This window comes from Martelella mediterranea (genome assembly GCF_004342225.1).
GTDB lineage: Bacteria > Pseudomonadota > Alphaproteobacteria > Rhizobiales > Rhizobiaceae > Martelella > Martelella mediterranea_B.
This window is the reverse complement of record NZ_SMAR01000014.1, coordinates 1-92,841: the sequence shown is the minus strand read 5'-3', so window position 1 is coordinate 92,841 and position 92,841 is coordinate 1. Positions and strand designations below refer to the sequence as shown.

Here is a 92,841-nt window from a genome sequence, read left to right as displayed (position 1 = left end):
CGTCGGAGGCGACGACGCTGGCCCGGCGCAGGGCGGCGACTGCCGCATCGCGCCCGGACACGAAGGCCCGTTGAGCCCTGCGCAGCATGTTCATCAGGCCGCCCTGACTGATGGTGAGACCGAAGAGATTCGCAAACGCGCCCTGCAGGCGTTCATAGGACAAGGCCTGGAAGGTTTTGAGGTACGTCGCCATCGCATGCACGCGCGGCCCGAACGGCGTCCCTTTCGCCGCATCCGGCACGGGCGCGACAACCCGCGTTCCACAGGACGGGCAGCTCACCGCCAGACGTCGATGACGCTCGACAAAAGGCTTGATCTCGGGAAGTTCGATCCTGTCGTGTGCGCTGACCGTCTCGGCGGCAAGATCGCATGACAGGCAGGCCAGGCAGCAAGGGCATTGGTCGGGGCGATGATCGACGAGTTCATCGAATGCTTCGCTCATCGAGCGGCTGTGACCCTCATGACCTGGCTTGGCGCCGCCGGGTCTGGCCTTCTCCCGGCGCGCCTTGCGATCCGTCGACGGCGGCTTCGACGAGGTCCGCGACGTCTTGTCCGGACGCTGCATCCGAAGCACCAGATCAATCAGTTCGTCCTTCGAAAGCCGCTGCAAATCATTTCGATCCATGGCTGTATGGATTCAGAAATCCGTGCCCGTGACAAGGGGGTGGGTAAATACTCCGTAACCGTTTATCATGTAGATGGTCCAAAAGAAGTCTTCAGCAGTTTTGAACGCTTTAGACTGTACAATACCTCGAACAGTAATCCAGTGGAAAATGTCAGTTTAGAGTATAATATAATAATAATACCTGCGGGAACAAAAAAACCGGTTACATATAGGATACGAGTGAATATGGTTTCCCGCGCTGGTCTTCGGGAAAAGTAGCCTAACCGTTTTTTGGGGCCACAGAATCTTCTTAAGATGCTAGGTAGGCCAGATGGGTTCGTGACGATTGACTATTCCGACTACGCTGCGGCAAAGCATTTTCTTGCACAGGTTGATGAATGGTATAAGTCCCTAGAGTTCACGCCCGAAAATAAGATAATATCGAATTTGCAAAATTACAGTCATTGGTTTAAATATATAGTATCTTCATCATTTTCAGTGACGTCTCTTTACGTTTTGGGTAATTTGTACTCATCTATTACGTTCGATGAGTTGGTGTCCGGGCCTATAGTATCTCTTTCGCGAATCGCAGCACTCGCGATTGTTGCATGGTTGGTGGGGTCTTTGGTCGGAAGGGCGATCGAATATGCTATTGATCGTGTTCAGCCCGTTTCGTGTGTTTTACTTAATCGGGGTGATGAACGGATACTCGCCAAATGGAAGAAGTCCAATCGGCTGAACTTCTTAAAAGCAATGGCGGGATTAGCCGCAACAGTTATTCTGAACCTTGCCTCTTCGTGGATTTTTGAAAGGTTAGTCTTGCCTAATTGACGTTCATCACCGCGCTTCAATAATCCTTCACCTCTTCTTCCCCCTTACCATCAAAGCCGTGCATTTTCAGGGCCCATTGGAGGCCGATGACGGCGCCTTTGATCGGCTGGATAATGAGGAAGGCGGCGATGGCGGTCAGCGGAACCCAGATGGCGAGATGCACCCAGTCGGGCAGATCAAAAAGGGCGGCGCCGGACATGTAACCGCCAACCATGAAGTGTCCGAGAACGAGAATGACGAGATAGGCGGGCAGATCATCGGCGCGGTGATGATGAATTTCCGTGCCGCATTGGTCACATGCATCCACTGGCTTCAGATACCTGTAAAACAGTCTTCCTTTGCCACAGGCCGGGCAACGGCCTTTCATGCCTTCCAGCATGGCGGGAACAAGGTGGCGCTCACCTTCATGATGTGCGCCGTAAACGTGATGACTGTCTTTCTTAAGATCTGACATAAGCGCCTCCAGCCTGATTTATTCAGACAAATTGACGGAATGCAATCCGTGAGCTTGCATCTGATCCCGCGCGTCAGGCGTGGCATAGAGCGCCCGATACTCTGAGGCCAGATGTTCTGTCTGTTCACCGCTTGCCGCGTGGTCCCGGCCTGCCGGAAGGTCTGCCGCCGCGCATGGGGCGACCGCGCTTTGACTTGTGGAAGGAGCGCGTTGCTGCCGGAAGCTTCTTACCGGACGACAACATGTCAAACCGCAGGGCACCGGCCAGCGGAATAGCTTCGACAAGCTGCACTTCAACATCGTCGCCCATCTGATAACCCAGCCCGGTTTTCTCGCCGACAAGCGCCTGTCGCACTTCATCATGAACGAAATAGTCGGTACCCAGCGTTGAGACCGGTACAAAGCCGTCAGCACCATATTCCGGCAGGGCAATGAACAGGCCGGAACGGGTAACGCCAGCGACGCGGCCATCAAAGCTCTCGCCGATACGGCCCGCCAGATGATGCGCGATCAGTCGGTCGACCGTTTCGCGCTCAGCGGCCATGGCGCGGCGTTCAAAGGTCGAGATTTCAGCCGCGATATCGTCCAGCTGCTCTTCTTCTTCGCGCTCAAGGCCACCTTCACCCAGATGCAGCGATGCCACCAACGCACGGTGTACGATCAGATCAGCGTAGCGGCGGATCGGTGACGTAAAATGCGCATATTTCATCAGGTTGAGACCAAAATGGCCGCCATTTTCCGGCGAGTACACGGCCTGACTTTGTGAGCGAAGCACCATCTGATTGACCAGATCCTTATGCGGCGAACCCTCGGCCTTCATCAAAATGCCATTGAAGGAGTTGGCGCGCAGATTGCCGCCCTTGGCCAGCGGTATCGACAAAGTGGCCAGGAATTCGCGCAGGATTTCCTGTTTGGAAAGTGATGGCGCGTCATGGGTACGGTAGATCAGTGGCTGGCTTTTTTTCTCCAGTGTTTCAGCTGCTGCCACATTGGCCTGAATCATCATTTCTTCGATCAGCTTGTGGGCATCAAGACGCGGCGGAACCACAACCTTGTCGACCGTGCCGTCGTCTTTCAGGAGAATGCGGCGTTCCGGCATATCAAGCTCAAGTGGCTGGCGCCGGTCGCGACCACGTTTCATCGTTTCGTAAGCGGCCCAGAGCGGCTTTAGAACCGGTTCGAGAAGCGGGCCGGTCTTGTCGTCGGTTTTTCCCTCAATGGCAGCCTGAGCCTGTTGATATGAGAGCTTGGCCGCACTCCTCATCATGATGCGGTGGAAGGTGTGTGATGCCTTGCGTCCATCTTTGGAAAAGACCACCCGCACAGCCATGGCTGGCCGATCCTCTCCCTCGCGCAATGAGCAGAGGTCATTCGAAATTCGCTCCGGCAGCATCGGCACGACGCGGTCGGGAAAATAGACCGAATTGCCGCGCTTCAGCGCCTCCCGGTCCAGTGCAGATTTATGACGCACATAGTAGGAGACATCGGCAATCGCGACGGTAACGATCACGCCGCCTTCGTTTTCCGGGCGGGTATCGGGCTCTGCAAAAACGGCATCGTCGTGGTCTTTGGCGTCAGCCGGATCGATGGTCACCAGTGGAATATCGCGCCAGTCTTCGCGGTTCTTCATGCTTGCCGGTTCAGCGGCTTCCGCAGCGTCGATAACGTCTTTGGGGAAGATATGCGGAATGCCATGGGCATGGATCGCAATCATCGACACGGCTTTTTCGGAGGCCAGCGAGCCGACAACTGAAAGCACCGAACCACGTGCAAGGCCAAGCCGGCCCGAACGCTTGACATCGGCTTCGACAAGATCGCCGTCTTTTGCACCATTCAGCCCGGTTTCGTCGATAACAACTTCATTGTCGCGCCGGTCGATCGGCATCAGTCTTACTGTGCCATCGTCGAGAACCTTGATAACGCCGAGTGCTGCCAGTTTGCGTTTGTCGATAACCTTGATGACACGCGCGGTATAAGCCGGGCCGGTTTCGCTTTTCGATGGAAAGATTTTTGCAACAATTCTGTCGCCCATGCCCGCGGAGGCAACCTTGCGCTTGTTGTTCTTGCCACCACCGGACTGGCGAATAAGCACAGCGGGTGCTGTACCTTCCTCTTCCGGCCATTCTGCCGGCCGGCCGATAAGCTCGCCATCCTTGTCACGCGTGGTGATATCCAGAACCGTGACCGGGGGCAGGGCACCGGGGCGAACAAGGCTCTTGCGTTTCTTTTGCAGCAGGCCTTCGTCTTCCAGGTCGCGCAAGAGGTCTTTCAGTTCCACGCGACCTGCACCCTTGATCCCGAAAGCTTTTGCGATTTCGCGTTTCGATGCCTTATCCGGATTGTCGGCGATATATTGCAGCAGAACCTCGCGCGGCGGCACCTGACCGTGAATAATGGTGTCACCGGCTTTGTCGGCAGCGGCTTTGGTATCTGCTGTCTGGCGGCGTGGTTTCTGGCTCAACTGTTATCGCTTTCAGCCTCAGCCTTCTTTTTGGCCGATGTGGTTTTCTTCGTTGCGGTTTTGGCTTTGGTTGTCGTCTTTTTTGCCGTCGTTTTTTTTGCTGCTGTTTTCTTGGCCGGCGTCTTTTTCTTCGTACCGGATTTTTCAGCTTTGGCAGCAATCAGCGGCAGCGCTTCTTCAAGCGTGATCGCCTGCGGGTCCTTGCCCTTTGGTAGTGTGGCGTTGATCTTGCCCCATTTGACGTAGGGCCCGTAGCGCCCGTCATTCACGGTGATTTCCCCGCCATCCGGGTGGTCGCCCAGAGACTTGAGGGCGGCAGGGGCAGACCTGCGACGACCGCCATTGGCGCGCTTGTCGGCAATGATCGAAACTGCGTGATTAACGCCGACCGAAAAGACGTCTTCAATGCTTTCGACATTGGCATATGTGCCGTCATGCAGCACAAATGGCCCATAACGGCCGAGGCCAGCGGTAATCATCTTGCCATCTTCAGGGTGCGGGCCAACTTCGCGCGGAAGCGACAGAAGCTTCAGCGCCTTTTCAAGATCCATGTCCTCCGGCTTCCAGCCTTTCGGCAAAGACGTGCGCTTGGCTTCCTTGCCTTCACCGCGCTGAACGTATGGCCCGAAACGGCCGGTTCTCAGCGTCACGGTCTCTCCGGTTTCAGGATCGGTCCCAAGTTCGTTCGGCTCGTTCGGGTTGATGCCGTTGGCCGCCTCCGCGTCCCCCCCCAGCTGGCGCGTGTAATTGCATTCCGGGTAGTTGGAGCAGCCGACAAAGGCGCCATACCGGCCCAGTTTCAGAGAAAGCCTGCCGGTTCCGCACGCCTGACACTGGCGCGGATCGCCGCCATCTTCGCGTTTGGGGAAGACAAGTGGTGCCAGCGCTTCATTCAGGGCATCCAGCACATTGGTGACACGCAGTTCCTTGGTGTCTTCCACCTGCGCGAAAAAGTCCTTCCAGAAGTCGCGCAGAACCTGTTTCCATTCCAGCGATCCGTCGGAAATCTTGTCGAGCTTTTCTTCAAGATCTGCTGTGAAGTCATATTCCACATAACGATTGAAGAAGTTTTCGAGGAAGGCCGTCACCAGTCTGCCTTTGGCTTCCGGCGTCAGCTTGCGGTTTTCGATCGTGACATATTCACGGTCGCGCAAGGTCGCCAGCGTGGAGGCATAGGTTGACGGCCGGCCGATACCCAGTTCCTCAAGTTTCTTGATCAGCGAGGCTTCTGAATAGCGCGGAGGCGGCTCTGTGAAATGCTGCGTTGCTCTGATCTTTTCCTTATCGATCGCTTCGCCCTGATTGATCGGCGGCAGGCGACCATCATCCTCGTCCTCATCGGAAGGTTGCTTTTCTTCGCGATTGTCTTCGTAGGCTGCGAGGAAGCCGTTGAACTTTACCACCGTGCCCACGGCGCGCAGGCCAACCTGCTCACCACCTTGAGCAGCTGTGATCTCAGCGGTCGTGCGTTCCATCTCTGCCGAGGCCATCTGGCTGGCAATGCCACGCTTCCAGACAAGATCATAAAGACGGAACTGGTCCGCATCGAGATACTTCTTCATCGATTGCGGTGTGCGCGTGAAGTCAGTCGGGCGAATGGCTTCGTGTGCTTCCTGGGCATTCTTTGCCTTCGTGGAATAAGCGCGCGGCTTTTCCGGCAGGTAACGTTCACCAAACTGATCGCCAATCGCCGAACGCGCTGCCGTTATTGCTTCCGGCGCCATCGAAACACCGTCAGTACGCATATAAGTAATGAGACCGGCTGTTTCTCCGCCGGTATCCACGCCTTCATAAAGCCGCTGCGCGACCTGCATGGTGCGTGATGCAGAAAAGCCAAGACGCGATGACGCCGCCTGCTGAAGCGTAGAGGTTGTGAAGGGTGGTCCGGGATTGCGCTTGACCGGCTTCGCCTCAACGCTGGCCACAGAATAACTGGCCGCCTCAAGAAGTGTCTTGATCCTGTTGGCGTGCTCTCCGTCCTTGATCGAGTTTTTCTGAACCCGCTTGCCATCGGCCTGCACCAGTCTGGCTTCAAACTGATCGCCACGCGGTGTTTTCAGGTCTGCAACAATGTTCCAGTACTCTTCAGGGATAAAGCGTTCGATTTCGTTCTCGCGTTCACAGACCAGACGCAGCGCGACAGACTGGACGCGCCCTGCAGAACGCGCGCCCGGCAGTTTGCGCCACAGGACTGGTGAGAGATTGAAGCCAACGAGATAGTCCAGGGCGCGTCGTGCAAGGTAAGCATTGACCAGCGATTCATCGATGTCGCGCGGGTTCGCCATGGCATCAAGCACGGCCTTTTTGGTGATGGCGTTGAAGACGACGCGTTTGACGGGCTTGTCTTTCAGCACCTTCTTCTTTTGCAGAAGATCCAGCACATGCCAGGAAATCGCTTCGCCTTCCCTGTCCGGGTCGGTTGCGAGGATGAGGCCGTCGGCAGATTTTACGGCGTCGGCAATGTCCTTGACGCGTTTGGCCGACGCAGTGTCGACTTTCCATGTCATCGCGAAGTCTTCATCCGGCAGCACTGAGCCGTCTTTCGGCGGGAGGTCGCGGACATGGCCGAAGGAGGCCAGAACCTTGTAATCCTTGCCGAGGTATTTGTTGATTGTCTTCGCCTTTGCAGGGGATTCGACAACGACTACGTCCATATCTACCGTCTCAACTTTCTTGCTGGCCCGGGTGCGGCGACCGCTATCGGCCACCAGTTTGCCCGCCTCTATGGCCTTCGACATGGACAGGGATTGCGTTCCGGTCAAGTCCTGTGAAGGAATTTTCGCGTTTCTCTCGTGTGTGCAACCAATAGATGTATTGATATTGGATGCAATTTATTGTCTAATAAACAAAATCGATACTACTATAGAAAAGCATGTGAAAATGGACATTCAGCTACGTCATGCAGGTGAAATTATGGCCCCCATATCCTTTGGACGCGAAAGTGATCGCGCTATTGAAATCGAAGAAATTATGTATATACGTCAGATGCTTGGCCAACTCAGGCGTATGGCAGATCGTGAAGGCGCCGAGCTGCTCTGTTATCTGATAGATATGGCCTATATCGAGGCCGGAGAGACGCAGTCAAAACTTACGCCCGCGGTTTCAAAACGATTCTGATATACCAAAAAGCGTAACTAAAGACGTTTTAGGGTCGATTTCACATTAATGATGTGCGTCTGCGGGCGCAATCGAGTCACCAAACCCGTTGTCGGGCTGGAATTCGAGCAATCGCCGTGTGGCCTGATCGATCAATCAAGCCAGTGAAACGGTTCCCCCGGAATGGCGGACCAACCGGCCTGCAAGGTCCAGCTCCAGCAGGATCAGGTGAACCGCCGCAGCATGGACGCCGGTGAAGCGGATCAGGTCATCAATGTCGCAAGGACTCGGTCCCAAAGCCTGAGCAATGCGCGTTCGATCACTGTCGTCAGGCGGCGGCGCATCGGATTCGTCTGCCTTTTCTTCTCCGACTGAACCCGAAAACGGAATCTCGATCTGCGATAGCGGGGCGAGTGCTTCAAGAACGTCGCTGACTTCGCAAATGATCGTCGCACCCTGTCTGATCAGGCCATTGGAGCCGTGCGCGCGCGGATCGAGCGGCGAGCCGGGTACGGCAAGCACTTCCCGCCCACACTCATTGGCGAGCCGTGCCGTGATCAAAGATCCGGAACGGTGGGCGGCCTCCACAACGACAACTGCAAGTGCGCACCCTGCGATCAGGCGATTGCGGCGCGGAAAGTCACGCGCGCGCGGTATCCAGCCATAGGGCATTTCGCTGATTGCAACGCCACCATCGCTGCAGATGTTTTTGTACAGTTCGATATTTTCCGGTGGATAGGGCTGGTCGAGGCCGCCGGCAATTGCAGCAAGTGTTCCATATGAAAGGCTGGCGCGGTGGGCCGCCGTATCAATGCCACGTGCCAGCCCAGAAACTACCGTATAACCGGCTCTGGCTGCAGCTTCTGCAATCATGACGGTGAACTTTGATCCTGCGACGGATGAATTCCTTGCGCCGACAATGCCAAGGGCTGGCCGGGTGGCAACTGCACCACTGCCATGCATGGCCAGAAGCGGCGGGGCGCCCTCCATGGCTCGCAATGCAGGCGGGTAGTCCGGTTCGCCAATGCCGACAAAACGTCCGCCGAAACGCGCTGCCGTTTCGAGCTCTCTCTCGGCCTCATCGGTCTTCGCGATGCGAATGCGACGCGACGAGCCACCGCGTGCTGCCAATTCAGGGATCATGGCCAGTGCTTTTTCTGCACTGCCATAATGGTTGATCAGGCTCCGGAATGTGATCGGTCCAACATTGTCGCTGCGGATCAGCCGCAACCACGCCAGTCTCTGCTGGTCTGTGAGTACGATGCCTGATTTCTTCACGAGTTGGTGTTTTACGCTTGTGTCTGCCTGTGAAGAAGCGCCTTCGGCTTGCATTGACATGCCCCCATCCATCAATCGTTAGGGGGCGCTTTTTATTCAGCCTGTTTCTTTTCTCCGATCCGGCTTTCCGTGCGGGAAATCAGCCGTTCGATATTGGCCTTGTGGCGCCACCACGAAATCACCGTCATGACTGCCAGTACAAGTGACATTTGCGGCTGACCCATTATCCACAATGCAACCGGAATAACAAGCGTTGCAACCAGAGCGGACAGCGAGGAATAGCGGGAAAGCTTTGCGACGGTCAGCCAGACAAGAGCGAAGACCAGCACTGTCGCTGGTGCAATGCCCAGAAGCACGCCAATATAGGTTGCGACACCCTTACCGCCCTTAAAACCGAGCCATACGGGAAAAAGGTGGCCGATAAAGGCGGTAAACCCTGCCAGAAGGCCAGCCTGCGCTCCAAAAAGATGGGAGGCAAGCACCACAGCAAGTGTTGCTTTGAGTGCATCCAGCAGAAGTGTCAGAGCGGCCAGATGTCGTTTGCCTGTGCGCAAAACATTGGTGGCACCAATATTCCCCGATCCCATGCCACGGATATCGCCAAGCCCGGCGGTGCGGGTAATCAGATAGCCAAACGGAATAGAGCCGAGAAGATACCCAAGACCAAGCGCCCAGAGTGCCTGAAGCGCTGTTGTATTAAATGCGAATACACCTTCCATGATCCCCTCCGCCTTTATGTCTTAGAGCGCCGTGCATCCATTCGGATGCACAAAGGACGCTCTAACCTATTGAATCTACGCATCGTGCTTCCCGAAAATCGATTCCGATTTTCGGGCCGATGCTCTAGTCCGCCTGAAAGACGCATTTTCCCGACACGAATGTGCGTACGGCACGGCCAGAGAAGCGGGCGTTTTCAAAGGTTGTATTCTTGGATTTCGAAACGAGGCCTTCCTGCGTGACAAGCCAGGGTTCATCAAGGTCGATCAGCGTTATGTCAGCCTTCGCGCCCGGCTTCAGAGTTCCGGCATCAAGATCGAAAAGCTGAGCCGGTTTTGTTGAGATCGCATCGATCAGGCGCATCAGCGGAACATCGTCACTGTGATGCAGGCGCAACGCTGCTGACAGCATCGTTTCAAGCCCGATGGCGCCGTCTTCGGAATCGGAGAATGGCAGGCGTTTGGTATCAACATCCTGCGGGTCGTGCGATGACACGATGATATCGATAAGGCCGTTTTTGAGGGCCTCGACCATCTGTCTGCGGTCTTCTTCATGGCGCAGCGGCGGCGACAGTTTGAAGAAGGTTCGGTATTCACCGATATCATTTTCATTCAGGGTCAGATGATTGATTGAGATGCCGCTTGAGACGAAGGCTCCGCGTTCGCGGGCAACCCGGATTGCCTCAACCGATTCCGGCACGGAAATCAGAGCGGCGTGATAGCGTGCGCCCGTGAGCGCTGCCAGTCGCAGATCACGTTCCAGCGGAATGATCTCCGCCTCACGCGGAATCCCGGCAAGACCCAGCCAACTGGCAAACAGGCCCTCATTCATCACACCGTTATCCGACAGGTAGCGGTCGCGCGGCTCCAGTGAGACAACAGCGTTGAAAGAGCGGGCGTAAGTCATCGCACGGCGCAACACGCGATTATCGGAAACAGGGTGCCGACCATTGGTAAACGCGACAGCGCCTTCATTCTTCAACAGGCCGATTTCTGTCATCTCGTTGCCGGCCAAAGCTTTGGTCAGTGCTCCAACAGGGTGAACGTTTACAACAGCATTATCGCGCGCGGTTTTAAGGACGAACTCGACCAGCGCGATATCGTCAATCGGCGGATGTGTGTCCGGCATCATCATGAATGAGGTGATGCCGCCTGCTGCTGCGGCAAGGCTTGCTGAATGAATGGTTTCGGTATGTTCCGTGCCGGGCTCACCGACAAAAACATGGGCATCGATCAGGCCGGGTGTCGCGACCAGTCCATTGCAATCCACCGTTTCGGCACCTTCCGGTGCGCCCTGGTTTAATGCGTCGGCGCCAGCTGCAACAATCACGCCATGTTCGACGATGATCGTGCCGGTTTCATCCAGATTTCGCGACGGGTCGACGATGCGGGCATTCTTTAAAACGAGCGGTTTCATGCGCGTACACCTCCGTGTTCGGCCAGCATCAGCGTTTCCATCACCGCCATGCGCACGGCAACGCCCATTTCCACCTGTTTTTCGATCACGCTTTGCGGCCCGTCCGCCACGTCGGTGGCGATCTCAACACCGCGGTTCATGGGGCCGGGATGCATGACAAGCGCATCATCCTTGGCAGCCTTCAGCTTTTCGTTATCCAGTCCCCAGAAACGGAAATACTCGCGAACCGATGGTACGAAAGCGCCTGACATGCGCTCCCGCTGAAGCCTGAGCATCATCACAACATCAGCGTCTTTGAGAGCTTCTTCCATCGTCGGGCAAACTTCGACGCTCATGTCACGCATGCCGGAGGGCAACAAAGTGGATGGCCCGACAACGCGAACGCGTGCGCCCATCGTGTTCAGCAGGATGATGTTGGAGCGTGCGACGCGCGAATGCAGAATATCACCACAGATCGCAACGATAATATTATCGAGACGCCCTTTGGCCTGCTTAATCGTCAGAGCATCCAGCAGCGCCTGAGTCGGGTGTTCGTGTGCGCCGTCTCCGGCATTGACAACGGAGCAGGCCACTTTTTGTGAGAGCAGCGCTGCCGCCCCTGCCGAGGAATGACGAATGACCAGCACATCCGGGTGCATGGCGTTCAGCGTCATTGCCGTGTCGATCAGCGTTTCGCCTTTTTTGACGGATGAATTGCCAACCGACATGTTCATAACGTCAGCGCCCAGCCGTTTTCCGGCCAGTTCGAAAGACGCCTGCGTGCGTGTCGACGCCTCAAAAAACAGATTTATCTGGGTCAGACCGCGCAGAACACTGTTCTTTTTCTGGCGAGAGCGGTTGAATGCAATTGCTTCCTCCGCCTTTTCCAGAAGCGTTTCAATATCGAGTGGCGAGAGGCCCTTGATGCCAATGAGATGGCGATGGGGAAAGAAGACCATGAAGCTTTCCTCCGTGTGAGGTCCTGCGGTCTATAAAGGCTACAGCCGTCCCCCGCAAGCTTTGACAGATGATATCGAACCATGCCAACTGCAGTTTGAACATTGGTTAGAAGAAGTGCGCGTAACAATGCCAAGTCCGTTCGATGATGAATTCCTGAAAAATCTGAACCAGCCGAAGCTCTGGTCCGGGGTCAATGCTTTCCAGTCCGATCCGCTTTTAAGCGATCTGACCCGCCAGCTGGCGCGGCCTTTGCGTGATGAACTCGATCTTCTGGGGCGTTACGTTACTTCACCGGATGCGCAGGAACTGGCGCAGATGGCCAATACCAATCTGCCGCAACTGAGGACTCATGGACCGTCCGGCGAGCGTATCGATACGGTTTCGTTCCATCCGGCATGGCATGCGCTCATGCGTCGATCAATGTCTTCCGGGCTTCATTCGTCGCTCTGGGAACCGCCGAAGGATGCTGATTCGAAGTCCAAGGCGCACAAAATCAGAGCCGTACGCCTCTTTTTGTCGGCCCAGTTGGAATGCGGACATCTGGAGGTTTTGTCATCCACATCGGCTTCTCTTGCAGTGCTTTCGGCCGCGCCGCAGCTGCGCAATGCCTGGGCGCCGCGCATCCTGTCGCGTAAATATGATTCGACCAATCGTCCCCACGGACAGAAAAGCGCAGTGACTGTCGGCCTGGCCGTAGCTGAAAAGCAGGCAGGCAGTGACCTGAACGCGATGACCACCAGTGCCGAGCGTGTTGGTGAAGGGATCTACCGTCTCTCAGGGCATAAATGGTTTGTTTCGGCGCCGATGAGCGACGCCTTTATCATGCTGGCGGAGGTTGATGGTGCGACGGGTTGTTTCCTTGTGCCTCGCCTTCTGGATGACGGGCGTGCAAATGCGCTGCGTTTTCAGCGGCTGAAAGACAAGCTTGGCATGCGTTCGAACGCCACAGCCGAACTCGAGTTTTCGGATGCGTTTGGTTATCTCGTCGGCACGCCAGATGGTGGCCAGCGTACCATTCTGGATATGTTGACCCTGATGCGTCTCGATAGCGCAGTCATGGCATCGGGGCTGATGCGGACCTCGCTGGCTGAGGCTGTTCATGCCGCACGTGGACGTCAGGTTAAAGGCCGTGCGCTGGTGGCGCAGCCGCTGACCATGCGGGTTCTGGCTGATCTGGCGCTTGATGTCGCCGCGGCCGGTGCCTTGTCTTTCCGTGTTGCTGAAAGCTTTGACCGGGCACGCGACAGCGGTGAAGAGGCCGCCTATGCGCGGGTGATGACGCCGGTTGCCAAATACTGGTGCACGAAAATTGCACCAGCCGTGATCGGTGAGGCCATGGAAGCCATGGGCGGAAATGGCTATATCGAAGATCGCCCACTGGCCCGGCATTACCGTGATGCACCATCTCTTTCCATTCAGGATGGTGCAGGGAATATGATGGCGCTGGATCTGCGCCGCGTTGCCGAGCACGGAAGCGAATTATTTGAAGCTGTTTTCGGCATCATTGCCCGTGATTTAGGGGGCTCCGGCGCAAAGATTGTCGAGGTGCTCCGGGCTGCTCTGGCGCTTTGTAAAGGTGATGAGAGTGCCGCCCGGATCTTTATCGAACAACTGGCACTCGCTGCCGCAGCGGCTGAGCTTTACCGGCTGGGTGCCGGCCGGATTGCGGATGCATTTCTGGAAACGCGACTGGCAGCGGGATGGCGCTCGACTTACGGCATGCTGGATACGCGCTTTGATGCCAGCTACATCGTTGAGTTGCTTTTCCCGGAAGCCGAGTAAGCATACCTAAAAAAGCATGGAGAAAGAAAAAGGCAGCGCCAAAGCACTGCCTTTTATCTGTTTTCAACACTATTCGCCGATGGGGCGAAGACCTCAGAGCATGAAGCTTGAGGAGCTGTTGCGACGAAGCTCTGCGCGGGACTTGCCGAGTGACTTAAGCGACTCATCATCCATGCGCGACAGAGCGCCGTTCACGAAGCGGTCAGCCTGACGCTGGCGGGCATCGGCAATGTTCTTGTAAGCGTTACGAAAGAAACCCATTTTATCTCTCCTGTCATTTTGATGACTGGCCGAATGATATCTCGGTCTGGGTCATCTTGCCTTCGCTGCGATGAGCAATCGAACCCGGATGGCTCTGACTTTCGCTCCGCGCGTTGGCCTTAACGATCAACTGAACTCAATATAGACAGTGCTATCGGTCTCTGGCAGGTGGTCTTACTCATGGTAGCCATGCGGTGCGTGCATGGAAGCTGACGATTGGGCGCCCAAACCATGCAAAGCTGCCCAATTTGCGCTCACCAATGCTACAGAACCGGGCAAATGCTTGTGCTTGGATCTGGCCTACTGGCAGATGGCGTTGCTTGCGATGCCTCATGAAGCGCATTATCGTCCGCGGCAAAAATTGTAAGGTGCTTTCATGTTTCAGTCTTTTGAAGTTGTTTCCCGGCCCGAACAGGCCGCCCCGCGTATCAAAGCGTTGCGGGCGCTTTTCCCAGAACTTGGAATCAACGCCGTCCTGGTGCCGCGTACCGATGAATATCAGGGCGAGTATGTGCCGGCCTGCGCTGAGCGGCTTTCCTGGTTGACTGGCTTTACCGGTTCTGCCGGAATGGCGCTGGTCATGGAGGAAAAGGCCATGGTTTTCGTCGATGGGCGCTACACAACCCAATTGGCAGCTCAGACCGATCAGTCGCTTTTTAGTGCAGGTGATCTGGTCGGGTGTCCGCCGCCGGTCTGGATCGAGCAAAACAAACCTGAAGCCCTGAAACTGGGGATCGATCCGTGGCTGCATACGCCCAGCGAGGTCGAGCGCCTGGAGAAGGCGCTGAGTGCGGCTGGCGGTCAGTTGGTCTTGCTCGGCCACAATCCTGTTGACCGGATCTGGAGTGATCGCCCGTCAATTCCGCTTGAGCCGGTTTTCGTGCAGCCGGAAGCGTTTGCAGGTGAGGCGGCCAGCGACAAGATCGCGGCAATGGCAGCAACTGTTCGGGAGAAGAAGGCGAAGGCCATTCTCTTTTCGGACTCAACGTCGGTGGCATGGCTATTCAATATAAGGGGCAATGATGTCACGCATACCCCGGCGCCTTTGAGCCGAGCGCTGGTTGATGCTGATGGCAATGCCACTTTGTTCATCGAAGCTGAGAAACTTGAGGGCGAAGCGGGGGGATATCTTCGCAGGCTGGCACAAGTGAAAGCGCCCGGCACGCTCCTTGGTGAACTTGAAATGCTTGCAAAAGAGTCAGGGGCGGTTTTGCTGGATCGGGTTTCGGTGCCTTTCGCTGTCCTGCAGGCCATTGAAAGCGCTGGCGGGCGCTGTGTGAATGTCAGCGACCCGGTTGTTGAACGGCGCGCGATCAAAAACGAAGCGGAGCAGAACGGTGCACGTGCGGCGCATGTGCAGGACGGTGCGGCTATGGTTTCGTTTCTGAGCTGGCTGGACCAGCAACCTCCCGGCAGTGTCAGCGAAATCGCCGCAGTCAAGGCGTTGGAGGATGCGCGCCGCAAAACCGGTTTGCGTTCGCAGAACCCGCTGAAGGATATCTCTTTTGACACGATTTCCGGCTCGGGACCGAATGCTGCAATCATTCACTATCGTGTCAACGACGATACGGACCGGATGATTCAGGGCGGAGAGATGTATCTCGTGGATTCGGGTGGGCAATATCAAAATGGAACCACTGATATTACACGAACCGTCGCTGTTGGCGGGGTTGGTGACGAACAGCGGCGCTTTTTCAGTCTGGTTCTCAAAGGCATGATTGCCGTCTCCACTGCACGCTTTCCTAAAGGGACGCGTGGCGTTGATCTTGATCCTCTGGCTCGCATCGCGCTTTGGAAGGCGGGGGCTGATTATGCGCATGGAACCGGGCACGGCGTTGGCTCCTATTTGTCGGTTCACGAAGCGCCACAGCGATTGTCCAAAGCCGGCCTGGCCGAGCTGAAACCCGGTATGATCATCTCGAATGAACCGGGCTTTTATCGCCCCGGCGCGTTTGGCATACGCATCGAAAATCTTCTGCTTGTTACTGAAGCAGCGCCTGTCGAGGGTGGTGATATTCCGATGCTTGGCTTTGAAACTCTGACCTGGTGTCCGATTGATACGCGGCTGATCGTGCGCGATCTGCTGACGAGCGAGGAAACCGAATGGCTGAACGCTTATCACGCAGAGACACGCGAGAAACTGTTGCCGCTTGTCAGCGATGAGCACGAAGCTGAGTGGCTGGAAAATGTGACACGTCCGTTATGACGGGATCACAAAATATCTGAGGATCATGACCACGCTCCAGCCGACGCCAATCATCGGCAGTGGTGACGAAAAGCGCAGGCCTGCCGCAAGTGCTGCAGCAATGGCAATCTTTGCTTCAATCCCGCCAGCATAGAAGGCAGGAGCAACGAGCGTGGTCAAAACGGCAGGCGGTATTGCATTCAGCGCCGCTTCTGCACGTGGCGGAATGTCCGAAACCACCGTCAGAAGAAGATAGCCGGCAATGCGGGTGAGATAGGTTGCGGCGGCGGCGGCCAGAATGACCAGCATCATGTGGTCGTTGGTAAAATCGCTCATGAGCTGCTCACCTCACTGACGGTATCAGTGGCTTTCTTCGGTGGCAGGATGGCAGCCAGAGCAATGCCTGCAAGCGCGCCGCAACTGACATGCCAGGGTGAACCAACCGTGGCGTAGGCCAGAACAGAAGCCAGCGCGCTGACGGCGACTATCGAAAGATAGTTGGGGCGGCTTCTGAAGCCCATCACAAGGCTGAGGAAATAGATCGGGAGCAGCACATCAAGGCCTAAAGCTCTCGGGTCCTGAATGAAGCCGCCCAGCAATGCACCGATGAGTGTCATCACATTCCAGAGGCCATAAATCGTGATGGCCGCCCCCATGTACCAGGCAAAGGTGACCGGCGTTCCGGCCTCATGCCGTTTCAGCGACTCGGCGAATTGCGGGTCTGTCATGAAAAAGAATGCAATCATCTTTCGCGGCAGAGAAAAATGCGCAAGAACCGGCGTCAATGCTGCAGAATAGAGCACATGGCGGAAATTGACGGCAACAACCGAAAGCACGATCAGCCATGGTGCCACCCGCTGACCAAAAAGCTCAATCCCGACCAGCTGGCTTGCTCCGGCGAAGATTGTGATGCTCATCATCACGGCTTCGAAAACAGACTGCCCGTGGGATATAGCCACAGCACCAAAAAGTGCACCAAAAGGCGCAGCCGAAAGTGCGGGAACCAGTCCAGCCTTGGCACCATTGATCATTTCTGCATTTTTCGTCAAACCGGTCGATCTCCTGTTAAGACAGAACTAACCGTTTGCCCAAGTCCAAACAACTCAGTTTCGTTGATGGACACATCAACGAAACTGAAAGAGGAGTACCGAAGATGATAGAAATGAATGCGCGCGAGAAATCTGCGCTGGCTCAGCGGTTGCGCGATTATTGTGCAGAAGAGCTGGACTGTGAGATCGGCCAGCTTCAGGCCGAGCTCTTCGCTGGGTTCCTCGAACGCGAATTTGCGCCAATCTACTATAATAGTGGTCTCAGAGATGCTCAGACACACCTCATGAAGCGGCTTGAGGAGGTTGCCGATTCCATCGTTGTTCTGGAAGCCCGGTTGCCGGGGTAAGATCCGGCGTCGGCAATCCGGCAGGAGATGTCTCAGCTTTCCAGAGCCGCGTGACTATCGGTGATTTCAACACCAGCAGCCTTGATGTCCTTTATCGCTTCACGGCTGCTGTCTTCGGAAATCCCACGACAACCATCTTCGATCAGACGGACCGTGACATCCGGCAGCATTTCAATGGCATCCAGTGCCGTGAATTTCACACAGAAGTCCGTGGCAAGGCCCATGATATCCAGTTCAGTGACCGCCTTTTCTTTCAACAGCTGATCAAGCCCCGTTACCGCACTGCGATCATTATCGCGGAAAGCAGAATAGGAATCGATCTCGGGGTTTTCGCCCTTACGCTGAATATGATGGATGCTGTCAATCTTCAGATCCGGATGAAACGCGGCATCGACTGTGCCCTGCACGCAGTGATCCGGCCACATCACCTGAGGCTTTCCGGCAAGCTCGCCTATGTCAAAGGGCTGCTTGCCTTCATGCCGGGAAGCGAAGGAGCCATGACCTTCCGGGTGCCAGTCCTGCGAGGCGATGATCAGACCGTAGCGTCCGGATTCTATGAGGGCGTTGGCAACCGGGACAACTGCATCTCCGTTTTCAACTGCGAGATTCCCTCCGGGGCAGAAGCCGTTTTGAATGTCGACAAGAAGAAGCGCTTTCACCTGTTTGCTCCCCGTTAAAAGCTGAATTGATATGCGATGATTTTTAAGATTGTCATTTCACTGGATTGAGTGCAATCGCACATGGCAGGGCCGCTCTTTTCAGTTCAGCTCGTCCAGATAGTCGGTCGCCCTTTGCGGTTTTCCAAACAAGAATCCCTGCAGGCAGTCGCAGCCGCGCGAACGCAGCCATTTAACCTGTTCCTCAGTCTCCACCCCTTCCGCCACAACAATAAGGTTCAGATGCCGGGCCATGGCTATAATGAATTCGACCAGCGAAGTTGCATTGGCTTCATGCGGAATGCCAGCGATGAAGGTTTTGTCGATTTTCAGCTCATCGAGCGGCAATTGTTTCAGGTAAATCAGCGCAGAATAGCCAGTTCCGAAATCATCGATAGACAGGCGAACGTTCAGCGCGCGGATGTCGTGGAGCTGCGCTAGTGCAAGATCGAAATTCGCGATCATCAGGCTTTCAGTCATCTCCAGCGTCAGATGGGATGGATCGAACCGGTAGCTCTGCAGAATGCAGGCTAGATCTCGAACAAAGTTTTCCTGAAGCAGTTGCTGAACCGAAACGTTGACTGATACGTGCAGGTCCTGATGCTGGCTTAACAATCGTGCGGCTTCCTCAAGGATCCAGGTTCCTATCGGCAGGATCATTCCGGTGCTTTCGGCAATGTCGATGAATTCTTCCGGACTTATGATGCCACGTTCTTCGTGCTCTATGCGCAAAAGCACCTCGAAGTGTCGGGCGGCTCCGCGCTGGCAGACCTTTGGCTGGAGGAATAGCCGGAACATATCTTGGTTGAGTGCGCGCTCCAGCAGGCTTTCCACTTCAAAATTCTCGACAACGGAGTGAACCATGTCTGACGTGAACCAGGAAACACTGCCGCGGCCCTTGTTCTTGGCAGCATGCATCGCCAGATCTGCCCGCTTGAGAAACTCGCCCGGGTCGGAGGCCTCTGGACTGATCAGAACCGCACCGATGCAGGCGCTCGTACTGATGTGCCGTCCGCTTAAGATCGCTTTTCCGGAAATACGGCTTTGCAGCGCATCGACGATCTGTTCAGCCTGCGTTTGTGCTTCGTCATAGTCATGCCCAAGCGCCGTCATCACCACAAGGAAGGCATCGCTGGAGAGGCGTGCAACAAAGCCGTTTCCTGCGACCATGTCTTTAAGGCGGTTGGCTGCGGTGATTAACAGCTGGTCTGCAACATCGTGCCCGAAAATCGAATTTACGCCTGAAAAATTATCAAGATCGACAACGGCAAGGGCAATGAACTGGCCACGCTCACGATGGGCGGAGAGGTAGGCCGAAAGCAGTTCGATCGCTTTCACGCGGTTCGCGAGCTGTGTAAGCGGGTCATAGTATGCGAGCATCTCAATGCGTGCCTCGTTGGTCCGCCGCTCAGTGATGTCGCGCCAGACGCTGACGGATCCAAGCCTTTCGCCGGTCGTGTCGGTGACCGGTGCTTTGATCATTTCAAGCGTGTATTCACGGCCTGCCGGATTGACGACATTGGCTTCATTGATCAGCTTGTCCTGATTTTCAACCTTCGAGAAAATCTGCTGACTCAAAAGCGTATTGTTGAGATCGCCAAAGATTTCACGGTCCCGTTTTCCAACGATTGTTTCGCTGGGCATTCCAACAAAATCTGCGGCTGCCTGGTTGCAGGCAGCCATCGTGCCGTCATTGCGCTTGAAGTAAATCTGGTCCGGGATTGCATCAATAACGACGCGCAAGAGGAGGTGTTGCTGCCCAAGCTGCTTTGCAAGACGCCGGTTTCGTACCATGTTTCGTGCGAGTATGAGAACGATGATTGCCAGAATGGCAATGGCGCTGATCATGGTCAGCGTAAGCAGGTTGTTGGTGAGCTCAAGCTGCTGGGCCTTGTTCTCAATCGCGTCTTCCAGATTTGACGAATAGGATTCAACACCGTCATCGATTTTGGGCTGCGATTGCGGCGATGCAACAAGCGACATCAGCAGATCGCGGTTTGCAATCCGAACAGGCCAGGACGTTACGTGAACCGTATGAATGGAGCCATCGGCGAAGCGGTGCGGGAAAAGAAAATCGTTCGCGGTACCGGCTTCTATTTTCCCGATCTCCTCCTCAATCTGAGCCACAGACATAGGATTGAGCTCGGTCATCGGCATGTTGATCAATCGCGTATTTGGCCAGCCATAAAATCTGGAAGCCGCGTTGTTGGCGGCGATGATCAGTCGAGCTTCGGGATCTAAAATAAGGATTGCAACGGGGCTTTTATCGATCAGGGCGGAAATCCGCGCTCTGAAAGACTGCGCCTGAACTGGCGGAGCACAAAAAAGAAGTACGAAAATAAGGAGCAGAAATGAGCAACTAACCAACGTCCTGCGGACAGAGGGGTCTGCTTTTCCTGCCATCGCTGTCATTGTTTCCGCCGCCGCCTCATAACAATCTCATCTTCCGTCGAAACCGCCGCACCTCAGCACCGTTACGATACTAGAGGTAAATAACGCCTAACGAAAAGGCTCAATATGCGGGGCCCGATAGTATTTGCATGCTCGAGTATTTATGAATTCTGAACGGAGAGCCAGAAACCTGTGTGAAATTGACAACAAAGATTTCCACATGCGTCGATGATCAGGTTCAAGGGGAGTCGACCGGTTTGACAAAACCATCCAGAACGCGCTTTTGTCCGGCTTTGTCAAAATCGATTGTCAGCTTGTTGCCTTCGATAGAGGCTATGTTTCCATTACCAAACTTAAGGTGGAAAACCCTGTCTCCGACCGAGAAGCGTGAGCTGCCTGTCTCCACAGACCGTGCCACAAGTTCGCCATCAATGGTTTGTCCCTTGGGCCCGCTCTCACCGTAGCCGATACGTTCGACTGCATGGCCGGAACGGGTACCCCAGTTATCACGCGTGGCATCTGAACGGTTCGATTGTGCCCGTTTCCAGCCTGGTGTTGCGTAAGTATTGGAAAACGGTTCTGAGCGGTCGAATCGCGACTGCCCATAGCCACCATAGGAAACGTCGGTTTCTCCGACTTCGACATGATCTTCCGGCAACTCATCCAGAAAACGCGATGGCATCGTTGACTGCCAGAGACCGTGAATGCGCCGGTTGGCAACAAACCAGATGTGGCAGTTCCGTTTTGCTCGGGTTAGCCCGACATAGGCGAGGCGACGTTCTTCTTCGAGGCCTGCACGCCCGCTTTCATCCAGCGCGCGCTGGTGTGGAAAAAGACCTTCCTCCCATCCCGGCAGGAAAACGGTTCCAAATTCGAGGCCTTTGGCGGAGTGCAGTGTCATGATCGACACAGCATCCATATCCTCACTCTGGTCGGTATCCGTCACCAGAGAGATATGCTCCAGAAAGCCGCGCATGCTTTCAAAACCTTCCATGGAGCGTATGAGCTCTTTCAGATTTTCCAGCCTGCCCGGCGCTTCGGCCGAGCGGTCATTCTGCCACATTTCCGTATAGCCGCTTTCCTCCAGAATCTGTTCTGCCAGCTCGGTATGCGGTGTGGTTTCCAGCAACTCCTGCCATCGCTGAAACTGGGTCACCACATCATAAAGCGCTTTGCGCGGCTTTGGCTTCAACTCGTCGGTTTCGGAAAGCTCGCGCGCGGCTGCGAGCATCGGGATGCCACGCGCACGGGCATAGTCGTGCACCTTGCGTACGGATGCGTCACCAAGACCACGTTTGGGTGTGTTGATGATGCGTTCGAGCGCCAGATCGTCTGCCGGCTGGCAGGTCAGGCGGAAATAGGCGAGGGCGTCGCGCACTTCGAGGCGCTCATAAAACCGTGGACCGCCAATCACGCGATAATTCAGGCCAAGCGTTACAAAACGATCTTCAAACTCGCGCATCTGAAATGAGGCGCGAACGAGAATCGCCATATCGTTCAGGTTTTCGCCATTACGCTGAGCCTGTTCGATTTCTTCACCGACAGCGCGTGCCTCTTCTTCCGAATCCCAGGCAGCGTGAACCTGAACCTTGGCCTCGTCGGGGTCTGAGTGTTCAGTGAACAGCGTTTTGCCCAGACGCCCGTCATTGTGTGAAATCAGATGTCCAGCCGCGCCCAGAATATGGGCTGTTGAGCGATAGTTCCGTTCCAGCCGGATCACTCTTGCGCCTCGGAAATCTTTCTCGAAACGCAGAATGTTATCGACTTCTGCGCCACGCCAGCCATAAATCGACTGATCGTCATCACCAACGCAGCAGATATTGATCGGAGCGCCATCGCCATCCGGGCGCTGCGCCAACAGCCGAAGCCACATATATTGGGCCGTGTTGGTGTCCTGATATTCATCGACCAGGATATAGCGGAAGCGCCGATGATACTCTTTTAGAATATCCGGGTTCTCGCGAAAGATGCGGATCGGGTGCAGAAGAAGGTCGCCAAAGTCGCACGCGTTCAGTGTTTTCAGCCGGTCCTGATAAGCCTGATACAGTTGCCGGCCCTTACCATTGGCAAAAGCGCGGGCATCACCTTCGGCAATCATTTCCGGGGTCAGGCCCTTGTTCTTCCAGCCGTCAATCATCGATGCAAACTGGCGGGCAGGCCAGCGTTTGTCATCAAGACCTTCGGCCTGAATCAGCTGTTTGATCAGCCTGATGACATCGTCGGTGTCCAGAATGGAGAAGTCAGATCGCAAGCCGGCCATCTCTGCGTGTCTGCGCAGAAATTTCACGCCGATCGAATGGAAGGTGCCAAGCCACGGCATGCCTTCAACGGCGCCCCCCACAAGCATGCCAATGCGCTCTTTCATCTCCCGCGCGGCCTTGTTGGTGAATGTCACCGCAAGGATCTGGCTGGGATAAGCACGGCCGGATGCCAGAATGTGGGCAATGCGCGTGGTCAGAACCCGCGTCTTGCCGGTGCCTGCACCTGCAAGAACGAGCAATGGGCCTTCCGTGGTTTCTACAGCGTCACGCTGCTCGGGGTTCAGCCCGGCCACATAATCGGGAACCTCCGGCTGGCGCCGCGCGGCCATGGCGCGGGCAGCAAGGCCGCCGGGTTTGGCGCCACTGCCTGAAGCCTCGGGCCGGGCTGCACGTGCCGGATCATCATCATCATCGAAAAAGGGTATGTCGTCGCCACCATGAATCATGCGCGGCAATCTAATGCTTCCATCGCGATTGCGAAAGACCATCGGAAGCCAGAAGAACAAAATAAGCACATGTTCGATGAGGTCTACACAAAAATGTGTTTGGGGAACTGTTTAGAAGACCGCCGCACTGCGCTCTTTATTCAGGCTATTTAAATCTCAGCAGGCGTCATAATGCGCTGAAAGTCAGTCACATTGTTTGTTCACGAAAATGGCCCGCTATGTTGGTTTCTGATTACAATTTCGTCAGAAAGGCGGATGTCTCTTGATTTGATAAAAGCTGACAGTGATACTCCACACCACGAAATTTCCGTATTGCACAAATAGATGCTTACGCCGTCACCTATACCCAGCAGAGGTTATAAATGCGTCTTTATCAACAGGCTGCCATCAGTCTTGCTGTTCTGGCTGTCGGAGCCGGTGCCTGGCTCTTTCTTGCGCCCGATGGGCGAGAGGTTTTAGCCCGGCTCGATATCATTGACGGTGCTCCCGCATCTTCTGGCCCTCCCGGTGGTTTCGCCTTTGCAGGCGGCGGCGCGGTCCAGGTGGTCACGCATCCGGCAGAAACAGGCAAGGTGAATGACCGGTTGACTGCCATAGGTGATGGCAAGGCGCTGCAGTCCGTGACGCTCACGCCTGAGCAGGCGGGGACAGTGACGGATGTGAAGATTGAATCAGGCGAGCATGTTAAGAAGGGAGAGCTCTTGATCCAGTTGGATCAACGAGAACAGGTGCTTGCACGCGATCAGGCGGAAGTGGCTCTGCAGAGTGCGCAGCGGCAGGCCGAGGTCAATCGCAGGATCAAGAATTCGATTTCCGATCTCGAACTCTACAAGGCTGAAATCGCAGAGCGTTCTGCAAAACTGGATCTCGACGCTGCCGAACTGGATCTGACCCGCCGCCAGGTTACGGCACCATTTGATGGTGTTGCAGGTATTATCGTCGTCAACAGCGGTGACTATGTCACCACTTCGACCGAACTGATGACCATTGATGATCGTTCGGCAATTCTTGTCGATTTTGCTGTCCCCGAACGCTTCGCAGCCACGATCAAGCGCGGTCAGCCCGTCGAGGCGCGGCCCATTTCGGCTTCCAACAGGGTGTTTAACGGTGTGGTTCAGGCTGTCGATAACCGCATTGACGCGGCCAGCCGCACGTTCACAGTGCGCGCTCGTATCGACAACCCGGATGATGCCTTGCGCGCAGGCATGTCTTTCCGTGTGACCATGCAGTTTGACGGTGATGATTACACCGCGGTCCGGCCCCTCGCCATCCAGTGGGATTCTTCCGGCGCTTATATCTGGGTGAATGCCGATGGTAAGGCTGAAAAGCGCCGCGTGGCGATCGTCCAGCGCAATCCCGATTTTGTGCTTGTCGACGGCGAGGTTGAGACGGGCGATGAGGTGATTGTTGAAGGCATTCAGCGCCTCCGCGATGGCGTCGACGTCCGTATGGCCTCAGAGGCCGCCGCCAGCAAACAGTCGTCGTGACGGAAGGGATCGAAATGAGCGATAATGAGACGCCCCGTCCGGATGAGCAGGAAAGAAACGAGAGCCTGACTGACGAGGACCTGAAAGAGACCGCACTGAATGATCAGCATGGTTTCACGGCGCTTTTTGTCAGGCGTCCGGTTCTGGCCTTCGTTTTCAATGCACTGATTGTTGTAGCCGGTCTTGCTGCGTTCTTCGGCGTTGAGGTGCGAGAACTTCCGGATGTCGACCAGCCAGTCATTACGATCAGGACATCTTATTCCGGAGCTTCGCCGGAAACAGTTGATCAGGAAGTGACTGCGGTTATTGAAGGTGCAGTGGCGCGGGTCTCGGGTCTTCAGGCTGTGTCCTCACAATCGGAGACCGGTTCCAGCCGCGTGACGCTGGAGTTTTCCAAAAGCACGGACACAAATGTCGCCGCCATGGATGTGCGCGATGCGGTCGGCTCCGTTCAGGGGCGTTTGCCCGATGATGCCGATGACCCGCGTGTTGTGAAGGCTGATTCAGACAGTCAGCCCGTTGTGCGGCTGGCGGTCATATCGCAGAACCTCGATCTTGATGAACTGACCAGGCTGGTCGAGGACGAGATTGAAGACAAGCTGGCTGCCGTGCCCGGTGTGGCTGATGTCGAGGTCTACGGGGACCGTTCGAAGATCTTCAGAGTCGATATCAATCAGGCAGCGCTGGTGAGCCGTGGCCTGACGATTGCAGATCTGGGGGCGGCTCTCGATAATGTTTCATGGGATGTTCCTGCCGGTAACCTCACCAGCACCACACAGGCACTCAGTGTGCGGGCAACCGCCGACGTTAAGACGCCGGAGGCTTTTGAAAATCTGCTGATCGCAGATCATGTTCGTCTCAGGGATGTGGCGACAGTTACCTTCGGTCCGGATACAGCCTCGACAGCGCTGCGCTATAATGGGCAGGCTGGCATTGGTATCGGCGTTATCCGGCAGGCAAAATCGAACACGCTGGAGATTTCCAATGGTGTTCGCAAAGTCGTGGACGAGCTTTCCAAGACACTCCCGGATGGCACTTCTTTGCATATTTCCAGTGATGATGCGATTTTCATTTCCGGTTCGATTGACGAGGTCGTGCGCTCGCTGGTGCTGGCTTCGCTGATTGTCGTTGCCATCATCTTTCTGTTCCTGCGCGATTGGCGCGCGACGATCATTCCGGCGATCACACTGCCAGTGGCGCTGATCGGAACACTGGCCGCGATCTATGTCGCGGGCTTTTCCGTCAATATTCTGACATTGCTCGCGATTGTGCTGGCGACAGGTATGGTTGTCGACGATGCCATTGTGGTGCTGGAGAATATCGTGCGTCTGCGCTCCAGGGGCATGGGGCCGCGAGCTGCTGCGGTCATCGGGACGCGGGAAGTCTTTTTTGCGGTCATAACCACGACCGCAACGCTTGCCGCGGTTTTTGTTCCTCTTTCATTTCTTCCAGGACAGGCCGGTGGCCTTTTCCGTGAATTCGGTTTTGTGCTCGCCTTTGCGGTTCTTCTGTCATCGTTTGTGGCGCTGACGCTTTGTCCGATGCTCGCTTCCCGAATACTGGTAGAGCACAAACATGGTAAGCCGGGGCTACTTGCACGTTTCGGCATGGGCTTTGCAAAGGTTTATGAACTGACGCTGCGGTGGGCTCTTGGTGCGCCGATGGTGGTGCTGGCCCTTGGTGCGCTTTTGATGTTCGGTGCTTATTTAGCTTACGCCAATATTACGTCAGAGCTTTTGCCGCGTGAAGACCGGTCCGTCCTGCTGATGCGTGTCTCCGCGCCGCAAGGCGCAAGTCTGGAATATACCCGCGACCGGATCAGCCAGGTTGAGGAGCGGCTTCAGCCTTTGCTGGATAGTGGTGAAATCGAGAGCGTCTTTTCCATTTCCGGCTTTGGCAACAACACGAATTCCGGCTTTATGGTGATGTCTCTCGCACCCTGGGATGAACGTGTTCGCTCACAGGATGAGATAGCGCGCGATGTCAACCGCGCCGCCTCTGAAGTGCCTGCTGTTCAGGCCTTTGCCTTCCAGCCAAATTCGCTGAATATCCGTGGCGCGGGCAATGGTCTCAGTTTTGCGCTTGTGGGGGCAGGCCATGCCAGGCTGGCCGAGGCGGCCGATGCCCTCCTCACTAAAATGCAGGAAGACCCGACGTTTTCCAATCCGCGCCTTGGTAGTGAGACAACGCAGGCGCAAATATCTATTTCGGTTGATCGTGAGCGTGCTGCCGATCTGGGGGTCAATATTTCCGGGCTTTCGGCCGCTCTCAGGGCGTTGCTTGATGGCGACGCCGTTTCCGAAGTCTTTATCGATGGCGATTCCTACGATGTGAAGCTGCAGGCCGAGACCTACAAGCTCAATGACCCGACTGATCTTGAGAATATTTTCCTGCAGACCGGTGACGGCCGGATCGTACCAATGTCGACCATCGCGACCATGACCGAACGTGCAATTGCCCCGACGCTGGAGCGCGAGCAGCAGCTTTCTGCTGTTTCCATGTCGTCCAACCTTGGGCAGGGCGTTGCGCTTGGTGATGCATATGCCCACGTTGTAGAGCTGGCGGAGCCTCTGTTGCCACCGGGTGCTTATGTCATGGCGCAGGCTGAGGCGGCGGCCCTGGATGAAAACTCTTCCGGTATGGCAATGGTGATTGGGTTTGCGTTGATCATCGTTTTTCTTGTGCTTGCGGCTCAGTTTGAAAGCCCGTGGAGTGCGCTGATTATTCTGGCGACCGTTCCTTTTGGCATTGGCTGTGCCCTTCTGGCGATGCTGCTGACGGGAACGTCTCTCAATATCTATTCGCAGATCGGTCTGGTGCTGCTGATCGGCGTGATGGCTAAAAACGGCATTCTGATCGTTGAATTTGCCAATCAGCTGCGCGACCGTGGCGAAAGCGTGCGCGACGCCATCGAGCACGCGACGAAACTTCGCCTTCGTCCGGTGATGATGACGATGATTTCAACTGTACTCGGTGGCATACCGCTGGTGCTGGCTTCAGGTGCCGGTGCTGAGGCCCGTGTCGCGCTTGGCTGGGTGATTGTCGGTGGCCTTGGGCTGGCAACGATTGTTACCCTTTATGTGACCCCGGTCGCTTATCTCCTGCTGGCTCGCTTCTCGAAACCGAAAGCGGATGAAGAGCGACGGCTGAATGAAGAAATGCATCAGGCAGGACAGGTCGTGCACGGATCGTAAATATGGTTAACAAATCCTGAAGCCGTTATAAATACGCGGCATCAGGCCTTCCTGTGGCTGTAGCCAAATTTTAAAAGGTCAAAACTATTTGCCAAAAACACCGTCATGCTGTTGGAATAATGTAATATTAAGTCTTTGAGTTAGCACATATCTATTCCTGGAAGGGGGAACAATGCTCAAGAAACTGACGCTCATGGCATTCAGCGCGGCACTTCTGGCCGGTTGTGCATCAAGTGGTTCATCAGACATGAACGCCGCTGACGAAGTTGTTGCGACAACGGTGACGGTATCTGATGTCGGCGACTATATGGATCAGCAGGAAGCGGAATTCCGCCAGCAGCTTAAGGGTACGGGTGTCACCATCATCCGCACCAAGAATTATCTCGTGATCGTTATGCCGTCGAGCATCACGTTCGCCAGTGACAAGTACAATGTCGTTCCGGAATTCTACCCGGCACTGGATACCGCGGCGGCACTGCTGCGCAAGTACAGCGCCACAAATATCGATGTAAACGGCTACACCGATTCCACCGGTTCCGATGCGCATAATCTGAAACTCTCGCAGCAGCGTGCAAACTCCGTTGCAGGCTATCTGATCCAGCAGGGTGTCAGCCCGCAGCGCATCATGCCGGTCGGCTATGGTGAAGCGGATCCGGTCGCGACCAACTCGACCAAGGAAGGTCGTGCGGAAAACCGCCGTGTCGAGATCAAAATCGCCCCGCCGAAACCTGCTTCGGAGCAGATGGCGAAGAACTAAGCCATCTTGAAAGTGCATGTTGACGGGGGGCACTTGCCTCGAAACGAGGTGCCTTGGCGATGTGCAATCCCGTGGTATAAGAGCAGGCTTGATATTCACCTATCAGGCCTGCCTTAATGCAGGCGTGATATTAGGGTTCATGCTCCTGTGCGCAGAGCGTTTCAATTGAGGGTTAAAATGCTTAGGAAGATGATGATCGTGGCCGCCGGCACTGCATTTCTGGTCGGCTGTACAACAACTGACCCATATACAGGCCAGACCGTGAACAACAATACCGGTACCGGTGCTCTGGCTGGTGGCGCTCTTGGTGCGCTGGCAGGGCTGGCTGTCGGTGGTGATGCGAAAGGCGCGGCAATCGGCGGCGCTCTGGGCGCGATCGCCGGCGGCGGTGTCGGCGCCTACATGGACAGTCAGGAGCGGGAATTCCGCCGCGCTCTGGCCGGAACAGGTGTAACGGTCGTCCGTAACGGCGATCGTCTGACACTGATTATGCCGTCCAACGTCACCTTCCCGACGGATGGATACACAATCCTGCCGAATTTCTATAACGCCCTGAATGGTGTGGCCATGGTCTTGAAGAAATATGACCGCACGGCCATTAACGTGAATGGCTATACAGATTCGACCGGCCCGGCAGACTATAACGAGCAGCTTTCACAGCGCCGTGCCAACAGCGTTGGGAACTATCTGATCCAGAGCGGTGTGGGGGCGAACCGGATTTCAGCTGTCGGTTTTGGTGAAAGCAACCCGATTGCATCGAACAGCACGCCGGAAGGCCGCGCGCAAAATCGCCGCGTTGAAGTGCAGATCTCTGCGGTCAAAATGTAACCGGCGGAAGTTTTCCGGTCTCTTACCTGAACGACGAAAGGCGCCCTGCGGGGCGCCTTTTTCGGTCTATCTGCCGGGGCTGCCTGCTGGCTTCCTGTGCCTCCAATGCCATATCTGCTCGAGGCTATTGATGCAAAGCCTCGGAATATCCGGGAGAGGGGGCATCCAAACGCAAAACCCGTCGAAGAATCGACGGGTTTTCAAAAGGTCTGAAGCAGTAACTTTTCTGCCGGGGCATTTTCGGGCGACCGGTAGCAATAAAGTTTCAGCGCACCAGCAGAACGGGGATCTTGCAGGCGCGCAGAACCGCGGTCGTTGTCGAGCCGATCACGAGGGTCCGGATGCGCGAGTGCCCATAGGCGCCCATGACCAGAAGGTCTGTCTTTTCCGAGGCCGCAACGTCTTCAATTACACCCTCTGCCTCGCCGGGTCTGATGACGAGCTTTGGTTCGACATTGCCATCCTCCAGGCGCTTGACCGCTTTGGCGGCTTTTTCAGCGAGGGCATCACCCTCTTTGCAAACGGCCAGAAGAGTGCAGTTCGCTCCTTCCAGAATGTGGCTGTTGGCAACGCGCTCAACGGCCTTATCCGCGCTCTGGCCGCCATCATAGGCGATCATAACGTTGGAAATCGGTTTGAATGCGCGGGCTGCCACAAAGACCGGACGATTGGCGGCGCGCACGGCGCGCTCCAGGTTGGAGCCCAGATGACCGGAGGCAAAATCCACCCCTTCACCGCGCTTGCCAATAACGATCACAGTGCTTTCTGCATCCGTGTCCTGAATCGCTTCGACGAAATCACCATTCCGAAGTTTCATGGTGACGTCGTTGACACCATCGGCAATCAGACGTTCGCGGGCGCTTTCCAGAAGAAGTCGACCGCGCTTCTGTGCCAGTCTGGCGTTCTGGGCGTCAAGATCGGCCAGCTCTTCCAGAAGAGCGGAACGTGCACCAAGACCGATGGAGCCGGACAGGTTGGCAGGTGCTGTGCTGGCATGCGCGCGCTCCAGAACATGGACCAGTTCGACCGGAAGGTCGACCTTTTTGGCCATCCATGCGGCATGGTCGCACACGCTTTCTGCATAAGTCGAGCCGTCGACAAAGGCTGTCAGTTTATCCAATTTCGCCTCCCTTAATGGCCGCTTTGATTCATGAAGTCTTCAAGCGCGCCGGGCTTATCGTGAACGGCAAGCCTGTCAACCATTGTGGCGCTGGCTTCATTCAGCCCGACGATCTCGACGTCGGCACCCTCGCGCCGGAATTTCAGCACTACCATATCGAGCGCCTGAACACTTGATATATCCCAAATATGCGCGCGCGATACGTTAATTGTAACCTTTTCAAGGGCTTCCTTGAAATCGAAGGCATTGTTGAAGTCTTCGACCGAAGCGAAAAACATCTGGCCTTCAACATAATAGGTGCGTTCCCGGCCATCTGCCGAGGCTTCAGAGCGTACACGGAAAAGCTGGGCGATCTTCCAGGCGAAGAAGATGCCGGAGAGGAGAACGCCGGTCAGAACACCGATGGCGAGGTTATGTGTGGCAACAACCACGGCGACGACGGCCAGCATGACAGCGGACGATGAGCGCGGGTGGCTCTTCAGGTCTTTGATTGAAGACCAGGAAAAGGTGCCGATCGATACCATGATCATGACGGCGACCAGCGCCGGCATCGGGATCTGACGAACCCACTGATCAAGAACGACAACGAGAATCAGAAGAACGGCGCCTGCGATGAAGGTGGAGAGGCGGCCCCGGCCACCGGATTTCACATTGATCATCGACTGGCCGATCATGGCACAGCCTGCCATGCCGCCGATGAAGCCGGTGCAGAAGTTGGCAATACCTTGTCCAACGCATTCCTGATTGCGGTTGGATCGTGTGTCCGTCAGATCGTCAATCAGCTGTTCGGTCATCAGGCTTTCAAGCAGGCCGACAACGGCGACTGCCAGAGAGTAGGGCAGAATGATCATCAGTGTATCAAGCGTCAGCGGCACCATCGGCAGGTGGAAAACCGGGAAGCTTTCCGGCAATGCGCCCATGTCTCCCACATTGCGCACATCAAACTGAAAGATCATCGTTAAAACCGTGATGACGATGATGGCGACCAGAGGAGAGGGAACCGCATTCGTCAGGCGAGGCAGGAGGTAGATGATGGCCAGTGCGCCTGCGACCAGAACATAGGTCATCCAGGTCACATTGGTCAGCTCCGGCAGTTGCGCCATGAAGATGAGGATTGCCAGAGCATTCACGAAGCCGGTCATCACCGATTTCGAGACAAAGCGCATCAGGCTTCCAAGCCTCAGAATTCCGAAGATCACCTGAAGGATACCGGCAAAGACAGTGGCCGCCAGAAGATATTCGAGACCGTGACCGGCAACCAGCGGCGTCATGAGAACGGCCGTCGCCGCGGTTGCTGCCGAAATCATGCCCGGGCGACCGCCGACAAAGGCAATGATCACTGATATCGAGAACGACGCGAAAAGGCCGACCTTGGGGTCAACGCCTGCAATGATGGAAAAGGCAATGGCTTCCGGGATCAGTGCCATTGCGACGACAAGGCCAGACAAGACATCGGCGCGCGGGTTGCCGAACCATTCCTGACGGTATTGCGTGAGAGAAAAGTGTTTAGCTGTCATCAAAAATCCCTGAAAAATCTGTTTCCGGCAATGGTTGTCAAAACGCGTTGCCAGATTGCTTAAAAAAACAGGTTTCAAAGGTTGTCCGGCGGATCGGCGGCCGGAAGAGCCACCCGGAATTTCACCGGGTCCAGGGTTCATTGATGACAGTCAATAAAGACCGGAGGCGCTCAGGGCAAGGTTTGCAGCGCAAAATGTGGCCGAAAGCGGGCGGAACTGAACCTTTCAGGCGCACTCCATTGTCTTCGATGTGAGCTTTCAGGAGGTTTTCCTTTCGGGGCAGACCGATGAGACTGGAGTGACCAAGCTTCAGCACTCACCGAAGTCTCCGAATGAACATTAATTTGAGCTGTCTGAGCTTAAAGCCTTGCTTACCAGTGTCTTGGCATCTTCGCTCGCCCATTCTGCCGGTCCGTTCATGGAGCCCAGCAAGCAGCCATTTTCATCAATGAGGAGCGTCGCCGGAAGACCGAATGCGAGGCCGTCCTTTTTCAGTGTATTGAAGGTTTTCATCGTTTCATCGCGATAAAACGCCAGAGACTGAATACCGATCTCGTCCATGAAACTGACCGGCTTTTCATCCGATCCGGTATCGATATTGACGGCGACGACCTCGAAAACATCCGATCCCAGTTCGCGCTCCAGAGCATCGAGAGCGGGCATTTCTTCCCGGCACGGCACACACCATGTTGCCCAGAGGTTCATCAGCACTGTTTTGCCGCGGAAGGCGGAAAGGGACGTCTCGCCGTTCTGATCACGAAAGTTGAGGTCGGTCATGGGGCGCGGTTCATCAGCCACCACGAATGCCGCAACTTCGCCTGTTGCCAGTGGTCTCAGGGTTTCTGCAGTTTTCGCCGCCGTTTCGCATTGTTGCGCCGAAGCGGTTTTGGTGCCATTGCCAGTTAAGGTATTTTTCACGTATACCGCGACAGCACCGGCGGCAACGCCGGCTATCAGCGCAATCAAAACCAGTTTGGCGTAGATCAGGCCGGCACGGCTTTTCTTCGTCATGTTATTCTCCAGATGGGCTTCTCATGGCTGACGGCAATTCCGACAACAAATCCTCAAATGCAATGTGGGGCGGACGCTTCGCCTCCGGTCCCGACGCAATCATGGAGGAAATAAATGCCTCCATCGATTTCGACAAGACGCTCTACAACGAGGACATTGACGGATCCATCGCGCATGCCACCATGCTTGCCGCGAAGGGTATCATTTCGGAAGAGGATAAAGCTTCAATTCTTGACGGGCTGAACACAATTCGCCGTGAAATTGAGGGCGGCACCTTCACCTTTTCCCGCCGGCTGGAAGATATTCACATGAATATCGAATCGCGGTTACGCGAACTGATCGGACCGGCTGCCGGTCGTTTGCATACCGCACGTTCACGCAACGATCAGGTCGCCCTTGATTTTCGTCTGTGGGTCAAAAAAGAGCTTCAGAAAACGGACGTGGCACTCACCGGTCTGATTTCTGTCTTTCTCACCCGAGCCGAAGAACACGCCGATACGGTCATGCCCGGCTTTACACATCTGCAGACGGCTCAGCCGGTCACGTTCGGTCATCACTGCATGGCCTATGTCGAGATGTTTGGCCGGGATCGAAAGCGCGTGCGTCATGCGATTGAGCATCTGGATGAAAGTCCAATCGGCGCCGCGGCACTGGCTGGTACCGGTTTCGCCATCGATCGTCATATGACCGCAGAAGCACTTGGTTTTTCCGGTGGGCCGACACGCAACTCTATCGATACGGTCTCGGACCGGGATTTTGCTCTGGAGTTCCTGTCGCTGGCTTCGATCTGCGCGACACATCTTTCGCGGCTGGCGGAGGAGATCGTGATCTGGTCGACGCCGCAGTTTAATTTCGTGCGCCTGTCCGACAGTTTCTCCACCGGCTCTTCCATCATGCCGCAGAAGAAAAATCCGGATGCTGCCGAACTGGTGCGGGCCAAGACGGGACGTATCAATGGCGCCCTGATTGCGCTTTTGACGGTGATGAAAGGCCTGCCGCTTGCCTATTCAAAGGATATGCAGGAAGACAAGGAACAGGTGTTTGATGCGGCGAAAAACCTTGATCTTGCCATCGCAGCGATGACGGGCATGGTTGGTGACCTCACGGTCAACACGGCTTCGATGAAGGCGGCTGCAGGAACGGGCTTTTCAACGGCAACGGATCTGGCTGACTGGCTGGTGCGCGAAGCCGGACTTCCTTTCCGCGATGCACATCATGCAACCGGCCATGCTGTGGCATTGGCTGAAAAGAAAGGCTGTGATCTTGCCGATCTTTCGCTGGAGGAATTCCAGTCGATCAATCCGGCGATCACCAACGGGATTTTTGATGTTCTGACGGTCGAGGCATCTGTGGCCAGCCGCAAGAGTTTTGGCGGAACATCGCCGGATGGTGTGCGCCAGCAGATCGCGTGGTGGCGTGAACAGATTTAAATCCCTGGCGGATAAGGGTGCACAAGTGCTTGCTGATCCGCTATTCAGGTGCCAATGATCAATCACCAGTCCCGCTTTTGGGGCTGAAACCTTTTTTGACAGGGCAGGGCATGCGAAAAATTACGATTGCCACAGCAGCATTGTTCATGAGCGCGCTGGCGCTTTCATCCTGTGGACGCAAAGGCCCTCTCGAAGTGCCGCCTGCCAATCCGCAAACGCAAGCCGTTGCGGCAGAAAAGCAGAATGCGACGGCTTCGCAGCCCGATATTCAGATAGCGCCGAATGACAAGCCGGTGGTCTTTGACGGCTCGGGTGATATGATCAATACCGGACCGACAGCCTCCTCGGATGGTAATCAGTTCTTCCTCGACCGTTTGCTCGACTAGGTAACCCTCTTGAACCATTTTCAGTATTCAGATGGCGTCCTGTTCGCCGAAGGTGTGTCTATCCCCGCAATCGCAAGCGCGGTCGGAACACCGTTCTACGTCTACTCAACGGCAACATTTACGCGTCACTTCAAGGTGTTCGCCGAGGCTTTCAGTGGCGATGACGCTCTGGTTTGCTATGCGGTGAAAGCCAATTCCAATCAGGCCATCCTGACTATGCTGGCAAAGCTTGGTGCCGGTATGGATGTGGTTTCTGAAGGTGAACTGCGCCGTGCGCTCGCCGCTGGTGTTCCTGCGGAAAAGATCGTGTTCTCCGGCGTTGGCAAAACCGTTCGCGAGATCGATTTTGCGCTGGATGCCGGGATCTACTGCTTCAATGTCGAATCTGAACCGGAGCTGGAGGTTCTCAATGCACGCGCTTTGGTCAAGGGCGTGCAGGCTCCGGTTTCTTTCCGCATTAATCCGGATGTGGATGCCAGGACACACGCAAAGATCTCGACTGGAAAAAAGGAAAACAAGTTCGGGATTTCCTTTGAGCGCGCGCATGACGTTTATGCCCATGCCGCCAGGCTGCCGGGTATCCGGGTTTCCGGCATTGATATGCATATCGGCAGTCAGATCACCGATCTCGCACCGTTTCGCGATGCCTTCCGGCTGATGCGTAAGCTCGTGGAGGAGCTGCGCGCTGAAGGCCATGAGATCGACCATGTCGATGTTGGCGGTGGCCTTGGTATTCCCTATCATTTTGATAATGATCCGCCGCCGGAGCCGACGGCCTATGCCGCTGTGATTCGCGAAGAGCTTGCAGGCCTTGACTGCAGGATCGTGGCAGAACCCGGACGCATGGTTGCGGGAAATGCGGGTATTTTTGTTACAGAAGTCATCTACGTGAAGGATGCTGAAAACAAGAGCTTCGTGATTGTTGATGGCGCGATGAATGATCTGATCCGGCCAACACTTTACGAGGCGTTTCATGATATCCGTCCCGTGGTGGCAAAGCCCGGCGCAGACCATATGAAAGCCGATGTCGTCGGTCCGGTTTGCGAGACCGGAGATTATCTGGCGCTGGATCGCGATATGTCCCGGCCAGAGGCTGGAGATCTGCTCGCAGTTTCAACGGCGGGGGCTTACGGTGCTGTGCAGGCCGGGACCTACAATACGCGCCTTCTGGTGCCCGAAGTTCTTGTCGATGGTGATCATTTCCATGTCATCCGTCCGCGCGGTTCGTATGAGGAGCTGATCGGACTGGACAGCGTTCCCGACTGGCTTTCCTGAGCCGTTCTTCAGAGCGGCAGGCGAAAAAGTGGAAACCGGTTTTTTGCTGGTCCGACGCGCCGCTCTCCAAGTTTTGAAGCTGGAATGGCCTGCAATCATGTTCTGGCTCCTCGCTCTGGACACAATGCATGTTATGGTTTCTCCTGAACGGGCGGCACTTGAACCTGAAAATGGTAATGCATTTTTCTTTAAGGCCGTGCCCAAGAGGTGGCTCAGGATAAGACCGGTTTAACCGGTGGACCAGCAGGGATTGATGGCTGATCGCAAGAAAGCAGGAAATCGGAGCCCGGATGCGGCGATGATGCGACGGATCGCACGCAAGCGCGGTATTGTTCAGCTCAACCTCTTTCTTGAGGCGTTGCTGCCGCGTCTTCTCTGGCCAGCCTGCATCGCGGCTCTGTTTCTGTCGTTGTCATGGTTGGGTGTTTTTTACGTTCTGCCATTTGTCCTTCGGGGTGCGCTCGGTATCCTTCTGGCGATTTCCTTTGCTGTCAGCCTTCATCCATTGCGGCACGTGCGGTTGCCGTCCCGCGCCGCTGCCGAGCGACGGCTGGAGACGCTGAATGCGCTTGAGCATCAGGCCATTGGTGTGCGGTATGACAGGCCGGCTGGAAACGGTCCTGAAGCGATGGCGCTCTGGCGCGCGCATCAGCGTCGTATGGCCGCAAAGGTGCGTCATCTCGATAGCGGTAACCCCTTTCCGGACTTCTCCTCGGTCGATCCCTATGGTCTGAGAGCGGTGCCGGTGCTGCTTCTGTTTGTTGCTTTCCTTTATGCCGGTGCAAGCGGATCAGGTCGGCTGGCAGATGTGTTTATCCCGCCGGAAGATGATGGCGATACTGCGCTTGCCTTGCGGTTTGATGCGTGGATTTCACCCCCTGCTTATACCGGAAAGGCGCCGGTTTATCTGAAGCGGGAAATGGCTGAACCTGTTCGCGATATTCCTCAGGGTTCAGTCGTGACAGTGCGTCTTTCCGGTCGAGGTGCCGATGGTGATATTCGCTATCAGAATGATGACGGCAGTGCACTCGAGCCTGACATGCTGACCAGTGGCGAAATGGCCAGAAGCGCGGAGTTCACTCTGGACCAGAGCGGCGTTCTGTCGGCTGCCGATGAAAGCTGGACGATCACAGTCGCCGTGGATAAAGCGCCGACGATTGCCTTTAAAGGTACGCCAAAGGCTGCCGCAAATGGCGCGCTTGAACTGCAGTATACGGTTGATGACGACTATGGTGTTACTGAGGCCCGTGCCGAAATCAGACCGGCGGGAGCGATAGACCCTGAAGCTGAGCCGGTTTATCCGATGCCATCTTTTCCGCTGAACCTGCCGGTGCGTTCCAGCGACGACAATTCGGCAATGACCAGCCAGAACCTGACTGAGCATCCGTTATCCGGCACTCCGGTTACGATCACCCTTTATGCCGAAGATGCAGCCGGTCACGAAAGCCAGAGTGAACCGCTGGAAATGGTGATGCCGTCGCGGTCATTCTTCAATCTGCTGGCAGGGGCTGTTGCAGAGCAGCGTCAGATTTTCGCGCTCGACGCCCGTAATATGCCAAAGGCCATTGATTACAGCCGGGCCATCACTCTGAGGCCTGCTGAAACCATCGCTGATCCAACGCGGTTCCTTCTCATCAAAACAGCACAGACCCGGATGATGCTGGCTGATGATCAGGAAAGCTACCGCGATACTGCGGATTATATGTGGGATATCGCGACCGGCATCGAAGGCGGTGCGCTTTCAGATGCCGAGCGTCGTTTGCGGGAGGCGCAGGACGCTCTCAGCCGTGCCCTGGAAGAAGGCGCCAGTGACGCAGAGATTGCCCGGCTGATGCAGGAACTGCGCGAAGCCATGCAGCAATATATGTCTGAAATGGCCGCACAGATGCAGGATATGCCCAGAAATATGTCCGAAAATGCAGAGACCCTGCGCCAGCACGATCTGGACAATATGCTGAATCAGCTGGAAAATCTCGCGCGCTCAGGAGATCGTGCGGCCGCTCAGCAGCTTTTGTCAGAGCTTCAGCGCATGATGAATAATATTCAGCCGCCATCCTCGTTTGCGCAAAACCAGAGCGGACAACAGAATTCTGAAATGCGCCAGCAGGTGGATAAGTTGGGCGAACTCATTCAGGAACAGCAGCGCCTGATGAATGAGACCTTTGAATATGACCAGCAATTACGTGACCGCGAGCAGTGGGGAGACCCAATACCGCAGGAAGGTGAGAACCAGCAGTCAGATCAAGGCGGTGATAAGGCCCCGCGGGATATGACGGCGGAGGAGTTGCGGGATGCTCTGAAGCAGTTGCAGGATCGTCAGCAGTCGTTGTCAGACGAACTAAAGCAGCTTCAGCAAAAGCTTTCCGAACTTGGAATGCCACCTGCCGAAGGCTTCGGCAAGGCCGGAGAGGCCATGGATGGCGCTGCAGATTCTCTTGGAGAAGGCGAAGGTTCTGCCGCCGTCGATGGTCAGGGGCAGGCGCTGGAAGCCTTAAGGCAGGGCGCTCAGCAGATGATGAACAGCCTCATGGCCCAAGAAGGTCAGGGGCAGGGCCAGGGGCGTGGTCCCAATGGTCAGATGGGCTGGGGCAATCAGGCCGGACGTGATCCACTGGGGCGCAATCCCGGGTCAGACGGTCTCGATTTCGGTGAGAATGTCGATATACCCGATGACATCACCGTTCAGCGCGCGAGAGAGATTCTCGATGCCATCCGCGAGCGCCTCAACCAGGGAGCGGCGCCGTTGCCTGAAGAAAAACCATATCTTGAACGCCTGCTGGATCCGCAGTCACAGAATTGATTTTTATCTTAATCTTACAATCCGGACACTGCATTCCCATCTCATTTACAGGGAAAGAATAAGCCTTTCCCTGTAAATGAGATGGAGGATTTCCATGGCCAAACGATTTGAGAACAAGACGATCATCGTCACCGGTGGAGCATCAGGCATTGGTGCTGCCTGCGCGCACCTTCTGGCAAAAGAAGGCGCGAATGTCGTTGTCGCCGATCTTAATCAAAAACATGCCGACAAGACTGTCGCCGAGATCAGTCAGGCTGGCGGAAATGCCGCAGCGTTTGCGGTTGATGTCGGTGATCCGAAAGCGGTTGAGTCCATGGTTCAGTTTGCCATTGATAGGTTTGGAGGCCTTTACGGCGCGGTCAACAATGCCGGGATTGGTGGACCGGCACTGCCAATCGGCGATTATGAGATCGAGGACTGGCACAAAGTGCTCAACGTCGATCTGCATTCAGTGTTTTACTGCATGAAATATGAACTGGCCGCGATGGAAAAATTCGGCGGAGGCTCGATTGTGAACATGTCGTCGATTCTGGGGACGAACGGGTTCTCTACCGCACCGGCTTATGTCGCCTCGAAGCATGCCGTGATCGGCATGACGAAATCAGCGGCTCTGGAATATTCCAAACGCGGTATTCGTATCAACGCTGTCGGGCCGGGCTTCATCCGGACACCGCTTCTCGACGAGAATATGGAACAGGACGACATTGACGCGCTGGCCGAACTGCATCCGGTCGGGCGACTCGGTAAGCCGGAAGAAGTTGCAGCCCTGACAGCCTTTCTCCTTGCAGAAGAATCGTCCTTTGTGACCGGCAGCTATCACCTTGTCGATGGCGCTTATAGCGCTCAGTAAGATAAATCGCGAACCTCTGCCAGCGGGGGCAGAGGTTCAGGTCGCAACGCGGCTCTGGCCCTGACTGTGCTCAGGTGGGTTCTGTACAGTTCTTGATGTGCGTCAACTTGTAGCGGGGTGTCAGCTTGATCGTGTGAAGCCAAAAGCATAGTGATCTGCTCAGGTTTATAGTCAGTTTCACGCATGAAACCGCCCGCCTGAGGCGGAACTCCTCTCATTGGATCGCGTGAACAACAGCAAGCAACGAGAAAAAAACATGAACTGGGTTCCTGTAGTCCTCGGCCTTTTCAAGCTTGGCGTGATAGGCACGACCATCTTCTTCGCGATCAAATCGCACCGCGATGGTGAGAAGGAGCAAAAACAAAAGGCCAGTGCTGGCCCGCAATATGTACCTTCCGAGCCAACCGCCGTTGGTGCTCCAAAGCCGGAATAGGGGGGCCCAGTCTCTCCGGTCTGTCTTTTCCGGGGTTATCGGCTGAGGCTTCCAGATATGCCAAAAAGTCGATTTGCTGGAGTTCTCAACATATCGGATGCGGTGTGCTCTCCCGTTTCTTTTCTGATCGCGTTGTTGCAATCCCTTAAGGACTCTTTTTCTGAACGTGTCTACACCGGAATTCGCTGTGTCGACTCGCGGATGATCAGGGCGGGTTCCAGCGTCAGGTTTTCCGGCTGTGGCTTGTTTTCGATCATCGCCATAATCTGTTTCATCACGACTTCGCCCGTCGCCTGGCTGCAGACGTCGACGGTAGTAAGCGGCGGAGCGACATAACGGCTTGTCGGAATGTTATCGATGCCAGCGAAAGCTACGTCTTCTGGCACTTTGAAACCGAGTGAGCGCGCTTCGCTCATCAGGCCGATTGCGACGAGATCGTTGCATCCGATAATGACATCAGGCCGGTCCGGGCGCAGCAATGCGCGGGCCGCCGCCCGTTCTCCGGCCTCGCTGGTCGGTTCGTCGACGTCAAAAACCTGAAGCGCGAGACCCGCCGGTTCGAGGACGTCGCGCAGTCCGCGAAGGCGCTCGATATTCCATGATGCCCTTGAATAGCCGACATAGCCGAACTTTCTGAAGCCCTGCCGTACCAGATATTGCGCCAGAAGGGAGGCGACCTGAACGCTGTCAGTGCCGACTGTCAGCACATCTTCCCCTTCGGGTTGGCCGAGAAAGGCCACCGGCTTGTCGAGGTTTGCCAGCCACTTGACGACATCCGGCGGAATCCGGGCGCTGACGATCAGGCCGTCTGTGCGCGGAGAAAGGGCCTCAAGCAGCGGCCGGGCTGCGGCAATGCTTTCTTCCATGTCGACGACAAGAAGATTGTAACCGTTTTCCAGTGCGACACGGTTTGCGCCTTTGACCACGTTGGCGTAGTGCGGATTGGCAATATCCATGACGGCAAGGCCGATGGCTGTTGTCCGGCCTGTCACCATTGAGCGCGCCATTGGATTTTGACTGTAACCCAGATCGGCGATCGCGCTGCGAAGCTTGTCTTCCACGGCCTGAGAGAATGACTGCTGCCTGTTCACATATTTGGAAACGGTTGCAATAGATACGCCTGCCTTTTCGGCAACATCGCGTATCGTGGATCTTCTTTGGCGACTCATGAAGGGTAAACGCTTTCCTTAAATTTTTCTTTCCTCTGGAGATTGGGCGTCTTTTTGAGTCTTTCAGAGCATCGGAACGCCCCGTAATACCCTGTTATGGCACTATCTCAGGCGGATATCGTCCGTCTTATATCATTTTGCATCATTGGTATCACGCGAAAATTTTAGTTAAACGTTTTCTTGATCTGCTAAAAAATCTGTGCGTATAGTTCCTACGTGCTCAACAGAGCAGACCTGCCGTGGGTGTGCATCAGGCCATATCCGGGAGGCGTGCAGGGATATGATAACTTTGAGGAGGTTTCCCATGAGGAAGACAGGAGCGTTCGCAGCTCTCGTGCTGGCAGGCACATCACTCGCTTCGACGGCTTATTCGGCCGATACACTGGAAGTCTGGATGCGTTATGGTGATGCCGAGCGGCCAACGATTGAGCGGATTATTGAAGGATTTACGTCTGAAACGGGCATCGATGTCGATCTGTTTCTGGCCAATATCGATTTTGAAACGCGGCTTGCCCGCGCTGCTGCAGGCGGAAGCCTTCCCGATCTGATTATCAACGACGCTACGTCGATGGGACAGCTTCAGGATATGGGGATCGTCAAGCAGATCGACCGTGAGTCGATTGCCGGCGGCGACCAGCTTTATGATGTTGCCTGGAACAGCGTTCATGCGCCCGATGGAAACTATTATGGTGTTCCGACGTCAGCGCAGGCGTTTGCGGTTTTCATCCGCAAGGACTGGCGCGAAAACCTTGGCTATGACGTGCCGGAAAACTGGGAAGAGCTATACAATCTGGCAAAGGCCTTCACCGAAGAAGATCCAGATGGCAACGGCGCCGATGATACCTATGGCTACATCATGCCGCTTTCCAGTACACGCGGTTATGCTTCGTGGTTCATGTCCGATCTGATCTGGCAGGCCGGTGGGCAATTTCTCGAGCCCAAGGGCGACGGCTATGTGTCATCCATGGCAACGCCGCAAGTTGAGGAAGCCGTCAGCTTTGCCCGCAAGATGATCTGCGAGGGCTATGCGCAGCCCGCGGCGATCACCTCGACCACCGGTGATGCCACGCCTGTGTTTTCCTCCGGTCAGGCGGGTATCTATCGCTCCGGTCCTTATCATATTGCCGCGTTCGTGCGTGAGCCCGGCCGTGACAAGTTTGAGGTCGTGCCGCCGCCGGCTGGACCTGCCGGTCAGGCAGAGCTAGCCGAAGGAGAGGCCGCCTTCATGATGGTCACAACGGATCACGAGGACGAAGCCAAGCAGTTCATCGAATACCTGATCTCCGAAAAGGGACAGGAAACAGGTATGGCTGCCGGAACCGGCGACAACGCCATCGTTCGTCTTTCGGTCAACAAGAACGTCGATGCCAAGGAGATTCAGCCTGATCCGGCATGGGGTACCTATGCCGATCTCTATGCGACTTCCGCTCGCTATTTCCCGAGCGTTCCGAACTGGAAGCCGATCCGGCAGGCCGCTGCCGATGGTCTCAATCAGGTGCTTTCAAGCTGTGATTCCGATATCATGGCCGGACTCGAAAGCACGGATGAGGTCATTAACGCAGAACTCGACCTCCAGGGTGTGCTCGCCAGGTAAGGTCTGCCTCAATGGTCTGGCGCCGTGCCGTTGCCTCCCCCGGCGGTGCGGCGCCAGACAACCGGCCAGAGACCGGCTGAACTCTTCACCGTTAAAGTTTTGCAATTTTCAGGTGCCGGAGCGTTCTTCGGCGTCACGCGGAGGAGCATATGCGGCTTCATTCCAAAAATCTCAGGTGGATCATTCCCTGGCTGTTTCTGGCCCCGGCTTTGATCGTCTTCACATGGTTCAAGTTCGTCCCCATCGTCAGGGGGCTGATCATGAGCTTTTACAAGGTGAAGTTCATCGGCGACGATCAGTGGGTCGGGCTTGCCAATTTTGAACGTGCTTTTTCTGACAGCGCGCTGCATGCGGCCACGCTCAATACCCTCATTTACGTCGTTGTAACAACGCTGGCAGGCGGCGTGCTCGCCTTCGCCGTTGCAATGGCGCTGGAAGGCCAGGCCCGGCATATCCGGCTGATCCGCACTGCAATCTTTTTTCCCGCCGTGACATCGATCGCCGTTCTCGCCGAAATCTGGCGCATTCTTTTCTATCCCGGCACTACGGGCGTTGTGAACCAGATGCTTGGTGTGTTCGGCGTTGCCCCGCAGGGCTTCATGTCGGATCCCGATCAGGCGCTTTTCATCGTCATATTGCTGCAGATCTGGAAGAACGTGCCATACAATATGGTGATCTTCATTGCCGGTCTCGCGGGCATCAACCGAGAGCTTTACGACGCTGCCGATGTCGATGGCGCAAGCCCGCTCCGCAAGCTCTGGCATGTCACGATCCCCGGTCTCGTTCCCGCGTTTTCTGTCGTGATCATGTTGTCTCTCATTCGCGGTTTCCGCGTCTTCACCGAGATTTACACGACAACCGGCGGCGGCCCCGCTGGCGCAACCGAGGTGATCATGACCAGCATCTTTAAAACCGGTTTCGAGCGCTTCGATTATGGTTATGCATCTGCGGTTTCCTTCCTGCTGTTCGCCTTCACCGTGTGCCTGACGGTTGTGCATGTCACCGTGAAGAACCGCATCGACCGGACGTGAGGACAAGACCGATGAAAATGACAATCCCGCAACGCATTGCCCGTGGTCTGGTTTACGCTCTGTTGCTGATCGTGTTCTGCGGTCCTTTCTGGGGCATTGTGGCCACTGCGTTCACGAAGAATACGGTTCAGCCCGGGCAATTGGTGCTCTGGCCAAGCCAGCCGACGCTTGATCACTTCATCTATGCCTGGAAGGAAGTGAAGGTCTGGATCTATCTTTTCAACTCCCTGTTCGTGGTCCTGATTGCCACAGCACTGCAGACCATCGTCAGTGCCCTGGCGGCCTATGCGTTGGCCCGCAAGAAGTTTCGCGGTGCCGCCATCGTCAGCCTGGCGATCCTTTCCACGATGATGCTGCCCGATGAGGTGATCGCGATCCCGCTTTACCTGATCCTGCATGCCAAACTGCCGGTTCTGCATACGTCCATCTACAATACCTACGCGGCCATGATCCTGCCGGTTGTCGGCTGGGCGTTCTCGGTCTTCCTTCTGACGGAGTTCATGAAGGCGATCCCGCGCGATCTTGAGGATGCCGCACGTGTCGATGGCGCCAATGAGCTTCAGATTTTCTGGCGTGTGGTTCTGCCGCTTGTCAAACCGGCGCTCGGCACGGCAACCATCTTCGGGTTCCTGATGATCTGGGACCAGTATCTTCTGCCGCTGATCGCGGTTGACGATCGCAATCTCTACACGATGCCCGTCGTTTTGCGCTCGCTGCGCGTCGACGAGATCATGCAGCAGAATATCTTCATCGCCGTCACGGTTATCGCCACGGTGCCCTGCATCGTCGTTTACCTCCTGCTTCAGAAACAGTTCAACCGCGGTCTCATGTCCGGCGCGGTCAAGGGCTAGCGCATCGGCCCGAAAATCGTAATCGATTTTCGGAAAGCACGATGCGTAGATTCAACAGGTTAGAGCGTCCTTTGTGCGTCCGAATGGACGCACGGCGCTCTAAGCGAAAGGTTCAGGTGAGAAAAATGGGTTCAGTAAGCCTTCATAATGTCAACAAGTCCTTCGGCGCAGTCGACGTGATCCATGATGTGTCGCTTGATATCGAAGACGGTGAGTTCTGCGTTCTGATCGGGCCTTCCGGGTCGGGGAAATCGACGCTGTTGCGGATTATCGCCGGTCTGGAGGAAGTCTCCAGCGGCGCGGTCTCGATTGACGATAAAGATGTGACCGATCTTCCGCCCAAGCAGCGCGACATCGCGATGGTTTTTCAGACCTATGCGCTCTATCCGCAGATGACCGTTGCCGAGAATATGGGCTTTGCCCTGAAACTGGCGGGCATGCCAAAGGCTCAGATCGCCGAAAAGGTTCGTGATACGGCACGCATGCTTGAGCTCGAACCGCTGCTTCAGCGCCTGCCGAAAGCGCTTTCCGGCGGCCAGCGTCAGCGCGTTTCCATGGGGCGCGCCATCGTTCGCGATCCGTCGGTTTTCCTGTTCGATGAGCCGCTGTCAAATCTCGACGCAAAACTGCGGGTTCAGGTGCGTGGTGAAATCGCCGACCTGCATCGCCGCCTGGGCACGACCTCCGTTTATGTGACGCACGACCAGGTGGAGGCCATGACGCTCGGTCAGAAGATCGTCGTGCTGCGCGATGGCAGGATCGAGCAGGCGGGACCGCCGCTGACACTGTACGAGGATCCGGTCAACACCTTCGTTGCCAGCTTTCTCGGTACACCCTCGATCAACCTTGTCGAGGCGCATGTGGAAGGCGGTCATGGCGAGGCGTCGGCCCGGCTTGTTGACGGAACCCTGCTTTCGCTTGGATCGGGTCATGATTGCCGCGACGGGCAGGCTATTCTGTACGGCATCCGCCCGGAACATGTCGGCATTGTCGAAGGGCACCGCGAGGGCGGTATTTCCGCCACCATTCATGCGGTCGAAAACACCGGCTCGGATATGGTGATCGTCTCGGATACGGGCGGCTACCGCCTTACGGCGGCCTTCAAGGAGCAGCGTCCGCTGGAGGCGGGGCAGGCCGTCACGATCATCCCCGACCTCTCCAAGGTCCGGGTCTTCGATGCCGAAAGCGGAAAACGGATCCGCCGCCGCGAAGACAGCTGAAACTCAAGACATATCGAAAATGACCAGCCGGCCGCTATACGGTCACCGGCCTGTGCCCGAACGGGAAATTGAAATGTTCAAAGATGCGATGAAAATAGAGCGGCTCCTTGATGGACTGCAAAAAAACAAAGACTGGAAACCGTTTCCCGGTATCGAGGTGCGCGACCGGTGGGCGGACGTGGCGGAAGATCCGGCTTTGAAAATGCCGGTTGCGGCCATCATCGCTGTTGCCGACCGGCTTCTGGATGAAGAGATCGATCCGCTGACCGGCACGATGTACATGAATTTCATGACCAATGGCGACCGGACCTTTTACGAGGAAAGCTATTTTCGCCGGCGCTACGAACTCTCGCACCTCGTTATCGCGGAATGCCTGACGGCCAGGGGCAAATATCTTCCGAAGATCATCGACTATCTCTGGGAAATTCTCGGAGAGGTGAGCTGGTGCGTGCCGGCGCATAATTTTGCCGGCCAGCACGATATGGTGATGTTCAAGCGGGCCAATCCCTGGAAAGAGGATGACCCCCTGCCGGTGCCGGGCGACGATTATCTCGATCTGTTCGCCTGTGAAACGGCTGCAACGCTGGCCGAGACATGCTATCTTCTCAGGCATACCCTGCTTGAAACGGTGCCGTCGCTCTATCACCGCATTCACAGCGAAATCGACCGGCGCGCACTGCAACTGCTTGAGGGACCCAAGCTTTATGGCTGGTATCTCGGGCGCAACAACTGGACGGCGTGGTGTTCGCATAATCTTCTGCTGGCCGCCTGCTATACGGTGGAAGACGAACAGCGGCTCGTCAGTCTTGCGCTGAAACTCATGGTGCCCATGCAGCGCTTCTTCGACACGATCGAGCCGTCGGGCGCCTGTATCGAGGGGCCCGGCTACTGGGTTGTGAGCGCAGGGCGTCTTGCAGGGTTTGTCAGCCTCGTCGAAGAGCGTTTTGGCGTGAGCCTGAACGCGGCGGACAATGAGAAATTCCGCAATTTCGGGCAGCATATCCTGCCGCTCAATATCGGCGGCAATCTGTTCGTCAATTTTGCCGATGGCGGTCTGATGCTGGACCTCGACCAGGGGCTTTTGAGCCGCTATGCCGGCCTGATCGGGTCGGAGCAGCTTGCAAGTCTCGTCAGCGAGGATATCGACCGGCTGGCGGCGCGCAAGCTTGCCAATCCGGGCAGGGCGCGCGGGCGCAATGACTATGCCCGACAGTTTCTCGTGCATCTGACCCGGCTTTTGTTCTGGACGCCTGAAAACCGGAATGCCGTGCCGCGGACTTGCGACAAAAGTGTCTGGCTTGCCGATATGCAGATGATGATCGCGCGCTCGGATGAGCGACCGGGAACGGGTCTGATGCTGAGCGCAATCGCCGGCAGCAATGATCCGGAGGTCAACCATCACTCCCATAACGACGTCGGGCATTTCAGCGTCTATCTCGATGGCAAGCCGATGATCATCGATCTCGGACAGGGAGCCTATTCGCGCGCGACCTTTACCGAAACGCGCTACGACATGTGGCACATCAGTTCGAAGGGTCACAATGTTCCGAGCGTCAATGAACTGCTGCAATATGCAGGGGCGGGCGCTGCCGCGCGCGATGTCGATTATCGTCATGACGGCGCTTCGAGTGTTCTCAGCCTAGACGCCGGACCGGCCTATTTCAGCGAACCGGGCTCTCGACGCATTCAGCGCAGGATCACGTTCAGCCACGCGGCCGCCGAAATCCGGGTTGACGACGAAATAACGCTCGGCGAACCGCTGAGGCGCTTCATGCTGCCGCTGCATGTCTCCGATCGCAAGATCACCGTTCAGGAGGACGGATCATGCCGGATTGCCGGTGAAAACCGAACGCTCGTCATTACGCCGGAAAATCTGCGTGTCGCTGATGTGGAAGCGGTTGAAATCACCGATCCGCGCCATCTGGACGTCTGGGGCGGGCGCATCTTCCGCATTTGCCTTGCGCCCGCCGATCTCGCCACGCCCCGTTTCGGACTGACGATGCACGTTGAATGACGGATGGTTCGCATCCCGTCGAGAGGAGGAAGAAGATGTTTGTTTACAGCGATGACGTCCAGGTTGACGATCTGGGCGACGGCGTGAGCCGGAAAATCCTTGCCTACAGCGAGAACGGCATGTCGGTCGAAGTTTCCTTCGAGGAAGGCGCCATCGGGCCGCTTCACCACCATTATCACGAGCAGTTCACCTATGTGCTGTCAGGTGAATTCGAGTTCACGATCGGCGATGAAACCAAAATCGTAAAGGCCGGTGACCTGCTCTACAAGGCGCCCGATGTTCCGCATGGCTGCCGCTGCCTGAAGGAGGGCAAATTGCTCGATACCTTCGTGCCCATGCGGGAAGACTTCATCAAGCAGGCCTGAGGGCGTTTAACCCGGATATTCGAAGACTTTACGGCGTCACGTTTATACCCACCGATGAAGCATTTCGATGCGCAAAACCGTTTCTTTCAATCAGAACTGGACCCTCAGCCCCGGCTTCGATCCGGCGTCCGCCGGGCTTTTCAGGAGGGGCAGGCTGTGGCGCTGCCGCACAACGCTGTCGATCTGCCGTTTTCCTATCTCGATGAAAAATCCTACTGGAAAGCCTTTACCTATCAGAAGCGTTTCACAGCAGACCCTTTATGGGAAGGACAGGACGTTTCACTGATCTTCGATGGCGTGATGGATATGTACCGGGAGCCGAAATTTGCGGCCTATGTCTATGCCAGCCAGTGCGACCCGGAAGAGGATGTCGTCCTGAAGCCTGTGACCTACTGGACCCGCGGTGAACGCAATCACGGCGGCGTTCTGCCACTGATCATTCTGACCAACTGCGACGAAATCGAACTCGACTTCGACGGCTTCCCGCCCCGGCGCTTCCACCCGGATCGCGCGGCCTATCCGAACCTGCCGCATGCGCCTGTGATCATTCGCCGCGAAGATTATCCGGGCCCGGAATTCGGGCACTGGGGCATGGGCTGGCAGAATGTAGCTTTCACCGGCTACATCGATGGCAAAGCTATGAAAACCGTGCGCTATGTGGCCGATCCGCTGCCGCAGACGCTTTCTGTCACGCCGGACAGCGAGCGGATTGCCAATGGCGGCTTTGTGCGGGTGATGATCCGGGTTCTGGATCAGGTCGGGAACACATTGCCATTTCTTTTCGAGCCGGTATCTGTTGGCGTTGAAGGGCCTGCCAGGCTCGCCGGACCTTCGCTGTTCTCACTCAAGGGCGGGGTTGCCGGCTTCTGGTTGGTTGCTACGGGCGAGGGCAAAGTTTCGGTGACTGTGTCTGCTGATGCGCTGGGAGAAACCAGTATTTCACTTGAGGCGGTAGCGGTGAGCGTTTCATCCGTTTAAGGTTCGGCCCGAAATTAGGATGATGGAGTATCAGGTCTTGTTCTTTAAAACCTGATGCCCTGAGGAACATGGTGGAGAGTTTTTATGGCAGAAACACTGGGCTGGGGCATTATGGCCACGGGATTGATCGCAGAACTTTTTACAAAGGATCTGAAGGCGTCCGGCCTCAAGGTTCGCGCGGTCGGTTCTCGGTCGATTGAAAAGGCGAAAGCCTTTGCCGGTCGGTTCGATATCGAAAATGCTCATGGAAGCTATGAAGCGCTGGTCGCAGACCCTTCTGTCGATATCATCTATGTTGCGACCCCACATCCTCAACACGCCCCCTGCGTGCGGATGGCGCTTGAGGCGGGAAAACACGTTCTCGTCGAAAAACCGTTCACGCTGAACGCCAGAGAGGCCGAAGACATTGCCGCTCTCGCTCAGGATAAAGGACTTGTGCTGCTGGAAGCAATGTGGGCGCGCTTTTTGCCGCATATGAGGCGCATCCATGAGATTATCACGGCAGGAACGCTGGGGGAGTTGCGTTCGGTGCAGGCTGAACACCGGCAGTTCCTTCCTCAGGATCCATCGCACAGGCTCAACGCGCCTGATCTTGGTGGTGGTGCGCTTCTTGATCTGGGGATTTACCCGGTTTCATTTGCGTTCGATATTCTGGGTGCCCCGATATCGGCCTCAGCCGCCGCGCGGTTTACCGGAACAGGCGTTGACGCAGAAATCGCCGTGACGATGAAACATGGTGGCGATGCCATTTCGACAAGCGTTTCGGCGCTGGATTGTGCCGGTCAGAATGCTGCGGTGATTTATGGTTCGAAAGCGCGGATCGAGATGGCGCCGGTCTGGTATACAGCCACGGCATTCACCGTAGTCGATTATGACGGTAAGGCTCTGGAGACGTTTGACAGGCCGGTCGATGGTCGCGGCATGCAGTTTCAGGCCTTCGCTATGGAAGAGCTGGTGCAGTCCGGCAATCTGGAGACGCCCTTGATGTCGCTGAAGCAGTCCGTGTCTATCATGCATACGCTTGATGCGCTGCGCGCTCAGATCGGTCTTGTGTATCCCAGCGAAAACGAGTGACGGTGCTTTCCGCCTGTTGGCAAAACCGTCCGCTTGACGTGTCCGAAAGTCCGGGCAGGGCCGGTGCAATGCCTTCCTGCCGGATGTTCCGGGTGCCTTGTGCTCTTCTCCGATTCAGGAGCTGGTGTCTTCCAGATAACCGAAAGCCTGAGAAGCCTGGTGTGTCGCCGTCATCAGGACGTTCAGATAGTCATCTTTCTTGCTTTCGTCGAAACGCATCAAAGGGAATGAGACAGAAATTGCCGCGATTGATCGGCCGGCCTGATTGAGAATGGGCGCGGCGAGACAGCGCACGCCGATTTCACTTTCTTCGATCTCTTCTGAATAGCCACGCGCTCGCGTTTTCTTCAGCTCCTCTCTGAAAGCATCCTTGTCCGTCATGGTGTTCGGAGCGGAAACTTCCATTTTCATCGCTGAGAGACGCTCTTCAATCTCATCATCATCCCGGAAGGCCAGCAAGGCCTTTCCAAGTGAGGTCGAGTGCAAAGGGTTTCGTTTGCCCAGTGTGGAATTCATCGACAGGCTGTAGGTCGAGTCATACTGATGAATATACACGACCCTCTGCTCCTGCCCGTCGAGCACGCCGAGGTTGATCGATTCACCGGTTGCCCGTGAAATCCGGTTCATGACCTTGTCTGCAATCCGCAGCAGGTCTGCATGTGCGTTCAGCGAATGAGCCGCCAGACTGAACAGGCGCAATGATAGCTCGTATCTTTCCGTCTCGGGGTTCTGTTCGACATAGCCCAGGTCGATCATCGTGTGCAGAAGCCGATGCGTGGTGCTCTTAGAGGTCATGGCGCGCTGCGCGATGTCGGCCAGGCCTGCCGTGCGGGATTCGGCCAGTGTTTCGAGCACCGAAAACACCTTCATGACAGCTGCAACATTTTCGGTTTTGGGTTTGGGCGTTGTCATTTTTTGTTCCGATTTTATTGGAATAGAATTCTGAAAAAAATGAAAATAATTGTCAATACATTTTATTATATGCCTTAAGCTTATGAAATTAGTGATTAATATCAAAGTGCCAAAATTCATAAAAAGGATTGCCATCGTGAGCTGAGTGTGTATTCTCATAAAAATGGAATTGAATTCCAAAAAAAATGGTTTGGGAGGCCAAGACGGGTATGGATCCATTATTGCGACAGAAAGAGCATTTCATTTCACGCGATGAAGTTTGCAGTCTGATCGACCGTCTGGCCGAAAATCTTGTCAGTATTGAAGATGAAACCGGTGAGTTCCTGCTCCGGCTTGACGATGGGCGTGTTATCGACACGAAAGGGTGGGCCGGATGGGAGTGGACCCATGGTATTGGCCTTTACGGCTTGCTGAAGTACTGGCAACTGACCGGCAACAGCCGTGCAATGGAGATTGTCGAGACGTGGTTCTCCGATCGCCTGCGCGAAGGCACGCCGACAAAAAACGTCAACACAGTGGCACCGTTTCTGACGCTGGCCTTTCTCTACGAGCGCAACCCGGATCCCGTCTGGCGGACATATCTTGAAGATTGGGCCGAGTGGGTGATGCATCGTATGCCGCGAACCGAGGAGGGCGGTATCCAACACATCGTCTACAATTCCGTCAATCATCAGCAAATGTGGGATGATACGCTGATGATGAGCGTTCTGCCGCTGGCAAAAATCGGGCTTATACTGAATCGTCCGGACTATGTTGAGGAGGCAAAATATCAGTTCCTCATACATATTCAGTATCTTTCTGACCGGAAGTCAGGTCTTTGGTACCACGGCTGGACCTTTGACGGAAATCACAACTTTGCCGAGGCCCTTTGGGCACGCGGCAATAGCTGGATTACGATTGCTATTCCTGAGTTTATCGACTTACTGCAATTGCCGGAAAGCGACCCGCTTTGCCGTCACCTGGTCTCTACACTCAGGAGGCAGGCTGCCAGCCTGCGCCAGTCTCAGGATGAAAGCGGGTTGTGGCACACCTTGCTCGATGATCCGCAAAGCTATCTTGAAGCATCCGCAACTGCCGGATTCGCATACGGATTGATGAAAGCTCATCGCATGCGCCTTCTTTCCGATGACTATCTGGAGACGGCAGAACGGGCAATGCGCGGCGTCGTTAACAATATCAGCGAAGACGGTGAGCTTTTGAACGTTTCCTTCGGTACCGCGATGGGAGGCGATCTCGATTTTTACAGGCAGATCAAGCTGACATCGATGCCATACGGACAGGCAATGGCGATGTTCTGCCTGTCAGAATACCTGCGTTCTTTTATCTGAGGAGAAAAGAGGAACGCAGACCAAGACTTCAATTCAAAACGGGAGGACGACGATGTTTAAATCAATCCTGGTTCTGAGTGCGACTGCACTTCTGGCCACAACGGCGCTGGCGGAGGCGCGAACTCTGCGCTTCGCCTATGCGAGCAACGCAACGCCAACCAAACAGGCCATGGCGGAGTTCGGCGAACTCCTGAGCGAAAAGACAGACGGCGAGTTGACTGTGCAGTTTTTCCCCGACAGTCAGTTGGGTGGCGAACGCGAACTGGTGGAAATGGTCCAGTCCGGCATGCTTGACATGACCAAGGTTTCAGGTGGGCTTATGGAGAGCTTCTCTCCGATTTATGGCGTGTTTTCGATGCCATATCTCTTCGATGACCAGGACCACTTCTACAAGGTCATGGATGACCCGGAAATCATGGAGCCGATCTATCAGTCGACCGCAGACACCGGCATGATCGGGCTGACATACTATGACAGCGGCGCTCGCAGTTTCTACACATCCGAAAAGCCAGTCGAAAGCGTTGCCGATCTTGAGGGCCTCAAGATCCGGGTTATGCAAAGCCCAACATCGATTGCCATGGTGGAGATGCTCGGTGGTTCACCGATCGCCATGGGACAGTCAGAGGTTTACACATCCATTCAGCAGGGTGTTCTGGACGGAGCGGAAAACAACGAATTCGCGCTTACAATTGCCCGACATGGCGAGGTTGCAAAGTATTATTCCTACGATATGCATACCCGTATCCCGGATATTATGCTGATTTCCAAGACGACCTTCGACAGTCTTTCAGAGGGTGAACAGAAGGCTGTTCTGGAGGCTGCCAGGGAATCGACCGCGTTTCAAAAGACGGCCTGGGGCGATGCAATCGCCGCGACGAAAAAAGAAGCCGAAGAAAACTTCGACGTTCAGTTCTTTTATCCCGACGTTTCGGAATTTCAGTCCGCTGTGCAGCCAATGTATGATGAACTGAAATCGGAACCGGAAAAATATGAAGTCTACGAACAAATCCGCGCAGTAGCAGGAGACTGACTGATGCGCGCATTGCGTCGCCTTCTTGACGCCGTTGTGGGAACGGCTTGCTGCGTCGTGCTTGCGACGATGGTGGCCGTTCTCGCCTGGCAGGTGTTCAGCCGTTATGTGCTGAACGCCCCATCCACATTCTCCGAGGAATTTCTGAGGTTCGGCGTTATCTGGATGTCTCTGCTTGGCGCTGCCTATTCCGCTGGAAAAGGCACACATATGGCGATTGATCTCGTAACGGAAATGGCTCATGGCAAGTCCCGCCTGATACTGCGGGCTCTCGTGCCAGCTTCTTTCATGATATTTTCCGTATTGGTGCTGATCGTCGGCGGTATGCGCGGCGTCGATATTGCCGCCGGACAACACTCTCCGGTGCTGCGCGTGCCAATGGCTCTGGTCTATGCCAGTCTTCCGGTATCTGGCGTTTTTATCTTTCTTTACAGTGTTTTGAACCTGATCGACGTTCTCTTCGGAGAGCGTGAGTTTCCCGATCAGGTTGAGAAAATAACAGCGGCAGGAGACTGAAATGGCCGGTCAAGCCAGTCTTGTGATGATATCGGTTTTTGCGGTTCTGGCACTTCTCGGCCTGCCGTTGGCCGTTTCAATTGTGGCCGCTGCGCTGGCGGCGGTGACACTGGTCGCGCCATTCGATATGGCGCTGTTTACATCTGCTCAGAAAATGCTGGCGAGTCTCGACACGTTCTCGCTGCTGGCTGTCCCGTTCTTTATTCTATCCGGTGTCATGATGAACTCGGGCGGCATCGCCGTTCGTCTGGTCAATTTCGCAAAGCTGATTTCCGGACGTATTCCCGGGTCGCTGGCTCAGACCAATATTGCCGGTAACATGCTGTTCGGTTGCATTTCCGGCTCCGCTATTGCGGCGTCAACCTCCATCGGCGGGGTGATGGTTCCTATGCAGGCCAAGGAAGGATATGATCGTGATCTTGCTGCCGCGGTCAATATTGCGTCCGCGCCGACCGGAATGCTTATACCGCCGACCACGGCTTTCATCATCTATTCGCTTGTCTCGGGCGGAACGTCGATTGCAGCGTTGTTTCTGGCAGGCGGTGTTGCCGGTCTTATATGGGGCGCTGGGCTCATCATCATGACCACCAGCATAGCGTGGCGACGTGGTTATCCCACGTCGGGCTGGATCGGTTTTCGCGCGGCGGCGGTCGTAACGATGGAAGCATTGCCAAGTCTGTTTCTGATCGTGCTCGTTATCGGCGGCATCATGTCCGGCATTTTCACAGCGGTGGAGGCCTCCGGTATCGCCGTGCTTTATACGATGCTGCTGACATTCGTCATTCATCGCACAAAGCCGCTGAGGGCGTTTCCGCAGTTTCTGCTCGAAACAGCTCAGATGACAGGAACCATTATGATGTTGCTGGCGGCATCGGCTGCGCTGTCTTTCGCGATGGCCTTTACCGGCATACCCGCTGCCGTAACATCGCTTATTCTGGGTATCTCCGACAGCCCGATTGTCATTATGCTGGTGATCAATCTGCTTCTTCTCGTGATCGGCTGTTTTATGGATATCGGGCCGGCAATCCTGATCTTTACGCCCATTCTTCTCCCGATTTTCGAAAAGCTCGGCGGCGATCCGGTGCATTTCGGGGTGATCCTGGTTTTCAACCTTGCCATTGGCACGATTACGCCGCCGGTGGGCACCGGGTTGTTTGTCGGCGCCAGTGTCGCGCAAGTCAAAGTCGAACGCTGTATCCGCGCCCTTGCTCCATTTTATGTTCTGCTGTTTGCGATGCTGCTGGTCGTAACGTTCTTTCCGGATCTGTTCCTCGCTCTGCCCCGGCACTTCGGACTCTAGCGCATCGGCTCGAAAATCGGGTCTGAGTTTCGGAAAGAACGATGCGCAGTTTAAATAAGTTAGAGCACCGTGCATCCGAATGGATGCACGGTGCTCTAAGTGGCTTCAATCGGCTTTGCCGTAGCCACCGCCGGTCGGTGTTATAACGGTAATGGTGTCGCCAGCGTTTAAAACTGTACGGTCGCAGCCGCTGAGTTCTTCAACGCTGCCGTCGCTGCGGGTGACAATGTTGCGGCCGCATTCACCCGGCTCTACCCCCCGTAATCCAAAAGGACGCACCTTGCGGTGCCCGGAAAGCAGTGCGCAGTCCATCGTCTCCAGAAAGCGAAGCGTGCGCGATGTGCCGTCGCCTGCGTGCCATTTGCCCTTGCCGCCCGACCCCTTTCTGATGTGGAAGTCTTCAAGCACAACAGGGTAGCGCATTTCTAGAACTTCGGGATCTGTGAGCCGTGAGTTGGTCATGTGCGTATGGACTGCGTCGGCGCCATTAAATCCGGGGCCAGCAGGTGCACCGGAGCAGATCGTTTCGTAGTACTGATAGGTATCGTTTCCGAAGGTTAGGTTGTTCATCGTACCCTGCGCCGATGACAGGGCTTCAAGCGCACCAAACAGGCAGTTGGTCACAGCCTGACTGACCTCGACATTGCCTGCGACGACAGCTGCGGGATAGCTTGGAGCCAGCATGCTTTGTCCCGGCACGATGATTTTGATCGGGCGCAGACAACCTGCGTTCATCGGTATACTGCCATCGACGATCATGCGGAAAACATAAAGAACAGCGGCACGGGTCACGGGTTCCGGTGCGTTGAAGTTGCTGTTCTGCTGAGCCGATGTGCCGGTAAAATCGACAATCGCGGTCCGCTCTTCATGGTTTACGCTGATTTTCACTTTGATGGCCGAACCCTGATCCATCGGATACTCGAAGCTGCAGTCTTCGAGCTTTGTCAGCGCATGGCGGACACTTTCCTCGGCGTTATCCTGTACGTGGGTCATGTAGGCTTGGACGACTGCAAGGCCGAAATCGTCAATCGCCTTGCGCATCTGCTCAATGCCGCGATTATTGGCGGCAATCTGAGCCTTCAGGTCGGCGACGTTCTCTGTGACATTGCGCACCGGATATTTCGCGCCGGTCAGAAGTGCGACAAGCTCTTTCTCCCGGAAATGTCCGGCATCGACCAGCTTGAAATTGTCGATGTAGACGCCTTCTTCTTCAATCGTTGTGGCATCCGGTGACATCGAGCCCGGTGCTATGCCGCCGACATCGGCGTGATGGCCCCGCGATGCGACCCAGAACAGCAGGTTTTTGCCTGCTGAATCGAAAACCGGGCTGCAGACCGTGATATCCGGCAGGTGCGTGCCGCCGTTATAGGGTGCGTTGAGCGCAAACACATCGCCGGGGCGGATATGATCATTGCCGCGGATGACCGCCTGAACCGAGCGATCCATGGACCCCAGATGCACCGGCATATGCGGAGCATTGGCGACCAGCGCGCCGCTCGGATCGAAAACGGCGCAGGAGAAGTCAAGCCGCTCCTTGATGTTGACCGAATAAGCCGTGTTCTGCAGCGTCAGTCCCATCTGTTCGGCAATCGACATGAACAAGTTGTTGAAAATCTCCAGCATCACCGGGTCGGCTTCGGTGCCAGCGGCCTTTTGCGCTGGCAGGGCGGCGATACGTGTCAGAATGATGTTGTCTGATGTGGTGAGTTCTGCCTGCCAGCCGGGTTCGATCACGACAGTCTGATTAGGCTCGATAAGGAGGGCCGGACCGTCGATCCTCTGGCCAGCTGAAAGCTGTGCACGTCGATAAGTTGCTGTTTCATGCCAGTGTCCTGCCGAGTAAAAACGTGTCTTGCCATCGGGTTCTGGTGTTTCGGTGTTTGAGACCGATCCGTCTTTTTCTTCGGCCTGAGCCGCTCCGCCGACGGCCTCGACCGAAATTGCCTCAACAACAATTTCCTTGGTTTCATCGATAAAACCGAAGCGCGCCCGGTGCATGGTCTCGAAAGCCGTTTTCATGGCGTTACTGTCGCCTTCAAGAACGGCCCTTTCATAGTCACCATTGCCGGCAATATCGGCGATCGGGATTTCAAGCGTAGTGTCGGTACCCGCATAGCGCAGCAGCCCGGTCACGTGGACGATGATCTGCGTATCGGAGATACCCTGATCGTGCAGTTCTGCGACACTCTCTTCACACAGCATGGCCGCGCTCCCGGAGATATGGGAAAGGGCTGCTGAGAGCGGCTTTTCCACAGCCGCCTGACGAAGTGCACGCACGTCTGCCAGGCCCATGCCATAGGCAGAAAGCAGACCGGAAAACGGATGGATCAGCGCCTGTTTCATGCCCAGCGCATCGGCGACCAGGCAGGCGTGCTGGCCGCTGGCTCCGCCAAAGGCGTTCAGTGCATAGCGGGTCACATCATAGCCACGCGCGACCGAGATTTTCTTGACCGCTTCGGCCATGTTGGCAACAGCAATGGTCAAGAAGCCATCGGCGACGGCCTCCGGTGTGCGTCCGTCGCCGATCTCATCAGCGAGTTCGGCAAAAGCTGCCCGAACAGCATCAAGGTCGAGGGGCTGATTCTGGTTTGGCCCGAAGATTGGCGGAAACAGATCCGGATTCAGTTTGCCGGTCATCACATTGGCATCTGTCACCGTCAGCGGGCCGCCGCGGCGATAGCATTTCGGTCCCGGATTGGCGCCGGCAGAATCCGGGCCGACTGTGAAGCGGGCACCGTCATAATGCAGAATGGAGCCGCCGCCAGCGGCGACAGTGTGTATCTGCATCATCGGCGCGCGAATGCGAACACCTGCGACTTCTGTTTCAAAGGCACGTTCATAATCCCCGGCATAGTGCGCGACATCGGTTGATGTTCCGCCCATATCGAACCCGATAACCTTGTCGAAACCGGCTTTCTTGCCCGTCTGTGCCAGTGCGACGACACCACCGGCAGGGCCTGAAAGAATGGCATCCTTGCCCTCAAAAAGCTCCGCCGATGTCAGGCCACCGGAAGACATCATGAACAGCAGCCGTGCACCAGTTCGCTCAAGGTCGAGTTCATCTGCCACCTGTGCGACATAGCGCTTGAGGACTGGAGAAAGGTAGGCATCAACGACGGTTGTGTCTCCGCGTCCGACAAATTTGATCAGGGGCGATATCTCGTGGCTCACCGAAATTTGCCCAAAACCGATTTCACGCGCAATCTCAGCGGCTTTTTGCTCATGGGCAGGGTAACGATAGGCATGCATGAAGACGATGGAAACGGCATCAAAGCCTTCCGACTTGAGTTGCCGGAGTGCCTTTTCGACAGACGCCGGATCCAGTTCGGTTTCCACCGTTCCATCAGCGCGCAAGCGCTCGTCGATCTCAATGACGCGGTCGTAAAGAAGTTCAGGCTTTTCGATGTTGCGCGCAAAAATGTCGGCGCGGGCCTGATAACCGATCTCCAGTGCGTCCCGGAAACCTTTGGTGGTCAGAAGCGCGACCTGTGCCCCCTTGCGTTCCAGCAATGCGTTCGTCGCGACCGTTGTGCCCATACGGATATCATTGATGGTTTCAGCGGGAATCGGCTCGCCCGGTGAAAGATCCATTAAGGCGCGAATGCCTGCGACACCGGCATCGCGGTAAGCTTCAGGGTTTTCTGAAAGCATTTTGCGTGCATGAAGCGTTCCGCTCGGGTCGCGCCCCACGATATCTGTGAAGGTGCCGCCTCTATCAATCCAGAAATCCCACTTGCCGGTCATTAAGTCTGCCCTCTCTGCCTTAAAAAAGTGCGTGTTTATTATTTGTGCATTTTCTCATCGATAATTTATTGACAAATAATCGTCAACATGTGACGAATTTAAAGCTGATATTTTTTTGCAGCCAAACAAAAGGGGAATGTTATGAAAGTTTTAATGACCGCCGCGCTTGCGGCGACCGCTGCATTTGCGACCACTGCACAGGCTGAGACCTGGGATATGCCTACGCCATATCCTGACGGGAATTTCCACACGCAGAACATCCGACAGTTCGTGGATGACGTTTCCGCTGCCACAGACGGCGCGATTGAAATCAATGTTCATTCCAACGGCGCGCTGATGAAGGCGACCGAAATCAAGCGCGGTGTTCAGAGTGGTCAGGTGCAGATCGGTGAAGTTCTGATCTCTTCGCTCGGCAACGAAGATCCGATCTTTGCGTTTGACGCAGTTCCGGGGCTTGTTTCCGATTACGACAGTGCTGCAAAGCTTTGGGAAGCTGCTGCGCCGACGGTTAAACAGCACCTTGAAGATCAGGGGCTTGTGTTGCTTTACACTGTCCCATGGCCACCACAGGGCGTTTATTCAAAGGACAAGCTTTCCTCACTTGCCGATCTCTCCGGCAAGAAGTTCCGTACCTATAATCCGGCGACTGCCCGTTTTGGCGAGATGAACGGTGCAAATCCGGTTACAGTTCAGGCTGCTGAAGTGCCGCAGGCCTTCAAGACCGGCATGGTGGACGCCATGATAACCTCGAGTGCAACCGGCGTTGACACTCAGGCTTGGGACTATCTGAGCTATTATTATGACACACAGGCCTTCCTGCCGGAGAACATGGTGTTCATGAGCAAGTCGGTCTTCGATGGCCTCGACGAGGACACACAGGCTGCTTTGCTCGAGGCCGCAGCGGCTGCCGAGGAGCGCGGCTGGGCGCAGTCGGAAGAGCTGAACGAAGGTTACAAGGCGACGATGGCTGAAAACGGTATTAATGTTGTCGTGCCGACTGACGAGATGAAAGCGGAGCTTGCAGAAATCGGTGATACGATGACCGCCGAATGGCTGGAAAGCGCTGGCGATGACGGCCAGACCATCATCGATGCCTACAAGGCTGATTAAAGGCCAGCCAGGCTTTCGGGTCGGAGCCTTACAGCATCGGCCCGAAAATCGCAGTCGATTTTCGAAAAGCGCTATGCGTAGATTCAATAGGTTAGAGCGTCCTTTGTGCATCCTAATGGATGCGACAGCGCTCTAATGTCCACGCTCCGGCTTTTCTTCCTTAACAACACATTCTGGCGGGAGCCTTGTCATGACAAGTCCGTTGACGCCGCTATACCGGCTGGCCGAAATACTGGCCGCGCTTTCGATGATCAGCATTCTGCTGCTGGTCGGCGGGGGCATTGTTTTGAGATTTTTCGGGACCCAGTTTGCCGGCAGTGATGATCTGGCCGGATATTGCCTCGTTGCCATCTTCTTTCTTGCGCTCGCGCCCACATACCGGCGGTCGGAGCATATTCGTGTCAGTCTTCTGTTGGCGCGGTTGCCGGAAACCCTCAAGTCGAAATTCGAAACCGTGCTGACGCTGGTCTCGATGATCGCTGTTGGCTGGGCAACCTGGTGGCTCGGGCGGCTTGTCTATGATTCCCATCGCTTCGGCGATGTCGCTCAGGGGCTTCTGCCTGTTCCGTTGTGGATCCCGCAACTGACAATGGTGATCGGTATGGCAATTTTCTTTGTGGCGCTTGTGGAAGATGCTGTTCGCTGCCTGTCAGGTAAAGCGCCCAGCTATATTATCGCCGAGGCCACCTCCGGCGATGACAAACATTTCGAACGGTGAGGTAACGGCATGGATCCCGCAATCGCAGGCATTTTCATTGCCGTTTTCGTTCTTCTGATCCTCGGCGGAGGTCTCTGGATTGGCGTCGCTTTGGCTGCTGCCGGGTATGTGGCGATGGAGTTTTTCACCAGCCGTCCGCCCGGCCTGCTGTTCGGCACAACGCTCTGGGGTTCCAATAATTCGTGGTCACTAACGGCGCTGCCGCTGTTCATCTGGATGGGCGAGATCCTGTTTCGTACACGGCTTGCTGAAGACATGTTCAAAGGTCTTGCGCCCTGGGTGCAGCGCATTCCCGGTCGCTTGCTGCATACCAATGTCGTTGGCTGCGCCATCTTTGCAGCGATTTCCGGATCGTCTGCTGCAACGGCGGCGACGATTGCCAAGATGACGATTCCGGAACTGAGGCAGCGCGGCTATTCCGATTACATGATTGTCGGTTCGCTTGCGGGCTCGGGAACGCTTGGACTGCTGATCCCGCCATCGATCATGATGATCGTTTATGGCGTCGCCGCGCAGATCTCTATCGGCCGGCTGTTCATTGCCGGTGTCGTGCCGGGTATCATGCTGATGGTGATGTTTTCCTGCATTGTTGGCGGTTATGCGCTGATGCGCCCAAAACGTATTCCTCATCGCGATCCGCATATTCCGCTGACAACCAAATTGTGGGAATCGCGTCGGCTGATCCCGATCATGGTTTTGATTATTGCCGTACTGGGCTGCATCTATGGCGGCATAGCCACGCCGACCGAGGCCGCGGCAATTGGCGTGACCGGTGCACTGGTGCTCGCACTTATTGGTGGTGGTCTGACGTTTGATAGTTTCTGGACCAGCATTGTCGCTGCGACCCGTACCAGCGCGATGATCGGCCTGATCCTGTCGGGTGCGGCCTTTCTTTCCACGGCGATGGGGTTCACCGGCCTGCCGAACGATCTCGCCGCCTGGATCGTTAACATGGACCTGCCGCAGCCCATGCTGCTTCTCGCCATGGTGCTGATCTTCCTGACGATGGGCTGTTTCATCGACGGGATTTCGATGATCCTGCTGACGACCTCCGTTTTGCTTCCTGCTGTTCAGGCCGCCGGTATTGATCTTCTCTGGTTTGGTATTTTCGTCGTGCTTCTGGTGGAAATTGCTCAGATAACGCCACCAGTCGGGTTTAACCTCTATGTCCTTCAGTCCTTGGCAAATCGCAGTATCGGCTTTATTGCTCTTGCCGCACTTCCATTTTTCATCGGCCTTCTGGCGGCAATCGTGGTGATCTCGCTGTTCCCCGAAGTCGTCTTGTGGCTGCCATCGCAAATGCTTGGACGATAAAATGACAGACAATGACGACCAGGAATTGAATGGAGCAGGCATTGGCCCGATTGTTTCTTCGGGGCATCTGGCAAGCGGTGCATTGCCCGCTCTTTCAGAAGTGGAATTCGGTCTGACGATGCTCAATCAGGCATTCAGCCGCTGGATTGTTCGCTGTATGGCAGCGGCTGGCGTGCCGGACTTGTCGCCGCTTGATATTCTCGTGCTGCATAATGTGAACCATCGCGGCAAATCCAAAACCATGGCGGATATCTGCCTTGTGCTCAATATCGAGGATACCCATACAGTCGCTTATGCGCTGAAAAAGCTGGAAAAGCTGGATCTGGTCGAAAGCGGCCGACGTGGCAAGGAAAAGCTGGTTGTGATCACCGAAAAGGGAAGCGATATCTGCGCCCGTTATGCGGCTGTTCGTGAGGAACTGTTGGTCAAATCAGTGCTTTCAACCGAAGTTTCGCCAGAGGTCCTGTCGAAGCTGGCAGCGCGCATTCGGGCGCTGTCGGGTCATTATGATCAGGCCACACGGGCTGCGGCATCACTTTAGAGCGCCGTGCATCCATTCGGAAGCACAAAGAACGATGCGTAGACTGACTGTCTTTCTTTAAAAGATGGAGGGCGCCTCGTTGTTGAACGCGGGCAGCGCCTTATTTTTCAATAGGCGATCACTGTATGGCGTGTTGGCTTTGTGTTGTGCCATTGCTGATCTCGGCAGTGGCCGTTTCCTTTTTCGCCGTTTCATCGACATAGATGCTTGCGGTCATACCTGCGGCGAGCGCCACATCTGATGGCGGATCATCAAGAGTGATACGCACGGGAATGCGCTGTGCAAGGCGCACCCAGTCGAAGATAGGATTGACTGCGGGCAGGCCTTGCGAATTGGCAGCTATATTAGCATCGGCGATACCGCGGCCGAAGCTTTCCACATGACCGTTCAGGTCAGATGAAAATCCCATCAGCTGAACCCGCACCGGATCGCCTGTATGGATGCGTCCCAGCTGGGTTTCACGGAAATAGCCCGTTACCCGAAAACTGGTTGCATCAAGAAGCGTGACAGCGCCCTTGCCGGAGACCGCATAGTCACCTTTTCTCAAATGAAGGTTGGTGACGTAGCCATCAACAGGCGCTTTGACTTCAGTGCGTTTCAAATCCAGGTTGGCAACACTCAGTGCGACTTCCGCGCTTTTAACTTCGGCACTTGCGGCGGCGGCCTGGCGCGTTGCCTGCTCAGAATTTTCCGCACTGATTGAACCGGTAGTGCTCAGGCGTTGGGCGCGCTTGGCAACAGATTGCTTCAGTTTCATCGTCTCTGTTTTGCTGTCCAATGTGGCTTTTGCTGCGTCAACGACCAACTGAAAACGTTCCGGCGAAATGGAAAACAGAACGTCGCCCTGGTGTACGAACTGATTATCGGCCACCTTCACATCGGCGATCGTGCCGGAAACCTCCGGTGCGATCAGCACCACATCAGCAGTGATGCGTCCGTCGCGCGTCCATGGAGCGTTGAAATAATAGTCCCAGAGATGATGGGCAAAAAAGGCGGCGCAGGCGAGCATTGCTGCTGTGAAGAGTAGCCGCCCGATATTTTGTTTTAGTCTGGCAATCACGATGACAGATGCTCCATGAACAGGACAGTTGCGCCCAGAAGGCTTAAATAGAGTGCGGTGTCGAAAAGTGCCGGGTGCCAAACATGGCGGTAGAGGCCAAGCCGTGCCAGCCCCACATGCACCACCCGGTAAAGCCCGTAACAGGCGATGACGAGCAGAAGCAGTGTCGGCACCAGAACGCCGAAAAAGTCGATCTCCGGTCTCATGCCGTAAGCCTCCATTCCAATGCCTGGAGGTGTGACGGGGGCGCCTGTGGACAGAGGGAACTCCTGAGGCCGACCAGCGCGTCGCGTACACGGAGCGGAGCTTCGGCCTGTTCATCGATAAGCCTGTTCAGCCCTGCATCCAGGGCCTCAGCAAGCGCTTCCGGCGCAGTTTTTTGATCTTTCAGCTTGGTGCAATACTCGTCCGCAAGTTTCAAAAGCAGGTCGTTGATCAGCCGGACCTCCTGCGCCTTGAGCGCGTGCTTGTTGCGTTGAATTTTCAGCACATCGAGACCAACACGCAGATCACGTAAAAGATCAGCTTCCAGAACAGAAGAGCCCTGTGGCAGTCCGGCAAGTCGGGGTACGATCAGTCCCAGGCGGTCCAGCATACGCGCCACCAGAAAATCGGGTTCGAGCCGTCTTTTATTCATGGTCGCATCGATGACGACGTTCCAGCCGGATCGCAAAATCCGTCTGGCGCTTTGTTCGCTACCAACCGCGCGCACGGTCGCCATGATGATTGTGGCCGCTCCAAGACCGGCAAATGTGGCAAGGATGATATTGGCAAAAGCGCCGAAATTGGTGCTCATCTGATTGCCGAGTGTCAGCATGTAAATCAGGTTCACGCTGATCTGAAATCCCATCAACCAGCTGGCTGGAGCAGCCAGAAGAATACCAGCCGGGATCAGCACAAGGCCGAGCGCGCCTATGAGCGGGACAAAACCATCGATGAGGGGCATAACGGCGAACTGGTAGACAAGTGCGGTCAATGCGGCAATCAGCATCAGCCTGAAAACTTTGCGCAAAACCGGTGTGGCGTTATCCATCGTCGCCAGTACGCAGCACAGAACCGCGCCAATCTGCACCGCGCTGCCGCCATAGGTCCAGCCAGAGTAAATCCAGAGAGCGGATGCAACCACAATCAGAATAAAAACTGAAGTTGCGGCCAGAACTGCCACACCATAATCGGTGTGCAGGTTCAAAGACTGGCGATATTGCGTCGCCAGTTCTTTGCGCAAGCGATGTGCTTTGCCGCTGGCCATGTCAAGCCGCAGTGTCTGGCAATCGGCCCAGACATCAACAAGATCTGCAAGCCGTCGTGTCATGCGCAACCACAAAAGGTCATTCCAACCGGAGGCGTTGTCTTCCATGCGCTGTCGTTCTTCAGCGATTGCCGCCCGCAGCTGTTCTGCCCGATTGAGGGCAGTTTCATCCTTCTCTGCACACCATTCATGAATTTCCATAAGGAGGCTGGTCTGTGCGTCTTTCATTTCGCCATTTTTCTTCAGTGCCAGATGCAGGTCTGCGATCTCGGAAAGCAACGGCAACACTTTCACCATGCGTTGCTGCAATGCCTGCATACGCTCTGTCAGCGCCCGGCCTCTTGCACCTTCATAGGCGACCTGTGATGTGAAGGCGCGCAAGCCTACTGCATCAGCGGCCAGCTTATGGCGTTCGCGAATAATCTGTGGACCTTCCGACACACCTGACAATACATCGCGCGTGAGATTTGCTGTGTTTTCCAGCCAGCCCTCCACACGGACAGAGAGGAGCGGTCCGGCATGCTGCGGCATGACAAGCCGGTTGACGAAGGCAGCACAGATGATGCCAAGCGCAATTTCCTCGACGCGGCTGGTGGCAACGGAAAAGCTTGTTTCCGGCGCATTGACGAGGGTGAGGCCTGTCAGCGCGACCGTATAACCCGCCAGCATGAAGACATAGCTGCGGGGCGAGCGATCCAGCATGCTGACAAACAGGCAGAAGCTGCACCAAAGCGCTACGGCCAGAACCAGAAGCGTAGGAGCGAAGACCAGATTCGGCACAAGAGCAATGATGACCACTGCGCCCAGAAAAGTTCCCGCCAGACGATAGACCGCTTTTGAAGCGATCGCGCCGGAAAGCGGGTTGGCGATAATATAAACGGTGCCAACCGCCCAGTATGGGTTCGCCAGCCCCCATTCAATCGCGATCCAGTATGCCAGCATCCCGGCGACAAAGGTCTTCAGCGAGAAAATGATGTATTCAGTTTTCAAACCGCCGGGGACCATCATCGCGCCTTCTGTTTCTCTTCATAGGTCTCCAGAACGGAAGAGAGTGTTTTCAGTACATATTCGGTGATTGCCAGATCCTTCTCGCTCAATCCTGCCAGAAGCTCTTCTCTCAGCTCACGCGCAATCCTGTCAGCGCGTTTTCCCAGAGCGATGCCCTCATCGGTCAGCTGAAGCAGGCGGGCCCGACGATCGGACGGGTCTTCAACACGACGCAGCAGGCCACGCTTTGACAAAGTGTCGAGCAGCCTGACAACGCCGGACGTTTCGAGGCCTAGAAGCGGTGCGAGTTCGTGCTGTCGCATTTCACTGTCCCGGCTGCGCCACAAAACCAGAATAGGCAGCGCCGTTGCATCGGAAAGGCCTTCATTACTCAGGCGTTGACCAAGCACCCGCCGCCATGACTGGCCGACTGCCGGCAGCATGCGACCAAGGTCGGTCCATTCCGCGCTATCTTTTCTGTCCTGATCCGGCATTCGTTTCTCCTGCGCCGACGAAACCGCCCCTGGCCCCTTCTGAAGAGGGAGAGTCAGTCAATGCGATATTTAGGTGATGTGTCATTTAATGATGTATCATTTAAAATGACGAAACGCAAGAGAGGGCCGTGGGCCGTGGCGCAAATCAGGCGGGGAAGCCAAAATTCTGAAGTTTCTGGATGTATTAAAGCGGCCTATATGCGCCAGAAATTACAGATGTCCTGGCCGGAGAAGAAGGTCATGACCTGGGCCGCGATCCTGTTTTCCACACCGCCGAGATTATAGGGACGGCCGGACGAGATGACGACGTTCACCGGCTTGCCGGTTTCGATCACGGCATCGAGCAGCTTTTGTTGCGCGCCGGGCAGTTCCAGCGAGGTGGCGTCATCGACATCGCCGGGGAAGTCCGGCACCCCGGCCGAAAGCGGCAGCCAGATAAAAAAAAGCCCCGCAGACCATCTTCTGCGGGGCTTTTTGCTTTTTTATCTCAAAGCTTTGCTGGCGTCAGGCATAGCTTTGCAGCGGCTGAACCTCAAGCTGGCCTTTCTTGAGGGCGCTGATGGCCTGAGCGGCGGCAAGAGCGCCTGCCATCGTTGTATAATACGGCACTTTCTGGGTCAGCGCAGCGCGACGCAGAGACTTCGAATCCGAAATCGTCTTGTCGTTGCTGGTCGTATTGAAGATCAGTTGAACCTGGCGGTTGCGGATCGCATCCTCAATATGCGGCCGGCCTTCGCGCACCTTATTGATTTTGGTGGCGTGAATGCCGTTTTCTTCCAGAAAGTCCCGCGTGCCGCCGGTTGCCATCACCGAGAAACCCTGTTCGACTAAAAGCCTGACGGCTGGCAGAACACGTTCCTTGTCTTCCGGTTTGACGGAAACAAAGACACAGCCCTCACGCGGCAGGTCGACGCTGGCACCAAGCTGGGCCTTTGCAAAGGCAATCGCAAAGTCCTTGTCGAGACCGATGACTTCACCCGTCGAGCGCATTTCCGGGCCGAGCAGTGTGTCGACGCCGGGGAAGCGGGCGAACGGGAAAACAGCTTCTTTCACTGCGATATGCTTCAGCGTACGCGGGTTCGGTTTATCGCCGTAGGACGTGATCACGTCATCAAGCTTTTCTCCAGCCATCACACGGGCTGCTATTTTTGCAATCGGTGCGCCGATGGTTTTGGCCACGAACGGAACCGTACGTGATGCACGCGGATTGACTTCAAGAATGTAGATTTCGCCGTCCTTGATGGCGAACTGAACATTCATCAGTCCCTTCACGTTCAGGGCCAGAGCAAGCTGGTGCGTCTGTTCTTCCAGCCGGTCAATCAGATCAGGCGCAAGCGTATGTGGTGGCAGCGAGCAGGCACTGTCACCGGAGTGAATGCCGGCCTCTTCAATATGCTCCATGATCCCGGCAACAAAAACGCTTTCCCCATCACACAGGCAATCCACGTCCACTTCCGTTGCGTTGGTCAGATAGCTGTCGAAAAGAAGCGGGTTTTTGCCGAGCATCGTATTGATCTGCCCGGTCTTGTCGTTCGGATAACGCTGGCGGATGTCTTCGGTCACCAGCTCCGGCACAACTTCCAAAAGGTAATGTGACAGGCCGGCCTCGTTGTGAACGATCTCCATGGCGCGCCCACCCAGAACATAGGATGGGCGAACGACGAGCGGATAGCCGATTTCATTGGCAACCAGACGGGCCTGCTCGACGGAGTAGGCAATGCCGTTATTCGGCTGGTTAAGGTCCAGCTTTGTCAGAAGCTTCTGGAACCGGTCACGGTCTTCGGCAAGGTCGATCATGTCAGGCGCGGTGCCGAGGATCGGGATCCCGTTCTTTTCCAGAGCTTCAGCCAGCTTCAGCGGTGTTTGACCGCCAAATTGCACAATTGCCCCGGCAAGCTTTCCCTTTTCCTGTTCAGCGCGCATGATTTCGATGACATCTTCGGCCGTCAGCGGCTCGAAGTAGAGCCGGTCTGAGGTGTCATAATCGGTCGAAACCGTTTCCGGATTGCAGTTGATCATGATCGATTCATAGCCAACGTCTTTCAGGGCAAACGCGGCATGGCAGCAGCAATAATCGAACTCGATGCCCTGACCGATACGGTTTGGGCCGCCGCCCAGAATGACGACTTTCTTCTTATCGGAAATACCGGCTTCAGACCGTGTTTCGCCAGCGAAAGGGGCCTCATAGGTTGAGTACATGTAAGCCGTTGGCGAAGCGAATTCGGCAGCACAGGTATCGATCCGCTTGTAAACCGGGCGTACACCGAGTTTGTTTCTGAGCTGGGCCACTTCCTTCGGGCGGCCATGGATCAGGCTGGCAAGCCGCTGATCGGAAAAGCCCATGGCTTTGAGTTTGCGCAGGTTTTCGGCATCGTCCGGCAGGCCGTGTTCGCGAATCTTTTCTTCCATATCGACGATGGTCCTGAGCTGCTCAAGGAACCATGGATCAATTTTGGAGTGCTCGTGAATTTCTTCCAGGCCAACGCCGAGACGCATGGCCTGAGCGACCATGCGCAGGCGGTCAGGCGTGCCTGTGCCAATGGCAGCGCGGATGGCGTTATGCGGTTCGCCATTTTCGATGCCGGGAATCTCGATTTCGTCGAGCCCGGTCAGGCCGCGTTCGAGGCCACGCAGTGCTTTTTGCAGCGATTCCGGGAAGGAGCGACCGATGGCCATAACTTCGCCGACGGATTTCATCGCGGTCGTCAGTGTGTTTTCAGCGCCCGGAAACTTTTCGAACGCAAACCGCGGGATCTTCGTGACGACATAGTCAATCGAAGGTTCGAAGGATGCCGGCGTTGCGCCGCCGGTGATATCGTTTTCAAGCTCATCCAGCGTGTAGCCTACGGCAAGTTTCGCCGCGACCTTTGCAATCGGGAAGCCTGTAGCCTTCGAGGCCAGAGCAGACGAACGCGAGACGCGCGGGTTCATTTCGATGACGACGAGACGGCCATCCGCCGGATTGACGGCGAACTGAACGTTCGAACCGCCGGTTTCAACCCCGATTTCGCGCAGAACAGCCAGCGAAGCGTTGCGCATCATCTGGTATTCCTTGTCGGTCAGCGTCAGCGCCGGTGCAACGGTGATCGAGTCGCCGGTGTGAACGCCCATCGGGTCAATGTTTTCGATTGAGCAGATGATGATGCAGTTGTCCGCTTTGTCGCGGACCACTTCCATTTCGTACTCTTTCCATCCAAGAACAGATTCTTCAATCAGCACTTCTGTGGTGGGGGAGGCATCAAGGCCACGCTCGACGATCTCGAAGAATTCTGAACGGTTGAAGGCGATACCGCCACCTGTGCCGCCAAGCGTAAAGGATGGGCGAATAATGGCAGGCAGGCCGACGAAATCCAGAGCCTGAGCGGCAATCGCCATGGCATGCGACATATAGCGTTGCTTGCGATCGGTGTTGCCGAGGTTCCATTCGTTTTCAAGCGCGTCAAGCGCGTCGTCAAGCGCGCCACCTTCGAGCGTCTTCTTCAGCTCAGCGCGCTTGGCTTCATGCTTCTGGCGGTCAACATCCTTGATCTCGGTTGCATTGGCCAGCATCGAACGCGGCGTTTCCAGGCCGATTTTCGCCATAGCCTCGCGGAAAAGTGCCCGGTCCTCCGCCTTGTCGATCGCCTCCGGCTTGGCTCCGATCATTTCCACATTATAGCGTTCAAGAACGCCCATACGGCGCAGCGAAAGCGCTGTGTTCAGCGCTGTCTGTCCGCCCATGGTTGGCAGCAGAGCGTCCGGCCGTTCCTTGGCAATGATCTTGGCGACAACTTCCGGGGTGATTGGTTCGACATAGGTGGCGTCTGCCAGTTCCGGGTCGGTCATGATCGTGGCCGGGTTGGAGTTGACCAGAATGACGCGGAACCCTTCTTCCCGCAGCGCTTTGCAGGCCTGCGCACCGGAATAATCGAATTCACAGGCCTGGCCGATAACGATCGGCCCCGCGCCGATGATGAGGATGGACTTTAAGTCTTGGCGCTTGGGCATGGGCGTAATCCGTCAATTCTTGTTTTATGCCTGCATCAAAAACCGGCACGGAAAACCGGGCCGGGGACAGGCAGCTGAGCATTTGGGCTAGGTGGGCCTTATAGGCAAAATGCATACGGAACGGAACCCCGAAAATGCACCAACCACCCATCACATGCAGTTTATCAATGATTACTATTTTCTAAACACACATGAACCTTTTTGACTTTTGCAACGTTTACTTTCCAAACAGGAGGGTTTGTGATGTTTGAATATCTGCCTCTGATTGCTTTTCAAATAGCATTTGCCGCTGCAGGAATGACCATCCTTTACAGGATCGTACGCGGGAAACCATTGAGTGAGCGCATTGAAAGCCTGTCGCACACCCGCCGTGATCTTCTCGGTCAGGCAGACAGAGCCGGTGCTCGCAGGCGTCGCGCCTCAACGGCTTGAGGCGGTAAAATCCGCCAATGTCCACGATAGATGCGTGACTGAAACAATCGTGCTGTCAGCGCGTTGACGTTGGCAACACGGAGATCTTGATGAATTTTGAAAACCTGTCGCTCGTCTGGCTGGTGCTTACTTTCGCGCTGTCGGGCACTGTCATTCTCGGCTGTGGCGTAAGAATTACCGGCGTGGCGGATCGTATTGCCGATCGCACGGGGCTGGGCGAAGCGCTGATCGGTGGTCTGCTCCTAGGGGCTGCGACTTCGCTTTCGGGGACGGTCGTATCCATCACCACGGCTCTTGAAGGCCGTGCGTCTTTGAGCTTTTCAAATGCGGTCGGTGGTATCGCGGCTCAAACCGCGTTTCTTGCTCTCGCGGATACGATTTATCGCCGTGTTAATCTGGAACATGCCGCCGCTGATCTTTCCAATCTGTTCCAGGGTGCGCTTCTCATCCTGCTCCTCAGCCTTCCCCTGATCGGTTACATCGCTCCCGATGTCACAGTCTGGTCCGTCAGCCCCATCTCAATTGCGTTGTTTGGCGTATACATTGCGGGTGTCGTCGCATCTAAGAAGGTGAAAGATGACCCCATGTGGCGACCGGTCGGCACCCGTGAGACCCGAACAGATATACCGGATGAGGATCAGAAGGATGCGCGTGGTAATCTTCAGATATTCTCGGTGTTCTTCCTGCTGATGCTTCTGATGGGGATGGCTGGCTATCTGATTTCGCAGGTCGCCGGTGTTGTAACGGATCGCTACGGGCTTTCAGCGTCAATTGTCGGGGCACTCATGACCGCGGTCGTCACCTCGCTGCCGGAGCTGGTAACAACTCTGGCGGCAGTACGGCGTGGCGCATTGCAGCTGGCCGTTGGCGGCATTATCGGCGGCAATACATTCGATACGCTGTTTCTCACGCTTTCAGACGTCGCCTACCGCGAAGGCTCGCTTTACTCGGCAATCACCAAGGACGATCTGCTTTGGCTGGCCATTGGTCTTTCGGTCACAGCGGTGCTTTTGCTGGGGTTGATCGTGCGCCAGAAATCAGGACCGGGCAGTATCGGTTTTGAAAGTGCCGGCATCCTGTTTCTGTATGGTGGAGGCATCATGCTCGCAGCGTTCTGATTGATCGGTACAATCCAGATGATGCCAGAAGTCGTAAAAGCAATAACCATTACGTATCGTTTATAACGCTCAGTCGAACACCTGGAAGGTCAATATGCTGCTGGTCCACTATCTCGAAGATTCGCGTGCTCACCGTATTTTATGGCTGCTGGAAGAGCTTGGTGTCGATTATGAAGTCAAGACATACAAGCGCGGTCAGGATATGAGCGCACCTCAGAGTCTCAAAGACGTGCATCCACTCGGTAAATCACCGGTGATCGAAGATGATGGGAAAGTGATCGCCGAAAGTGCGGTGATTATCGACTATCTTATCGATCGATACGGAACAGAAAGCAATTTACGTCCCCAGGCGGGAACGGATGAAGCCCTCAGATATCGCTACTGGATGCACTATTCCGAAGGTTCGGCCATGCCGCTTCTGGTGGTGAAACTTGTGTTTCACAAGGTGCCACAGCAGGCGCCAGCGCTGGTGCGTCCGCTTCTTAATCCGGTTTTCAAAACTTTGCGGCAGAAACTCACTGATCCGCAGCTGAAAAACCATGGTGAATTCTGGGAGACCGAACTGAACCGTGATGGCTGGTTTGCCGGACCTGAGTTTACGGCCGCCGATATTGTGATGAGCTTTCCGGTGGAAACCGGCCTCGAGCGTATTCCTTTCGATACGAGGCCGAGGGCGCTCTATCGCTATCTCGAAGCCATCCATGCACGCCCGGCCTATAAGCGCGCTTTGCAGCGCGGCGGCGCCTATCGTTACGGCGGAAACCCGATGTCCTGAGCGCCAGTCAACCGGAATTCAGCCGTGCCGGTCTGGCTATTGCATCCAAACTGGGCTAGACAGATTTGCCGCCGCAGCCCCGCTGTTGTCTGGCTGCGGCGTGTCAGCTTCTGGTGAAATTCATGTCTGTCGCAATGCCTCCTGCGCAAGCAGCCGGTCATTCGTGGCTTTCCCATTTCCGGGAAACGCTTCTTCTTGGTATTCCGCTCATCGGAGCGCAGCTTGCCCAGCAGGGTATCCATGCAACGGATATCGTGATTCTGGGCCAGATCAGCGCCGTCGATCTGGCTGCTGTCGTGCTTGCGACGCAGTATTTCATGACTTTTTTCCTGTTCGGTTCAGGCCTCGCCATGGCTGTGATGCCGATGGTTGCGCAGGCTTACTCGCGCGGCGATGAAGTCTCGGTGCGCCGTTCCATGCGAATGGGCATGTGGGCTTCGATCATTTTCGGCGTATGTACGCTGCCTCTGTTTCTGTTTTCCCACACTATTCTTCTGGCGCTGGGGCAGGAGGCAGAGGTGGCGCGAAAGGCAGCGCAATATCTCCACATCGTCGGTTTCGCGATGTTTCCGGCTCTGATCTTTTATGTGTTGCGCAGCCTTGTCAGCGCAACAGGACGTGCCGGCATCGTACTTTGGGTCACGCTGGCCATGCTGGTCATCAACGCGGCGCTTGCCTACATCGTTGTACTCGGGCATCTCGGTCTGCCGCAGTTCGGTGTGCGCGGTGCTGCCACAGTAGCGTTTATCGTGCAGTTTAGCGGCTTTCTGTTTCTCGTGGTTTATATCGAGCGCGATAAAGAGCTGGCTCGCTATCAGCTTTTCGTCCGGTTCTGGAAGCCGGATTGGGCCGCTCTTAAAGAGGTCACGCTTCTTGGGCTTCCGATCGGTGTTGCAATCCTGGCGGAAGTTTCGATGTTCACGATTTCCTCGGTCCTGATGGGCCAGTTTGGTGCCGTTCCTCTGGCCGCGCACGGGATCGCGATGCAGCTATCGTCGATTACCTTTATGGTGCCGCTTGGTCTTGCACAGGCAGGCACGATCCGGGTGGGCGCATTTCACGCGCTGGGCGACCGGGAAAATCTTATTCGGGCATCGGCCGCAGTCATGGCGATTGCCATTGGTTTTGCTTTGGCTGGCGGGATCAGTTTTGCGGTGTTCCCGGCGGCGTTGACGAGCTTGTTTATCGATACCAGCCTGCCGGAAGCGCCAGACGTTCTCGCTTATGGTATCCCGCTGATTGTGATTGCAGGGCTGTTCCAGTTGATGGATGCGCTGCAGGGTACGCTGAACGGTTTGCTGCGCGGCCTCAAAGATACCCGGATCCCCATGTTTCTGGTACTGATTGCTTATTGGGGTATCGGCCTCACATGCGCCTGGATACTGGCTGTTCCGCTGGGGCTGGAAGGCATTGGAATCTGGACCGGCTTCCTGCTCGGTCTTGGTGCCGCCTCGATCATGCTTGGTTTGCGTTTCCGAAAGTTGCTGAAGGCGGAATAAAGCTTTCAGGCACCAAAAAAGGCGCCGCATTGGGCGCCTTTCATCGATTTTTCGATCAATTTACGTTTTATGCACGTTCGGCCAGAAGCGCTTCGCCCTTCTGTTCGCGCACCATATTGATGAAACGGCGGAACAGGTAGTGGCTGTCCTGCGGGCCGGGAGAAGCTTCCGGGTGATGTTGCACTGAAAAGACCGGACGTCCGGCAAGGCGCAGACCGCAGTTCGATCCGTCGAACAGCGAGACATGGGTTTCTTCGATGCCATCCGGCAGTGAGTCGGAATCAACGGCAAAACCATGGTTCATCGAAACAATCTCGACCTTGCCGGTTGTGTGGTCTTTGACCGGGTGGTTCGCGCCGTGGTGGCCCTGATGCATTTTCGTCGTACGTGCCCCAAGTGCAAGGCCCAGAAGCTGATGCCCAAGGCAAATGCCGAAGACAGGCTTGCCGCTTTCGATCAGTTCCTGAATAACCGGAATTGCATATTTGCCGGTTGCTGCCGGATCGCCCGGCCCGTTGGACAGGAAGATGCCATCCGGAGAAAGTGCCAGAATGTCTTCCGCCGATGTTTTGGCCGGGACAACGGTTACTTTGCAATCCAAGCCGGAGAAGAGGCGCAGAATATTGCGCTTCACACCATAGTCGACACAGACGATGTGGTATGTCGCATCCTCGGGTGAGAGTGTGCCATAACCCTCATTCCAGACCCAGGGTTTTTGATCCCACTGCGAAGATTGGCCCGAGGTGGCTTCAATTGCCAGATCCATGCCTTCCAGCCCGCTCCAGGCTTGTGCTTCGGCTTTCAGGGCCTCGATATCGAACGTGCCGTTCGGATCATGGGCGATTACAGCATTCGGTGCGCCGTTTTCGCGGATCCAGGCTGTGAGCGCCCGGGTATCGATTCCGCTCAGTCCAATGATGCCACGGGCTTTCAGCCACTCATCCAGATGTTCAGCCGAACGGTAATTGGATGGGTTGGTGATATCGGCCCGGAAGATCGTTCCCACGGCACCACGGCGGGCAGCCGGCGTCAGGTCTTCAATATCTTCGCCATTGGCGCCGATATTGCCGATATGAGGGAAGGTGAAGGTTACAATCTGGCCCAGATAGGAAGGGTCTGTCAGGATTTCCTGATACCCCGTCAGCGCCGTATTGAAGCAGACCTCCGCCTGAACCCGTCCGGTTGCGCCAACGCCTTTGCCATAAATCACCGTGCCGTCGGCGAGTACCAGAACGGCCGTCGGCTTTTCCGTTGTCCATGCAGATGAGGCTGTCATTGTGATCCTTCTGTCGTTCGTCTTGCAGGCCGTGCCAATTGAATGGTGCCGTCTGTTACCATATATAAGGCCGCAGCGATGGGTATGCACTTGCTAGGCAAGCACCGTGAGGCGGTCAGTTTGTCATGCGGTCGCGGGAAAATAGTCAAACGCGGCTTGCGGGTCAATCGTTCACGGTGCAGACTGCAGGAATATATGAAATTCTTGAAGCAAACCCATTTTTAGTTTGATTGCGGGTCCCGGATTCGGTAAACGCCGCCGCCATTGAATGAATGTCGGCCCGGTTTTTTGAAAAACGGCGTTTCCAGGAGTTAAAGATTCATGTTGCGCGATAAACTCGTTCTCGCACTGAAGGATTCTTCGAAGGAAGAAGATCCTGTCCGTTTCTCGACTCTGCGCCTTGTTCAGGCTGCTATTAAAGACCGTGATCTGGCGCATCGTGCAAGCGGCAGAGACCCCGTCAGTGATGAGGACATTACCTGCATGCTGATCCAGATGGTGCAGCAGCGCAAAGAATCCGTCCGGCTTTACAATGAGAAGGGGCATCCTGAACTTGCAGAGCAGGAGCGTGCCGAAATCTCCGTTATCCGGGAGTTTCTGCCTGCCCAATTGCCGGAAGATCAGATCCGTGAAGTCTGTGCCTCTGTGGTGGAGGAAACCGGCGCTCAGGGCCTTCGTGATGTGGGCAAGTGCATTAAGACACTCAAAGACCGTTATTCCGGCCAGATGGATTTTTCCAAGGCTTCAGGTGTCGTCAAGGACATGCTGAAATAGTCTTTGTCTGCCGTTTGTCTGTGATATGCCAAGGGTGAGATGATCTTTATCCACTGTCTCGCCTTCAGTTATCCCTGTGGATAGTGTTGATAACGCGGATAACTTCAATAGCCGGTTTAAAGCTGGTCTCAGCATCGCGAAAGTTTTTTAATTCGCAGCTAAGCTGGTGTATCTCACGGCTGCCGGGACCTGTTCACCGGCGCAAGCGAGGAACTGATGCGTTTTCCACCGTCCTTTCTGGATGAAATCCGTGACCGTGTGTCGATCTCTGACGTGATCGGGCAGCGCGTTTCATGGGATCGGCGCAAAACCAATGTTTCACGCGGTGATTTCTGGGCATGTTGCCCTTTTCACGGTGAAAAGACGCCAAGCTTCCACTGTGAAGACGCCAAAGGGCGTTATCACTGTTTCGGATGCGGCGTGACCGGCGACCATTTCCGTTTTCTGACTGACCTTGACGGTTTGAGCTTTCCCGAAGCGGTCGAGCGCATTGCCAATATGGCAGGTGTGCCGATGCCTGCGCGCGACCCCGAAGCCGAGCGCCGGGAAGAAAAGCGCCGTTCACTCACCGATGTGATGGAAATGGCAACGGCCTTCTTTCAGGATCAGCTGCAATCATCCAATGGAACCCGCGCTCGTGCCTATTTGCGCGAACGCGGCCTTTCCGCCCGTACGATTGATACGTTTCGGCTTGGCTATGCGCCGGAAAGCCGGAATGCCCTGAAAGAGTATCTGGCTTCCAAAGGCATTGAGAAGGCGCAGATCGAAGCTTGCGGACTTGTGGTTCACGGGTCCGATATTGCGGTTTCTTATGATCGCTTTCGCGACCGGATCATGTTTCCTATCCTGTCGTCGCGCGAGCAGGTGATCGCTTTTGGCGGGCGTGCGATGCGCCCGGACGCTCTGGCAAAATATCTTAATTCCAACGATACGGAACTGTTCCACAAGAGCAATGTTCTGTTCAATTTCGCCCGTGCCCGGCGCTCGCTGGGTGGTGCCGAAGGCGCAAAGACTGTTGTCGCCGTTGAAGGCTATATGGATGTGATCGCACTGCATCAGGCAGGCGTGGAAAATGCCGTCGCTCCACTTGGTACGGCGCTGACTGAAAACCAGCTGAAACTGATGTGGCGCATGACCAATGAGCCGGTGCTCTGCTTTGATGGCGATAATGCCGGAATGCGCGCCGCAGAAAGGGCTGCCGGCGTTGCTTTGCCAATGCTGAAGCCCGGGCATTCGCTGAAGATCGCGCACCTGCCCGAAGGCCGTGACCCGGATGATCTGGTACGTGAGGGCGGGCGCTCAGCCTTTCAGACCGTGCTGGAGCAGGCCCGGCCGCTTGCAGATACGCTGTTTGAACGTGAGCTTGGCACACGGGAAAACCCGACGCCGGAAGAACGGGCCGCCATTGAAGCCCGGATCAACGCGATGGTGCAGACCATCGCGGATGAAAGTGTTCGCCGTCATTATCAGCAGGACTTCCGCAACAGGCTTTACCAGCGCTTTCGCGGCGGCGGCGGTGGTTTTCAGGGGCGTCAGGGAAATTCTACCTATGGCCGGGGTGGCCAGCGTGGTGGCGCTCCGGTGCGCATTGCCGCTTCGGACCGGCTGAGCCGTTCACACCTTGTCAGTCTGCGGGCAGCCCCTCGTCCGTCCTTTCGTGAGTGTCTGATGGCTTTTTGCCTGATGAGCCAACCGGCGCTGTTGCGTGAGGATTTTGATGGTGTCTCTGCCCTTACGTTTGACGGGCCTGAAATGCGGGCTTTCTGGCCTGCGCTGCTTTCTGCAGCTTCCCGGCCCGGTATTGAGCGGGGGAGGTTGCGTGAAAAGCTTGAGGAAATGGGGTTCCGCGATCTCGTTGGCTATCTTGTCAGTCATGTCAGTCGCAATGTTCACTGGATTGTCAGTGATGATGCGGTGATTGAGGATGTGCGCGAGGTTTTTCATCAGGCAATGGCTTTTCACAATCGCGCTCGCTCGCTGGTCAGGCAGAAAACTGAACTTGAGCGTGAACTCGCAGAAGCCGGGGAGGCGGGAGATCTGGTTCGCCACGACAGGTTGCTTGAGGCCCTTAAAGTGGTGCAAAACGAGATTGCGCGCATTGAGAATCAGGAGGCGGATATCGACGGGTTTGGTGTGATGTCGGGCCGAAATGGCAAAACCGGGTAGCCTTGGTCATCGAAGCAAGGTGAGGCGGCAAGGTCACATCAGAAAAAGAATCAGTGGTGCTGCTACTTGCAATTGGGCAAACGCATTCTAAATTGTAGCCTTGCGGACAAAAAGGTGGCTGCATCAGTCCGGTCATTGAAACAGGCGTCTTGAGAAGCGGATTTTTGATAGTAAATCGCTTGAAACATGAATTGACGCTTGACTGACGATGAAAATCTGGGAATCACCAGTCTGAATGGCAGAGCGCAGCACAAATTCACGATCAACACGGTGTTGTCCTGGAGCAATGCAGCTCAGGCATATCGTTTGCCGTGTGTCAGAATTGCAGTTTTTGGGCCGGACGGACCAAACCTTTTCTTGAAATGAAAAGGTCTTTTTAAAGTTTCGCCGGTAATCCGCTTGGTTGAAACAAGCGGAATGAGCGTCAGGGAAGCGATATCTATGGCAACAAAAGTCAAAGAACACGAAGAAGCCGAAACCGAACGCGAAGGCGGAACCGACGGCCCTCTTCTGGATCTTTCCGACGATGCCGTCAAGAAGATGATCAAGGCCGCCAAAAAGCGCGGCTACGTCACCATGGATGAGCTGAATTCCGTGCTCCCGTCTTCGGAGGTTACCTCCGAGCAGATCGAGGACACGATGGCTATGCTCTCCGATATGGGCATCAATGTGATCGAGGACGAAGACGAAGTCGATCAGGATAACAATTCGGACGATGATTCCGATGGTGACGGCAGCAGTGACAGCACCGAGGTCGCAACCACGACCGGCACAGCTGTCGCGCAAACCAAGAAGAAAGAACCGACCGACCGGACGGATGATCCGGTGCGCATGTATTTGCGTGAGATGGGGTCGGTCGAGCTTCTTTCGCGCGAAGGCGAAATAGCCATCGCCAAGCGGATCGAATCCGGCCGAGAGACGATGATTGCCGGACTTTGCGAAAGCCCGCTGACCTTTCAGGCGCTGATCATCTGGCGTGATGAGCTGAATGAAGGCACGACGCTTCTGCGCGAAATCATCGACCTTGAAACCACCTATTCCGGTCCTGAGGCCAAGGCTGCGCCGCAGTTCCAGAGCCCTGAGAAGATTGAGGCTGATCGCAAAAAGGCCGAGGAAAAGGAACAGGCGCGCAAGAAACGTTCAGACGACGTGACCGATGTCGGCGGCGAAGGCGTTCAGATGGACGAGGACGAGGAGGACGAAGATGAGTCCAACCTGTCTCTTGCCGCAATGGAAGCTGAGCTGCGCCCGCAGGTCATGGAAACGCTTGATCTGATTGCGGAAACTTATATCAAGCTGCGCAAGCTACAGGATCAGCAGGTGGAAGCCCGCCTGGCGGCAACCGGCACGCTGACCAATGCTCAGGAGCGCCGCTACAAAGAGCTGAAAGAGACACTGATCAAAGCGGTTAAGTCGCTTTCGCTCAATCAGAACCGTATCGACCTGCTGGTCGAGCAGCTTTATGACATCAACAAACGTCTCGTCGAAAACGAAGGCAAGTTGTTGCGTCTGGCTGTTCACCGCGGCGTCAAGCGCGATGATTTCCTTGAGCACTACCATGGTGCTGAGCTTGATCCGAACTGGATGAAATCAATCGGCAACCTCTCCGGCAAGGGGTGGAAAGACTTTGCCAGCAAAGATGGCGATGACATCAAGGCGCTTCGCAGCGAGATTCAAAGCCTTGCGACAGAGACCGGTATTTCGATCGCTGAATTCCGCCGGATTGTGCATATGGTCAAGAAGGGCGAACGTGAAGCCCGCATCGCCAAGAAGGAGATGGTGGAAGCCAACCTCCGGCTGGTGATCTCGATTGCGAAGAAATACACCAATCGTGGCCTTCAGTTCCTCGATCTCATTCAGGAAGGCAATATCGGCCTGATGAAGGCCGTTGATAAGTTCGAGTATCGTCGCGGTTATAAGTTCTCCACCTACGCGACCTGGTGGATCCGTCAGGCGATCACCCGTTCGATTGCCGACCAGGCCCGCACGATCCGTATTCCGGTGCATATGATCGAAACGATCAACAAGATCGTTCGTACTTCGCGCCAGATGCTGCATGAGATCGGGCGTGAACCAACGCCGGAAGAGCTTTCCGAAAAGCTCAATATGCCGCTTGAGAAGGTCCGCAAGGTGCTGAAGATCGCCAAGGAGCCGATCTCGCTTGAAACGCCGGTGGGTGACGAAGAAGATTCGCATCTCGGTGATTTCATCGAAGATAAAAACGCGCTTCTTCCCATTGATGCCGCCATTCAGGCGAACTTGCGCGAAACGACCACCCGCGTTCTGGCTTCACTCACGCCGCGTGAAGAGCGTGTGCTCAGAATGCGCTTCGGCATCGGCATGAACACGGACCACACGCTTGAAGAGGTCGGTCAGCAGTTCTCGGTGACCCGCGAACGTATTCGTCAGATCGAGGCCAAGGCGCTTCGCAAGCTGAAGCATCCGAGCCGCAGCCGCAAGCTGCGCTCGTTCCTGGATAGCTGATCAGGATCGCATCTGATATCAAACGAAAAGCCCGGTTTTATGACCGGGCTTTTTTTTTAAAATTGCGAGACAATGAAATGTTCGTCTGATCGCCTTTCAGACAGAAATCAAATAACCTGTTGTCTTTGACGTTGCATCACCGGGAAAGACAGCTTTCCCGTTTTCCATCCATACGTTACCTGCGGCGAGACGCTCAAGTGCCGCCGGATAAAGCTGATGTTCAACGGTGAGAATGCGCGTGGCCAGTGCATCGGCGTCGTCGCCCGGCAATACAGGCACGACGGCCTGACCGATCACGGGCCCTTCATCCATGCCTTCCGTCACGAAATGGACGGTGCAGCCTGCGACCTTCATACCGGCAATGATCGCGCGCTGATGAGTGTTCAGGCCGGGGAAAAGCGGCAACAGGGACGGATGGATGTTGATGATCCGGCCTTCCCATGCCCGGATAAAATCGCCGGACAGAAGCCGCATGAAACCGGCAAGGCAGATGAAATCCGGCTGAATTTCTGCCAGTGCATCCAGCATTGCCGCTTCGTGATCTTGTTTGCTCTCATAAGCTTTTCGCGGGAAACTGAGCGTTTTAATGCCGCGTGCAGCAGCTTTCGTCAGGCCGGTGGCTTCTGGCTTGTCAGACATGACCGCAACGATCTCGGCAGGAAAGGCTGGGGCTTCGCAGGCGTCTGCCAGTTTCAGCATGTTTGAGCCGCTGCCGGAAATAAAAACGGCGATACGCTTCTTTCCTGTCATAGGTTGATCATGCCTCGATAGACCGTGCCTTCCATATCACCTTCACGCGGCACGATCTGCCCGAGCTTATAGGCTGTCTCCCCCTCGCGGCGAAGTACGGCCAGCACATCGTCCAGCTTGTCTTCGGCGCAAACGCCGATCATGCCGACACCACAATTGAACGTGCGCAGCATTTCCGCCGGTGCAACACCGCCCGCACGCGCCAGCCAGGAAAAGACCGGCGGAATGATGAGGGTTTCAAGGTCGATGGCCGCAGAAAGATGTTTCGGCAGTACCCGCGGGATGTTTTCCGGGAAGCCGCCGCCAGTGATATGCGCGAGTGCCTTCACAGAACCGGGTTCGCGTATGGCGGCAAGAAGCGGTTTGACGTAAATCTTCGTCGGCTCGAGAAGCGCCTCGCCAAAGGTTTTCCCCGGCGCAAAGGGAGCGGCGGCCTGCCAGCCGATGCCATTGAGCTCAGCCACACGGCGAACCAGCGAAAAACCATTAGAATGAACACCGGAAGATGCCAGCGCAAAGATCACGTCGCCTTCAGCCAGGTCTTCGTCCGGCAGCAGCTGTCCGCGCTCGGCCGCGCCAACAGCAAAGCCGGCCAGATCATAATCGCCCTTGGCGTACATGCCCGGCATTTCAGCCGTCTCACCGCCGATCAGCGCACAACCGGCCTGCCGGCAGCCTTCTGCGATGCCCTCGACGATGTCGGCACCCTGTTCCGGATCGAGGCTGCCAGTTGCAAAATAATCGAGGAAGAAGAGCGGCTCAGCGCCCTGAACCACCAGGTCGTTTACGCACATGGCAACCAGATCGATACCAACGGTGTCGTGCTTTCCGGCCTCAATCGCGATTTTGAGCTTTGTGCCGACACCGTCATTTGCAGCGACCAGAACCGGATCGGAAAATCCTGCAGCTTTCAGGTCAAACAAACCGCCAAAGCCACCGATCTCGCTGTCTGCGCCGGGACGGCGGGTGGATTTCACAGCGGGCTTGATTTTTTCGACCAGCAGGTTTCCGGCATCAATATCCACACCGGCATCGCTATAGGTCAGTCCGTTCTTGCGGGTCTCGCTCATGGGGCGCTTCCTCATCCATATATCAACAAACGGCATTGCATGGCGGGGGGCACGTTTCAAGAGGAAGGCGCGCGACACTGGTGCGATATCGACAGCTATATGACCGGCTTCGCACCTTTCCGCTGAAAAATCTGAGGTTGAGGCGCTGGAGATTTTACGGAATTGAAGAGCCAGTTTATCAACGCTTTCCACAGTTGTCCTTGTGAGAATGTCTTACCCCATACACACCCGCGAAGTTATGCTACAAGGTAGCGGGGATTGCCGCTACAAGCGGGCAAGCGTGTGTTTCAGGAGATTTAAATGCCAGAACGTGTGACCGGCGCCGGTCTGAAGCGACAGTTGATTTTCTGGCTGCTGTTTGCAGCGTTTGTCGCGCTGTTTTTATATGTTTTTCGCAGCATTCTTCTGCCCTTTGTTGCAGGGATGGCTCTTGCCTATTTTCTTGATCCGATTGCCGATCGTCTGGAGAAGTTTGGTTTTAACCGGCTCTGGGCGACGATAACAATTATGCTGGGCTTTATCGTCGCCGTGATCGCGGTGTTGCTGATCCTTATTCCTCTGGTCGTCACGCAGGCTACGCAGGTGGTAGAGCAACTGCCAAAATATATGGCCGAACTGGAGCATTATATCCAGACGACCCAGCTTTCGAAGCTTACGGACTGGGCGAACGGCCAGATTGCCGAGCTCAGTCAGAATGTGGGCAAGATGCTCTCAAGCGGCGCATCGATCGCCTCGTCGTTGTTTGGCAGTATCTGGAGCTCGTCAATGGCGGTGGTAAACGTCGTTTCATTCGTCGTTCTGGCACCGGTGATCGCGTTTTACCTTCTGCTTGACTGGGACCGCATGATCGTCAAGCTCGATAGCTGGATTCCACGCAGTCATGTTGGTGATGTGCGTTATCTGGCTAACGAGATCAACAAGGTGATTTCGGGCTTTGTGCGCGGGCAAGGTTCACTCTGCATCATTCTCGGGATTTATTACGCCGTTTCATTGTCGCTGGCGGGACTGAATTTCGGTGCGCTGATCGGGCTTTATGCCGGGTTCGTGAGCTTTATTCCCTATCTAGGCTCCACTTCGGGGCTGATTTTGTCGATGGCGGTTGCAGTTTATCAGTTCTGGCCGGATTACTGGATGATTGCGCTTATTCTGGTGATCTATCTCTTCGGTCAGTTTTTGGAAGGTAATGTGTTGCAGCCGAAGCTGGTTGGATCCAGTGTTCAGTTGCATCCCGTATGGCTGATGTTTGCCTTGTTTGCCTTTGGTGTTCTCTTCGGTTTTGTCGGCCTTCTGGTCGCTGTTCCTGTTTCCGCAGCTGTTGGCGTGCTTGTGCGTTTTGCAATTGATCGTTATCTGAAAAGCGAACTCTACTGGGACGGCGAAAGGGATGGCGCCGAACCTTCGGAAACAAGTGCGGGAATGTCCGGTGACAGCTGAGGCTGATGAAAAACAGAAAGCGGCGATGCAGCTGCCGCTTGAACTTGGATATGGCCAGGCCAGCAGCCGGGACGATCTTCTGATTTCGGCATCTGTTGCGCCTGCCGTGGAGCTGATTGATCGCTGGCCGGACTGGCTTGCGCCTGTGGTCCTTCTCGTGGGGCCTCCAGGCGCGGGCAAAAGTCATATTTCAGGTGTCTGGAAAAGTTTAAGCAGCGCAGGAGATGTGTCTTCGGCGATGCGTTCCGGTGCTACATCTGAACATCAGGGGACGGCATTTCTGTTTGAAGATGCCGATCATGAAGCATTTGATGAGACAGCACTTTTTCACCTGATCAACCATGTGCGACAGAATAACGGGACATTGCTGATTACCGCACGAAGCCTACCCGGCCAGTGGGGCGTTTCACTTGCAGACTTAAAATCCCGTCTCGCTGCAGCCACTGTTGTGGAGATCGGCGCGCCGGATGATGAACTGCTGGAGCAACTGGTTTTCAAGCTTTTTGCCGACCGGCAGCTGGATGTCGATGACCGGGTTGTGCGCTACATCGTGACACGAATGGAACGCTCGCTCGAAGCTGCCCGCGGCATTGTTGAAGCCATTGACAAGTTAGCGCTTGCGCGGGGCCGGAGAATTACACGGGCGCTGGCGGCAGAGGTTCTGCAGCAGCACGATTAGTTGTGTTTCCCAGTCTGCGGGGCACAACCCGCGCGATATGTCACAGTTTCGTTGCTAAATTGCGATAGGCCAGCATCGGGCAGATCATCTTCAGCGGTGGTTTTGCCGGCCAGAATTTTCTGTTGTGCAGCCTTTCTTTTCAAGGCAGGCTTTGTTGCAATGATTTCAGCGGGTTTTGGCTTCCGGAATTCCCGGATCGGGATGAATGAAGCGTTGTTTTAAAAGGGATGCATTAGGTCATGGAAAATCTGTCGACTGGTACGCCAGCCATTGAGGAAATGAACGGGACAGAGGATCTTCTCAGCAGTCCGGAGCGCTTTATCAACCGGGAGTTTTCCTGGCTTCAGTTCAATCGCCGCGTTCTGGAAGAAACGCTGAACCCGGCTCACCCGCTGCTTGAACGTGTTCGCTTCCTTTCCATTTCAGCTGCCAATCTCGATGAATTCTTCATGGTGCGTGTGGCCGGTCTGGAAGGACAGGTTCGTCAGGGTGTGACGATGATTTCGGCTGACGGAAAAACACCGGCTGAACAGCTGGCGGATATCCTGCGTGAGATTGACAACCTGCAGATGGAGCAGCAGGCCGCGCTCGCTGTTTTACAGCAGTATCTGACCAATGAAGGCATTGTCATCGTGCGTCCGGCAGCGCTTTCGGAAGAAGACCGTGTCTGGCTCACGCATGAATTTGAACAGGGTATCTTCCCGGTTTTAACACCGCTTTCCATCGATCCGGCTCATCCGTTTCCGTTCATCCCCAATCTCGGCTTTTCAATGGGGCTGCAGCTTGTCAGCCGCCATGGTCGCGCGCCGATGAATGCCCTTTTGCGTATGCCGCCCTCACTCAACCGTTTCGTTCGCCTGCCCGATCTGGACGGCGGCATCCGTTATATCACCATGGAAGATGTGATTGGCATGTTCATTCACCGGCTTTATCCGGGCTATGAGGTTCAGGGGTCGGGAACATTCCGCATCATTCGCGACAGTGATATCGAGCTGGAAGAAGAAGCAGAAGACCTCGTGCGGTACTTCGAGACAGCTTTGAAACAGCGTCGTCGTGGTTCGGTCATCCGGATCGAGACCGATTCGGAGATGCCTGCATCGCTGCGCCACTTTGTCATGCGTGAGCTCGGTGTGCCGGAAGATCGTGTTTCTGTGCTGCCGGGTCTTCTGGCGCTCAATACGCTTTCAGAAATCACCAAGGCGCCGCGGCAGGACCTCTTGTTTAAGCCCTTCAATCCGCGCTTCCCGGAGCGTGTGCGTGAGCATATCGGCGACAGTTTCGCTGCGATCCGCGAAAAAGACTTCGTGGTTCACCATCCATACGAATCCTTCGATGTGGTGGTTCAGTTCCTGATTCAGGCTGCACGCGACCCGAACGTTCTGGCCATCAAGCAGACGCTTTACCGTACTTCGAATGACAGCCCGATTGTTCGTGCGCTGATCGATGCTGCTGAGGCCGGTAAGTCCGTCACCGCGCTTGTGGAGCTGAAAGCCCGCTTCGATGAGGAAGCCAATATCCGCTGGGCGCGCGATCTTGAGCGTGCAGGCGTGCAGGTGGTCTTCGGTTTTATCGAGCTGAAAACCCATGCCAAGCTTTCGATGGTTGTCCGTCGTGAAGATGGAAACCTTCGGACCTATTGCCACATCGGAACCGGCAACTATCACCCGATCACGGCAAAGATTTACACCGATCTCTCTTATTTCACCTGCGATCCCAGAATTGGCCATGATGTGGCTGAGGTCTTCAACTACATCACCGGTTATGGCGAGCTTGAGCGGGGTATGAACCTTGCTGTTTCGCCGAAAACGATGCGGCCGCGCATTCTTCAGCATATCGAAGAAGAAATTGAGCATGTACGCAACGGATTGCCCGGTGCAATCTGGATGAAGATGAACTCGCTCGTCGACCCGCAGATCATCGATGCCCTTTACCGCGCCAGCAGCGAAGGTGTCATCATCGATCTTGTCGTGCGCGGTATCTGCTGCCTGCGCCCTCAGGTCCCCGGACTTTCCGATAATATCCGTGTGAAATCGATTGTCGGGCGGTTCCTTGAACACAGCCGCATCTACTGCTTCGGAAATGGTCATGGTCTGCCGTCAGAGAATGCGCATGTCTACCTCGGATCAGCGGATCTGATGCCGCGCAATCTCGACCGCCGCGTCGAAACGGTTGTTCCGGTCACCAACCCGACTGTTCATGAGCAGGTTCTTTCACAGATCATGCTTGGTAATATCATTGACAACCAGCAGAGCTACGAGATACTGCCCGACGGTACCTCCCGGCGGATTGAACCACGGGAGGGTGAGGAGCCGTTCAATGCGCAGGAGTATTTCATGACCAATCCGAGCCTGTCCGGCCGCGGTGAAGCCTTGAAATCAAGTGCGCCCAAACTGATCGCCGGGCGTATGTCCGGCCACAACTGAGCAAGCCGGGACTAAATGGTCGAATCAGAAGTACAGGGGCGCCTTCCGGGTATTTCTCCTGTCTCCGTGGTCGATATCGGGTCGAATTCGGTTCGGATCGTCATATATGAGGGGCTGTCGCGTGCGCCGACAGTCCTGTTTAACGAAAAAGTCCTCTGCGGGCTCGGTCGCGGTATCGCTGCAACCGGCAAGATGGACGAGGAGGGCGTGGAGCGGGCTCTTCGGGCACTGAAGCGTTTCAAGGCGCTTTCCGATCAGGCGCGCGCGGGAACCATGCACGTGCTGGCAACAGCAGCGGCGCGTGAAGCCTCCAATGGCCCGGCCTTTATTGAGGCTGCCACAGAAATTCTTTCAGCCGAAATCCGCGTTCTGACCGGTAAGGAAGAGGCGCTTTATTCCGCTTACGGTATCATCAGCGGTTTCTATGAACCGGATGGCATCGCCGGTGACCTTGGCGGTGGTTCGCTGGAGCTTATCGATATCAAGGATAAAACCCATGGCGACGGTATAACCTTGCCATTGGGAGGCATCCGGCTTTCCGAATTGTCAGAAGGCTCACTTTCCAAGGCCCGGTCGTTTGCCAAGAAACAGGTGAAAAAGGTGTCTTTCCTCGAAAAGGGGAAGGGCAGGATGTTCTATGCTGTCGGCGGTACGTGGCGTAACATTGCGCGTCTTCACATGGAGATGACAGGTTACCCACTGACCATGATGCAGGGTTATGAGCTTCCCTTCGGCGTGCTGATGGAGTTCCTCGACAAGATTTGTGACGACGAGGATCAGAAAGACGCAGCCTGGCAGGCGGTTTCGAAGAACCGTCGGATGCTTTTGCCCTACGGTGCGATTGCGCTGCGAGAAGTGCTGAGCGTGATGGAGCCGAAGGCGATTTCGTTTTCTGCACAGGGGGTTCGTGAAGGGCTTCTTTATTCTCTGCTTCCGGTGGAGGATCAGCAGCAGGACCCGCTCCTTGTCGCGGCACGTCAGCTTTCCATTCTCAGGGCGCGTTCGCCCCGCCACGCAAATGAGATTGCCGCCTGGACCGGCATGATGTTCCGTCGGTTCGGTGTGGAAGAAACGCCGGAAGAGGCGCGCTATCGTCAGGCGGCCTGTCTTCTGGCCGATATCAGCTGGCGCGCGCATCCTGACTTTCGCGGTAGCCAGTCGCTGAACGTGATTGCGCATTCATCGCTGGTCGGGATATCGCATCCGGGCCGGGTGTTTATCGCGCTATCCAATTATTACCGGTTTGAAGGGCTGCGCGACGATCATCACACCGATAATCTGGCGTCCATTGCTTCCTCAGAATTGCTGGATCGCGCCAAGCTGCTTGGAGGCCTCTTGCGTGTGGCTTACCTCTTCTCAGCTTCCATGCCAGGCATTGTCGGGGCGCTCGACTTTTTGCCGGGTAAGGACAAGGATGTTGATCTGGAACTCGTCGTTCCGGAGAAATACTCCGATTTTGTTGGCGAGCGTGTGGAAGGCCGCGTTCAGCAGCTTGCAAAGCTGACAGGCAAAAATCTCGCGATTGCGCATGTCTGATCTGCTCCAGACTACGTACCATTAAAGCGCCGTGCACCCATTCGGATGCACAAAGGATGCTGCTGCAAATCTTTTGTTCCAAAATGCGACGGTGGCTTCGGCCACCGTTTTTGTTTGCCGTCAGCCTTGTTGAAACCTTCCCGGAAACCGGTATCGTAAAGTGCGGCCTTACAAATCTGCCGGGCACGCAGGGAATGAAAACCGATTGTTTGCTTCGATCCGCCGGTGCGCTGAGTTTTCTGACGGATCTTTATGTGAGGGAACAGCTATGCTGAATGAATTCAAGAACTTCATTGCCAGAGGGAATGTGATCGACCTTGCTGTCGGCATCATTGTCGGTGCGGCCTTTACCGCCATCGTCCGTTCGCTTGTATCCGACATTATTGATCCGATCATCGGTCTGGTGGTCGGCGGAATTGACTTTTCTGATATGTATTTCGTGATGAGTGGCACGGTTGAGCCCGGCGTCGGACTGGATGTCGCGCGGGAAGGGGAAGCTGCCATTTTTGCTTATGGAGCGTTTCTGACGGCTATCATCAATTTTCTGATTATTGCTTTTGTCGTCTTCCTGCTGGTCAAGGGCGTTAATCGTATACGCGCGGCAGCCGAGCGCAAAAAGGAAGAAGCCGAGGCACCAAAGGCTTCTGCAGGCCCCAGTGAGCTGGATGTGCTTCTGGAAATCCGTGATGCGCTGAAACACAAGCAGTCATAATCTGAAAACTCTGACCAGTTGATGCCCTGGCTGTCTGGTATTGTGTAGTTCAAGTTCGCCTTATTATTGCAGCGACTTCGAATGCGAATTTCAAATTAGAAACCGCATTTTAAAAAAACTGTTAGTGGCCTTCCTTGAATCTAATGGTCGTTCAGAGCAAGCGGAACAATGAGACGAGATTCCGATCACGATGAATGGGTAATCATGTTGTCATCTTGCCTGTTCATAAGACGCAGAAAGTTTTTCGCTTCGGCTGATCGCAACCAGAGGAATAGGTCTTGGCGTTTCTTGATAATCTTCAGTTCATTCCGATCCTCGACAGTACGCTGAGCCTGGTCATCGCTTTTATTTGCGGTACGGCCATTGGTGCGGAGCGCCAGTATCGTCAGCGTAGCGCCGGCTTGCGTACCAATGCGCTGGTTGCCATCGGCGCTGCCGCCTTCGTGGATATCGGCATGCGCGTCGGAGGTGATGTTGAGGCTGTCAGGGTCATATCCTATGTCGTTTCGGGCATAGGGTTTCTGGGCGCAGGCGTGATCATGAAGGAAGGCCTGCATGTTCGGGGTCTGAATACAGCCGCCACCTTGTGGTGCTCCGCCGCCGCAGGCGCCAGCGCGGGTTCGGACCTGGTTGCCGAGGCCCTGCTGATTACCCTGGTTGTTCTTGCGGCAAATACGATGCTTCATCCTTTGGTGGATCGCATCAACCGCACGCCGCTCAATGCATCCCGCGAGGAAGCCGTCTTTGTGGTACATGTTATCTGCGAAACCGATGCGCTGGTTTCGGTCCGCCGTCGCTTGATCGAAGCCTTGAACGCTGCGCACTATCCGGTGCGCGATATCGAGATCGATGAGCGCACGGATGGCGATGTCGATATCAGCGCGACGCTCGTCAGCTCGGCAATCGACCATGCGGTGCTCGACAAGACGGTGTCGGGCGTCGCCCGGTCCAAAGCGGTGAAATCCGCTTACTGGGAAAATGACCTGGAGGACTGATGCTTTACTGGAGCATCGGCCAGAGCGTTGTCCACATCAGAGCGCGAATGAAATAAATCGCGATCAGCACGACAATCGGCGAAATATCAATGCCACCCAGATTAGGCAGGATATTGCGGATCGGGCGGTAGACAGGTTCGGTCAGGCTATAGAGACCGCGCCCGATAGCGTTGACGACCCCATTGGAAGGGTTGACGATGTTGAACGCGTAAAGCCATGACAGAATGGCGCTGGCGATTACGATCCATGTGTATAGGTTGAGCACGAGATCGATCGTCTTGAATAGCGCATACATTAAGCGGTCTCCTGTTTTGCTTGACAACCATTTAGACATTGACAACTAAACGGGCAAGGGGAGGAAGCGGCGTCGCGCGAATTGTGCCACCGGTTCTTGCTGATTTTTTGATTACAATTCGTTCGGAAAGACTTTTTATCAATGCTGGCTTCTGCTTCCGGCGCGCGTTTTGCGGCCTTTCGCCATGTTGCTTATACGCGCTATTTCTTCTCACGCCTTCTGGCGACATTCGCGATTCAGATCGTGTCGGTCTCTGTCGGCTGGCAAATTTACGATGAAACCGGAAGTGCGCTTTACCTCGGTCTGATCGGCCTGTTTCAGTTTCTCCCCTCTCTGTTGCTGACGCTTGTGACCGGAACGGTGGCAGACAGATATAACCGGCGCATGATCGCTGCAATCTGCTTCCTGATCAGCACTGGCTGTGCGGCTGGCCTGCTGATGATCACAATGTTCGAGGTGTTTTCACCCTGGCCGATCTTCGCCCTGTTGATCGTATTTGGCACGGAACGGGCTTTTGCCGGTCCTGCGTTACAGTCGCTGGCGCCCAATCTTGTACCACAGGATGATCTGGCCAATGCAATCGCTTGGAACTCCTCATCCTGGCAGATTGCCTCAATTGTCGGGCCGGTAACCGGCGGTCTGCTCTATGGTGCCGGGCCGTCCGTTGCCTATACGACGGCTCTTGTCCTTTTTGCAGCCGCTGCCGTGCTGATCCTGATGATTGGCAAGCCACCCCAGCGCAGTGCGGGCAGGGCAGTGACAAAAGAAACAATTCTGGCAGGCTTCCGTTTTATCGCATCAGAGAAGGTGGTTCTGGGCGCGATATCGCTGGATCTGTTCGTGGTTCTTCTGGGCGGTGCGGTCGCGCTTATGCCGATTTTCGCCCGCGATATTCTGGATCTCGGGCCCTGGGGCCTTGGCTTGCTGCGTGCTGCTCCGGGCATCGGGGCTATCGTTGTGGCTGTTCTTCTGGCAACGCTGCCGATCCGCCGTCATGCCGGAGTCATGATGTTTCTGGGGGTGGCTTTGTTCGGCGTGGCGACCATCGTCTTTGGTTTATCCCAGACGGTCTGGCTTTCAATCGTTGCGCTGGTGATCATGGGCGGGGCCGATATGGTTTCCGTCTATGTGCGCGAAACGCTGATTGCGCTCTGGACACCGGATGAGGTGCGCGGGCGGGTTAACGCAGTCAATATGGTTTTTGTTGGCGCTTCTAACGAACTCGGCGAGTTTCGCGCGGGCTCGATGGCCTCGGTCATTGGCGCGGTTCCGGCCGTTGTCTTCGGCGGAATCGGCTCGCTGTTTGTCGCAGCACTATGGGCTGTTAAATTCACCAAGCTCAGACAGATCGACAGCCTTGAGGCACCTGAGCACCTTCAGGGCCGCTAGAGCATCGGGCGATTAGTCTGCAACGCATGCTGTTGATTTGAAGTAGTTCCAGCATTCCTGTGGTGAGAACAGTGCGCACACGTGGCCTACAGCTCTCCACAGGTCGTCATAGGTTCGCGCCTTTGCCTTCCTGAGAAGGGCCTTGAGCTTGGAGAACGCCTTCTCGATGGGGTTCAGGTCCGGTGA

At 55.6% G+C, this 92,841-nt stretch carries 75 protein-coding genes, 1 pseudogene and 1 other annotated feature; of the genes and pseudogenes, 45 read left to right on the top strand and 31 right to left on the bottom strand.

What is annotated here, in order from left to right; all coding sequences use genetic code 11:
- A partial coding sequence (locus tag EDC90_RS10875) for an IS66 family transposase zinc-finger binding domain-containing protein (RefSeq protein ID WP_165972807.1) occupies nt 1–625 on the bottom strand: 625 nt, incomplete at its 3' end.
- 318 nt (nt 626–943) lie between these two features.
- Here EDC90_RS10875 and EDC90_RS10870 point away from each other — a divergent pair.
- Complete coding sequence (locus EDC90_RS10870) at nt 944–1,435, top strand: hypothetical protein (protein WP_132311424.1); 492 nt, start codon at nt 944–946, stop codon at nt 1,433–1,435.
- A 16-nt stretch (nt 1,436–1,451) separates the two neighbouring features.
- Here the strand turns inward: EDC90_RS10870 and EDC90_RS10865 are convergent, their stop codons facing one another.
- The 3 genes from EDC90_RS10865 to topA form a co-directional block, all read right to left on the bottom strand.
- Nucleotides 1,452–1,889, bottom strand: coding sequence for a DUF983 domain-containing protein (locus EDC90_RS10865; RefSeq protein ID WP_132311422.1), 438 nt, complete (start codon nt 1,887–1,889; stop codon nt 1,452–1,454).
- A 124-nt stretch (nt 1,890–2,013) separates the two neighbouring features.
- The gene (gene rnr, locus EDC90_RS10860) at nt 2,014–4,284 is read right to left on the bottom strand and encodes a ribonuclease R (protein WP_245511028.1); all 2,271 of its coding nucleotides are present in this window, start codon (nt 4,282–4,284) and stop codon (nt 2,014–2,016) included.
- 62 nt (nt 4,285–4,346) lie between these two features.
- Complete coding sequence (gene topA, locus EDC90_RS10855; RefSeq protein WP_132311440.1) at nt 4,347–7,004, bottom strand: type I DNA topoisomerase; 2,658 nt, start codon at nt 7,002–7,004, stop codon at nt 4,347–4,349.
- 259 nt (nt 7,005–7,263) lie between these two features.
- On the opposite strand from topA, the gene EDC90_RS10850 reads away from it, so the two are divergent.
- Nucleotides 7,264–7,467: a hypothetical protein gene (locus EDC90_RS10850; protein ID WP_132311438.1), complete on the top strand. Its 204-nt coding sequence runs from the start codon at nt 7,264–7,266 to the stop codon at nt 7,465–7,467.
- Nucleotides 7,468–7,602: 135 nt separating this feature from the next.
- Here EDC90_RS10850 and dprA read toward each other — a convergent pair whose 3' ends face one another.
- The 4 genes from dprA to EDC90_RS10830 form a co-directional block, all read right to left on the bottom strand.
- Nucleotides 7,603–8,778, bottom strand: a complete 1,176-nt coding sequence (gene dprA / locus EDC90_RS10845; RefSeq protein WP_132311436.1) for a DNA-processing protein DprA — start codon at nt 8,776–8,778, stop codon at nt 7,603–7,605.
- A 38-nt stretch (nt 8,779–8,816) separates the two neighbouring features.
- Entirely contained in the window at nt 8,817–9,443 is a 627-nt protein-coding gene (gene plsY / locus EDC90_RS10840) for a glycerol-3-phosphate 1-O-acyltransferase PlsY (protein ID WP_132311418.1), read from the bottom strand.
- A 124-nt stretch (nt 9,444–9,567) separates the two neighbouring features.
- Complete coding sequence (locus EDC90_RS10835) at nt 9,568–10,857, bottom strand: dihydroorotase (protein ID WP_132311416.1); 1,290 nt, start codon at nt 10,855–10,857, stop codon at nt 9,568–9,570.
- Nucleotides 10,854–11,795 (bottom strand): aspartate carbamoyltransferase catalytic subunit, encoded by a 942-nt coding sequence (locus EDC90_RS10830; protein ID WP_132311414.1) that lies wholly within the window; start codon nt 11,793–11,795, stop codon nt 10,854–10,856. The genes EDC90_RS10835 and EDC90_RS10830 overlap by 4 nt, the downstream gene beginning before the upstream one ends.
- A 127-nt stretch (nt 11,796–11,922) precedes the next feature.
- Between EDC90_RS10830 and EDC90_RS10825 the strand changes: the two genes are divergently transcribed.
- Complete coding sequence (locus tag EDC90_RS10825) at nt 11,923–13,578, top strand: acyl-CoA dehydrogenase family protein (RefSeq protein ID WP_132311412.1); 1,656 nt, start codon at nt 11,923–11,925, stop codon at nt 13,576–13,578.
- A gap of 93 nt (nt 13,579–13,671) precedes the next feature.
- Here EDC90_RS10825 and EDC90_RS20875 read toward each other — a convergent pair whose 3' ends face one another.
- Complete coding sequence (locus EDC90_RS20875) at nt 13,672–13,839, bottom strand: hypothetical protein (protein WP_165972806.1); 168 nt, start codon at nt 13,837–13,839, stop codon at nt 13,672–13,674.
- Between the two features lie 376 nt (nt 13,840–14,215).
- Here EDC90_RS20875 and EDC90_RS10820 point away from each other — a divergent pair, with 376 nt between their 5' ends.
- Nucleotides 14,216–16,045, top strand: a complete 1,830-nt coding sequence (locus EDC90_RS10820) for an aminopeptidase P family protein (RefSeq protein WP_132311410.1) — start codon at nt 14,216–14,218, stop codon at nt 16,043–16,045.
- Here the strand turns inward: EDC90_RS10820 and EDC90_RS10815 are convergent.
- Nucleotides 16,040–16,360 (bottom strand): AzlD family protein, encoded by a 321-nt coding sequence (locus EDC90_RS10815; protein ID WP_132311408.1) that lies wholly within the window; start codon nt 16,358–16,360, stop codon nt 16,040–16,042. The two genes, EDC90_RS10820 and EDC90_RS10815, sit on opposite strands and share 6 nt — an antisense overlap.
- A complete protein-coding gene (locus EDC90_RS10810; protein WP_132311434.1) occupies nt 16,357–17,055 on the bottom strand; it encodes an AzlC family ABC transporter permease in 699 nt (232 codons plus the stop codon). The genes EDC90_RS10815 and EDC90_RS10810 overlap by 4 nt, the downstream gene beginning before the upstream one ends.
- A gap of 122 nt (nt 17,056–17,177) precedes the next feature.
- Between EDC90_RS10810 and EDC90_RS10805 the strand changes: the two genes are divergently transcribed.
- Entirely contained in the window at nt 17,178–17,420 is a 243-nt protein-coding gene (locus tag EDC90_RS10805) for a DUF2164 domain-containing protein (protein ID WP_245511026.1), read from the top strand.
- A gap of 32 nt (nt 17,421–17,452) precedes the next feature.
- Here EDC90_RS10805 and pncA read toward each other — a convergent pair whose 3' ends face one another.
- From pncA to EDC90_RS10790, 3 genes are all read right to left on the bottom strand, one after another.
- The gene (pncA, locus tag EDC90_RS10800; protein WP_132311406.1) at nt 17,453–18,079 is read right to left on the bottom strand and encodes a bifunctional nicotinamidase/pyrazinamidase; all 627 of its coding nucleotides are present in this window, start codon (nt 18,077–18,079) and stop codon (nt 17,453–17,455) included.
- Nucleotides 18,080–18,178: 99 nt separating this feature from the next.
- A complete protein-coding gene (locus EDC90_RS10795) occupies nt 18,179–20,479 on the bottom strand; it encodes a sensor domain-containing protein (protein WP_207903891.1) in 2,301 nt (766 codons plus the stop codon).
- Between the two features lie 226 nt (nt 20,480–20,705).
- Nucleotides 20,706–23,174 carry an ATP-dependent helicase gene (locus EDC90_RS10790; RefSeq protein WP_132311430.1) on the bottom strand — a complete coding sequence of 823 codons (2,469 nt, stop codon included), beginning with the start codon at nt 23,172–23,174 and terminating at the stop codon, nt 20,706–20,708.
- A 362-nt stretch (nt 23,175–23,536) separates the two neighbouring features.
- Here EDC90_RS10790 and EDC90_RS10785 point away from each other — a divergent pair, with 362 nt between their 5' ends.
- The 4 genes from EDC90_RS10785 to EDC90_RS10770 all read left to right on the top strand — a co-directional run bounded on the left by EDC90_RS10785 (nt 23,537) and on the right by EDC90_RS10770 (nt 29,440).
- Complete coding sequence (locus EDC90_RS10785; protein ID WP_132311402.1) at nt 23,537–24,661, top strand: efflux RND transporter periplasmic adaptor subunit; 1,125 nt, start codon at nt 23,537–23,539, stop codon at nt 24,659–24,661.
- A gap of 65 nt (nt 24,662–24,726) precedes the next feature.
- Complete coding sequence (locus tag EDC90_RS10780; protein WP_432420001.1) at nt 24,727–27,855, top strand: efflux RND transporter permease subunit; 3,129 nt, start codon at nt 24,727–24,729, stop codon at nt 27,853–27,855.
- Nucleotides 27,856–28,027: 172 nt separating this feature from the next.
- Nucleotides 28,028–28,612: an OmpA family protein gene (locus EDC90_RS10775; protein WP_132311398.1), complete on the top strand. Its 585-nt coding sequence runs from the start codon at nt 28,028–28,030 to the stop codon at nt 28,610–28,612.
- A 177-nt stretch (nt 28,613–28,789) separates the two neighbouring features.
- The gene (locus EDC90_RS10770) at nt 28,790–29,440 is read left to right on the top strand and encodes an OmpA family protein (RefSeq protein WP_132311396.1); all 651 of its coding nucleotides are present in this window, start codon (nt 28,790–28,792) and stop codon (nt 29,438–29,440) included.
- A gap of 265 nt (nt 29,441–29,705) precedes the next feature.
- Here EDC90_RS10770 and EDC90_RS10765 read toward each other — a convergent pair whose 3' ends face one another.
- The 3 genes from EDC90_RS10765 to tlpA all read right to left on the bottom strand — a co-directional run bounded on the left by EDC90_RS10765 (nt 29,706) and on the right by tlpA (nt 33,088).
- Nucleotides 29,706–30,560, bottom strand: coding sequence for a universal stress protein (locus tag EDC90_RS10765; RefSeq protein ID WP_132311394.1), 855 nt, complete (start codon nt 30,558–30,560; stop codon nt 29,706–29,708).
- Between the two features lie 11 nt (nt 30,561–30,571).
- Nucleotides 30,572–32,077 (bottom strand): SulP family inorganic anion transporter, encoded by a 1,506-nt coding sequence (locus EDC90_RS10760; protein WP_132311392.1) that lies wholly within the window; start codon nt 32,075–32,077, stop codon nt 30,572–30,574.
- 79 nt (nt 32,078–32,156) lie between these two features.
- Nucleotides 32,157–32,212, bottom strand: a sequence feature (sul1 is cis-regulatory element that is thought to sense ions involved in sulfur or methionine metabolism; They are found in Alphaproteobacteria).
- Between the two features lie 204 nt (nt 32,213–32,416).
- Complete coding sequence (tlpA, locus tag EDC90_RS10755) at nt 32,417–33,088, bottom strand: thiol:disulfide interchange protein TlpA (RefSeq protein ID WP_132311390.1); 672 nt, start codon at nt 33,086–33,088, stop codon at nt 32,417–32,419.
- A gap of 23 nt (nt 33,089–33,111) precedes the next feature.
- Here tlpA and argH point away from each other — a divergent pair, with 23 nt between their 5' ends.
- The 6 genes from argH (at nt 33,112) to EDC90_RS10725 (ending at nt 40,262) form a co-directional block, all read left to right on the top strand.
- Nucleotides 33,112–34,518 (top strand): argininosuccinate lyase, encoded by a 1,407-nt coding sequence (gene argH / locus EDC90_RS10750; RefSeq protein WP_132311388.1) that lies wholly within the window; start codon nt 33,112–33,114, stop codon nt 34,516–34,518.
- Between the two features lie 110 nt (nt 34,519–34,628).
- Nucleotides 34,629–34,904 (top strand): LPS translocon maturation chaperone LptM, encoded by a 276-nt coding sequence (gene lptM, locus EDC90_RS10745; protein WP_132311386.1) that lies wholly within the window; start codon nt 34,629–34,631, stop codon nt 34,902–34,904.
- Nucleotides 34,905–34,913: 9 nt separating this feature from the next.
- The gene (lysA, locus tag EDC90_RS10740; RefSeq protein ID WP_132311384.1) at nt 34,914–36,179 is read left to right on the top strand and encodes a diaminopimelate decarboxylase; all 1,266 of its coding nucleotides are present in this window, start codon (nt 34,914–34,916) and stop codon (nt 36,177–36,179) included.
- 253 nt (nt 36,180–36,432) lie between these two features.
- On the top strand, nt 36,433–38,979 hold the full coding sequence (locus EDC90_RS10735) for a TIGR02302 family protein (RefSeq protein ID WP_245511025.1): 2,547 nt from the start codon (nt 36,433–36,435) through the stop codon (nt 38,977–38,979).
- A 94-nt stretch (nt 38,980–39,073) separates the two neighbouring features.
- The gene (locus EDC90_RS10730) at nt 39,074–39,829 is read left to right on the top strand and encodes an SDR family NAD(P)-dependent oxidoreductase (RefSeq protein ID WP_132311382.1); all 756 of its coding nucleotides are present in this window, start codon (nt 39,074–39,076) and stop codon (nt 39,827–39,829) included.
- A 217-nt stretch (nt 39,830–40,046) separates the two neighbouring features.
- Nucleotides 40,047–40,262, top strand: coding sequence for a hypothetical protein (locus EDC90_RS10725; RefSeq protein ID WP_132311380.1), 216 nt, complete (start codon nt 40,047–40,049; stop codon nt 40,260–40,262).
- A gap of 170 nt (nt 40,263–40,432) precedes the next feature.
- On the opposite strand, the gene EDC90_RS10720 is transcribed toward EDC90_RS10725, so the two are convergent.
- Complete coding sequence (locus EDC90_RS10720; protein ID WP_132311378.1) at nt 40,433–41,431, bottom strand: LacI family DNA-binding transcriptional regulator; 999 nt, start codon at nt 41,429–41,431, stop codon at nt 40,433–40,435.
- A gap of 304 nt (nt 41,432–41,735) precedes the next feature.
- On the opposite strand from EDC90_RS10720, the gene EDC90_RS10715 reads away from it, so the two are divergent.
- The 8 genes from EDC90_RS10715 to EDC90_RS10680 all read left to right on the top strand — a co-directional run bounded on the left by EDC90_RS10715 (nt 41,736) and on the right by EDC90_RS10680 (nt 50,558).
- The gene (locus tag EDC90_RS10715; RefSeq protein ID WP_132311376.1) at nt 41,736–43,025 is read left to right on the top strand and encodes an ABC transporter substrate-binding protein; all 1,290 of its coding nucleotides are present in this window, start codon (nt 41,736–41,738) and stop codon (nt 43,023–43,025) included.
- Nucleotides 43,026–43,174: 149 nt separating this feature from the next.
- Nucleotides 43,175–44,056 (top strand): carbohydrate ABC transporter permease, encoded by an 882-nt coding sequence (locus EDC90_RS10710; RefSeq protein WP_132311374.1) that lies wholly within the window; start codon nt 43,175–43,177, stop codon nt 44,054–44,056.
- 11 nt (nt 44,057–44,067) lie between these two features.
- Nucleotides 44,068–44,907 (top strand): carbohydrate ABC transporter permease, encoded by an 840-nt coding sequence (locus EDC90_RS10705; RefSeq protein WP_132311372.1) that lies wholly within the window; start codon nt 44,068–44,070, stop codon nt 44,905–44,907.
- Between the two features lie 125 nt (nt 44,908–45,032).
- A complete protein-coding gene (locus EDC90_RS10700; RefSeq protein ID WP_132311370.1) occupies nt 45,033–46,127 on the top strand; it encodes an ABC transporter ATP-binding protein in 1,095 nt (364 codons plus the stop codon).
- Between the two features lie 73 nt (nt 46,128–46,200).
- A complete protein-coding gene (locus EDC90_RS10695) occupies nt 46,201–48,141 on the top strand; it encodes a heparinase II/III domain-containing protein (RefSeq protein ID WP_165972805.1) in 1,941 nt (646 codons plus the stop codon).
- Between the two features lie 35 nt (nt 48,142–48,176).
- Nucleotides 48,177–48,506, top strand: a complete 330-nt coding sequence (locus EDC90_RS10690) for a cupin domain-containing protein (RefSeq protein WP_132311366.1) — start codon at nt 48,177–48,179, stop codon at nt 48,504–48,506.
- 156 nt (nt 48,507–48,662) lie between these two features.
- The gene (locus EDC90_RS10685; RefSeq protein WP_132311364.1) at nt 48,663–49,484 is read left to right on the top strand and encodes a hypothetical protein; all 822 of its coding nucleotides are present in this window, start codon (nt 48,663–48,665) and stop codon (nt 49,482–49,484) included.
- An 84-nt stretch (nt 49,485–49,568) separates the two neighbouring features.
- Nucleotides 49,569–50,558 (top strand): Gfo/Idh/MocA family protein, encoded by a 990-nt coding sequence (locus EDC90_RS10680; protein WP_132311362.1) that lies wholly within the window; start codon nt 49,569–49,571, stop codon nt 50,556–50,558.
- A gap of 114 nt (nt 50,559–50,672) precedes the next feature.
- On the opposite strand, the gene kdgR is transcribed toward EDC90_RS10680, so the two are convergent.
- Nucleotides 50,673–51,470, bottom strand: coding sequence for a DNA-binding transcriptional regulator KdgR (gene kdgR, locus EDC90_RS10675; protein ID WP_132311360.1), 798 nt, complete (start codon nt 51,468–51,470; stop codon nt 50,673–50,675).
- Between the two features lie 209 nt (nt 51,471–51,679).
- Here kdgR and EDC90_RS10670 point away from each other — a divergent pair, with 209 nt between their 5' ends.
- From EDC90_RS10670 to EDC90_RS10655, 4 genes are read left to right on the top strand one after another with little or no spacing between them, the layout of a single operon-like run.
- The gene (locus EDC90_RS10670; protein ID WP_132311358.1) at nt 51,680–52,798 is read left to right on the top strand and encodes a glycoside hydrolase family 88/105 protein; all 1,119 of its coding nucleotides are present in this window, start codon (nt 51,680–51,682) and stop codon (nt 52,796–52,798) included.
- A 52-nt stretch (nt 52,799–52,850) separates the two neighbouring features.
- On the top strand, nt 52,851–53,828 hold the full coding sequence (locus EDC90_RS10665) for a TRAP transporter substrate-binding protein (protein ID WP_132311356.1): 978 nt from the start codon (nt 52,851–52,853) through the stop codon (nt 53,826–53,828).
- 3 nt (nt 53,829–53,831) lie between these two features.
- Complete coding sequence (locus EDC90_RS10660; RefSeq protein ID WP_132311354.1) at nt 53,832–54,344, top strand: TRAP transporter small permease; 513 nt, start codon at nt 53,832–53,834, stop codon at nt 54,342–54,344.
- Between the two features lies 1 nt (nt 54,345).
- The gene (locus tag EDC90_RS10655) at nt 54,346–55,644 is read left to right on the top strand and encodes a TRAP transporter large permease (RefSeq protein WP_132311352.1); all 1,299 of its coding nucleotides are present in this window, start codon (nt 54,346–54,348) and stop codon (nt 55,642–55,644) included.
- Nucleotides 55,645–55,749: 105 nt separating this feature from the next.
- On the opposite strand, the gene EDC90_RS10650 is transcribed toward EDC90_RS10655, so the two are convergent.
- On the bottom strand, nt 55,750–59,388 hold the full coding sequence (locus EDC90_RS10650; RefSeq protein ID WP_132311350.1) for a hydantoinase B/oxoprolinase family protein: 3,639 nt from the start codon (nt 59,386–59,388) through the stop codon (nt 55,750–55,752).
- 141 nt (nt 59,389–59,529) lie between these two features.
- Between EDC90_RS10650 and EDC90_RS10645 the strand changes: the two genes are divergently transcribed.
- The 4 genes from EDC90_RS10645 (at nt 59,530) to EDC90_RS10630 (ending at nt 63,071) form a co-directional block, all read left to right on the top strand.
- Entirely contained in the window at nt 59,530–60,498 is a 969-nt protein-coding gene (locus EDC90_RS10645; protein ID WP_132311348.1) for a TRAP transporter substrate-binding protein, read from the top strand.
- 190 nt (nt 60,499–60,688) lie between these two features.
- Complete coding sequence (locus EDC90_RS10640; protein ID WP_132311346.1) at nt 60,689–61,216, top strand: TRAP transporter small permease; 528 nt, start codon at nt 60,689–60,691, stop codon at nt 61,214–61,216.
- 9 nt (nt 61,217–61,225) lie between these two features.
- Nucleotides 61,226–62,530, top strand: a complete 1,305-nt coding sequence (locus EDC90_RS10635) for a TRAP transporter large permease (protein WP_132311344.1) — start codon at nt 61,226–61,228, stop codon at nt 62,528–62,530.
- 1 nt (nt 62,531) lies between these two features.
- On the top strand, nt 62,532–63,071 hold the full coding sequence (locus tag EDC90_RS10630) for a winged helix DNA-binding protein (RefSeq protein WP_132311342.1): 540 nt from the start codon (nt 62,532–62,534) through the stop codon (nt 63,069–63,071).
- A 118-nt stretch (nt 63,072–63,189) separates the two neighbouring features.
- Here the strand turns inward: EDC90_RS10630 and EDC90_RS10625 are convergent, their stop codons facing one another.
- The 6 genes from EDC90_RS10625 to carB all read right to left on the bottom strand — a co-directional run bounded on the left by EDC90_RS10625 (nt 63,190) and on the right by carB (nt 70,848).
- Complete coding sequence (locus EDC90_RS10625) at nt 63,190–64,131, bottom strand: efflux RND transporter periplasmic adaptor subunit (RefSeq protein ID WP_245511024.1); 942 nt, start codon at nt 64,129–64,131, stop codon at nt 63,190–63,192.
- A complete protein-coding gene (locus EDC90_RS10620; protein ID WP_132311340.1) occupies nt 64,128–64,337 on the bottom strand; it encodes a DUF1656 domain-containing protein in 210 nt (69 codons plus the stop codon). Before EDC90_RS10620 ends, EDC90_RS10625 begins: the two co-directional genes overlap by 4 nt.
- Entirely contained in the window at nt 64,334–66,388 is a 2,055-nt protein-coding gene (locus EDC90_RS10615; RefSeq protein ID WP_132311338.1) for an FUSC family protein, read from the bottom strand. Before EDC90_RS10615 ends, EDC90_RS10620 begins: the two co-directional genes overlap by 4 nt.
- Nucleotides 66,385–66,861: a MarR family winged helix-turn-helix transcriptional regulator gene (locus tag EDC90_RS10610; RefSeq protein ID WP_132311336.1), complete on the bottom strand. Its 477-nt coding sequence runs from the start codon at nt 66,859–66,861 to the stop codon at nt 66,385–66,387. The genes EDC90_RS10615 and EDC90_RS10610 overlap by 4 nt, the downstream gene beginning before the upstream one ends.
- 194 nt (nt 66,862–67,055) lie before the next feature.
- On the bottom strand, nt 67,056–67,274 hold the full coding sequence (locus EDC90_RS10605; protein ID WP_207903890.1) for a glycoside hydrolase family 3 C-terminal domain-containing protein: 219 nt from the start codon (nt 67,272–67,274) through the stop codon (nt 67,056–67,058).
- A gap of 91 nt (nt 67,275–67,365) precedes the next feature.
- Entirely contained in the window at nt 67,366–70,848 is a 3,483-nt protein-coding gene (gene carB / locus EDC90_RS10600) for a carbamoyl-phosphate synthase large subunit (RefSeq protein WP_132311332.1), read from the bottom strand.
- A 243-nt stretch (nt 70,849–71,091) separates the two neighbouring features.
- Between carB and EDC90_RS10595 the strand changes: the two genes are divergently transcribed.
- From EDC90_RS10595 to EDC90_RS10580, 4 genes are all read left to right on the top strand, one after another.
- Entirely contained in the window at nt 71,092–71,280 is a 189-nt protein-coding gene (locus tag EDC90_RS10595) for a hypothetical protein (RefSeq protein WP_132311330.1), read from the top strand.
- A gap of 89 nt (nt 71,281–71,369) precedes the next feature.
- Complete coding sequence (locus tag EDC90_RS10590) at nt 71,370–72,398, top strand: sodium:calcium antiporter (protein ID WP_132311328.1); 1,029 nt, start codon at nt 71,370–71,372, stop codon at nt 72,396–72,398.
- Nucleotides 72,399–72,492: 94 nt separating this feature from the next.
- On the top strand, nt 72,493–73,173 hold the full coding sequence (locus EDC90_RS10585; protein WP_132311326.1) for a glutathione S-transferase: 681 nt from the start codon (nt 72,493–72,495) through the stop codon (nt 73,171–73,173).
- Nucleotides 73,174–73,295: 122 nt separating this feature from the next.
- A complete protein-coding gene (locus EDC90_RS10580; protein WP_132311324.1) occupies nt 73,296–74,672 on the top strand; it encodes an MATE family efflux transporter in 1,377 nt (458 codons plus the stop codon).
- Nucleotides 74,673–74,739: 67 nt separating this feature from the next.
- Here the strand turns inward: EDC90_RS10580 and carA are convergent, their stop codons facing one another.
- The gene (carA, locus tag EDC90_RS10575; RefSeq protein ID WP_132311322.1) at nt 74,740–75,948 is read right to left on the bottom strand and encodes a glutamine-hydrolyzing carbamoyl-phosphate synthase small subunit; all 1,209 of its coding nucleotides are present in this window, start codon (nt 75,946–75,948) and stop codon (nt 74,740–74,742) included.
- Between the two features lie 321 nt (nt 75,949–76,269).
- Between carA and EDC90_RS10570 the strand changes: the two genes are divergently transcribed.
- The 3 genes from EDC90_RS10570 to rpoD all read left to right on the top strand — a co-directional run bounded on the left by EDC90_RS10570 (nt 76,270) and on the right by rpoD (nt 81,372).
- On the top strand, nt 76,270–76,722 hold the full coding sequence (locus EDC90_RS10570) for a GatB/YqeY domain-containing protein (RefSeq protein ID WP_132311320.1): 453 nt from the start codon (nt 76,270–76,272) through the stop codon (nt 76,720–76,722).
- A 216-nt stretch (nt 76,723–76,938) separates the two neighbouring features.
- Nucleotides 76,939–78,888, top strand: a complete 1,950-nt coding sequence (gene dnaG / locus EDC90_RS10565; protein ID WP_132311318.1) for a DNA primase — start codon at nt 76,939–76,941, stop codon at nt 78,886–78,888.
- A 441-nt stretch (nt 78,889–79,329) separates the two neighbouring features.
- Complete coding sequence (gene rpoD, locus EDC90_RS10560; RefSeq protein WP_132311316.1) at nt 79,330–81,372, top strand: RNA polymerase sigma factor RpoD; 2,043 nt, start codon at nt 79,330–79,332, stop codon at nt 81,370–81,372.
- Between the two features lie 96 nt (nt 81,373–81,468).
- Here rpoD and purN read toward each other — a convergent pair whose 3' ends face one another.
- Together purN and purM are read right to left on the bottom strand one after the other, a co-directional pair.
- On the bottom strand, nt 81,469–82,122 hold the full coding sequence (purN, locus tag EDC90_RS10555) for a phosphoribosylglycinamide formyltransferase (RefSeq protein WP_132311314.1): 654 nt from the start codon (nt 82,120–82,122) through the stop codon (nt 81,469–81,471).
- Nucleotides 82,119–83,192, bottom strand: a complete 1,074-nt coding sequence (purM, locus tag EDC90_RS10550; RefSeq protein WP_132311312.1) for a phosphoribosylformylglycinamidine cyclo-ligase — start codon at nt 83,190–83,192, stop codon at nt 82,119–82,121. Before purM ends, purN begins: the two co-directional genes overlap by 4 nt.
- Before the next feature lie 300 nt (nt 83,193–83,492).
- On the opposite strand from purM, the gene EDC90_RS10545 reads away from it, so the two are divergent.
- The 6 genes from EDC90_RS10545 to EDC90_RS10520 all read left to right on the top strand — a co-directional run bounded on the left by EDC90_RS10545 (nt 83,493) and on the right by EDC90_RS10520 (nt 90,971).
- Nucleotides 83,493–84,626: an AI-2E family transporter gene (locus tag EDC90_RS10545; protein WP_132311310.1), complete on the top strand. Its 1,134-nt coding sequence runs from the start codon at nt 83,493–83,495 to the stop codon at nt 84,624–84,626.
- A complete protein-coding gene (hdaA, locus tag EDC90_RS10540) occupies nt 84,616–85,305 on the top strand; it encodes a DnaA regulatory inactivator HdaA (protein ID WP_281015407.1) in 690 nt (229 codons plus the stop codon). Before EDC90_RS10545 ends, hdaA begins: the two co-directional genes overlap by 11 nt.
- Before the next feature lie 239 nt (nt 85,306–85,544).
- Nucleotides 85,545–87,728: an RNA degradosome polyphosphate kinase gene (locus EDC90_RS10535; RefSeq protein WP_132311306.1), complete on the top strand. Its 2,184-nt coding sequence runs from the start codon at nt 85,545–85,547 to the stop codon at nt 87,726–87,728.
- 15 nt (nt 87,729–87,743) lie between these two features.
- Nucleotides 87,744–89,264 carry an exopolyphosphatase gene (gene ppx, locus EDC90_RS10530; protein WP_132311304.1) on the top strand — a complete coding sequence of 507 codons (1,521 nt, stop codon included), beginning with the start codon at nt 87,744–87,746 and terminating at the stop codon, nt 89,262–89,264.
- A 268-nt stretch (nt 89,265–89,532) separates the two neighbouring features.
- On the top strand, nt 89,533–89,976 hold the full coding sequence (gene mscL, locus EDC90_RS10525) for a large conductance mechanosensitive channel protein MscL (protein ID WP_132311302.1): 444 nt from the start codon (nt 89,533–89,535) through the stop codon (nt 89,974–89,976).
- A 278-nt stretch (nt 89,977–90,254) separates the two neighbouring features.
- Nucleotides 90,255–90,971, top strand: a complete 717-nt coding sequence (locus EDC90_RS10520) for an MgtC/SapB family protein (RefSeq protein WP_132311300.1) — start codon at nt 90,255–90,257, stop codon at nt 90,969–90,971.
- Between the two features lie 4 nt (nt 90,972–90,975).
- Here EDC90_RS10520 and EDC90_RS10515 read toward each other — a convergent pair whose 3' ends face one another.
- The gene (locus EDC90_RS10515) at nt 90,976–91,266 is read right to left on the bottom strand and encodes a YggT family protein (protein WP_132311298.1); all 291 of its coding nucleotides are present in this window, start codon (nt 91,264–91,266) and stop codon (nt 90,976–90,978) included.
- A gap of 141 nt (nt 91,267–91,407) precedes the next feature.
- Here EDC90_RS10515 and EDC90_RS10510 point away from each other — a divergent pair, with 141 nt between their 5' ends.
- Complete coding sequence (locus EDC90_RS10510; protein ID WP_132311296.1) at nt 91,408–92,655, top strand: MFS transporter; 1,248 nt, start codon at nt 91,408–91,410, stop codon at nt 92,653–92,655.
- A 12-nt stretch (nt 92,656–92,667) separates the two neighbouring features.
- Here the strand turns inward: EDC90_RS10510 and EDC90_RS21210 are convergent.
- Nucleotides 92,668–92,841 (bottom strand): annotated as a pseudogene (locus EDC90_RS21210) (IS630 family transposase); the annotation flags it as partial.

What these genes read in the sequence shown, in the direction of transcription:
- EDC90_RS10865 (WP_132311422.1), bottom strand. Translation starts at nt 1,889, where the DNA reads ATGTCAGATCTTAAGAAAGACAGTCATCACGTTTACGGCGCACATCAT.
- topA (WP_132311440.1), bottom strand. Translation starts at nt 7,004, where the DNA reads ATGGACGTAGTCGTTGTCGAATCCCCTGCAAAGGCGAAGACAATCAAC.
- EDC90_RS10850 (WP_132311438.1), top strand. Translation starts at nt 7,264, where the DNA reads ATGGCCCCCATATCCTTTGGACGCGAAAGTGATCGCGCTATTGAAATC.
- dprA (WP_132311436.1), bottom strand. Translation starts at nt 8,778, where the DNA reads ATGCAAGCCGAAGGCGCTTCTTCACAGGCAGACACAAGCGTAAAACAC.
- plsY (WP_132311418.1), bottom strand. Translation starts at nt 9,443, where the DNA reads ATGGAAGGTGTATTCGCATTTAATACAACAGCGCTTCAGGCACTCTGG.
- EDC90_RS10835 (WP_132311416.1), bottom strand. Translation starts at nt 10,857, where the DNA reads ATGAAACCGCTCGTTTTAAAGAATGCCCGCATCGTCGACCCGTCGCGA.
- EDC90_RS10830 (WP_132311414.1), bottom strand. Translation starts at nt 11,795, where the DNA reads ATGGTCTTCTTTCCCCATCGCCATCTCATTGGCATCAAGGGCCTCTCG.
- EDC90_RS10825 (WP_132311412.1), top strand. Translation starts at nt 11,923, where the DNA reads ATGCCAAGTCCGTTCGATGATGAATTCCTGAAAAATCTGAACCAGCCG.
- EDC90_RS20875 (WP_165972806.1), bottom strand. Translation starts at nt 13,839, where the DNA reads ATGGGTTTCTTTCGTAACGCTTACAAGAACATTGCCGATGCCCGCCAG.
- EDC90_RS10820 (WP_132311410.1), top strand. Translation starts at nt 14,216, where the DNA reads ATGTTTCAGTCTTTTGAAGTTGTTTCCCGGCCCGAACAGGCCGCCCCG.
- EDC90_RS10815 (WP_132311408.1), bottom strand. Translation starts at nt 16,360, where the DNA reads ATGAGCGATTTTACCAACGACCACATGATGCTGGTCATTCTGGCCGCC.
- EDC90_RS10810 (WP_132311434.1), bottom strand. Translation starts at nt 17,055, where the DNA reads ATGATCAATGGTGCCAAGGCTGGACTGGTTCCCGCACTTTCGGCTGCG.
- EDC90_RS10805 (WP_245511026.1), top strand. Translation starts at nt 17,178, where the DNA reads ATGATAGAAATGAATGCGCGCGAGAAATCTGCGCTGGCTCAGCGGTTG.
- EDC90_RS10795 (WP_207903891.1), bottom strand. Translation starts at nt 20,479, where the DNA reads ATGGCAGGAAAAGCAGACCCCTCTGTCCGCAGGACGTTGGTTAGTTGC.
- EDC90_RS10790 (WP_132311430.1), bottom strand. Translation starts at nt 23,174, where the DNA reads ATGATTCATGGTGGCGACGACATACCCTTTTTCGATGATGATGATGAT.
- EDC90_RS10785 (WP_132311402.1), top strand. Translation starts at nt 23,537, where the DNA reads ATGCGTCTTTATCAACAGGCTGCCATCAGTCTTGCTGTTCTGGCTGTC.
- EDC90_RS10775 (WP_132311398.1), top strand. Translation starts at nt 28,028, where the DNA reads ATGCTCAAGAAACTGACGCTCATGGCATTCAGCGCGGCACTTCTGGCC.
- EDC90_RS10770 (WP_132311396.1), top strand. Translation starts at nt 28,790, where the DNA reads ATGCTTAGGAAGATGATGATCGTGGCCGCCGGCACTGCATTTCTGGTC.
- EDC90_RS10760 (WP_132311392.1), bottom strand. Translation starts at nt 32,077, where the DNA reads ATGACAGCTAAACACTTTTCTCTCACGCAATACCGTCAGGAATGGTTC.
- tlpA (WP_132311390.1), bottom strand. Translation starts at nt 33,088, where the DNA reads ATGACGAAGAAAAGCCGTGCCGGCCTGATCTACGCCAAACTGGTTTTG.
- argH (WP_132311388.1), top strand. Translation starts at nt 33,112, where the DNA reads ATGGCTGACGGCAATTCCGACAACAAATCCTCAAATGCAATGTGGGGC.
- lptM (WP_132311386.1), top strand. Translation starts at nt 34,629, where the DNA reads ATGCGAAAAATTACGATTGCCACAGCAGCATTGTTCATGAGCGCGCTG.
- EDC90_RS10735 (WP_245511025.1), top strand. Translation starts at nt 36,433, where the DNA reads ATGGCTGATCGCAAGAAAGCAGGAAATCGGAGCCCGGATGCGGCGATG.
- EDC90_RS10730 (WP_132311382.1), top strand. Translation starts at nt 39,074, where the DNA reads ATGGCCAAACGATTTGAGAACAAGACGATCATCGTCACCGGTGGAGCA.
- EDC90_RS10720 (WP_132311378.1), bottom strand. Translation starts at nt 41,431, where the DNA reads ATGAGTCGCCAAAGAAGATCCACGATACGCGATGTTGCCGAAAAGGCA.
- EDC90_RS10715 (WP_132311376.1), top strand. Translation starts at nt 41,736, where the DNA reads ATGAGGAAGACAGGAGCGTTCGCAGCTCTCGTGCTGGCAGGCACATCA.
- EDC90_RS10710 (WP_132311374.1), top strand. Translation starts at nt 43,175, where the DNA reads ATGCGGCTTCATTCCAAAAATCTCAGGTGGATCATTCCCTGGCTGTTT.
- EDC90_RS10705 (WP_132311372.1), top strand. Translation starts at nt 44,068, where the DNA reads ATGAAAATGACAATCCCGCAACGCATTGCCCGTGGTCTGGTTTACGCT.
- EDC90_RS10700 (WP_132311370.1), top strand. Translation starts at nt 45,033, where the DNA reads ATGGGTTCAGTAAGCCTTCATAATGTCAACAAGTCCTTCGGCGCAGTC.
- EDC90_RS10695 (WP_165972805.1), top strand. Translation starts at nt 46,201, where the DNA reads ATGTTCAAAGATGCGATGAAAATAGAGCGGCTCCTTGATGGACTGCAA.
- EDC90_RS10690 (WP_132311366.1), top strand. Translation starts at nt 48,177, where the DNA reads ATGTTTGTTTACAGCGATGACGTCCAGGTTGACGATCTGGGCGACGGC.
- EDC90_RS10680 (WP_132311362.1), top strand. Translation starts at nt 49,569, where the DNA reads ATGGCAGAAACACTGGGCTGGGGCATTATGGCCACGGGATTGATCGCA.
- kdgR (WP_132311360.1), bottom strand. Translation starts at nt 51,470, where the DNA reads ATGACAACGCCCAAACCCAAAACCGAAAATGTTGCAGCTGTCATGAAG.
- EDC90_RS10670 (WP_132311358.1), top strand. Translation starts at nt 51,680, where the DNA reads ATGGATCCATTATTGCGACAGAAAGAGCATTTCATTTCACGCGATGAA.
- EDC90_RS10665 (WP_132311356.1), top strand. Translation starts at nt 52,851, where the DNA reads ATGTTTAAATCAATCCTGGTTCTGAGTGCGACTGCACTTCTGGCCACA.
- EDC90_RS10660 (WP_132311354.1), top strand. Translation starts at nt 53,832, where the DNA reads ATGCGCGCATTGCGTCGCCTTCTTGACGCCGTTGTGGGAACGGCTTGC.
- EDC90_RS10655 (WP_132311352.1), top strand. Translation starts at nt 54,346, where the DNA reads ATGGCCGGTCAAGCCAGTCTTGTGATGATATCGGTTTTTGCGGTTCTG.
- EDC90_RS10650 (WP_132311350.1), bottom strand. Translation starts at nt 59,388, where the DNA reads ATGACCGGCAAGTGGGATTTCTGGATTGATAGAGGCGGCACCTTCACA.
- EDC90_RS10645 (WP_132311348.1), top strand. Translation starts at nt 59,530, where the DNA reads ATGAAAGTTTTAATGACCGCCGCGCTTGCGGCGACCGCTGCATTTGCG.
- EDC90_RS10640 (WP_132311346.1), top strand. Translation starts at nt 60,689, where the DNA reads ATGACAAGTCCGTTGACGCCGCTATACCGGCTGGCCGAAATACTGGCC.
- EDC90_RS10635 (WP_132311344.1), top strand. Translation starts at nt 61,226, where the DNA reads ATGGATCCCGCAATCGCAGGCATTTTCATTGCCGTTTTCGTTCTTCTG.
- EDC90_RS10630 (WP_132311342.1), top strand. Translation starts at nt 62,532, where the DNA reads ATGACAGACAATGACGACCAGGAATTGAATGGAGCAGGCATTGGCCCG.
- EDC90_RS10620 (WP_132311340.1), bottom strand. Translation starts at nt 64,337, where the DNA reads ATGAGACCGGAGATCGACTTTTTCGGCGTTCTGGTGCCGACACTGCTT.
- EDC90_RS10615 (WP_132311338.1), bottom strand. Translation starts at nt 66,388, where the DNA reads ATGATGGTCCCCGGCGGTTTGAAAACTGAATACATCATTTTCTCGCTG.
- EDC90_RS10610 (WP_132311336.1), bottom strand. Translation starts at nt 66,861, where the DNA reads ATGCCGGATCAGGACAGAAAAGATAGCGCGGAATGGACCGACCTTGGT.
- carB (WP_132311332.1), bottom strand. Translation starts at nt 70,848, where the DNA reads ATGCCCAAGCGCCAAGACTTAAAGTCCATCCTCATCATCGGCGCGGGG.
- EDC90_RS10595 (WP_132311330.1), top strand. Translation starts at nt 71,092, where the DNA reads ATGTTTGAATATCTGCCTCTGATTGCTTTTCAAATAGCATTTGCCGCT.
- EDC90_RS10590 (WP_132311328.1), top strand. Translation starts at nt 71,370, where the DNA reads ATGAATTTTGAAAACCTGTCGCTCGTCTGGCTGGTGCTTACTTTCGCG.
- EDC90_RS10585 (WP_132311326.1), top strand. Translation starts at nt 72,493, where the DNA reads ATGCTGCTGGTCCACTATCTCGAAGATTCGCGTGCTCACCGTATTTTA.
- EDC90_RS10580 (WP_132311324.1), top strand. Translation starts at nt 73,296, where the DNA reads ATGTCTGTCGCAATGCCTCCTGCGCAAGCAGCCGGTCATTCGTGGCTT.
- carA (WP_132311322.1), bottom strand. Translation starts at nt 75,948, where the DNA reads ATGACAGCCTCATCTGCATGGACAACGGAAAAGCCGACGGCCGTTCTG.
- EDC90_RS10570 (WP_132311320.1), top strand. Translation starts at nt 76,270, where the DNA reads ATGTTGCGCGATAAACTCGTTCTCGCACTGAAGGATTCTTCGAAGGAA.
- dnaG (WP_132311318.1), top strand. Translation starts at nt 76,939, where the DNA reads ATGCGTTTTCCACCGTCCTTTCTGGATGAAATCCGTGACCGTGTGTCG.
- rpoD (WP_132311316.1), top strand. Translation starts at nt 79,330, where the DNA reads ATGGCAACAAAAGTCAAAGAACACGAAGAAGCCGAAACCGAACGCGAA.
- purN (WP_132311314.1), bottom strand. Translation starts at nt 82,122, where the DNA reads ATGACAGGAAAGAAGCGTATCGCCGTTTTTATTTCCGGCAGCGGCTCA.
- purM (WP_132311312.1), bottom strand. Translation starts at nt 83,192, where the DNA reads ATGAGCGAGACCCGCAAGAACGGACTGACCTATAGCGATGCCGGTGTG.
- EDC90_RS10545 (WP_132311310.1), top strand. Translation starts at nt 83,493, where the DNA reads ATGCCAGAACGTGTGACCGGCGCCGGTCTGAAGCGACAGTTGATTTTC.
- EDC90_RS10535 (WP_132311306.1), top strand. Translation starts at nt 85,545, where the DNA reads ATGGAAAATCTGTCGACTGGTACGCCAGCCATTGAGGAAATGAACGGG.
- ppx (WP_132311304.1), top strand. Translation starts at nt 87,744, where the DNA reads ATGGTCGAATCAGAAGTACAGGGGCGCCTTCCGGGTATTTCTCCTGTC.
- mscL (WP_132311302.1), top strand. Translation starts at nt 89,533, where the DNA reads ATGCTGAATGAATTCAAGAACTTCATTGCCAGAGGGAATGTGATCGAC.
- EDC90_RS10515 (WP_132311298.1), bottom strand. Translation starts at nt 91,266, where the DNA reads ATGTATGCGCTATTCAAGACGATCGATCTCGTGCTCAACCTATACACA.
- EDC90_RS10510 (WP_132311296.1), top strand. Translation starts at nt 91,408, where the DNA reads ATGCTGGCTTCTGCTTCCGGCGCGCGTTTTGCGGCCTTTCGCCATGTT.